Raw genomic sequence first — 86,520 nt, 5'->3', positions numbered from 1 at the left:
ACCACCGGTTCCAGTGCTGGGACCTCATCCGCCTGACCCGCCGCAACCTCAAGACCGGCCGACTGGTCAACGGACCCAACCCCGACACCGCCGCTGCCGAACGCGCCCGCCACACCCACGCCACCCACCCCGAACAGGCCACCTACCAGGCCACCAGCAAGACAGACGGCCCGACACCAGGCGCGGCGGACAGCCCGGCACCAGGCGCGGCGGACAGCCCGGCACCAGGCACCACGGACAGCCCGGCGGACGGGGCGGCCCCCACGGACGACACGCCGGACCCCGCGGACGGTGTGACCAGTGGACCGCCCGCCGCCACGCCCGCGAAGGACACCCCCGAACACGGCCCCTGGGCCACCCCCGACGACACCCCACCACCCTTCTGAGGGGCGCCAACAGGCGAGGATCGGGGCGCAGATCCGGCCCGATGCACCGTGCCGGGACGAGGTGTTTATGACACGGGCTTGATCCGGACCGCCGACCAGCCGTCGTCCAGCGCGACGTTGGCGGTGGCGGTCCAGCCGATCTCCTCGGCCCGGCGCCAGATGCTGTCGCGGTTGATGTCCGTCCGGTTGGCCTTGGGGTAGGCGACCCAGACGGCGCGGACGCCGCTGAGCCGGGGCAGGATCGTCTCCACGTGCTCGTCGAGGGCCACGCGGTCGGCGGTGAAGAGCACTGCTACCCCACCGGACGGCGGGGCTCCGTCGGTCATGGTCCGTACTCCGTCTGGGAGCGGCTCCAGGAGCGCATGCTGGTCAGGGGTGCCGACGACGAGCAGCTCGCGCCCGGGCTTGATCTGTAGTTTCTCCGCGACAGGTCTGGCCATCCAAGAAGCCTACGCAAAGAGAGCGGGCGTACCCAGAAGCTGCATCATCCGTCGAACTGCACCCGGCTCGGTCCGCGCCGCGACTGCAGGTCCCGAGCCACCGCCTCGGCGTCGCGCAGGGTGCGCAGCACGTTGGCGCCGGCGAGCTTGATCAGGTCGCCGTCGGACCAGCCGCGGTCGGCAAGGGCCGCCAGGAGTCGCGGATAACCGGACACGTCCTCGAGTCCGACCGGCAGGCTCGAGACCCCGTCGTAGTCGCCGCCGAGACCGATGTGGTCGACTCCGGCCACCTCGCGCAGATGCTCGACATGGGTGACCACTTGCTCGAGGGTCGCGCGCGGCTGCGGGTGCGTGACGGCATACTGCTCGGCCCACGGCTCGAAGGCCTCCAGGTCCGTCGAGGTGATCCCGGCCTCGGCTGCCGCCGCGGCAGCCTCGACCTTCCACTCCCAGACCTCGGGTGACACGAACTGCGGTGCGAACACGGCCATGCAGGTGCCGCCGTTGGCCGCGAGGATCTCCAGGACGTCGTCGGGAACGTTGCGCGGGGTCGGGCAGATGGCCCGCGCCGAGCTGTGCGAGAAGATGACCGGCGCCTGTGTGACGGCGAGGGCGTCGCGCATGGTGTCCGCGGAGACGTGGGACAGGTCGACGAGCATGCCGACCCGGTTCATCTCCCGCACGACCTCTCGGCCGAAGTCGGACAGCCCTCCGAGGACCGGCTCGTCGGTCGCGGAGTCGGCCCACGGCACGTTGTCGTTGTGGGTCAGGGTCAGGTAGCGCACCCCCAGGCGGTGGAGGACGCGCAGGGCGCCCAGCGAGCAGCCGATCGAGTGCCCGCCCTCGGCGCCCATCAGGGACGCGATCCGTCCCGAGGCGAAGACGGCGTCCACCTCGTCCGCCGTCGTGGCCAGCCCGAGCCGGTCGGAGTAGCGATCCACCATGCCGTAGACCGCGTCGACCTGCTCGAGCGTCTGGATCACGGCCTGGTCCGGGGGCAGGGTGGAGGGCACGAAGACCGACCAGAACTGCGCCCCGACCCCACCGACATCCAGCCGCGGCAGGTCGGTGTGGTTGGGAGTGGCGCCCGCGATGTCGAGCGCGTCCCAGTCGTAGCCCACCAGGGCACGAGCCCGCCACGGCAGGTCGTTGTGCCCGTCCACGAGCGGGTGGTGGCGCAGCAGGTCACGGAGACGTTCCGGTGTGTTCACCCGATGAGTCTTATCACTGTCGGTGGTCAGTCCTAGAGTCAGGACACCGGAGCCGCCGCGGGGTCACCGCCCGGCCCGACCCTCGCCGACGGACTTGCACAGGTCCGCCGCCACCACAAAGGAGCGACCATGGCGATTCACCTGGAGAGTTGGCCGGCGGGCACCCCCTGCTGGGTCGACCTGTCGGTCAGTGACCCGGACGCATCACGCGCGTTCTACGCCGACGTGCTGGGCTGGGAGTTCACCGAGTCCACCGAGGAGTTCGGTGGCTACTTCATGGCGCTGGTCGACGGTCAGCCGGCGGCCGGGCTGGCCCCGCCGATGCCGGGCATGGACGACCCGGGTCACTACTGGACCACCTATCTGGGCACGCAGGACATCGAGTCGGTGGCGCAGTCGGTCGCCGAGCACGGAGGGTCGTCGATCTTCCCGCCGATGCAGCTCGAGGCGCTCGGGTCGATGGGCCTGTTCACCGACCCCACGGGCGCTGTCTTCGGTGCCTGGCAGTATGGCGAGCACACCGGTTTCAACGTCTACGACACCCAGGGCTCGGTGTCCTGGTGCGAGGCGATGGTGGATGACTTCGAGAAGGGCAAGGAGTTCTACGCCAGCGTCTTCGGCTTCACCTACGAGGACATGTCGAGCGACGGTATGTCGTATGCCATGTTCAGTGTCCCCGGCGGTGAGCGTCCCGCCGGTGGGATCGGGGTGGTCGACGAGGGCCAGTCGCCCTACTGGTCCGTGACCTTCAACGTCGCGAGTCTGGACGAGACCCTGGAACGTGCGCGAGCGGCCGGATCTCAGGTGGTGATGGAGCCCTACGCCTTCGAGTTCGGCCGCGTCGCGGTCATCACCGGACCCGACGGTGAGATGTTCGGTGTCATCGAGCCGCCGGCGGAGCCCCCCCCGATGTAGCAGCGATGTGACCGCCCGGCCCGGTGGGGTGCGGAGTGCCGGGACCGCCCCCCACCGAGCCGACGTGAAAGTTCCTTCTCCAGAGGTATATGCAGGGGTCAAGAACCGGTCTAGTCTGAGTCAAGTGAAGACCAAGGGGGTTTTTCTGACGGGACTGGCTGCGGCCGCCGTCGCGCTCGCTCCCGCTGCTGCCGCGCTCGGCAGCTCGGCGAGTGGTCATGCTGCACCGACTGCTCCAACTGCAGCGGCGTCATACCTCGCGGCGCCAGCGGTCGCGCTCGCTACCGAGTCCGTCGCGGGCAACCTCGGGATCTCGGTGCACGGTCTGGCCTACACCGGCCTCGCCCGCACCGGCACCGCGACGGAGGCCTACGGCGCGGAGGCCGATGGCGCGGAGGCCGACGGCGCGGAGGCCGACGGCATGGCGGCTGACGCCAGCAGCCCGGCCACGACGGTTGGCCCCGCCGCCAGCACTCCGGCCACGACGGTCGGCCCCGCCGCCACGAAGGCACGCCTGGCGGGCGCGGACCGCTACGGCACCTCGGCCGCGATCTCGAAGTGGGCGTTCCCCAACCCTGGTGACGCGGAGCGCGTGTACCTCGCGCGGGCCGACGTGTTCGCCGACGCGCTGACCGCTGGCGTCCTCACGGACGGACCCGTCCTGCTCGTCCCCGCCGACTGCGCCTCTCCGCGCAATGTCGTCACGGTAGAGATCGAGCGGCTCGACCCACAGACGGTGGTGGCTCTGGGCGGAGACCTGGCCGTCTGCGACGCCCAGCTCGAGGCGGCCGCCAACGGCCGCCCGACCGACCGGCTGAGCGGCGAGAACCGGGCCGCGACCGCAGCCGCTGTCGGGCTCTACGAGTTTGCCGGCGGCGCCCCGACCGTCTACCTCGCGCGGGGCAACAGCTCCCCGGACGCGATGGTCGGTGGCACGCTGACCGACGGCCCGATCCTGCTGACAAACCCCGGGGGCACCCACCTGCCGCTGGTGACGCGTGAGGCGATCGCGGCGCTCGACCCGGTCCGCGTGATCGCGCTCGGTGGCACGGCTTCGGTCAGCACCACCCTGCTGAACCAGGCCGCCGACGGGCGCCAGACCGGCCGCCTCGCGGGCACGACCCGCTACGCGACCTCGGTCGCGGTCGCCCAACGGGCCTTCCCCTCCGGCAGCGACCGGGTCTACATCGCACGGGGCGACGGGGCCAACCTGACCGACGCCGTCGCCTCCGGGGTGCTGACCGACGGGCCGGTCCTGCTGGTGAACGGCCCGTGCATCAAGGTGCCCGACATCATCCAGAAGTACCTTGCCGACGTGCAGCCCAGCACCGTGGTCGCCCTCGGCGGCCAGGGTGCGGTGTGCGCGCAGCTGCTTGACGACGCCGCGGCGGCCGCCACACCACCCCCGCCCGGCCCGGACTGCGACGCGGTCAAGTGCGTGGCGCTGACCTTCGACGACGGACCGTCCGCCTACACCAGCCAGCTGGTGGACACGCTGGACGACCTGGACGTCCCCGCGACGTTCTTCGTCGTCGGCCAGCAGTCCGACGCCCGACCGAACACCGTCAAACGCACCTACGACCACGGATACCAGGTCGAGAACCACACCTGGAACCACCCGGAGATGAACACGCTGTCCCTGTCCCAGCAGCGCGCGCAGTACACCTCGACCCGGGATCTCCTCACGAGCCTGGGGATCGCGCCGACGGACATGCTGCGCCCGCCCTACGGTGCGTGGAACTCCAACACCCGCAACCTGGGTGTCCCGCTCATCCTGTGGAGCATCGACACCCGCGACTGGGAGAACCGGAACACCACACAGATCCGGGCCAACGTCCGCAACAACATCCACAACGGGGCGATCGTGCTGCAGCACGACACGATCTCCCAGTCGGTCGCGGCGGTCCCCGGCATCGTCGCCGACCTGCGTGCCCGCGGCTACCACTTCGTGACCGTGGAGGACCTCGTCCCGTGGGCCGGCCCCGGTGACCTGGTGTACTCCCGCGGCAACGTGATCGACGCCTCCGTCGAGGCCGAGCCCCAGGTATTCGACGGCGCCGACTACGTGCCACCTCTCGACGCCGCGGAGCTGCCCCAGGAGTGACTCCGGGCTAGGTCGGGGTGCATCGGAGGTGCCGTCTGTCGGTGGCCGGGTGGATGCTGTCAGTATGCAGCTCGCGCGGGTGATCGAGACATCGGCAGCGGTCGCTGGGACCAGGTCCCGGACGGCCAAGGTGGCCGCGCTCGCGGAGACGCTGCGGGAGGCCTCGCCCGATGAGGTCGGGGTGGTCACCGACTACCTCGCCGGGCGACTGCCGCAGCGGACGGTCGGGGTGGGCTGGCGCGGTCTGCAGGCTCTCCCCGCTGCCGCGCAGACACCGAGCCTCACCGTGCTCGAGGTCGACGCGGGGCTGAGCAGGCTGAGCGCGATCGCCGGGACCGGGTCGGCGGCCACCCGCGGCGCAGAGCTGGCCGCACTGTTCGGCCGGGCCACGACCGAGGAGCAGCGCTGGCTGGTGGGGCTGATCACCGGCGAGCTGCGCCAGGGTGCCGGTGACGGCGTCATGCTCAAGGCGATCGCGGAGGCGGCAGCGGTGCCCGAGGCCGAGGTGCGTCGGGCGGTGATGCTGGCCGGCTTCGCCGGACCGGTCGCGGACGCCGCACTGTCCGCCGGCGCGGGTGACCCTGCGGTCGCCGCCCTCCGGCGGATCGGGCTCGAGGTCGGTCGCCCGCTCCGACCGATGCTCGCCGCGTCGGCACCCGAGATCGACGAGGCCGTGGACGGTTCGGTTCCCGTCGCGGTCGAGACCAAGGTCGACGGCATCCGGCTGCAGGCGCACCTCGACGAGGGGACCGTGCGCCTGTTCACCCGGACGCTGGAGGAGGTCAGCGACCGGATGCCCGAGGTCGTCGAGGTGATCCGGGCCCTGCCGGCCCGGCGGGCCGCGCTCGACGGCGAGGTCATCGCCCTCGCCACTGACGGCCGGCCGCAGCCGTTCCAGGTCACCGGCGCCCGCACCGCCAGCACCGCCGACCCGGCGGCGCTGCGCACCCGAGTCCCCCTCACGACCTTCCTGTTCGACCTGCTGCACGTGGACGGACGTGACCTCGTGGACGAGCCGGCCCGGGAGCGCTGGTCCGTCCTGACGGACCTCGCGCCGCACCTGCTGGTGCCACGGGTCGTCACCGACGATCCCGACGTGGCGCGGTCCTTCTTCGCAGAGCAGGTCGCGGCGGGGCACGAGGGCGTGGTCGTCAAGGCGCTGGACACCCCGTATGCCGCGGGGCGACGCGGCGCGGGCTGGGTCAAGGTCAAGCCGCGGCACACCCTCGACCTGGTGGTGCTGGGCGTGGAGTGGGGCAGCGGTCGGCGCCGCGGCTGGCTGTCCAACATCCACCTGGGGGCACGCGACGCCGAGACCGGTGACCTGGTGATGCTCGGCAAGACGTTCAAGGGCATGACCGACCAGATGCTGGAGTGGCAGACCCAGCGGTTCCTGGGGCTGGAGACCCACCGCGAGGGCCACGTCGTCCACGTCCGGCCGGAGCAGGTCGTCGAGATCGCCTACGACGGGGTGCAGCGGTCGACCCGCTACCCCGGTGGGGTCGCCCTGCGCTTCGCCCGGGTCCTGCGCTACCGGGATGACAAGCCGGTCACCGAGATCGACACGATCGAGACGGTCAGGGCCTTCCTCGGCTGAGCCTCAGCGGGAGTCGCGCTCGCGGTGCATCCGACGGGTGAGCAGCTCGCTGTCACCCTCGCCATCGTGCGCCGCGGTGTCGTAGCCGCTGTCGTCCTCCCGGTCGTAGCCAGCCTCGCTGTAGCCAGCCTCGTCGTCATCAACCTCGCCGTAGCCGTCCTCATAACCGTCCTCGTAGCCACCGGCCGCACGGGGCGAGCGGGAGCCGCCGAGGGTGAGGAAGGCGCCGAGCGCCAGGAGCGCCAGGCCGGCCACGAGCCCGATCCAGGTCAGCCGGTCACGGATGAGCGCCAGCATCGAGCCGGAGGACCCGAACTCGTCGGCGTTCGCCGCGACCGTCTCATCGGTGTAGCCGATGGTGCCGACCGTGATCGGGACGGTCGGCAGGCTCGTGTCGCGCGGGGCGAAGTGGACGTTCTGCTCCTCCAGGCCCTTGAGGATCACCCCGGTGTTCGGCTCGACCCAGACGGTGCGGGTGTTCTCGTAGATGCGGGCGGCCTCCACCGGCTCGTCGGTGCCGAACAGGGCGCCCGGCAGCCCCTGGCTCTCGGACACCTCCTCCGGACCCATCATCATGACGAACTTGTAGGCGCTGACGCCCTCGATCGTCTCCTCGCCCTGGAACTCGGCGGTCACGGCCCGGCCGAGCGACCCGTCCCAGTAGGGGTAGTCCTCCTGCTGGGTGTCGAACGGGAACTTGAAGAAGAGCCCGTCGTGCTGGATGGCCTCGCGCTCCGCCTCCTCCTCCGGGGCCTCCGCGTCGCCGACCGCGATGTAGTCACCGCAGCAGTTGGTGGCCAGGGCCGTGGTCCGGTCGAACGAGACGCCCTCGTCCGAGAGGGTCAGCAGCGGGCCGTCCTCGACCTCGGACCGGACGGTCGTCTGCCAGAAGGCGTTGTTGCCCTCGGCCAGGCCCGGGATGCCCACGACCCGCCGGGTCGACAGCAGGGTGACCCCGTCCAGCTTCTCCACGCCCTCGGCCGAGACCTTCAGGGCCTGCATGTTCTCGCCGCGCGAGATCGAGGTGGAATCCTGGTCCAGGGCCACCTTGGTCAGGCTGGGATAGATCACGGGCTTGGCCAGCAGGCCGAGCAGCAGCGCGAACGCGCCGAGGATCAGGCTGACAATACCGAGGGTGCGGCGCATCGGGGCTCCTTTGCCGACAGGACTGACGCGGAGCCTACCAGCGGGTAATCTCGCGGGACAGATATCGGCGACAGCGACGTCGGGGTGTCGTAGAGTCGGCGCGACATGACCGCACCCGCCCGTGAACCAGACACCGTCGGCGCCCCGGACTCCGCCGACGGGTCGGCGGGCGCCAGCACCTCGGCATACGGCACCCGGGCTCTCCTGCGTCGCAGGTTCAGCCCGCTGGACGGACTGCGCGCCGTCGGCGCCCTCATGGTGGTCATCACCCATGTCTCGGCCCACACGGCGACGAGCTTCACCGAGCCGTTCGGCGGGCTGCTCGCCCGGTTCGACGCGGGTGTGGCGCTGTTCTTCGTGATCTCCGGCTTCCTGCTCTACCGGCCGTATGCCGTGGCACGGCTCACCGGCGCGCCCGTGCCCGACCTGCGTGGGTACCTCTGGCGGCGGGCGCTGCGCATCCTGCCGGTGCTCTGGCTGGCCGTCGCCGCGGTCTGGGTCCTGTTCGACCACGGCACCCCGACCGGCGTCTACCTGCGGCACATGCTGCTGATCCACATCTACTGGCCGGACAGCTGGGTGCTCGGGCTGACCCAGATGTGGAGCCTGGCCGTCGAGGGCGCGTTCTACGTGGCGCTGCCCCTGCTGGCGTGGCTGCTCGTCCGCACCGCCCGCGACCCGCTGTCGTTCGTGCGACGCAGCCTGGTGGCCCTAGGCCTGCTGGTGGTGCTGAGCCCGGTCTGGGTCGGCGTCGTGACCGCCCTCGGGCACGCGACGGCCCCCCAGTGGCTCCCCGCCTACCTCGGGTGGTTCGCCATCGGGATGGCGCTGGTGACCTGGCAGCAGGCCCGGTGCCTCGGCATACTCCCCACCGGCCGGATCGACTTCCTGGCCAGGCACCCCGGCACGCTCTGGCTCTGCGCGCTCGCGGTCCTGGTCATCGCCTCGACCCCGATCGCTGGGTCCCGGGGGCTGGAGGCGGCGGTCCCCGGGGAGGCCGCGTTCAAGAACCTCGCGTATGCCGTGTTCGCGCTGCTCATGGTGCTGCCGTGTGTGGCGGCGCTGCGCGACGGGGAGGACGCACCGGCCGCGCGGGCACTCGGGGGACGGGTCGGTCGGTGGTTCGGGGACATCTCCTACGGGATCTTCGCCTACCACCTGCTGATCCTGGAGCTGGTGGGCCCCGTGGTGGGTCACGAGAACTTCACCGGCGGGTTCTGGCGGCTGTTGGTGCCGACGCTGGTCGTCACGATCCCGGTCGCGGCCCTGAGCTACCGGTGGATCGAGCGGCCGATCATGGAGTGGGGCCGGACCGTCTACGGTCGGCGCTGATCCGCGGCGGCGCCGAGCGCCATGAGGACCGTCAGCAGGATCAGCATCTGGGGCAGCACGTCCGCGACGCCGCTCCCCTGCGGCTCCGGGCCGGACCACGCGAGCAGGGCGGCTCCCGCCACGCCCAGCAGCATCGTCACGCCGGTGGTCGCCCGGCGGCCGGCGAGCCGGACCGCTGCCGCGGCGACGACGGCCAGACCCAGCCCCCAGAGACCGGCGAAGAGCACCGCGAGGAGACCGACCAGACCCCACCGCTCCGCGCGGTTCGGCCGGGCCGCCAGGGCCGGGTGCACCGACCGTCCGGGTCGCCACCACAGCCCGGCCGCGAGCAGGCCGCCCAGTGCGAGCAGACCCAGGCCGAGGCCCAGCCGGTAGGGACGGTCCGGTCCGAACGCGGCCTCCAGCACGCCGGCCTCACCGGCCGGGACGACGAAACCCTGCTGCCAGCCGTCGATGACGAGCGGCTCCAGCGGGGTGCGGGTCCCTCCGTCGGTGATCAGGTCGGCCGACCAGCCGGCACCGGCGTTCTGGGCGATGACGACCAGGGAGTCCTCCGCGCGGGCCGGGACGGTGACCTCCAGCGACGCGGGCGAGGGGCGGGTCAGCTCGAGCGCGGCGCCCGTCCCGCCCGCCGCGGCAGGACTGTCATCGCGCGCGCGGGGACCGCCATCGCGCGTGGGGGGACCGCCATCGCGCGTGAGGGGACTGTCATCGCGCACCAGGGTCAGGTCGACCGGCACCCAGTGCTCGGTCGTCGACGCACTGATCCGCTGCGTGCCCGCGGTCAGCGCCACAGTGTCCTCACCGTCGCAGGGCACCCAGTCGAGCCGGTCCCGCTCTAGCACCTGGCGGGCCGTCCCGCTGACCCGGGTCTGCACCGCGATGCCGTCGACGACGACCTCCGGCCCGGAGCCGCACGGCAGGTCCAGCACTCGGTCGGGGTCCGGCACCCGGTCGGGGTCCAGCGCGCGGTCGGGGTCCGGCACCCGGTCGGGGTCCGGCACCGGCAGATCCTCGGCCCCGAGCAGGGTCAGCTCGCTGACGCCCACCGGGAGGCCCCGCACCACGCCGGGCAGGGACGGGTCGGAGGTGGTCACCGTGAACGAGGCACCGAAGGTGACCTCGACCTCGCGGGCCGACGTCTCCGGCCAGGAGACCTCTCCCGCGCCGTCGAGCACCAGGTCCAGCGGCTCCGCGCCATCCAGGCTGACGCTGATCTCCGAGGGGCGGCTGGCGGGCAGGAAGTAGTCGCTGGTCAGCCGCAGGCCGGTCAGCGCGCGCTCCTGCGGGAGCTCCAGGGTCAGCGTCGGCTCCTGGTCCAGCGGCCCGGCCACCCAGCCGGTCCCCTCGTCACCGTCGACCACGGTGTCCGGCCGCCCGTAGGCCGCGAACACGTCCCGGGAGGACGCCTGGACCGTGACCTGCCCGGGCACGCGGAGCAGCTCCTCGAGGGCCTCGCCGTCGACCGGCATCACCTGGCCGCTCACGGCATACGGGCCGCCGACGTCGAGCGCGAGGGTGCGGTGCAGGCCCGCAGGCTCTTCCATCGGTGCCGCCTGGAGGCCCGCGCACAGCGGCCGCTGGCCCAGCATCAGACACGCCGAGCGACCGACCTGCTGCGTGCGGAGCGACACCACGTCGACGGTCCCCTCGACAGGGCGCACCGCGAGATCCGGCGCGACCGGCGTGAGGCCCGGCAGCGACACCTCGGCGAGGGCAGCGCCGGCGAGCGTGTCGTCGGGCACCGAGGCGACCTCCAGTCGCAGGCTCCGGGTGGGCCCCTCCGGCAGCAGCAGCTCCTGGTCCAGGACGTCGGGGTCGACCACGGTCGTCTCGCTGCCGGCGTCGGTCACCACCCGCCACGACTGGACGGGAGCAAAGAAGGCCGAGGCTCCCACCCGGATGGACAGGGTCCGGCCCAGGTCCTGCGGCCGGGTGAAGTCGATCTGCCACCACTGGTCCTCCGGCGAGCCGAGAGCGCCGGTGAGCCAGGTCGTCGAGTCGTCGCCGTCGATCGCGCGCCACGGGTCGTAGCCGGCGCCCCGGCGGGCCACCGCGTCCGCGTCCGAGGCGGAGGAGGAGGCCGTGACCCCGGCGACCGGGTCCGGCCAGGTCAGCACGGCAGGGTCGCCGATCCCCGGCAGCAGGTAGTCGTTGACCCGCCGCGCGGGCGGCTCGGCGGTCGCGGTCATCATGCCGGAGAGATTGTCCGCGGCCTGCCCGAAGCTGACCGCCCGCCGGCGATAGCCGTCGCTGACGACCGTGCCGCCGGTCACCGCGTCCGGGAGCGCGTCGGCCAGGTGGCTCGCCGCGTCCGCGAGGAGGTATGCCGGGGCGAACCGGACCAGGCCCGGGACGTCCTCCGGGCCACCGGTCAGCAGCATCGTCTCCGAGAGCGGGGCCAGCCGGGCGACGGTCGGGTCCGGCACGGCGTACACCTGGACGGACGGCGTCGGCACGACGGTGCGCTGGCGCACCGTGTGGCTGTCGGACTCCCCGACCGGGCCGACCGGCGGCCCGAACTCGGCGACCCGCTCCAGGCCAGAGCCGGCCAGGGCCTGGTGCGCGGCGACCTGCGGGGTCTCGTGGGCCGTGAGCGCGAGGTCGTTCCGGACCACGACCCAGCCGACCCCGCCCCGGGCCAGGGAGGCCGCCAGGTCCACGCCCCCGTCTCCGGAGCCGATCCGCCGCTGGATCTCATCGAGCCAGCGGGTGGACCCGGCACCGCCGAGGGGCACCGCGTCGCGGACCGCGAACGGCCGGTCCATCAGCGCCCGCAGCGGCTCGTCGCGGGTGGCGCCCCAGGTGTGCTCGGCGAAGGGTGCCGCCGGGACGACCAGCACCGTGCCGGCACCGGGCTGGCCGTCCAGCCAGTCGGCGGCCTCGACCCAGTGGGGCGCGATCTCCTGGTAGCCCCCCGCCCGCGGGAGGGTGGCGGCCAGCGCCGGCGCGGCCACGACGACGACCAGGCAGGCGGAGACGAACGGGACCAGGTGCCGGTGGACCCCGCGCTCGCGCCCCCACCGGGCCAGCTCGGTCAGGGCGCTGGCCAGGAGGAGCACCAGGGGCAGCCGGACCACGAGCTCGAACTTGTGCGTGTTGCGCAGCGCGGCCAGCGGTCCGTCGAGCAGGGCCTGCACCGGCTCGGCCAGCACGCCCGCGAGCGGACCGGTGTGCCCGGCGCCCACCAGCACCAGCCCGGTGCCCAGGCCCACCGCCAGGAACAGCCGGTGCGGCGTGCGCGCCCGGGTGAGCGCGACCAGCCCGAGCAGGGCGATGAGCACGGTGCCGGCGACGAGGAGGCTCGCCTCGACATACTGCCGTCCGCCGGGCCACGTGGCGCCGCTCGCGGTGACCAGGTACATCAGCCAGTGGCTGGTGCCCCGCAGCGCCTCGCTCGGCGCGGCCACCATGGTGGTGACGGCGGCGGACTCGATCCAGTCCAGGAACGGCGGGCTGTGCCGGCCCATGACGAGCAGCGGGACCAGCCACCAGCCCATCGCCACCACGACCGCTGCGAGCCAGCCGAGGCCCGCCACGACGGTCTCGCGGGTCCACCGCCGCGTCAGGAACCACAGGGTCGGCAGCACCAGGACCGCACCGGTCGCGACCGCGTTGACGCCGCCGACCAGGGCCACCGCCAGCGCAGACCGCCAGATGCGACCCCACCAGCTCAGCGGCGCCCGGCTGACCAGCGGCAGCAGCACCCACGGCGCCATCGCCATCGGCCACACCTCGACCGAGGTGATGGTCACCTCGCTGAGCATCCGCGGGGTCAGGGCGTAGGCGAAGGCCGCGACGTAGGCCGCCCACGGAGAGCCCATGCCCAGGGCGCGGGCCAGGCGCCAGACGCCCAGGAAGGCCACGCAGAGGACCACCGACCACCACAGCCGTTGCACCACCCACCCGGGCAGGCCCAGCTCGACGAGCACGGCGTGGAAGGGCCCGACGGGGAGCAGGTAGCCGTAGGCCTGGTTCTGCAGCTGCCCGAGGAAGCCGTGCGGGTCCCACAGGTGCAGGGCGCGGCCGAGGAAGCCGAGCGGGTCGGCGGTCAGGTCGAGCTTGGTGTCCGGCACCACGAGGCCCTGGTCCTGGCGGAACATCAGGGCGGTTAGCGCCAGGCAGCCCAGCAGGAGCCGGGCACCCCAGGGGGAGTATGTCGTGGGGCCGGCCTGGTCGGTGCCGGCGGGCTGGTCGGTGCCGGCGGGCTGGGCGGTGTCCGCGGGCTGGTCGGTCGCCTCGGCGGGAATGGTCCTCACGTGCGTTCCAGGACGATCACGGCGTTCCAGCTGACCACCTCGCGGACGCCGGGGACGCGGATCATCCAGCGCGCCCAGGCCGGGTGGTAGCGGGGCTCGACGGCCACGATCCGGACCCGGCCGGAGGCCTGCGCAGCCCTGGCCCAGCGCAGCATCCGGCCGACCGGGCAGACGAACAGCGAGGTGCCGAAGTCGTTCTTCGGCCGGTGGCCGTGCCGCCGGGCGTAGCGGTCGGCCGCCCGGCGACCCCCGAGGTAGTGCCACATCCCGGTCTCGTGGCCACCGTGCGGGGACAACCAGGGCGTCCAGGAGAGATAGACCGTGCCGCCGGGGCGGGTGACGCGCACCATCTCCTCGGCCATCCGCTCCGGGTCCGGCACGTGCTCCAGCACGTTGGAGGAGTAGCAGAGGTCGACGCCGGCCTCGGCGAGAGGCAGTGCCAGCCCCGAGGCGCGCAGGGTGTTGGCGGCGGCGTGGCCCCGTGCGGTGAGCTCGCCCGCGTCCGGCTCGATCCCGAGATAGCGGGCGCCGGCCGCGAGGAAGGCGTCGGCGAAGTAGCCCGGGCCGCCCCCGACGTCCACCACGTCGGCGTCGGTCAGGTCCGTGAAACGGGCGACCTCGCGGACCGAGTCGGCGGCGAGCACGCGGTAGAAGCGGTCCGGGTCGCTCTGCTCGACCAGGAACGCGCGGAACAGATGGACGGAGCGCGCGAGGGTCCCCGAGCCCGGCATCGTCGCGTCGTCCACGCGAGAACCATAATCCGGCTACTATGCGGTAACTATTTGCCCGCCCGGACGACGACGGAGTCTCACTCGATGCGGATCGCCCTCTGCAACTGGCGCGACCTGGCCCACCCCGAGGGTGGCGGCGCCGAGCTCTATGCACGGATGGTCGCCGAGGGCCTGGTCGCACGCGGGCACGAGGTGACCTTCCTGTGCGCGGCGCACGACAACGCGCCGCCGGAGGAGATGATCCACGGGGTGCGCTACCTGCGGGCCGGTTCGCGCACCGGTGTCTACGGCGCCGCCCGCCGGGCGATCCGCCGCCTCGAGGCCGCCGACGGACCCTTCGACGTGGTCGTCGACGTGCAGAACGGGCTCCCCTTCTTCGTCGGGTGGGCGACCCGGTCACCGGTCGTCGTGCTGGTCCACCACGTGCACCGGGAGCAGTGGCCGGTGGTCTTCAGCCCGCCCGTGGCCGCCGTGGGCTGGGGCGTGGAGTCCCGGGTCTCCCCGCGGGTCTACCGCGGACGGCAGTATGTCGCGGTCTCCCGCTCCACCAAGGACGAGCTCGTCGCGATGGGCGTGGACCGCGACCACGTCGCGATCATCCACAACGGCACCCAGCCTCCCCCGCCCGTGTCGGTCGAGGACGTCGCCGGTCCACGTCTGCTGGTCCTCGGACGGGTCGTCAAGCACAAGCGCATCGAGCACGCGGTCGACGTGGTCACCCGGCTGCGTGACCGGCACCCGGGGCTGCGGCTGCGCGTGGTCGGCGACGGGTGGTGGCGCCGGGAGCTGCAGGACTATGTCCTCGCGCAGGGGGCGCAGGAGTATGTCGATTTGCTGGGTTTCGTGGACGAGCAGACCAAGCACGAGGAACTGGCCTCGGCCGACCTGCTGCTGGTGCCGAGCGTCAAGGAGGGCTGGGGGCTCTCGGTGGTCGAGGCAGCCAGCCACGGCGTGCCCGCCATCGGCTACCGCGACGCTGGTGGCGTCTCGGAGTCGATCGAGGACGGTGCCACCGGCCTGCTCGTGCGCGACCTCGACACGATGACCGCCGCCGTCGACGACCTGCTGGGTGACCGCGGCCGGCTGACCGAGCTCGGCGACAACGCGCTGGCCCACTCGGCACGGTTCACGTGGGACGAGACGGTCCGGGCCTGGGAGCAGCTCCTGCTGCGCGCCACCTGGGGTCACGGGCCGAGCGCCGCCGGTGATCACGCCCACCCGGTGCCGCCGGTGCGCCGTCGTCGCCGGGTCGGTCGGGGCTCGGCATGATGCTGCGAGGCGGCTGTCCTCCGCTCCTACCTTGCGGTAACCTCTCCCCGATACGTGTCTCACGGAGGTCCAGATGAGTCAGTCCACACAGGCGCCCGGCACCGGTCGCCGTGTCCTCTACACCGTGATCGCGCTCGTCGTCGGCCTCGGCGCCGCGGGTGCCGCGACGGCAGCGGTGGTGGACAGCTTCAGCCCCGACGACTCCGCCGCGCGCAACACCGGCCCCACCGAGCCCGTGTCCCCGGGCCAGCTCCTCGGCTACGGCGACTGACCTCGCCAGTCACCCTGCAGTCGCGCTGACCGCCAGCACGATCCACTCCTCCCCCTCATGGACGACCTCCAGCTCGTCCAGCACCGTCACCGCCCCGGGCGATCCACGCCAGATCACCACCCGGGTGATCTCTGCCTCGCGCAGCGCGTCCGGGTCGAGGACCCCCTCTGCCAGGCCCGGGATCGCCGGGTCCTCGCCGCCGACGCGCCACTCCGTGTCGTCCCGCCGCACCGTGAGGTCGCGTGCGTGCACGACCTCGTGCACCAGCGCCCGGGGGAACGGATCGAGGAACTGCACCGGTCCGACCCAGTCGACCTGCCGGAACGGCTGCCAGGGGACCACCAGGACGCGTCCGTCACGGGTGTTCAGCTGGTCGACGACGATGTCCCACTCCGGGGGCATGGCGACCGGCCGCAGGTCCTTGGCCAGCCGGCCCGGCACGTCCGGGACGGTCAGCACTCCGAGGGAGAGCACCGCGAGGCAGGCCCCGGTCGCGATCCCCACGTAGGCTGCGCGACCCACGCGGTTGTGCACTGCCCCGTCGCGGATGCGAGTGCCGATGACGCGCACCAGGTGGGCGGTGCCGAGCGCCACGAGAGCCGCGACCGCCAGGGCCGACCACCCCAGCCACCGGTGTGTGTCGCGCGCCAGCGCGACCCCGGGCACCTGCTGGAGCACCCGCCATACTGGCAGGAGTGGACCGGCGAGGAGCAGCACGGTCACCACCACGGCGGCGTAGCCCGCGGCCGCCAGGTCCAGGGCCCGCCGGTCGGGCCACCTGGGGTCGTCGGCCGTCCCGCGGATGATCGGCAGGGTGTGTAGCAGCACCCAGGCGGTGATCGCTGCGAGCACCAGGACCAGCTGTGCCCCGACGACCAGCAGGTTGGTGCGTGAGTCCGGCCAGGCGCCCTCCGCCCAGATCCCGCCCAGGGTGATGACCGAGCCGATCGTGCCGAACCAGCCGTCGGACCGGACGGCGAACGCGTCGGCCCCCTCGGGCACCGCGCCCGCTGTCGGATCCGCCAGGCCGAGGACCAGCCAGGGCAGTGAGAGGAGGGCCACGGGGGCGAGCAGCGCGGTCGCCTCCAACACCCGCCGGCCCAGGGCGGGCGGGCGGAACCACAGGACCGTCACGACCACCGTCACGCCGGCCATGACGGCGCCCACCGGCGTCAGCGCCGCGGGCACCGCGGCCGCCAGCACCAGCAGCACCCGCCACTCCAGCGGGCCACGCGAGCGCACCGCCACCACCAGCCACGGGATCATCGCGTAGCCCAGGAGCGAGGGCGCCTGCCCGAGCAGCAGCCGCTCCGCGACGGCCGGGTTGGCGATCGCCAACCCCGCGCCGACGGCCGTCGCGACCGGTCCGTGGTGGCGCAGCAGGACCGTCATCCCCGCCCCGACCAGCAGCAGCGGGGCGACCAATAGCAGCCGCGCCACCAGACCGGCGGACAGGACGCTGCTGAGCGCGGCGACCACGGCGTCGAGCGGGACGGCCCGCGGGGCGCCGTCACCGCCGAGGGTGTTGGCGCCCAGGACGGGGTCGGGGACGGTGACGAAGTCTCGGAACAGGAACGCCCCGTCCCACGGCCCGGCCGTCACCGACGCGCCCAGGAGCAGGGCCGTGGCCAGGACGGTGACCGTCAGCCCGGCCCAGACCGCCGATCGTGTGCGGGGACTTGAGGCGCCTCCGGGTGCGGTGTGGGTCTGGCGGCCGGGCCGGTTCAGACGTCGTCCGGGGTGATCGGCATCGCACGCTTGTGTGCGGTGCGGGCGTGCCAGCCCTCGATCGTCTCCCGGTCGGCGTCGGAGACGGTCTTGCCCTCGAGGTAGTCGTCGATCACCTCATAGCTCACCCCGAGGGCGGCCTCGTCCGGGTTCAGCGGCTTGCCGTCCTCGAGGTCGGCGGTCGCGATCTTGTGGACCAGGTGGTCCGGTGCCCCGAGGTGGGCGGCGACCGCGCGGACCCGGCGCTTGGTCAGACCGGCGAGCGGGAGCAGGTCGGCCGCCCCGTCGCCAAACTTGGTGTAGAAGCCGACCGTGGCCTCCGCCGCCTGGTCGGTGCCGAGCACGAGCATCGACCGGGCGCCCGCGGCGAGGTACTGGGCGACCATGCGCTGCCGTGCCTTGACGTTGCCCTTGACGAAGTCGGCGTGGTCGATGCTGGTGAAGTCGACGCCGGCGGCGTCGACCTCGGCGAATATCGCGTCCGTGGCCGCCTTGATGTTGACCGTGATCGTCTCGTCGGCGTCGACGAACTCGACGGCTGCGGCGGCGTCGGCCTCGTCGGCCTGCGCCCCGTAGGGCAGTCGCATCGCCAGGAAGCTCGCCTCGCCCCCGGACTCGCGCACCCGCTCGCAGGCCAGCTGCGCCAACCGACCGCACGTGGTCGAGTCGACCCCACCGCTGAGGCCCAGGACGTATCCCCTGGTCCCGGAGTCGCGGAGGTAGTCGGCCAGGAAGGCGATGCGTCGTTCGGCCTCGGCCGCGGCGTCGAACTCGGCGCGGACACCGATCTCGTCGATGATCTCCTGCTGCGTGCCACTCATGGCAGCGAATCTACCGGCGCCACGTTGCGAGAGCGTTTCGGGAGGCCGTAGCACGCGTGGGTCGACCCGAGCCCGTCAGGCCAGGAGGGCGACCGCCGCCAGGCCGAGGTAGATCACGCCGGTGACGAGCATGGTGCGGCCCCGGGCCCGCGGCGAGCCGGTCAACCGCCTGGCCAGACCGCCGGCGGCGAGGGCGTAGACGCTGTCGTTGATCACGGCCAGCACCAGATAGCAGGTCCCGAGCACCAGGATCTGTGCTGCCACCGGGCCGCGTGACGGGTCGACGAACTGCGGCAGGAACGCCAGGAAGAACAGTGCCGTGCCCGGGTTGAGCAGGTCGATCAGCAGGCCGTCCCGGAACAGCTGCAGCCTGGTGGGACGCGAGCCCACCGTGGACACGGGGTCGACCGCGGTGACGCCGCGCAGGGCGCGGAACTGCCCGAGCGCGAGACAGAACAGATAGGCGGCGCCGGCCCACTGCAGGACCCGGAACCCCGCGGGCCACGCGGCCAGCAGCGTCGCCAACCCGGCCATGGTGGCCACCAGGTGCAGGAGCGAGCCGACCTCGAGGCCGGCGACGGACACCATGCCCGCGCGTCGGCCGAACTCGACGCCGCGGGCGACGACATAGACCACCGAGGGTCCAGGAACGACGACCAGCGCGGCGGCGGCCAGCGTGAAGGTCAACAGGGTGGCGGTGCTTGGCATTGGGTCTCCCCCCGGAGATGTCACCTCGGTCACGGATCCCCGGGACGCTAGGGCCGGCCGCTGCCAGAGCCCTGTCAAATCGCTGTCACCGCCCGTGCCACCCGTGGCATGCTCGGGTGAGGGGCGAGCAGACGATCCGGCACAGCGACGCAGGGGGTGCGATGGACGACCTGGTCATTCGGCTGCTCGGTGGGGTCCGCGCCGTGCGAGGAGGCCACCCGGTGCCGGTCGGCGGGCGACGGGTGCGGGCGCTGCTGGCGGTGCTGTCCGTGTCCGCGGGGCGCACGCTGCCGGCAGATCTGCTGGCGGAGCGCATCTGGGACGCGGCCGAGCTGCCCGCCCGGCCCCGGGCCGGCGTGCAGACGCTGGTCTCCCGGTTGCGGGCCGCGCTGGGGAGCGGCGTGGTGGTGACCGGCGAGGCCGGCTACCGCCTGGACCTGCCACGCGAGCGCGTCGACGTCCTGGCGTTCACCGATGCTCTCGCGCGTGCGGCGGGCGCGACCTCCCCCGACGAGGAGCGTCATCTGCTGCTCGCGGCACTGGACCGATGGGAGGGGCCGCTGTTCGGGGAGGAGCTGTCGACCTGGCTCGGGCGCTACGAGGTGCCCCGGCTCACAGCGGTGCACCTGCGTGCCGTGGAGCGACGGGTGGACCTGGACCTGGAGGCCGGGGACACCACGGGGTGCGCGGAGGAGCTGCGTGTGCTGATCGCCGAGCACCCGCTCCGGGAGACGCTGTGGGTGCGACTCCTGCGGGTGCTCCGAGCAGAGGGCCATGTGGCCGAGGCGCTCGGGGCCTACGAGCAGATCAGGACCCGGTTGGCCGAGGAGCTCGGCACCGATCCCGCCCCGGGCCTCCAGGACGAGCACCAGCGGCTGCTGCACGACGGTGCGCCACCGTCGGCGCCGTCGCGGCCGGTGCCCCGTCAGCTGCCGGCGGACGTGGCGTGGTTCACCGGCCGCTCGGCCGAGCTGGGTCAGCTCGACGCCATCCTCGGGGACCCCGACACCCGGCTGGCCGTCGTCCACGGCCCCGGGGGCAGTGGCAAGACGAGCCTGGCGGTGCACTGGGCCCACCGTGCCGCCCACCAGTTCCCGGACGGTCAGCTCTATCTCGACCTGCGCGGTTTCGGTCGTGGCCCCGCCATGACCCCCCGTCTGGCGCTGGACCTCCTGCTGCGCGCCGCCGGTGTCCCGGGCGACCAGATCCCGGAGAGCCTGGAGGCGCGCGCTCCCCTGCTGCGCAGCGCCCTGGCCGACCGCCGGGTCCTGGTGGTGCTCGACAACGCCAGCGACCCCGAGCAGGTGCGTCCCCTGGTGTCGGGTGGCCGCAGCGCCGTGCTGGTCACCAGTCGCCGTCAGCTCCGCGGTCTGACCGCGATCGATGGCGCCGTCCCCCTGCCCCTGGGGCCGATGGAGCCCGCCGAGGCAGTCGACCTCGTGCGCCGCCGACTGCGGGGCACGGAGGCGCCCGATGCCCAGCTCGAGGAGCTGGTGCTGGCGTGTGGACACCTGCCGATCGCGTTGGTCGTCGCCGCCGAGCGGGCGGGGAGACAGGGTCGGGGGTCGATCGGCGATCTCATCGAACGGCTCCGGGACGAGCGGAGCCGGCTGGGTGAGCTGAGCGCCGGCGGTGATCCACTGACGGATGTGCGCGGTGTCTTCGCCACGACGGTCGAGTCGCTCGACCCCGTCGCGGCCAGGACCTTCCGGCTCCTCGCCCTGCACCCCGGTGGGCCGTTCAGCACGGGGTCGGCGGCGGCGATCACCGGCCTGGCGAGCGGGCCGGCCGAGCGTGCCCTGGACGACCTCGTGGACCGACACCTGCTCCAGCAGCTGCGACCCGGGTGGTTCGACCTCCACGACCTCGCCCGCGACTACGCCACCGAGCTCTTGCGTGAGGCCGACGACGCCGACCAGGAGTCCGCGGCCCTGAGCAGGCTGCACAGCTGGCTGATCCACTCGGCAGAGGCCGCCTGCATGGCGCTGGGTCGCTACCCGCCCCTCATCGAGACGGGCCCGCTGACACCGCACACCACGCCGGAGCCGTTTCCCGGGCCGCGACACGCCCTGGCCTGGTTCGTCGGGCACCGACGGGCCTTGAGCGAGTCCATCAGCCGCGCGGTGCAGGACGCTGACCACCAGGTGGTGTGCCGGATGGCGCCGCGGCTGCTGCACTACCTGGTCCTGCTCAGCGCCGGAGCCGAGCAGCTGGCGCTGGCGCGGACCGCGTTGGCCAGCGCGCAGGCGCTGGGCAACGACGAGGCGATCTGCGGTGCGGCGAACAACCTCGGCATCGTGCACGGCCGGGCCCGACGGACCGACGAGGCCATGCACTACTTCGAGCTCTCCGTGCGCCACGCCGAGGCGGCTGGACACCGACTGGCCGCGGAGCGCGCCCGGAGCAACATCGCGCTGCTCCATGACATCACCGGGCAGCACGACCTGGCGGTCGAGGAGATCACCCGCCAGCTGGCGGACCTGTCACAGCGCGGCGAGGACCCTCGGGAGCTCCCCATGCTGCTGAACAACCTGGCCAACGCGCACCTGCACGCCGGGCGGCCCGAGGAAGCGCTCCGCCGTGCCCGCGAGTGCCATGACCTCAGCCGCCGGGTGGGGGCGACCGACATGGAGGCGACGGCGCTGAGCAGCATCGGCAGCGCACAACTGGCGCTCGGCGATGCGGAGGCGGCCTGCACCGCCTTCGGTCTGGCGGTGGAGGTGGACCAGGCCATCGGCAACGCCGGATTCGAGGCGCGAGACCTCCGGGAGCTCGCCGAGGCCGAGCTCCGGGCGGGGCGGCCCGCTGCGGCGCGTCACACGGTGACTCGCTGCCTGCGGCTCATCGACGAGATCGAGAGCTCGGGCGGCGCGTCCACGGAGCGTGCTGCCGCCGAGCAACTCCTCGCGAGCCTTCCGGGGACCGTCGGGGAGCGAGGCCAGGACACCCGCGAGCGCTAGAGCCAGCCTCGTTCGCGGGCGACCTGGGCGGCCTCGACCCGGGTCGAGGTGCCGGTCTTGCCGATCGCCGACGACAGATAGTTGCGAACCGTGCCCTGGGACAGGTGCACGCGGCCGGCGATCGCCGACACGGTCCCCCCGGCGATCGCCTCACGGAGGACCTGGCGCTCGCGGTCGGTGAGCGGGTTGGGGCCGCCCAACAGCGACTCGGTGGCCAGCCCCGGGTCCACGACCCGCAGGCCCGCGTGCACGCGGCGGACCGCCTCTGCCAACTCCCGCGCAGGAGTGTCCTTGACCACGAAACCGCTGGCGCCGGCATCCATCGCCCGACGCAGATAGCCCGGCCGTCCGAAGGTCGTGACGATGAGCGACCGGCACCCCGGGACCTGCTGGCGCAACTGCGCGGTGGCCTCGATGCCGTCCGCTCCGGGCATCTCGATGTCGACCAGGCAGACGTCCGCCTGTGAGTCCAGCGCCGCAGCGACGACCTCGTCACCGCGCCCCACCTCGGCGACGACGGTGAGGTCGGGCTCCAGGTTGAGGAGGGCGGCGAGTGCGCCACGGACCAGGGCCTGGTCGTCGGCGAGGAGCACCCTGATCGGGTGCCCGCTGGTGCCGGGGACGGGGTCGGTGGCGCTAGTCAAGGGTGACCTCCAGGACGGTGCCCCCGGCGGGTCCGGGAGCAAGGGTGAGGGTCCCGCCGGCGGCGCAGACCCGCTCGCGGATGCCACGCAGTCCGTTGCCCTCCCTGCGGCCGCCGGTGCCCTTCCCGTCGTCGGTGACACGCAGCAGGTCGCTGCCCAGCTCGACGGTGCACAGGCTGGCGCCACTGTGTCGGACGACGTTCGTGACGGCCTCGCGCAGCACCCACGCCAACAGCACCCGGTGCCGGGGGTCGACGACGTCGAGGTTCTCCGGCAGCTCGGCCTGCACTCCCGCGTCGGCGAGGGCGGAGTCGGCGGCGGCGAGCTCGTCGGCCAGGCTGGCCACGCGGAGGCCGGAGACGGTGGCCCGGATCTCGGCGAGGGCGACGCGGGACAGGGCCTGGATCTGCTCGAGCTCCTCGTGCGCCCGCGCCGGGTCGGTGTCGATGAGCCGCTGGGCCAGCTCGGCCTTCACGGTGACCACCGTCAGGCTGTGCCCCAGGACGTCATGGACGTCGCGGGCCACCCGGTCGCGCTCGGCGGCCAGGGCCAGATCGGCCTGAGCCGCCCGGTGCGCATGGCCGCGTTCCTCGAACACCCGGACCAGTCCGGTCGAGATGGCGACCAGGGTGATGATGAGGATGAAGTACCAGGTCTCGGGGAGCGCGCCCACCACCAGAGGCACGAGGATGGCCGTCAGGATCGCCGCGCCTGCCAGGCCGAAGGCCCAGGCCAGCGGCAGACTGAACATCCCCAGGGCCACGATGTAGGGCAGGTGGGCCAGGGCCCCCAGCCCGACCAGCGGGGTCAGCGCGAGGGTGATCAGGGCCAGCAGCACGAGATAGCGCACGCCGGTGCGCACCACCAGGTCCCAGGTGTCCTGGCTGCTGATCTGAAAAAACCCCCGGAGGTAGCTCGCGCCGAAGGCGAGGATCCCGCAGATCCCGAGCACACGCCATACTGGCTGCTCGTCGGAGGTGGCGATGGCGACGATCGGGAAGGCGAGGAAGACCAGCCAGATCGCGCCCATCAGCCAGCCGAACCGCTCCCACGGGTCCGCCGTGGCGGCAGGGGTGGGGGCGGACGACATACTCCGAGCCTGCCCCATCGCGACCGACCCGCCAAGGCCCGCCAGTCATCCAGGTCAGGTGACAGGCGTCATCTCCGGCCGCGGCTAGCATCGAGTCGTGCCTGCTGCCCCCGACCTGGTGCCGCGCCGGGTCCGTGCTGCGTTCGCGCACGCCGCGGTGCAGCAGGCGGCCACCCGCATCGGGGTGCGGGTCCTGCACATCAAGGGCGTGGCCGTCGACGACGACCTGCGCTCCTCCGGTGGCGCCACCGACGCCGACATCCTCGTGGATCCGTCCGAGGTCGGACTCCTCCTCGCCGAGCTGACCGCGCTGGGCTGGGACCGCTACAGCGACTTCGTGACCGGCTCGCCGTTCGGGCACGCGGCCACCGTGCACCACCCGCACTGGGGCTACGCGGACCTGCACCGCTTCTTCCCGGGGATGCACCAGGACCCTGTCGCGACCTTCGAGGAGCTGTGGGCCGGGCGACAGGTCGCGGAGATCGGCGGCATGCCCTGTCCCGTGCCGTCCGCCGCGGGCCAGGTCCTCGTGCTCGTGCTGAACAACCTGCGCAACCGGCGCACCGTCGTGGAGGACCCCCGGGTCGCGCAGGTGCGTGCGGATCCCGCGGCGTGGCAGCAGGTCGAGGCACTCGTCCATCGGGTGCATGCCGAGGTGGCCTTCGACGCCGCACTGGGGCGGCTCGAGGAGCACCGCGGCGAGCGGGAGTACTGGATGTGGAAGGTCACCACCGAGGGTGGCAGCCGGTCGGCCGAGTGGCTGGCGCGGGTGCGCGCGGAGCCGACGCTGCGGGGCAGGGCCGGCCTCCTGGTGCGGGTGCCGCTGGTCAACACGGAGGTCCTGGGGCACCAGCTGGGGCGCCCGCCGACGCGTGCGGAGGTGGCGCGCGAGTTCGTGCACCGCGGCGTCCGTGGTGTCGGGGAGCTCCGGGCGGTGCTCGTGCGGCGGATCCGTCGGGGGTCTCCATGACCAGCGGCAGTATGCCGGGCGCCACCTCCTCCCGCTGGTCTCGTGCGGTGGGGGTCGCCGTGGTGGACGTGCCGGACGTGGCGGAACAGGACCAACCGGTGGACGGGGCGCCCGCTCCGGACCGGGACCAGCCGGTGGACGGTGGGGCGACACGGGAGATCGGTGGTGTGGTCTATCTCGCGCCCCTGCCGGACGGCCCCGTGGCGGTGCTGGCCGGTGCCTCGGCGGTGCTCTACCGCGCGCTCGTCGCCACCGGGGGTGAGGATCCCGTCGCCCGGGTCGCGCGCGACCTCGGCGTGCCGGTCGAGGAGGTCGACCCCGAGGCGATCCAGGAGTTCGCCGAGGAGCTGCGCGAGGGCGGATTCATCATCCCGCGCGCGCCCGACCCCTCAGCGGGCTGACGAGCCCCAGCCCCTCGCCTCCTCGATCTGGTGGCGCGCCCCTCGTCGTCCAGCGTCAGACCCCGACCTCGCCTCGTCTTCGAGCGCCCTCTGTCTCATCGAGCCGGTTGCAGTCGGCCCGAAGATGAGGGAGGCGCTCGAAGACGCGGGTGCTGTGGTGGCCGCTCGATGCGCGGCGTGCAAAACCTCCCCAAGAATGCGTGGGAGGCCTGCAAAACGTCCCCAAAAATGGTCAGCGGCGGGAGCGGGAGCGGGCAGCCGCGCGGGGGCGGGTGGCCTCCAACATCAACTGGCTCTGCTCCTCATCAGCCTCGGAGCCACGGCGGGAGGTGCTGCCCTCCTGGCGGTAGTAGCCGTAGTAGGCCACGCTCTCCATCGGCGCCAGGTTCAGGGCCATGCCGGCGAGCTTGGCGCCGGCGGTCTCGAAGGACTTGATGGCCTCGGAGACGTGGCGCTTCTTGGTGCGGTTGGCTGCGACGACCATGAGCGAGCCACCGGTGAGGGTGTCGACCACGGTCGCGTCGGTGACCGGGAGGACCGGCGGGGTGTCGACCAGCACGAAGTCGAAGCGGCGGGTGAGCTCGGAGAACAGGTCGCGCATCGCCTCCGAGCCGAGCAGCTCGCTGGGGTTCGGGGGGATCTCACCGGCGGGCAGGATGAACAGGTCACTGCCGTTCCACTGCACGAGCATGTCGTCCAGGGAGGCCCGGCCGAGGAGCACGGTCGTCAGGCCGACGCTGCCCTCCAGGCCCATGGTGGTGGCGATCGAGGGGTTGCGCAGGTCGGCGTCGACCAGGAGCACGCGGGTGCCGGCATCGGCCATCGCGATCGCCAGGTTGACGGCCGTGGTGGTCTTGCCCTCGCTCGGCATCGGCGAGGTGATCAGGAAGGAGTGCTTGCGGGTCGTCACGTCGACGAACATCAGGTTGGTGCGCAGCCGGCGGATCGCCTCGGCGTGCGGGCTGAACGGGTCGGACTCCATGAAGACCCGGTGGGTCTCGCTGCCCTTGCGTTGCGGGATCGTGGCCAGGACGGGTCGACCGGACATCTCGGCCAGGTCCTTGGCGGAGCGCACCCGGGTGTCCAGGTTGTGGCGCAGCAGCGCGAAGCCGATGCCCAGGAACAGACCCGCCAGCAGAGCCAGCGCGAGGTTGCGCTGCACGTCGGGGCTGACCGGTGCGCCGGGCGGGGAGGCGGCCACGATCGTCTGCGCCTGCACCTCCCCGCCGGACGCGGCCAGCATCTGGGAGAACTCGGGAGAGACCTCGGCCAGCTTGTGGGCGACCGCGGTCGCCACGTCGGCGGCAGCCTGCGGCGAACGGGCGCTGACGTTGATGTCGATCAGGGGCGTGCCGGTCTCGGCGGCGGCCCGGACGCCCAGGATCTGCCCCGGCTCGAGGCCGAGCTCCTCCCGGACGGGGGTGAGGACGACCGGCGACTGGGCGACCTCGAGGATGGTCTCGAGCTCGGCCGACGGCATCTGGTACATGTTGACCGAGCCCTGGTCGCCCTGGGCGGAGAGGTAGACGCGGGTGTAGGCCTCGTAGGTCGGCGGAGTGCGCAGCGTGATGACCGCGGCGACGCTCACGACGACGAGGATGGTCGCCAGGATGATGCGCCACCTCGTCCGCAGGATCGCGAGCAGTTCGTGGATCTGCACCGGCGCTCTCTCCCCGTCGTGGTCACAAAGTCGACCCACCCATCGTACTCGCTGCTGCGACGATCGACTTTGCCAGAACTTTACCCGTCCAGCAGAGCGAGCAGATAACTGCCGTAGCCGGACTTCAGGAGCGGTCCGGCGCGCTCGGCCAGCTCGTCGTCGGTGAGGAAGCCCATCCGCCAGGCGACCTCCTCGGGACAGCCGATCTTCAGCCCCTGGCGACCCTCGAGGGTCCGCACGTAGTTGCCGGCGTCGTTGAGCGCGTCGAAGGTCCCGGTGTCGAGCCAGGCGGTTCCCCTCGGCAGCACCCCCACCTGCAGGGCCCCCTCCTGAAGGTAGCCGCGGTTCAGGTCGGTGATCTCCAGCTCCCCCCGTGCGCTGGGTGTCAGGGTCCGGGTGCGCTCGACCACGGTCTGGTCGTAGAAGTAGAGCCCGGGCACGGCGTACGAGCTCCGGGGGTGGTGCGGCTTCTCCTCCAGGGACAGGGCCCGGCCGGACTCGTCGAACTCCACCACGCCGTATGCCGTGGGGTCGGCGACCCGGTAGGCGAACACGGCCGCTCCGGTCAGCTGGTCGAAGCGGCGCAGCTGGGTGCCCAGGCCGGCCCCGTAGAAGATGTTGTCGCCCAGCACGAGTGCGCTGGTGTCACCGGCGACGTGGTCGGCGCCGATGAGGAACGCCTGGGCGATCCCGTCGGGACTGGCCTGCTGGGCGTAGGTGATCGAGATGCCGAAGCGGGAGCCGTCGCCGAGCAGCCGTTCGAAGGCCTCGGCGTCGTGCGGGGTGGTGATGATCAACACGTCCCGGATCCCGGCCATCATGAGGGTGGCCAGCGGGTAGTAGACCATCGGCTTGTCGTAGACCGGAACCAGTTGCTTGCTCACGCCGAGAGTGATCGGGTGCAACCGTGACCCGGTGCCGCCGGCCAGCAGGATTCCTCGCATGCCCATGCATCGTAGGGCCACCGCAGCGTTGTCCCCACCGGTCCGTGCGGTGGCTTCGGTCGGTGGCGTCGGTGCGGTGGCTACTGTTGGCGCATGCAGCACGTACTGGTCACTGGCGGCGCGGGCTTCATCGGGTCCAACTTCGTGCACCACCTGATCGAGCACTCCGACGCCCGGGTGACGGTGCTGGACAAGATGACGTATGCCGCGAGTCCGGAAGCACTGGAGGGGTTGCCGTCCGACCGGGTCGAGCTGGTGGTCGGTGACGTGGCCGACGCCGCGGTGGTCGACCCTCTGGTCGCGCGGTTGACCGGCCCGGAGGACGCCGTCGTGCACTTCGCGGCCGAGTCGCACAACGACAACTCGCTGCGCGACCCGAGCCCGTTCATCCAGACCAACATCGTCGGCACGTTCGTGCTGCTGGAGGCGGTCCGCGCCCACGACGTGCGGTTGCACCACGTGAGCACCGACGAGGTCTACGGCGACCTGGAGCTGGACGACCCGGGCCGGTTCAGCGAGTCCACGCCGTACCAGCCCTCCAGCCCCTACTCGGCGTCCAAGGCCGGTGCCGACCACCTGGTGCGCGCCTGGGCCCGGTCCTTCGGGGTGCGGGCCACGCTGAGCAACTGCTCGAACAACTACGGTCCCTGGCAGCACATCGAGAAGTTCATCCCCCGCCAGATCACGGGCGTCCTCACCGGGGGCCGGCCCAGGCTCTACGGGGCCGGTGCCAACGTCCGCGACTGGATCCACACCGCCGACCACTCCTCGGCGGTCTGGGCCATCCTGCAGCGCGGCACGCCCGGTGCGACCTACCTGATCGGTGCCGACGGCGAGCGGTCCAACCTCGAGGTGGTGCGACTCATCCTGGAGCTGCTGGGTCGCGACCCCGACGACTTCGACCACGTCGCCGACCGGCCCGGGCACGACCTGCGCTACGCGATCGACCCCACCCGGCTGCGCACCGAGCTGGGCTGGACGCCGGCCTACACCGACTTCGAGGCCGGGTTGGCGGCGACGATCGAGTGGTACCGGGGCCACCAGGACTGGTGGGGTCCGCACAAGGAGGCCGTCGAGGCCGGCTACGCAGCCCGGGGGCAGTGAGCGTGGCCCCCAGCATCCGGCATACTCCCGTCCCCGGCCTGCTCGTGCTGGACCTGGCCGTCCACGGGGACGCCCGCGGCTGGTTCAAGGAGAACTGGCAGCGCGCGAAGATGACCGCTCTCGGGCTGCCGGACTTCGGGCCGGTCCAGCACAGCGTCGCGCACAACGGGCCGGCCGGGGTCACCCGCGGCGTCCACGCCGAGCCGTGGGACAAGCTGGTCTCGATCGTGCACGGGCGGGCGTTCGGGGCGTGGGTCGACCTGCGCGAGGGACCGACCTTCGGGACCGTGCACACCGAGGAGCTGGACGAGCACACGGCCGTCTTCGTGCCCCGAGGTGTCGGCAACAGCTACCAGACCCTGGTGCCGGACACGGTGTACTCCTACCTGGTCAACGCGCACTGGAGTGCCGACGCGGACTACACCATGCTCAACCTCGCTGACGAGACCGTGGCGATCCCCTGGCCGGTCCCGCTGACCTCCGCGGAGGTGTCCGCCAAGGACCGGGCGCACCCGCGACTGCGCCAGGTGACACCGCAGGCCCCGTCGGGTCTGCCGCAGGAGGCCCCGTCGGCGCGGCCGCAGGGACGGACGGTGGTGCTGGGAGCCGGCGGGCAGCTCGCCCGGGCGCTCGCCGCCCACCTGCCCGACGCGCGCCTGGTGCCCCAGGCCGAGCTCGACCTGACCGACCACGCGGCCATCGAGGCGTTCGACTTCTCGGCCGTCGACACGGTCATCAACGCCGCAGCCTTCACCCAGGTCGACCGGGCCGAGACCGCGGACGGGCGCCGCCAGGCCTGGGCGGCCAACGCCACGGGCCTGGCCCTGCTGGCAGCCGCGGCGGCCCGCCACGACTGCACGCTGGTGCACTACTCCAGCGACTACGTCTTCGACGGCACCGCCGAGCAGGCCACTGAGGGCGAGCCGCTGGCCCCGCTGGGCGTCTACGGGCAGTCCAAGGCGGCCGGTGACCTCGCCGTCTCCGTCCTGCCGCGGCACTACCTGCTGCGCACCGCCTGGATGGTCGGCGACGGGGACAACTTCGTGCGGACGATGCGCCGTCTGGCGGCCCGGGGGATCGAGCCCCGGGTGGTCGACGACCAGGTGGGCCGCCTCACCTTCGCAGACGAGCTGGCCAGGGCGACCATCCACCTCCTGGCCAGCCACGCGGCATACGGCACCTATCACGTGACCAACGGGGGCGAGCCGGGCAGCTGGGCCCAGATCGCCCGTCGCGTCTTCGCCCACGAGGGACGGCCCGACACCGCGGTCCATGCGGTGTCGACGCAGGAGTATGCCGAGAGCGCCGGTGCCATCGCCCCCCGCCCCGCCCGCAGCGTCCTGGACCTGACCCGCCTCCGGCAGGCCGGGTTCGAGCCCCGGGACCAGTGGGCGGCCCTCGAGGACTACCTGCGGACGACGGACTGACCCGGCGGTTCCTCCTCACCGTCGCGACCGGCGGTAGCCTTCACCTAGCGCGCGAGACCGCCTTCACGTAGCACGCGAGACCCACCACCGACCACGGGAGTTCGGATGCACCGCAGGACCACGACCACGAGCGGCCTCGTCCTGTCGGCGGTGGCCTGCCTCGGCCTCTCCGCCTGCGGCGGGGGTGATGACCCGCTGACCCAGGAGCAGGCCAGCCAGGCGCTGCTCACCGAGGAGGACTTCCCGCTGGAGGGCTTCACCGCCGGCGAGGTGCAGGAGGGCGCCGCCGAGGAGGATGCCGCCGCGGGCGAGCTGCTCGAGGACGTCCCTGGCGCGGACCAGTTCAGCGACGAGTGCCTCGATGCGCTGGGCACGCTGGAGAGCCTGGACGCGGACTTCACGGCCCAGTCGATGGTCGAGTTCACCGGTGAGGACACCGGCGCAAGCCTGCTGGGTCCCCCCACGGTGCAGGTCATCGTGGCCTCCATGGAGGAGGGCGACAACCCGCTCGAGCTGATCGAGTCGCTCAACTCCGCGTGCGACGACATCACGGTCGAGGAGGAGGGGATGTCGATGACGATGGGCTTCAACGAGGTCGAGGGCGACGCGCAGGGGACCACGATCTCCATGGGCCTCCTGGGGCAGACCCTCGAGGTGACGGTGGCGGGACGCGAGGACGGCGGCAACTACACCGTGGTGACCGCGGTGGGTCTCTCGGCCGAGGAGCTCATCTCGGTGCTGGACGCCCAGGACGAGAAGGTCGCGAACCTTTAGACCTCTGGCGTCACACCAGTCACACCAGCACCATCCGTCCCGCCATGGGGGCAAGGATGGGTCAAGAATTGGCCACAAGGCGCAAGAGGTTTCCCAGAGGTGTAGTCAGGAGGCCCCTTCGCGGCATAGAGTCGCTTGGCAGAACTTCGCTCGACCCGTGACAGAGACGCAGGGAGTTATCGACGTGGCACGTTTAGGGGGACCCGCCGGCGGTGCCGGTGGCCGACAACCGGTCGCCCGAGGGCGGCACCGGGAGGTCAACCGCGCCGGGGTGGCGGTGCTGGGGCTGGCGCTGGCCATCTCGATGACACAGCTGCCTGTGTGGGCCACCGGGGACTCGGACGCGGACACCGGCTCGGAGACGTCGTCGGCGTCGGGCAGCAGCGGCACCAGCTACGGGGGCCGGTCGACCGGTCCCTCACCCCTGGTGACCCTGCCGGACGACCCCAACTATCCGGTGCCGGAGCCGCCGACCAACGAGGTGCTGCCCGAGGAGATGGAGCTGCCCGAGGAGGTCGACGAGGTCGACGTCTTCCAGCGCAACGTGGTCTGCGACCCGGTCACCAAGCCGGGTGTCATCGCCGTGGCCAACCTGCTGGGTCAGCACTACGACCGTCCGGGCTACACCCTGGACCGGTCCTGCATCGACCTGCGCTCGGAGCACTACGACGGTCGAGCGGTCGACTGGCAGCTCGACGCCTACGACCCGATGGACCGCCGCATCGGCGACGCCGCCGTCACCTGGTTGACCGACAACGACGGCGAGGTCGCCCGCCGGCTCGGCATCCAGTCGATCATCTGGAACCGCCACGCCTGGCACTCCTACGACGGGATCTGGAAGGGCTATGTCGGGCAGAGCCCGCACACCGACCACGTCCACCTCTCCTTCACCTGGGACGGTGCCTACATGCGCACCTCGTGGTGGACCGGCATCGCCCTGACTGCCGAGGAGATGGATCAGGGGCCGTGCGCGGTCATCGGCGGCGCCTATGCCGCCGTGCCCCAGGCCCCGCGCACGCAGGAGTGTGCCCCGGCGGAGTTCTGGCCCGACGTCACCGGCTACAGCACGGTGCGGCCCGGCGGTCAGGGTGGCGGTGTCGACCTGGTGCAACCGCTGCTGGAGGTCGAGCAGACCGGGGTCCTGGACCCCGAGACCCGCGAGGCGCTGATGGCCTGGCAGGGCGAGCAGGGTGTGCCGCAGACCGGCGTGCTCGACCAGCTGACGTATGCCGCGGCGCTGGGGTCGGAGATCCCCGAGCTGCCCGAGGGCGCGCTCGCGCCGGAGATCCCGGACTACCTGCTCACCGAGTTCACGCCATACTCCCGCACCGTGGTCACCGAGGGTGACCGCGGCGAGGCCGTCAAGACCCTCCAGAAGGCGCTGGGCGTGGAGGACGACGGCGTGTTCGGGCCGAAGACGGCTGCCGCGCTGACCGAGTTCGCCGAGGAGCAGCCACTGCTGCAGGACGACCTGACCGCGACGGACACCCTGGTGTGGCACCTGCTGGAGCAGCGTGAGCACCCGCACCTGGCCTACTTCACGGTCGAGCTGGAGATAGAGGACACCGGCCTGCCGGTCGCGCTGCTGCAGCGTCTGCTGGACGTCGAGGACGACGGCATCTTCGGACCGATCACCCAGCAGGCCGTGCTCGACGCGCAGGTCGCGGCCGAGCTCGAGCCGACCGGCATCGTCGACGGCGCCACCTGGAAGGCCATCGACGACGCGGCCCTGGCCCGGACCGAGGCGGAGGCCAAGGCGAAGGCTGAGGAGAAGGCCAAGGCCGAGGCAGACGCCAAGGCCAAGGCGGAGGCTGAGAAGAAGGCCAAGGCCGAGGCTGAGGAGAAGGCCAAGGCCGAGGCGGCGCGCATCGCCGACCTCGAGCGGCCCGAGCTGACACGCGACACTATCGGTCGCTGAGGCACGGGTGCGGCGGGCGCTGGTCCGGGCACCCGGTCCGCGCCTGGCCGAGGGCCTGGTGACCCACATCGCCCGGAGCGACTCCGTGGACGCGGAGCGGGCCGTCGCGCAGTGGCTGGCCTACCGCGCCGTGCTGGAGCACGCCGGCTTCGCGCTGACCGAGGTCGCGCCCTCGCCCGAGCACCCCGACAGTGTCTTTGTCGAGGACGTCCTCGTCGCCGTCGATGACCTAGTGGTGGTCACGGCACCCGGGGCGAGGGAGCGTCGGCCCGAGGTCGACGACGCCCGGGTTGCGGCCCGTGCCCTCGGGCTGGAGACGGTCGAGCTGGCTGAGGGGCACCGTGGCGAGCAGGACGAGCCGCCACGCCTCGACGGGGGCGATGTGCTGGCGGTCGGTCGCACCCTCTATGTCGGGGTGGGCGGTCGGACCACCCTGTCCGGGGCGCGGGCGCTGGGGCGGCTGGTCTCCGACCTCGGGCGCTCGGTGCAGTCCGTGCCGGTCAGCAGGACCCTGCACCTGAAGAGCCAGGTCACCGCGCTTCCCGACGGCACGATCGTCGGCTATCCCCCGCTGGTGGACGACACGACCCGGTGGGCTCCGTTCCTCGAGGTGCCCGAGCCGGAGGGAGCGCACGTCGTCGTCCTCGACGAGCAGACGGTGCTGATGTCCGATGCGGCCCCCCGCACGGCCGACCTGTTCGCGCGGCGGGGACTGGAGGTGGTCGTCGTGGACGTGAGCGAGTTCGTCAAGCTCGAGGGCTGTGTCACCTGCCTGTCGGTGCGGCTGCACCCGTTCGACTGAGGAGCTCCAGCAGGTCGTTCACGGCAGCCCGGCCCGCACGGTTGGCGCCGATCGTGGAGGAGGAGGGGCCGTAGCCGACGAGGTGCAGCCGCGGCTCGCCCGCGACCCGGGTGCCCTCCATGGTGATCCCGCCCCCGTGCCCGCGCACCTTCAGCGGTGCCAGGTGGTCGAGCGCGGCGCGGAAGCCGGTCGCCCACAGGATCACGTCGACGGGCAGCACGTTGCCCTCCACCAGCCGCACGCCCTCCGGCAGGATCTGGGTGAACATCGGCCGCCGGTCCAGCGCCCCCCGGGCCTCGGCCTCGCGCAGCGACGGTGTCCACAGCAGCCCGGTGACGGAGACGACGCTGAGCGGCGGCAGCCCCTTGGCCACCCGTTCCTCGACCATGGCCACGGCATCGTGTCCCGCCCGGGCGTCGAACGGCGTGTCCCGCCAGACCGGCTCCCGGCGGGTGAACCAGCTGGTCGACGTCACGCGCGAGATCTCATCGAGCAGCTGGACGGCGGAGATCCCGCCGCCGACCACCGCGACGTGCCGGTCCCGGAACTCCTCGGCCGCGACGTAGTCCGCCACGTGCAGCTGGCGACCGGCGAACGTCTCCTGGCCGGGATAGATCGGCCAGAACGGCTTGGTCCAGGTGCCGGTCGCGTTGATGAGGGCCCGGGCGGTCCAGGTGCCCGCCGAGGTGTCGACGCGGAGTCGGCCGTGCGGGTCGTCGTCCTGGCGGGTGACTGCGCTGACCCGCACCGGGCGGACGATCGCCAACTCCAGCTGCTGCTCGTAGTCGTCGAAGTACCGCGTGATGAACTCCGAGCTCGGCGCCTCCGGGTCCACCTCGGGGACCGGCTGGCCGGGCAGCTCGCTGATGCCGTTGACGGTCGCCATCCGCAGGGACCTCCACCGGTGCCGCCAGGCCCCGCCCGGCCCCTCCTCGGCGTCGAGCACCTGGTAGGTCGGGGCACCGCCCTGCCCCGGAGGCCGCAGACCCCGGCGCTGCAGGTGATAGGCGGCCGACAACCCGGCCTGGCCCGCGCCGATGACCAGCACGTCGACGGCGCGGGCGGTGGGAGCGGGCATCTCAGACACGGCGGGCATCTCGGACACAGCGGGCATCTCGGACACAGTGCCTCCACGCTAGCGGCCCGGCCCCGGGTTGGTGGTCGTGCCGGGCGCAGCACGGCGTATGGGCGTACCGTGAGGCGATGACACAGACCATCAACCCCGACGTCCCGCCCAGCGGCCCCGGGTGCGTGGAGTGCCTGGCAGACGGTGGGTGGTGGGTGCACCTGCGCCGCTGCGCCGCCTGCGGTCACGTCGGATGCTGCGACAGCTCCCCGGGGCAGCACGCCACGGCCCACTTCACCCAGACCGGTCATCCGGTCGTGCAGAGCTACGAGCCCGGCGAGGACTGGTTCTGGAACTACTCGACGCAGGACTACGCGCACGGACCCGCGCTCGCCGACCCGACGTCCCGCCCGGATGACCAACCCGCACCGGGTCCCTCGGGTGCGGTGCCGTCGGACTGGCGGGACTGGATCCACCGCTGAGACGTCACCGGAGAGCCATGTGCGCGCCGGTCATCACTGGGGATCAGGTCACCCGGGACCACTAGGCTGACCGGTATGGCGAGACCGCACATTGCGTCGGTGATCGAGGACCGGGTCTCCGCCCGGGTGGAGCGGGTGCTCCGTCGGCGCGGGTGGCACGAACGCGTCATCGGCTACACCGGCTACGGCAACGCCGACCGGGCGCGGCTGCTCGCCCGTGTCCTGCTCAGCCGCAAGGCTCCCCGCGAGGCCGGCACCCTTGACGACGACGCCCCCGGTGTGGAGACGGGCAGCACCGTCGAGGAGGCGGCCGAGGCGCTCCAGCGCGCCGTGCGCGGCTGGCACAACTTCGTGACGGCGGCGGCCGTCAACGCCCCGGTCACCGTGACCCTGGGTGCCGTCCACCTGGAGGTGCAGGTGGACCGGAGCGGCTACCTGGACCTGGACGTGACCGGTCACGGTCTGCCCCCCGGGTGGCACGAGGCGACCATCCGCAGCGCCAACGGCGACACGGTGCACGTGCCGGTCTGGATCATGGACCCGGCGGTGGGGGTCGGGGTGGTCAGCGACATTGACGACACCGTCATGGTGACGCACCTGCCGCGGCTGCTCATCGCGATGCGCAACACCTTCTTCCTCGACGAGCTGGCCCGCAAGGCCGTCGCGGGGATGGCGCCGCTGCTGCGCTCGCTCGTGGCTGAGCACCCCGGGATGCCGGTCTTCTACCTCTCCACCGGGGCGTGGAACACGGCGCCGACGCTGCGCCGGTTCCTGCAGCGCCACCGCTACCCGGACGGGCCGCTGCTGCTCACCGACTGGGGCCCGACCCACTACGGCTGGTTCCGCAGCGGGCGCCAGCACAAGGCCGACGAGCTGCACCGTCTGCTCCGCGACTTCCCCGGCATGCGGTGGATCCTGGTCGGTGACGACGGGCAGCACGACCCCGACATCTACGGCGAGTTCGCCAAGCAGCATCCCGAGGCCGTCGAGGTGGTCCTGATCCGTCAGCTGACCACCACCGAGCAGGTGCTGAGCCACGGCCTGCCGATCGCCAACGACGAGCTGCTGGGCAAGCACTATGCCGGGGTCCCGATGCTGCGGGGCCCGGACGGCTACGCCCTGCACCGGTTCCTGGCGTGGAGCCGGGCCGAGTTCGAGCGGCTGCGCTCGAAGGCGGCAGACCGTGCCTGAGCTCCCGGAGGTCCAGGCGCTGGTCGGCTTCCTCGGCGACCGGGTCGTCGGCAGGGTGGTGACCGACGTCGAGCTCGGCTCCATCGCGGTGCTCAAGACCTTCGACCCGCCCCCCGACTCGCTGGTCGGACGGCCGGTCGACGCAGCGGCACGGCACGGCAAGTTCATCGACCTCGACGTCGACGGCACGCACCTGGTCTTCCATCTGGCGCGTGCGGGGTGGCTGCGCTTCTCCGAGAAACTGCCCGCCACGCCGGTCCGGCCCGGCAAGTCCCCGATCGCCCTCCGGGTGCGCCTCGACGACGAGTCCGGCTTCGACCTGACCGAGGCCGGGACGAAGAAGGGCCTGGCGGCCTACGTCGTGAGCGACCCCCAGGAGGTGCCGGCGATCGCGTCCCTCGGCCCCGACCCCCTCAGCGATGACTTCACCCGCGAGGTGTTCGGGGAGATCCTGGCGGGCCGGCGCACCCAGATCAAGGGGCTGCTACGCAGTCAGGGGACCATCGCGGGGGTCGGCAACGCCTACTCCGACGAGATCCTGCACGCGGCCAGGCTGTCGCCGTTCGCGATCGCGGACAAGCTCACCCAGGAGCAGGTCGACACGCTGTATGCCGCGTTGCGAGAGGTCCTGCAGGGTGCCGTCGAGCACAGCTCGGGCAAGCCGGCCGCCGAGCTCAAGGACGCCAAGCGCAAGGGAATGGCCGTGCACGGACGCACCGGTGAGCAGTGCCCGGTCTGCGGGGACACGGTCCATGAGGTGAGCTTCGCCGACTCGGCGCTGCAGTACTGCCCCACCTGCCAGACCGGCGGCAAGCCGCTGGCCGACCGCCGTATGAGCCGTCTGCTGAAGTAGCGGCCCCGCCCCCGAGCGCGTGGGACGGTGGTGATTCTGGTGACCGGGCGCGCCGTGTGACCATGGACCCATGAGCCAGACACCGCTGATCTCCGTGTCCGACCTGTCCGACGATGCCGTGGTCGTCGACGTCCGCGAGGACAACGAGTGGCACGCCGGGCACGCGCCGAACGCAATCCACGTCCCGATGGGCTCGGTGCCGGAGAGCCTGGACGCGCTGCCCGACACCGACGAGACCATCCCGGTGATATGTCGCAGCGGCGGCCGCTCGGACCGGGTGGTCCAGTGGCTCGTCCAGCAGGGCTTCGACGTGGTCAACGTCGACGGGGGCATGCGCGCCTGGGCCGCTGCGGGCAAGGAGATGCAGAGTGAGGACGGCAGCGAACCGACCGTCATCTGAGCTCGGGGTGCTCCTCAGTCTCCGCAGGCACCTCAGGCGGAGCGGCGCGGCCCGCGGGGGCGACGCGGCGGGGGTGGCGGCACGGGTTTGGCCAGCAGCACCTGGGCCAGCGGGACCCGCTCCGGGCCGCGCCGGGTCTGGATGACCACCTGCTCCTCGGTGCGCTCGACGAGCTCGCCCAGGGCGTCGGTGGCCCGCTCGCCGTCCTCGATGAGATAGCGCACCACGACCCGGGTCCCGAGGGGCAGGGTGCGCAGCCGCTGGAGGGTCACCCGGCCACTGTTTCACAGCCGGCAGCCCGCAACGCGCCCGCCCGAGCGCCGGCGTCCCTCTGAACATGCGACGTGAACACAGCCCGAGCATCGGCCGATGAGTGGCCGGGATCGCATGTTGGGGGAAACGGCCGGGTCCCCCGCCGATTCGACAGTATGCCGTGATCTAGAGCATCCTCTAGAGAGCCTGATACTCACGCATCGTCAACGCTCGACCGGCTGGCGAGGACGTCGAGGTAGTGCTGGTTCTCCATCACCCCGAGGACGTTGCCGAACGGATCGCGCACCGCCGCCGTCACGAACCCCGGTCCTCGCTCGGTGACCTCCTCGTGCGGGCTCGCTCCCAGGTCGAGCAACCGTTGATGAGCGGCACGGACGTCGTCGACCGCCCAGTAGGCCACGCTGGTCCCACCCGACGCGGCGCCTCCGGGCCAGAACCTCCGGTCCATGATCCCGAGCTCGTGCCGGTAGTCACCGAGTCGGAACTCGACGTAGGCCGGCGGCCCCTGCTCCGGACGCCGGAAGTAGGGCGTGGCGCCGAGCGCCTCGGCATACCAGTCGGCCGCGCGAGCCACGTCCTCGGCGGTGTAGACGATCGTGCTCAGTCCTCGCAACATCAGTTCTTCTCCTGCTCTCGATGGGTCGTGATGACTCCCAGTCTTGATGTCAAAGTGCTCACCCTCTGATCACTTTGTGTGACACGATCACCAGATGCGCGCAGACCGGCTCGTCGCGGCGCTGCTGGTGCTCCAGCAGCGCGGCCGGGTCACGGCTGCCCAGCTGGCCACCGAGCTCGAGGTCTCCCTGGCCACCGCCCGGCGTGACCTCGAGGCGATGGCGAGTGCCGGCATACCGGTCTATCCCCAGCCCGGCCGTGGCGGTGGCTGGGCCCTGGTCGGCGGCGCGCGGACCGACCTGAGCGGCCTGACCGCCGACGAGGCCGAGGCCCTCTTCCTGCTCATCGGCCCGGCAGCCGGGGTCTCCGAGGAGGCGAAGGCGGCGCTGCGCAAACTGGTCCAGGCGCTCCCCCACACCTTCCGCACGCACGCGCGAGCGGCGGCGAGCGCCACCCTCGTCGATCCGACGAGGTGGGGCGAGAGCGAACGCACGCCGCCCGAGGTGCTCGAGACACTGCGCCGGGCAGTGATCCGGTCCCGACGGGTGGACCTGGACTACCGCAACGCGCGGGGGGAGGTGACCAGCCGTCGGGTCGACCCGTGGGGTGTCGTCGACAAGGACGAGACCTGGTATCTCCTGGCCGGCACCCCCCGAGGGCAGCGCACCTTCCGCGTGGAGCGCGTGCTCTCGGCCGAGCTCACCGACGAGTCGTTCGAGCGCCCGGACGACCTCACCCTGCAGACCGCCTGGGCCGAGGTCGTGCGCGAGGTCGAGGCACGGCGCTCGCGGACGTGGACGACGGTGCTCGTGGAGTCGCGGTTCGCCGCCATCCTGGCCCACCAGTTCGGGCGGCACGTCAGGCGGATGGAGGACGCCGATGACGGCCGGTCCTGCCTGCGTCTCGGGGCACCCACCGCGCTCGACCTGGCGCGCCACCTCGCCGGGTGGGGCGCCCTGGTGAGGGTGCTCGACCCGCCGGAGGTCCGCGACCACCTGGCCCGGATCGGCGCCGAGCTGGTCGCTGAGTATGCCGAGGGCTCACCCGCTCCCGCGCGTCCAGGCACACCTCAGCCGGCTGGGCGAGGATAAGGCCGTGGTCGACGACAGCCTCCTCTCCCGCCGGGCGGTGCTCGCCGGGGGTCTCGCCGTGCTCGCCGGCGCGTCGGGCCTGTCCGCCTGCCAGGCGCCGGCCGAGGGCGGCCGGGCACCCGTCCAGGAGGGGCGTCTCACGACGAAGTACTGGTCGGGATACCAGCCGCGGTGGTTGCTCGTGCGGCCGGAGGGGGCGACGGCGACGGTGGTCGCCCTGCACGGGGCGGGCGGTGATGCGGGGTCGTGGTTCGAGCCACCGCGCGCGCAGGCCGTTGCCCAGCAGCTCGGGATCGCCGTGGCCGCGGTCGACGGCGGCCACAGCTACTGGCACGCCAGGGCCGACGGCAGCGACACCGGCACGATGGTGCTCGAGGACCTGCTGCCCACGCTGGAGCGCGAGGGGGCGCCCGTGGACCAGGTCGGGCTGACCGGCTTCTCGATGGGTGGCTACGGCGCGCTGCTGCTGGCCACCCGCCTGCCCCCGGAGCGGGTCCTGGGCGTCGCCGCGGTGAGCGCAGCGCTGTTCTTCACCGAGGAGGAGGCCGCGGTCGGCGCCTTCGACGGCGCCGACGACTTCGCCCGGCACGACATCTTCGATCGCGTCGAGGCGTTGCGTGAGCTGCCCGTCTGGCTGGCCTGTGGGGGCGACGACACCTTCGCCGTCACCAACCGCGCGCTCGCGCAGCGGCTGCCCGACGCGGTCACCGAGTTCGACGCCGGTGGCCACGACCAGACCTATCTCGAGGCGCACTGGCAGCGGGGGATGGCCTTCCTGGCCGACCAGCTCCCCGCTCGGTGATCGGAAGATATCTGGCTGTCTAGCGCTGAGGTGAGAGTCCGGCATACTGCCTGATCAACAACACGATGGTGAAGTATGCCGAAATCTCAGTTCTGCGATAGAGGTCCGGATACGCTCCGATCGTGGACCCGATCCGTAACCCCTATGCCCCCGGCGCGGGCCAGCGCCCGCCCGAGCTCGCCGGTCGCGACGAGCAGCTGGAGCGCTTCCAGGTCGTGCTCGAGCGGATCCGGCGCGGTCGACCCGAGCGCTCGATGATCCTGACCGGCCTACGCGGCGTGGGAAAGACGGTGCTGCTCAACGCGCTGCGCTCGACCGCGGTGCGGGCACGGTGGGGGACCGGCAAGTACGAGGCGCGGCCCGACCAGGGGATGCGGCGCCCCATGGCAGCGGCGCTGCACGTCGCGGTCCGCGAGCTGGGGCACCCGCAGGGCGACGAGGTCGACCACGTGCTCGGCGTGATCAAGGCCTTCGCGCAGAAGGACCAGCCCGGCGCGAAGCTGCGTGACCGGTGGAACCCGGGCATCGACGCGCCGGCCGTCACGGGGCGCGCCGACTCCGGTGACATGGAGATCGACCTGGTCGAGCTGTTCACCGACGTCGGCGGGCTGGCCGCGGACGTCGGCAAGGGTGTGGCCATCTTCATCGACGAGATGCAGGACCTGGCGGACGAGGACGTCTCGGCGATCTGTGCCGCCTGCCACGAGCTGTCCCAGTCGGCGCTGCCGGTGATCGTCGTCGGCGCGGGGCTGCCGCACCTGCCGGCCGTGCTGTCGGCCAGCAAGTCCTACTCCGAGCGGCTCTTCCGCTACACCCGGATCGACCGGCTGGACCGGGCCAACGCCGACCAGGCGCTGCGCATGCCGGCCCAGGACGAGGACGCCGACTTCACGCCGGAGGCGCTGGACGCGCTGTATGCGGCGACCGGTGGCTACCCCTACTTCATCCAGGCCTACGGCAAGGCGGTCTGGGACCACGCGCCGACCACCCCCATCACCGCGGAGGACGTCCGGGTCGCCTCGCCCGAGGCCGAGGAGGAGCTCGCCGTCGGCTTCTTCGGGTCCCGCTACGAGCGGGCCACGCCGGGGGAGCGGGAGTATCTGCGGGCGATGGCCGACCTCGGTGCGCAGGCCCTCGCCGCGGACCCCGAGGCCGTGGATGCCATCGAGTCGGTGCCGACCGCGGACGTCGCCGCCCACCTGGAGCGCAAGCCGCAGTCACTGTCCCCGGCGCGCGACGCGCTGCTGAAGAAGGGCCTGATCTACTCCGGTGAGCGCGGACGCATCGCGTTCACCGTGCCGCACTTCGGCAGGTACCTGCGCGCGCAGGCCTGAGCTTCATGCACCATGTGGCCGCAGGCCCGGCCGTCAGCGGCCGCCCGGCTGGACGAGTCCGGCCTCATACGCCAGGACTACCGCTTGCACGCGCGAGGTCGCGCCCAGCTTGGCAAGCACCCGGTTGATGTGCGTCTTCACCGTGGCCGGTGAGATCACCAGCCCGGCCGCGATCTGGTCGTTGGATAGTCCTCGTGCCATGAGCACCAGCACCTCACGTTCCCGCTCGGTGAGCGCCCTGACAAGGGCGTGCCCTTCATCAGAGGGGGATCGTCACCCGCAGTCTGATATGGCTACACTTGTGGCTATGAGTGTGGATGCTTCGATGGCCTTGAGGGACGTGAAGAATCGCCTGTCCGAGGTGGTGGATCAGGTCCAGCGAGAGCATGACCGGATCGTCATCACTCGTCACGGCAAGGCAGCCGCGGTGGTCATGAGCACCGACGACCTGGAATCGCTGGAGGAGACGCTGGAGGTCGTGAGCCGACCCAAGCTCATCGCCCAGGTTCGAGACAGCCTTGCTGAGCTCGTCGCCGGCGAGACCGAGACCCTCAGCAAGGAAGAGATCCTTGCCACGCTGCACCCCTGATGGCGAAGCAGTACGAGGTCGCGTGGACGCCAACAGCCAAACGGGCGCTACAGAGACTGCCGGAGAAAGTGGCCACGGCGGCCATCGAGTTCATCTATGGCCCACTCGCGAACAATCCGCAGCGCGTCGGCAAGGCCCTGCGCTTCGACCTTGAAGGGCTGCACAGCGCACGCCGCGGCGACTACCGGATCATCTACCGGATCGACCATCGCGTGACCATCATCGCAGTCGAGCATCGTGCGGACGTCTACCGCTGACACTCCATGCGGCACGAGCGTGCTCGTGACGGCGCACCACCGGGTCTCTATTTGCAGCCCTTCTCTTATCCCCGGGGGAAGACCCCTGTGGTCCCTTACGGACTGCTCGGCCGCCGGACCCGGGTGCCGGCTGGGTAGGGATCGACCTTGGTGCGCTCGGACTCCTCGCGCAGAGCAGCGATCAACTTGGGATCACCCGTCTTGGCGCAGGTGACGGCGTTGTTCTGGTGCTTTGACATCCTGGTGCGATGACGTTTGACCAGGTGCAGGCACAGACGTGCCGGATCGTCACCCGCGGGAGGCGGACAGGCGCCGAGCACGTCGTCCCGGTCTGGTTCGTGATCATCGGCACACGCTTCTACGCCGCCTCGCGCCACGGCCTGGCCGGCGACTGGCTGCAGAACGCGCTGCACGAGGGCTCGCTGGAGGTGAGGGCCGCCCGACGGTCGTGGCGGGGACCCGTTTCGTTGGTCCGGCCCGACGACGCCCCGGCCGTGGTCGAGGCCTTCGCTGAGAAGTACGCCCGCCATCCGACCGTCATCTCCGCCTGGCGGCAGCACCCGCCGACGTTCGTGCAGGTGGACCTCGCTTGAGGGGTGCGCGCTAGGCAACGACGGTCAGACCATCGACGAACACGGCGGTCGTGGTCAGCGCCCCGTTGACCGTCACCACGCTGACGTCGTGGACACCGGGCGCCAGTTGATGGCGGTGGATCGTGACCGGGATCCTGTCGCTGATCGGCGAGGGATCCGGCGGGAGGGAGACGACGGTGCCGTCCAGGGTGAAGAGCACCGCGGTAACGGTCTGCGTCGCCGCGATGTCTGTAGTGACGATGGTGATCGCGATCGTGATGTCGTTGGGGATCAACGTCGGCGACATGGTGCGGATCTTGAACGTGGAGGTCACCGTGACGACCCCGACGCGCGTGCACGAGATCGTGGTCGTGCCGTCGGTGAACTCCAGGCGGACGTCGTAGACGCCGGTGTCCAGCGTGCCCTGCAGGACGTTGATCGTCACGCTATCGGCGGTGCCTGCGATCGGCGTATACCGGTGGACGACGCCCTCGCGCTCCAAAGAGACGGAGGCGGTCATCCCGGCTGGTGCCGCCGGCTCGAACCCGACCAGCACCTGGGTGTCCGTCAACTGGTCGACGGCCTCCGGGGTGACACTGCTGATGAGGCACTCCCCGGACGCGGCGAACACGGGCGAGGCCGAGGCGACGACGATGGCCGGGACGGCCCAGGCGGCGCCCCTGACCACGGTCCGCCGCGCCGGGCGGCCGCCACGGAACTCTGCGCGCGCATCGCTCATGTGCGGCTCGTCGTCGGCGCCGGGCGGCTCGGGAAGGAGCGGCCACCCGGCGCCGCGGCGCTCAGCAGCCGTGGAACCAGGTGCCGTCCGGATAGCGGCAGCTCTGGCCGAACTGCTCCGGTCTGTTGTGGATGAGGGGGACGCCCTCCGGGCGCGGCGGCCGGGGCGGGCGGTGCATCGCCCGCCACAGCCGGGCCAGAGGATGGGCGCGCTGGGCGGGTGGTGCACTCGTGGCGGGTGGTGCACTCGTGCCAAGACTGCGGGGTGCAACGGTTGCAGATCCGGTGCTGGTGACGCTGATGGCGGCGGAGGACGTGCTCATGGTGATCCCTCCTTGGGTGTTCGCCCGGGTTCACGGCCCGGGCTGGATCACCTCTCAAGTCTCCAGGGCCGACAGTGACCAGCGGAAGAGACCCAGGTCCTGTCCTGCACAGGATCTGGGTCACGTGCATGAAGCGCCCGGGCGTGCCACCCTCAGACATGACCCGTTCGAGGGTGACGCCGTCGCCCGCGACCCGCTCGACGCACCTGGCGCTGGTGCTGCTCGTGGTCGCGGTCGCGATGATCGCCGTCCTGGAGCTGGTCCTGGGACTCGACGGCGCCACCGAACCCTGGCACCCGGTGCTGTTCCAGCTGGTCGCCGCCGTCTACCTGGGAGCCGGTGTCCTGGCCTGGTGGTGGCGCCCGAGCAACCGGCTCGGCCTCATCATGGTGGTCGGGTGCGGGGCCCTGCTGCTGGGCGCCCTGGGGTTCACCACGGTCCCGGTGCTGATCGCCGTGTCCACGGTGGGCGCCACCATGATCCTGGCCGTGATGGTGCATCTCCTGCACGCCTTCCCCTCCGGCCGGCTCCGGGGCAGACTCTCGCGCTGGACCGTGCTCGGGGGCTACGCCGTCTCCCTGGTGCTGCAGGCGCCGCAGTACCTGTTCGCACCGGCCCCGCCGCCCTACCATCTGCTCGGAGTCGCGGACCGACCCGCTCTGGTCACGACCGGGCTGTTCGTGCAGGCCGCGGCCGGGGCGGTCGTCATGGTGGTGACCACCGTGCTCCTCGTCCGCAGGCTGAGGGCCGCGGACCCACCGCGGAGGCGGGTGCTGGCACCGCTCTACTCCTACGGCGTCGTCGCCGTGCTGTTCATCCCCGTCAGCGCCAACGTCATCCGGCCCCTGCTCGACGTTCCCCCCGAGACGATCGGCACGGCACAGCTGGCCGTCATCGGCGGCGTGCCCCTGGCCTTCTGCCTCGGCCTGCTCCGTGGCGGCTTCGCGCGCACCGGTGAGGTGGAGGAGCTCGGCGCCTGGCTCGGGGGCACCGGCACCGCACGCACCACGCTCGTCGAGGCGCTGTCCCGCACCCTCGGCGACCCGACGCTGCAGCTGGTCTTCTGGGTCCCCGACACCCGGGAGTATGTCGATGCGTCCGGTCAGCCGGTCGACCTCCCGTCCGTGGATGGTGACCGGGACGTGGTCACCGTCGACCTCGACGGCCGCCGCGTGGGCGCGATCGTCTATGACGCCACGCTGCTCGGCGACCCCGAGCCGGTCCGTGCGGCAGGGCGGGTGATCGCGCTGGCCGTCGACCGGGAGCGGCTCACGGCGCAGCTGCGCGCGGGCGAGCAGGCGCTGCGACTGTCCAGGGAGCGGCTGGTCGAGGCCGGCGACCTGGAGCGTCGCCGGATCGCGCAGAACCTGCACGACGGCGTGCAGGCCGAGCTGGTCGTGCTGGGCCTGGATGCGCAACGCATCGCCGCCGACCCGGCCGCGACCCCAGCGACGGTCCAGGCGGCCACCGCCCTGCGGGCCGGGATCGACGTGACGGCCGGTGAGCTGCGCCGCTTCGTCTACGGGGTGATGCCGGCGCCGTTGCTCGAGCGCGGTCTGGCGGCCGCCGCCGAGGACCTGGTCGACCACCTGCCGCTGCGCACCCGGCTCGAGGTGAGCGTCGACGGACAGCACCTGTCCTCCGCCGTGGAGAGCACGGCATACTTCGTCCTCGCCGAGGGCCTGACCAACGCGGTCCGGCACGCGCAGGCACGGGAGCTGGCGGTGCGTCTCGCGGCCAGCGACGGCACCCTCCTGGTCGAGGTGGGCGATGACGGCGTCGGCGGTGCGCACCTGAACAGCGGCCTGGGGCTGCGCAGCCTGGCCGACCGGGTCGACGTGCTGGGCGGGCGGCTCCGCCTGGACAGCCCTGCCGGCGGGGGCACCCGCCTGACCGCGGAGCTGCCGTGCGCGTCGTGATCGGTGAGGACGAGGCCCTGCTGCGGCAGGGTCTGCAGCTCGTCCTCGAGCACGCGGGACACGAGGTCGTCGCCGCCGCCGAGGATGCGCCGAGCGTGGTCGCCCTGACCGAGGAGCACCGACCGGATCTGGTGGTGACCGACATCCGGATGCCCCCAGGATTCACCGACGAGGGCCTGGTCGCCGCCCTGACCATCAGCCGCGAGCACGCGGACACCGCGATCGTGGTGCTGTCCCAGCACGTGCAGCGACGGTATGTCACCGAGCTGCTCGCCGAGCGGCCCGCCGGGATCGGCTACCTCCTCAAGCAGCGCATCGCCGACATCGACACCTTCAGCGCCGACCTGGAGCGGGTGCGCGCCGGGGGCACGGTGCTCGACCCGGAGGTGGTCGCCCTCCTGGTCGCGCGGGCACGGCGCGACGACACGGGTGGCCAGCACCTCACGCCCCGGCAGGAGGAGGTGCTCGCCCTGATGGCGCAGGGGCGCAGCAACTCCTGGATCGCCCGGCACCTCACCCTCACCGAGAAGGCCGTCGTGCAGCACACCTCGCACATCTACAGCGCGCTGGGCCTGCCCCCGCGCGACGACGACCACCGTCGGGTGCTGGCCGTCCTGCACCACCTCACCCGGTGACGCGCCGGCTGTGACGTGGTGCCGCTGACCGGCCCCGGCGGCGTGGCACGGTGTCCTCCGGGAGCGCGGCCGCTAGTCTCTGCGTGTGCTCATCATCGGGATCATCCTGTTCGGCATGCTGGTCGGCGCGGCAGCCCAGCTCATCATCGGTCGGAGCAGCCGGGGCATCGACTGGCCGATGGCCTTCGCCTCCGGGCTCGTCGGGTCCTTCGTGGGAGGCCTGCTCGTCAGCCTCCTCAGTGGCGACGGCCTCGAGCTGCGTCCCAGCGGCGTCATCGGCTCAGTGGTCGGTGCGGTCATCGTCACCCTCGGCTGGCAGTGGTGGCGCGCCCGCGGCCAGGGCCCTGACGCGTAGTCGACCGGTTCACCGCCCGTAGCGGTCCAGGCGCTCCCACGGCCAGTCGGTCGCGATCCAGTCCACGAGCGCCTCGGCGAGCGGGGTGTCCAGGTGGGCGCGGTCGGCCCGGACCCAGGACTGGACGCTCACGTCATACTCCTGCGAGCTCGCGGGATAGAGGTAGACGCAGCCGATGACGTCGCCGTGAGCCGGGTCCAGGACGGTGAAGGTGAACCCCTTGCGCGCCGCGAAGTGGTCCGCGTGGCGCTGCAGGTCCGCGAGGTTCCGCTCGGGCGACAGTCCCTCGGGGGGTGGCCAGGTGCCGTCCGGATAGCCCGGGGTGGCGCGGATGTGCTCGATGCTGGACATCCAGGCCGCACGGTCCGCCTCGTTGTGCTGCGGACCGAGCGGTTCGAGCCGGAACCGGTCGGTGACCAAGGACGTGGGCGGGTCGAAGCTGTCCGGGACGAACGCTGAGGTGGCCATGGCCACGACGGTAGTGAGCACCGCACCGCGACGCACCCCGTTTCCGCGTGGCGCCCTCCGTTCCCGCGGATCCCGTTTCCGTGCGGCGCCCCGTTTCCGGGAGGACGGGGAGGCCCCTGACCCGCCGAGCGACAACCTGCGGCGGGGGTGGTCCGCCCCTACACTGTGCCGATGCGAGTCGACTACACAGAGGCTCAATGGGTCGGGGTCGCATTCGTCGTTCTGGGGCTCGTGCTCGCGCTCGCCTGGCTGGTCCGCCGATACGTTCCCCCCTTCGCGGCGCTGCTCATCCCGACCTCGGTCATCGCCGGTTTCGTCATCCTGGTCCTCGGGCCGCCTCGCAGGTCCACGTCATCGGGCGGGATCGTCCGCCTGCGCCAGGGGAAGGAAGCAAGGAGAAGACCATGACCGAGTTCGGCCGGGACGACGACCTGCAGGGAGCCACGTTCGTCCGCGTGAACCTGACCGGAGCCAGCTTCTCGCGCAGCAGCCTGCGCGACGCCCGGGTCGTCGCCAGCGACCTGTCCGGCCTCGTGGTGCGCGGCAGCGACGTCCAGAACGTCGAGATCGACTCCCCGTGGCTGGCCGACGGCGACTTCTTCCGGGTCAACGGCGTCAACGTGGTCCCGCTCGTCGAGGCCGAGCTGGACCGGCGCTTCCCCGGGCGGGGGCTGCGTCGCGCGGAGGATCCGCAGGGGCTGCGGTCGGCCTGGGCCGCGCTGCAGCAGACCTGGGCGGTCACGCTCCACCGCGCCGACAGTATGCCGGAGGGCACCGTCGATGCGTCCGTGGACGGGGAGTGGTCCCTCGCCCAGACCCTGCGTCACCTGGTGATGGCCACCGATACCTGGCTGGGCAGGGCGGTCCTGCGGCTCGAGCAGCCCTACCACCCGCTCGGGCTGGCCAACGAGGGCGCCGCGGAGGACGGGCTCGACATGTCGCTGTTCACCACCGGGAGCCCGACCTATGCCGAGGTGCTCGCGGCCCGGCAGGACCGGACCACCATGGTGGCGGACTTCATCGACCAGGTGACTCCCGACATACTGCAGGAGGCCCGCGCCAACCCCTGGGCACCCCAGTATCCGGAGACCGTCCGCTCCTGCCTGCACACGATCCTCGAGGAGGAGTGGGAGCACCACCGCTACGCCGTGCGTGACCTGGACGCCCTCGAGCAGGCGGCTGCGTCCGGGTGAGGGACACTGGGGTCAGCCGGACGACCTGGGAGGACCGATGCCACTGGCCGCCGCTCCGGAGGAGCTGCCCCACGTCGTGGTGTCCCGGGCGCAGGTCACCCCGGTCATCGCTGAGCTGACGCTGGAGCCGGGGGGCTCGGCGATGTCCTACCTGCCGGGGCAGTACGTCCTGGTCTGTGACGAGGACTACCTGATCCCGGTGAGGTCCTACTCGGTGGCCAACGCCCCCGACCCCACCGGACGACTCACCCTGCTGGTCACCGAGGTGGCCGGCGGGGCGACCAGTCGCTGGCTCACGCGCGAGGTGTCCGTCGGTGACGCGGTGCTGGTCTCCGGTCCCTACGGCACCTTCGTGGCCGACCCGGGGGCCGGCCACCCGGTGCTCTGTCTGGCGGGCGGGTCCGGGCTGGCGCCGGTCCGGTCGCTGGCGCAGGACGCAGTATGCCGTGGGGTGCCCGACCCGTTCACGGTCGTCTTCTCCGGGCGCACGGAGGAGGACCTGATCGACCAGGACGTGTTCCGCGGCTGGGAGGCGCAGCACCCGCGGTTCCGGTATCACCGCACCCTCACCCGGGCGTCGGGGCCACCACCGGTCGGTCGTGTCCCCGAGGTGCTGCCGGACCTGGTGCCCGACCTGTCGGAGCACGAGGTCTTCATCGCGGGTGCACCGGGCTTCGTGGCCGCGTGCGTCCGGGCCGTGCGCGACCTCGGCTGCCGGGCGGGACGGCTGCACACCGAGGAGTTCTATGCCGAGCCCCAGCCGTGGGGCAGCGAGGAAGCAGGAGGAAGCAGATGAGTGGCGAGGCGTCCGCGATCTACACCAAGACCGGCGACGACGGCACGACCGGGCGGTTGTTCGGCGGACGGCTGGGCAAGGACGACGCGCTGGTCGAGGCGTGCGGCGACACCGACGAGGCGGTCGCGGTCCTGGGCACAGCCCGGCAGGCGCTGCGGGACGAGGACGGGGACGCCGAGCTCGCGGACCTGGTGCTGCGGCTGCAGCGTGAGCTCTTCGTCGTGGGTGCCGACCTGATGACCAACCCCCGCGCCCGGGACCGGGGCACCCCGGGGCAGTCCCAGGTGAGCCCGGAGATGGTCGACGTGCTGGAGCGCACGATCGACGACCTGGTGGCCCGGCGGCCCCTCCGGCCCGTGTTCATCGTCCCGGGCGCCACGCGCGCCTCGGCTGCGCTGGACGTCGCGCGCACCGTGGTGCGGCGTGCCGAGCGGCACACGATCAGCGCGGCGCGGGCTGGCGCGGAGGTCTCCGACCAGGTCGTGGTCTACCTCAACCGGCTCAGCGACCTGTTGTTCGTCCTCGGCCGGCACGCCGCCGGCGAGGTGGAGGAGCCGCCCAGCCACGACTGAGCCGGGCCGGGACGGTCCCGCTGAGCTGTGCCGGGACGGTCCCGCGGCTCGCCGGTAGGCTGCCCGCTATGCGCACCATCGGGAACATTCTCTGGCTCGTCCTGGCGGGCTGGTGGCTGGCGCTGGCCTACGTCCTCGCCGGGATCCTGGCCTGCATCCTGATCATCACCATCCCGTTCGGCATCGCCGCCTTTCGGCTCGCCAACTTCGTGCTGTGGCCGTTCGGGCGCACCACGGTCTTCCGGCGGGATGCCGGCGCCTGGGCGATCATCGGCAACATCCTCTGGATCGTGCTGCTCGGGTGGGAGCTGGCCATCGCGCACCTGGTTGCCGGACTCCTGCTGTGCATCACGATCATCGGCATCCCGTTCGGCATCGCCTGCTGGAAGATGGTGCCGCTGGCGCTGTTGCCGCTCGGTCAGCAGGTCGTGCCGATCTCGCAGGCGCGGGTCGACAGGTTCGCGCTCCCGGCCACCGGGTGAGCGCCACCTCGGTCAGCGGTTGACCGCGGTGACCAGCAGGTGCGGGCACAGGTCCATCGCCCGCGGGTCCTTCTCGAGCAGGCGCGCGGCGGCGTGCGCCTGCGGCAGCACCTCCTCGATCCGGTCGGGGGCCACGAGGTCGAAGGCGTAGCCCATCGGTCCCTCGACGCCGAACGCCTCGACCTCCGTCCACCCGGCGGCCGTCGCCTCCCGGGCCAGCTCGTCGGCCGTGTGCGCGTGGCCCAGCGGGAAGCCGACGGTGTCGCTGTTCTCCCCGGTCCGCACCAGGTGGGCGAAGATCTCCTGGTACCTCTCGGTGAGCTGACCGTTGAGCGCGAACTCACCGATGACGTTGTAGCGGCTGATGGCAGCGGCAAAGATCCGCCCGCCGGGCCGGGTCACCCGGCGTGCCTCCGCCAGGGCAGTATGCCGATCGGCCGGGTCTGGGAGGTGGTAGAGCGGGCCGAGCAGCAGGACCGCGTCCTGGCTGCCGTCGGCCTCGACGAGCGAGCGCGCATCCCCGACCGCGGCCGTCACCCCGGCCACCCGCGATGCCCCGGCGACGTGCCGGGGCACCGGGTCGACGAGATGGACCCGGTGGCCGAGACCGGCCAGCCACCCGGCATACGCCCCCGCAGCCCCTCCCACGTCGAGCACGTCGAGCGGTCCCTGGGGCAGGTGCCGGGAGATCAGCTCGCGGGTGCGCATCCCCTCCAGGCGGGAGTGCGGGTTGCCGGCCAGGCGGGCGGCCTCGTCATCGCTGTGCTCGTACCAGGACACGACGTCTTCATGGGAAGGCATGCCCGGCACGTTAGCTCCCCTCCGCCAGCGCGAGCCGGACCAGGGGGATGTCCGGCTCGGGGTCACCGGTCGCCTCGACGATGATCGCCGAGAGCCTCTCCCAGGCACCGGGGTGCTCCTGCTGGTATCGGGCCAGGACGGCAGCACCCTCCGCGTCGGTCAGCACGGTCGCCACGGCGGGTCGCCGGCGCGTGAAGCCGGTGCTGACGTGGCACCGCGGCTCGGCCAGCAGGTTGCGGAACCACTGGGCGCGTCTGCCGAAGCCGGAGGCGACCACCAGCGAGGTGTCCGACTCGCGCAGCACCACCTCGAGCACGACGTAGCGGGCGAGGCCGCTCGTGCGGCCCACGTGCTCGAGCATCAGGATCCGTCGGGTGAGCAGGAACCCCAGGCCGGCCCGGAACAACGGGATCGGCGCTCGCACGAATCGGCGGTTCTGCAGCAGGCTGGCGGCGTCGAGCTTCACCCGGCCAGCGTAGTCACGGGATCCGAGCCCTCGGACGGGCCGTGGAGGTGACATCTGTCCCGCAGGACGACCCCCGCGTGTCACTGGTGCCCGCCGCCGGTTCCGCGAGAGGCTGCGGGCATGGACAGAAAGTATCTGGCATACATCGCACTGGTCCTGAGCATCATCTACGGCGGACTCTTCGCGGTCATCGGGGAGGACGCGCGCACCGGCTACGCCGCCATCGGCGGCATCGTGGTGGGGATCGCCTGGGTCAGCGTCGGCGTGCTGGGCAAGGACGAACGGCCCGACGCCTGACCTCATCGCCCGGCGCCACGACATACTGACGACACCAGTTGTTCACCTGTCGTCCCTTGAGTTCCGCCGCGCACGTCGGCAGCCTCGCCGGACCGTCTCATCAAGCTCTCATCCAGGGCCTGTTGAGTGGGCCCAGAGTCGAAGGAGGCGGGCGCGGTGGTGCGCAGGAGCGCGGCGACCCTGGGGGCGCGGGCGAGGGACGGGATCCGACGGGGGCTGCGGCCCATCACGGGCAGGCTGCTCGGCAGCCCGTCCCCGAGACCGCCGAGCAGCAGACCCGAGCCGAGCGACGCGCAGCAGCGTCGGATCGATCGGCTGGTGCAGGCCCTGGACGTCGTCCGGCAGGTCGAGGCCCTGGAACCCAGCCTGGCGAGCACCCACACGCCCCAGGAGTTCCTGACGCTGGATCGTGCGGTGCGCCGGCCGAACGGCGACCCTTCGCTCCAGTCGATGCTGCCCGCGCCGTTGCGCGGCCACTGGGACCCGGAGCGGGCGACCGTGGGCACCCTGAGCGCGGCGGTCACGGCGGACGTTGTGGTGCTGGCCAAGTTCGACCTCAGCTCCCAGGTCAAGCTGCGGGCCGCCTACAGCGGTGATCGGCGCACCGTCGCGGTGCAGCCGGTGCGCCCCAACGGGTCCTGTGGCATCACCAATGCCGTGGCGACCCACGAGATCGTCGACCGGTACGCCCCCGGGCTCATGCCGAAGCTGCTGGGGCACGGCGAGCTGGGGGGCGGTCTGCGCTACCTGGTCGAGAGGTGGGTCGACGGTGACCCGCTGACCACGCGTCTGCGCATGGCCGCGCACCTCCCGCAGATCATCGAGGGGCTCAGCCGGGTCCACCTGGGCTACGGCGTGCACACCCGCCGAGTGAGCGAGATCTGGCACCGGGGGTTCCGGGAGCAGTGGCAGGACGTCCGGGACGCCGAGCTGGTCCCGGCGGAGCAGGGCGCACGGGTAGCCGAGCTGATCGCGGCCGACAAGAGGCTGCGACTCTCGTGGTCACACGGCGACCTGGTGGCCTCGAACGTGCTCGGCACCGACGACGGGGTGGTCATCATCGACTGGGAGCATGCGATGGAACGCCCGGTCATGCACGACGCCGCGAAGCTGCACCTGTTCGCGGCCGAGAAGGACCCGCTGCTCGACCTGCTCCTGGAGGAGTGGGGACAACCCGAGGCCTCGGGCGGTTACTCCGCTGCAGAGGAGCTGGTCATCGTGCACGCCCGCTTCCTCTCCCGTGCTCCGGTGCGGATGGCCGAGCTGGCAGGGCACAAGCGGGAGGGCGTGTACGCCCGCCAGGTCGCGCGGCAGGCAGACCTGCTCAGCGACGCCCTGGAGCGGGCGGTCTGACCGCGGGTCTAGCGCGTCGCGTCCACCGGGTGACCGTGCAGGTGTGCCTCCCAGAGTTCGTCGGCGACTGCGGGCGGGATCCCGAAGGCGTCGATGAACAGGCTCAGACTCTTGGGTGACGGACCCTCGGCGGGGGACAGCGCCCGGCTGACCCGGTCCTTCAGCCGGCGGGGCAGCAACACGTCGTCCTCGTGCTCCTCGCCCTGGTCCCACAACCACTCGGCCAGCACCTGGGCCACCGCGGCCTGGTTCAGCGTGCCGCGACGGTTGCGCGTCGCCCTGGTCTGCCACTTGCGACGACAGCTCACGTCGGTGAGTAGGTGGTGGCGCAGCAGGTCTGCTGCGGTCGGTGCGATGAAGGGCTCAGCCGTCACGGTTTCTCTCCCCGAGGGTGTCACGTTGCCTGTGGCAGCAGTGTGGCCTCTTGACGCACTCTTGACCAGCCCCTGGGTCCAGGTCAATACAACCCCATACACCCCTCATACACACAGGTCACCGCACACCCGCCACAATGTGGCGCATGGTGACGACCGAGAGTGATCAGGCGCCTGCTGCCGTGTTCGGTGAGGCACTGACCACGCTGCGCCTGCGGGCGGGGCTGTCGGTGCGCGAGCTGTCCCGGCAGACGGGCGTCCCCTCGGGCACCCTGGGTGGCTACTTCAGCGGACGGCACCTGCCCCCCGCCAACCGACCGGAGGTGCTGGAGTCGGTGGTCACCGCCTGCGGGGCCACCCCGGAGGAGGCACGCCTCTGGCACGAGCGTCTCGTGGACCTGCACCAGGGGCGGCGTGTGCCGCTGGTGATGCGGGCGCCGTACCGGGGCCTGGCGGGGTTCGGCACCGATGACGGAGACATCTTCTTCGGCCGGACCGCCCTCATCGACGACCTCGTCGACCATGTCGAACGCGCCCGGTCGGCGGGCGGGATCGTCACTGTCGTCGGAGCCTCCGGCACCGGCAAGTCCTCACTGCTGCGGGCCGGCCTCATTCCCGCCCTGCAGTCAGCCGACCAGGCGTGGCACTGCGAGCTCATCACCCCCGGGACGGATCCGGCGGAGGTGGTGGAGACCGCGCTCGACACCCTCGAGGACCTGCCGCGGGCGCTGCTGGTCGTCGACCAGTTCGAGGAGCTGTTCACCCTCACTCCGGACGACGACGAGCGTTCCGCCACCCTGAACCGGCTGGTCTCCTGGGCACAGGGGACGACCCCGGAGCGATCCCGGGTCCTGGTGATCGGGTTGCGGGCGGACCGGTACGGCGAGGCGGCCGCACACCCCGGGTTGCTGGCCGCGTTGCGCGACCGCCAGGTGCTCGTGCCACCGATGACCGAGGACGAGCTGCGGTCGGTGATCGAGGGACCCGCGGGCAGGGTCGGTCTCAAACTCGAGTGGGGCCTGGTCGACGTCATCGTCTCCGACCTCCAGGCCAGCGACCTGACGCACGTGCTCCCGCACCTGTCCCACACGCTCCAGGCCGCGTGGGAGCACAGCGACCGACGTCAGCTCCGCATCCGCGACTACAAGGCGGTGGACGGTGTGGTCGGCGCCGTCCGGCGCAGCGCCGAGCGGGCCTTCGCCGACCTGGACGCAGAGGGCCAGCAGGTGGCCCGCGCGATCGTGCTCCGGCTGATCGTGCCGCACCCGGACGCCAGGCCCAGTCGCCGGACCCGGCGTCGCGAGGAGCTGACCCGGCTGCACCCGGCGGCCGGTCAGGTGCTGGACCATCTGATCGCCCACCGGTTGCTGACGGTGTCGGAGGTCGACATCACGCTGAGTCACGAGGCGCTGATCAGCACCTGGCCGCGGCTGCAGAGGTGGTTGGACGAGGACCGGGCCGACCTCCTGCTGCGGGAGCAGTTCGGCCGCCACGAGCGCACCTGGGTGGAGCACGACCGGGATCCCGAGCTGCTGCTCCGCGGCAGCCTGCTCGAGGCGGTCCGGACCTGGACCCTCTCGCACGACGGAGAGCTGAACCAGGCCGAGCGCACCTTCTTGCACGCCAGCGAGGAGCAGGCTGAGCAGCAGACCAGGGACAAGGACCGAAATCACCGGCGGACCCGGCAACTCCTCGCGGTCGCCGTGAGCCTGGCGCTGGTGGCCGCGCTGGCCGGAGCGGCAGCATTCCAGAGCCGCTCCGCGGTGGCAGACCAACGTGACGAGGCCCGCTCCCGTCAGATGGCCAGGGTTGCTGCCAACCTCCGCGAGTCGAACGTCCCGCTGGCCAACCAGGTCGCGCTCGGCGGCTACCAGATCTCGGACACCAGAGAGTCGCGCTCCGCGCTGATCGACGCGACCTCCCTGCCGGTGATGACCCGGCGGGTCGACCCCGGGGCCCCGCTCGCCGCGGCCGCAAACGCGGCCGGTGACCTGATGGCCTTCGGCGGCACGGACGGCAGCGTCGACCTGGTGCGTGTCGACGGTGCGCTCATGACCGACCTGGCGACGGTGACCCTCGATGACGCGGGCACGACCGTCCAGACCGTCGCGCTCGACGAGGCCGGTGCTGTGCTGGCCGTCGGCGGCGGCGCGGAGGCCGTCCGGCTGTTCGACGTCAGCGACCCGGAGCAGCCCGAGCTCAGTGCGGAGCTCGCGACCGACCGGACCGTCTTCGACCTCGTGTTCTCCCCCGACGGGCGCTGGCTCGTGGGCGCCGGGGACGAGGATGCCTCCGGGCAGGCCAGGGTGCTGCGCTGGGAGCGGGTGGGTGCCGACTGGGTCGAACGCACGCCGGTCACGGACGTGGCTGGGTCGATCCGCGGCATCAGCGTCGATGGTTCCGGCGAGCGGGTGGCCGGGGCGACGATGGGCGGCCACATCTACCTGTGGTCGTGGGAGGGCAACGACCTGGCGGAGACCGACCGGGTGCACGTGGGCGACGACGCGACCCGGCAGTTCGACGTCGACCTCTCCCCGGACGGCTCACGTCTCGCGGCGGTCGGCAGCGACAAGACGCTGCGCCTGTTCGGCGTCACCGCCGACGGCCTCGAGCCGGAGGCCGAGCTGGCGGACTTCGAGAGCTGGGTCAACGCGGTGTCCTTCACCACCGACGGGGAGTTCGTCGTGGCCGGCAGCTCGGACAGCACGCTGCGGATGTGGGAGGTGCCGGAGGAGGGGGAGCCGGCGCAGGTGCGCGGCGTGCTCCCCGTGAGTGCAGCAGTCACCTCCGTGGACGTCGTCGACGAGGACCGGATGGTCATCACCACGACCGACACCTCGGCCTACCTCTGGCACCTGACCGAGGGGGTCCTGCCCCTGTCGGGCGACACCGTCTTCATCACCGCCGCCGCCGAGGACGGCAGCCGTGCCCTGACCTCCTCGGGCACCGCGGACGGGCGCCTCTATCTGTGGGACACCGCCGCGCCGCGGACCCCGCGCCTGCTGGCGGCGCTCGAGGCAGCCGAGAGCCAGGGGATCCTCGACGGCGCCGCGGCGATCAGCACGGGCGGCGGCCTGGCGGTCAGCGGCACGTCGACCGGGCATCTCCTGGCCTGGGACGTCAGCGACCCGGCCGACCCCGAGCAGGTGCTCGGGCTGCAGATCGGTGAGAAGTATGTCGAGCACTCGGCCTTCTTCGCCGGTGACAGCCACGTGGTGGCGGCGACCAACGACGGGCTCCTGTCGGTCGTCGACCTGAACGCCCCGGGACAGGTGGCCGCGCAGATCGTGCCGGAGGACCCGGTGGTGACAGTCGCCGGCTCACGTAGGGCGGTCATCGCGACCGGTGGCGTCCTCGGTGGCGTCCACCTCTGGGACGGGACCGACCTGGAGGCCGGACCGGTGGGCACCATCGACGTCGAGCTGTCCGTTTTTGCCCTGGACTTCACCAGCGACGGCAACCTCCTGGCGGTAGGCGGCGCCAACAGTCAGCTGGAGCTGTATGACGTGAGCGACCCGTCCGCGCCGGTGCCGGTCGGTCCAACGCTCACGGGTCCTGCGGCGACGGTCTACTCGGTGGCCTTCTCGCCCGACGGCAACCGGGTCGCCGCGGCAGTCCTGGACGAGACCGTGTGGGTGTGGCACAAGCAGGGCGACGCCTACGTCTCCGAGCTCGTCCTCCGCTCGGCGCTGGCGCCCCTGACCGCGGTGGGCTGGGTGGATGACGACCACCTCCTCGCCGGCGGCCAGCAGGGTCGTGCCTACACCTGGCTGGTCGACGCGCCAGCCGCGGAGGCCTTCGTCTGCGAGACGACGGGCACACCGGCCACCGAGCGTGAGTGGAGCACCCACCTGCCGGGCATCGACTACGCGCCGCCCTGTCTCGACACCGTGCCCTGAGACCGGATCGCGCGAGCCTGCGTCGACGCCGTCTCGACAGCGTGCCCGAGTCTCGACACCCTGGCCTGAGTCTCGACACCCTGGCCCGAGCGGTCTCAAAGTGACCCTTGCCACCGGGTGCCCGGCCTACTATCTTGTGTTGCATGGTACCTGGTGACAGTGCGATCCTGACCCACCTCAGACGGGGTGCGTTGGAGTACTGCGTGCTGGCCATGCTCCGCAGTGGGCCGACGTATGGCTTGGAGATCGCCCGCCGCCTGACCTACGACGGGGTCCTCATGGCCAGCGAGGGCACGCTCTATCCGCTGCTCTCCCGGCTCCGCAAGGCCGGCCTCGTCGACACCAGCTGGCAGGAGTCGACCAGCGGGCCGCCCCGTCGCTACTACCAGCTCACCAACGCGGGCGCCCGCGCGCTCGAGGACTTCACCCGCACCTGGCAACCGTTCCGTGACGCGGTCGACACCGCACTCAGCGAAGGGGCAGCACCATGAACACCACTCAGCACCCGTTCGTCAACCAGTACCTCGACGACCTGGCCCGCATGCTCGACCATCTCCCGCCGGGCGACCGGGCGGAGCTGCTGGCCGGTGTGCGGGAGCACATCGAGGCGGGCCTGGCCGAGCGTCCGGGGGCGACCGATTCGGACGTCTCGCAGGTGCTCGCGGAGCTGGGTCCGCCCGAGGCCGTCGCCCGAGAGGCCTACGAGGAAGGTTGGGGTTCTGCGCAGCAGGCCAACCCGTATGCCGGGCACTCCCCTCAGCCTGCGCCAGCCCGGGTTCCGATCAGTGACCGTGCGTGGGTGCCCGTCGTGGTCGCCCTCCTGCAGGTGCTCGCCCTGCTCGGTGTCCTCCTCTCGGTGGCCGGTGCTGGCGTCTATATGACGACCGAGGTCTCGGGCAGCGACGGGGAGACGGTGCGCACCGTGGACTATCACCTCGGCTCGACGCTGATGGCGACGATCGCCAGTGCCGTGCTGGTCCTCCCGCTGTGGATCGGGGTGGCCCTGCTGGTTGGCAACTCCCGGCTGTGGACCGCGCGGCAGAAGGTGGTGCACCTCCTGCTCCTGCCGGCCACCTGCCTGGTGGTCGGCCTGGCCTCGGACCTCGGGTGGCTCCTCGCCGGTGAGCGTGGGCTCAACATCAGCTCCGTGGCAGCCCTCCTGCTGGCCGTCGTGGGCGGCGGCTGGCTCGTGGTCCGCCTGACGGTGGCGGGGCGCCGTCGTGCGAGCGATCCGGTCAGCCCCCTTGCGTGACGGTGCTCGTGCCGGTCACCCCGGCACGACGACGGTGACGCCGAACCGTGCGAGATCGCGGTCGAAGCTCGCCACGGATGCCCCGTGCTCGATGGCCAGAGCCGGATGTGGGCGTCGGTCGTGAGGTTGCCCGCGGTGCCGGCTGGCACGGTGACAGACGGTGCGTGTGCCACGACTGGACCGCTGTCAACGCCTCGTCCGGTGTGAGCGGGTCAGCGAAGACGTGCGGGTTGGTCGTGATCCGGATAACGCCGAGTGCCACGACCCATGGCAGGCCCAGCACCTGGGCCTCCGTGAGCATGCGGTCCAGCCAGGTCGGGTGCGCTCGTTCTTGGCAGCTCGCGTGTTCGCGGCCCGGTAATGACGCGATGTAACCGTCTCTCACGCACGGTAGGTCCCGGGCCGTGGCTGCTCCCACGGCCCGCCGTCGTGACCCTCGTCCCAGGGGAACCGCCCGGCCGGGTCGGACCAGGTGAGCTGATAGGCGGGCACCGAGGCGAAGAAGGGCCGGTGGTAGTAGTCGTTGGCCTGGAAGACCACCATCCCTGGGTTGGGGATCTCCTCAACGAGGATCTGAGGTTGCAGGTGGGGCACCAGCTGACCAGGCACGAGGTCCTGGCGGTGGCCGGTGACCTGGTGGGCAACGGCGTTGAGCAGCGCCATTGACACGTCCTGCGGCAGGCCCAGCACCACGAGCTCGGGATGGCCGACGCCATACAGACCGGTGGTGTAGCAGAACGGCTGACTGAGGCGAGCCGGCAGGTGCTCCGCCCCGCCGACCAGCTCGGCGAGCGTGTCGCTGCTCCCAGGCGCTGCCTCGCCCAGCTCCCGGCAACAGTCGCACCCGCCGTCAGTCGAGATGTAGGTCAGGTGCACCCCGTGGGTGCGGATGTGGTCGGTGATCATGCTGCGCTCGCGGTCCTCGAAGGCGCGCAGTGCGGCCGAGTTGTCCATGGTGGTCCTCCCCGGGCGCACCGGGCGTGCGCCTCGGACAAGGACGCTAGGGCTGCGATACGACACCCTGCCCCGCTTATCCACAGGGGAGGCCACTTGTTGACTTCAGAGAGCCCGCAGCCTTGGTCCCTCACAGCCGGTCGAGGAACTCGACCAGGCCCGGCATCCGGGCTAGCGCGTCACGGGCGAGAAGGAACCCGACGATGCCGACGATCCACGCCGTCATCTCGCCCGCGGACCTCTCCATCCAGCGCGCGATCCGCCGCAGCAGCGGCTCAACCTGACGGTGAGCGATGAAGCGGGCACCCAGCAGCACCAGGGCGGGCAGGATCATGACGAGGCAGTAGACCGCGAGCGTGCCGAGCTGGACCGGAAGCGTCAGATCCGACGTGGTGAGCAGTCCGATGGCCCCGAGGTAGGGCAGCATCGTCGCCACCTCGAGCAGCGCAGCACCCAGAGCGAGACTGACCAGTCCGATCGTTCCGCCGGTCCCGTGCTGCCCCAGGGCCCGCTCGCGCCACCGGGTGAGCCGACCGCTGCCCGAGCCCTCCTTCCGCTTCCGGCCGATGAAGAAGCTCCACACAAGGAGTGCGACGCCCAGCGCCAGCTGACCGCCGAGCAGCGCCGGGTTGTCTAGCCATCCGTTGACCTGCCCAAGGACGGCGTCCAGCCCCAGCAGCAGCGCCACGCCCACCCCGAAGTAGAACGCGGCCACCGTCCCGAGGAAGATCAGCATCCGTCCAGCCGCCGGCCGACCAGGGGCCAGCAGGAACCAGATCGGGATCAGCAGCGTGCCGAAGCTGGTGGAGTCGATCAGGGCCAGCGCCAGCAGCCCACCCGCCAGAGCAAACGTCATGGTGTCGAGTCTGCGGGGGCAAGGGGTGCCGCGACATCCGCACTCCGGCTGAAATCTCGCCGTGCGGCCCCGACTTTCGTCGATGCCGAACTCCGACCATCGGCACGGCCGACCGCAAGGCACCGGATGGCGCCGCCCACGACTTAGTCTGTCGCCCATGAGACTCGGTGACCTCGCTGCCGCGCTGGACAGTTCCCTCGACGGCGACCCCTCGGTGGAAGTCACCGGTGTCACCCACCAGGCGGACTGGGCCCGCCCTGGCGACGCCTTCGTCGCCATCCGGGGAGCTCGCGTGGACGGGCACACCTTCATCGGGCAGGCGGTCGAGCGGGGCGCCGTGGCGGTGCTCGGCGAGGGTCTCCCCGACGGCATGGACTGCCCCGTGCCGTATGTCGTGGTGCCGGGTGCCCGCGCCGCGCTCGCCGACGCGGCGGCTGAGCTGGCAGGTCACCCCAGCCGTGACCTGCAGGTCCTCGGGGTGACCGGGACCGATGGGAAGACCACCACCTCCTGCCTGGCACGCCACCTACTGCGGCACGCGGGTCGCCAGGCGGGCCTGCTGTCGACGATCGGCTACGAGCTGCCCGACGGCGTGCTTCGCCAGCCGCCCACCCACTTCACGACCCCCGAGGCGCCCCAGGTGCAGCAGATCCTTGCCGACGAGGTCGCCGCGGGCGCCGAGTCCGTCGTCGTGGAGTCCTCCAGCCACGCGCTGGCCCTCGACCGGGTCCGCGCGGTCGACTTCGACGTGGCGGTCTGGACGAACCTGACCGGGGAGCACCTGGACTTCCACGGCTCGATGGAGGGCTACTTCGCCGACAAGGCCAAGCTCGTCCAGCGCGCGCCGTTCGCCGTGCTCAACGCGGACGATCCGTGGACCGAGCCGCTGCTGCCGATGGCAGCCAGCCACACGACATACTCGGGCGAGGGGACGGACGCGGACTGGACGGCGGCGGACGTCCTGGAGGGCCCCGACGACCTGCGCTTCACCCTGCTCACTCCGGAGGGGAGGTTCGACGCGGTCCTGCCGATGATCGGCCGGTTCAACGTCGCCAATGCGCTCGCCGCGGTGGCTGGGGTGCACGCGCTCGGCGTCGACGTCGAGACGCTGGTCGCCGGGCTCGCGACCTTCGGTGGGGTGCCCGGCCGGATGGAGATGGTCGAGCGTGAGCAGGGGGAGCCGCGGGTGATCGTCGACTTCGCGCACACCGCCCCGAGTCTTGAGAAGGCCCTGGCGACCGTGCGGGTCACCACCGAGGGACGGCTGTGGGTGCTGCTCGGCTCGGCCGGCGGTCCGCGTGACCCCTCCAAGCGCGCGCCGCTGGGGGAGGCCGCGACCCGGATGGCCGACCTCGTGGTCTTCACCGAGGAGGACCACCGGGACACGCCGCTGCAGGACATCCTGGAGGAGATGGAGCGCGGGGCGCGCGAGGCCGGGCGGGACAACTTCGTCTCGATCGGCAACCGGCGCGAGGCGATTGAGTATGTCGTCGGGGCAGCCAGCCCGTCCGACACGATCGTGCTGGCCGGCAAGGGGCCGGAGGAGACACTCGAGCGGGACACTGAGACGATCCCGTGGGACGAGATGTCGGAGGCGCGGCGGGCGTTGCGGCTGCGACGCGAGGAGCTGGCGGCCGACGGCGCGGAGCGCTGAGGAGTGGTTCGGGACCCCAGGATGCTCACCGCGGGTGGGCGGCGGCCAGGCGGGTTCAGGCCAGCGGGTTGACTGTGTCGTAGGGGTGGCTGCGCGGGAGCTCTGAGTCCTTGCGGTAGCCGAGACCGTCGGCCGCGATCATGGCGACCAACCGCTCGAGACCTTGCACGGCGATCAGACCGATGACGAGGAGGATGATTGCGGTAGTCATGGCAGTAATCATGCTCCCCTGACTTTCCTGCCACGAGTGGCAGGAATGACAACTACCGTTGATTTCCTGCCAATCACGGCGCATGATGGGGTGATGCACAAGGTTGCCGTGGTGGTCCAGGACGGGGTGGAGCCCTTCGGGCTCGGTGCGATGTGCGAGGTGTGGGCCGAGCCCTACCACCCCGAGGACGACAATCCGGTCTTCGAGTTCGTCGTCTGCACGCCCCGCCCGGGGAGGGTCCGCTCCGTCTCCGGGTTCGACATTCACGTCGATCACGGGCTGGACGAGGCTGCCGACGCCGACCTGGTCATCATCGTGCCCAAGCGGAACTTCCGGGAGCCCTCGCCCGAGGTCGCCGCGGTGGCTGCTGCGGCCCACGAGCGGGGCGCCTGGGTGTTCGCCCACTGCACCGCCGCCTTCACCCTCGGGGAGGCCGGGCTGCTCGACGGCCGACGGTGCACGACCCACTGGCGGCACAGCGGGGAGCTGGAGGAAGCCTTCCCGGGTGCCCGGGTGGACTGCAACGTGCTCTACGTGCAGGACGGCCGCGTGATCACCGGAGCGGGCTCCGCGGCCGGCATGGACGCGGCCCTGCACCTCATGCGCCAGGAGTTCGGGGCCACCGTGGCGGCCAGGGCGGCGCGGAGGATGGTCGTGCCGGCTCACCGCGAGGGCGGGCAGGCGCAGTTCATCGCCCGCGCCGTCCCGGACCTGCAGGCCGACACGCTGGGTCCGCTCCTGAGCTGGGTGGTCGAGAACCTTGCCGAGGACCTCAGCGTCGAGGCGCTGGCCCGCCGACAGCTCATGTCATCGCGCACGTTCGCCCGGCGGTTCCGTGAGGAGACCGGCACCACGCCCCACGCGTGGGTCACCGCGCACCGGGTCGCGGCCGCCGAGGAGCTGCTTGAGTCGACTGACCAGCCGGTGGAATGGATCGCCCAGGAGGTCGGGTTCGGCAACGCCGCCACGCTGCGGCAGCACTTCACCCGGTCGCGCGGCGTCAGCCCGCAGCGGTATCGGCGGATCTTTGCCCGCCGCGAGGTTGTCGAGGACACCGCCTGAGTCGGTTCCGTTCGACGCGTCAGCGCGTCGGCGTCACGATGTCTCGGTGGTCTCCGCGGTCCGGCGCACGGCACGCAGGATCTCCACGATGACCTCGACGTCGCTCTCGGCGAAGACCATGTCCGGGCCCGTCGGAGCGCGGTCGGTGTAGGGCGACTCGAACAGACGCCCCGGTTCCATCACCCCGGTCGCGGTGTCGCAGGGTTGGCGATCCGCGTGCACGGCAGCGCACGCACCTGCATTTCTCGACCTTGATGGTCGTGCAGACCTGCTCGGCGGTCCCGACGGTGAGTCCGCGGTCGATGACGCTCCGGAAAGCCCGTATGCAGCGCAGTCCGGTAGCGGCGCGTCTCCCTTGTGGCAGCGTCGTGCGCCCCGTCCTCCTCGTCCATGTGCCGGAAGAGGTCATCCGTCGTGGTCACGATGTTCTCGATCTCGGAGCTTGCGTGTGCCTCGAGCAGTGGGATCGTGTTGGTCAGGACCGTGGGGTTGGGGATGCTCTGACTGGCCTGATCCAAGTGCCCCAGCGCGGTGTTTGCCGCGATCACAGCCTTCAAATACGCGGTGGGTCTCGAGGGCCTCGGGACCAGGGGGCGTGGGCAGGTCGTTGTACGGCCGGTCAGGTCGCCAGGTGGTCATGTACGAAAACGTGCACATGTCAGACGACATCCAAAGGATTGGGTCAGTTCTTTACACGTGAGTCTCGTTGCGGACGTTGATCACCCATCTGGCAACCCAATGGATCGAATCAACTTCGACGCTGCGGCAGTAGGTAGGGCCGTCTGCCAGACCGGCCCGGAGTCACGGCCCAAGACACCCAATCGGGATGACGTGGACGCCGTCAGCGCGCCGACCGCCAGCACCGGTGCTCGTGATCACCCCGAGGCAGGACGGCTCGCCGTGACGTGAGGTGTCCACTGTCGCCCTGAACCGCTGCAAATCCGCCGCAGCCTTGTCCACAGCTCCCGGGCTAAGTTTCACCTCGAACGCTGCCCATCGGCCAGGTCCGATGGTGACGACGGCGTCGACCTCGTTGCCGTTGGAGTCGCGCCACGAGTCGACTCGACCATCGAGCAGTTGGGCATAGACGCGCAGGTCTCTGAGCACGAGTGCCTCGTAGTGCAGTCCAAGAGCGTTGAGGTCGGCAGACAACTCCTTGGTGCCGACGCCAAGCGCGGCGGTCCCGAGGGACGGATCGACGAAGTAGCGCACGGGGGACGAGCGGAGGCGCGCGCGGGATCGGATGTGGGGGATCCATGCTTCAGAGTTGTCGAGAAGGTGCAGCCGATCGAGCGCCGCCAGGTATGCCGCCAGTGTCTCCGTAGCGATCGGCCCGTCCGCCCCGCCGACGTCCCTGGCAAGTTCAGCTCCTCGCGTTGCTTGCCCAACCGATCGAGCCAGGGACTCCAGAAGCCTCCGCAGGTTGTCCGGGTCACGTCGCGAGCCGAGTTTCTGGATGTCCACCTCGACGATGTTGGTGAGGTAGTCGCGCAGCCAACGGCGGGCGCTCACTTCGTCGGCGTTGATGAGCTCTGGCCACCCGCCGACCACGACGCGCGTGAGTAGTTCGTCGAAGGTGAAGTGCGTGCCGTCACCGGTCTGTGGTTCGCCGTTCAGGAGCTTGGCGAGTGAGATCTCCCCGGTGGAATGTCCCGACTCAAAGAGGCTCATGGGGCGCATCGCCATCACAGCGAAGCGGCCCGCGCCGGAGTGCCGAGCGGCGTCATCCGAGGGGGTGGCCGAGCCGGTGAGGATGAAGTGTCCCTTGCCATCGCGGTCGTCGACCTGGCGGCGCACCTTGTTCCAGATGGTCGGCTCGACCTGCCACTCGTCGAACAAGATGGGGGTGGGGTGGGCGAAGAGGCGGTCGGGCGCGAGCTGCACCAGGCTGCGTGCGGCCTCGTCCTCGTCAAAGCGGAACACCGTCTTGGCATGCTGCGTCGCGGTAGCGGTCTTTCCGCAGGCCTTGGGGCCCTCGATCAGGACAGCGCCGATGTAGGCGAGGCGCCCCACGAGCTCTCGGTCCGCGATCCGCTGACGGTAGGTAGCCATCCCAGGAGTCTACTGTTTGCAGGGCATGTAGTCTACTGTTTGCTGACTGTACAGTCGACAGTTTGCAGGGCATTCAGTTGATAGTTTGCGGGTCCGCAGGACCCGTTCTACTCGGCGATCGGGACAACTTAACGGTGCGCGCTATGCATACACGCACAGCGCAATCCACGGAGCGATCAACACAGACCGCTGGCCACGTTGGTCCGCAGAGCGCGGACCTCGTCCCGACCGAGGGCGCGCTCCGTCGTCATGGGGTGACTCCCGACACCGTGTGAGCCTGTGCCCGCATCAGATCATCGGGGAGGTCCAGGGTGGTACGCATCAAGACAGATTGCCAGACCCCTCCTGGCTACTTGTCAAAAGCGTCGAGCACCTGCGCACGGTCGACGTCTGCCACCGAGGCATCAGCCCAGCGCGGCGAGTGGTCCTTGTCCACCAGCAGGGCGCGCACGCCCTCGGCGAAGTCGTGGTGTGCGGCGAAGTGTGCGCCGAGCTTCGTGTCCTGGGCCAGGACCTGGTGGACGTCCATGTCGGCAGCGCGGCGGATCGCCTCCAGAGTGACCACCACCGAGTGCGGCGACCGGGTCGCGATGACCTCACCAGCGGCACGGGCCGCGGACTCATCGTGCTCCAACAACCGGCGGAGGATCGTGGCGGCGTCGTTGCCGGCATAGCACTCGTCGATCCAGCCGCGCTGCGCCTCGAGGTCAGAGGCAGGGGCGGTCTGGGGCTTGACCTCGAGCCCGGCGGCCAGATCTGCCAGCACCGTTTCCTTGTCGGACTGCGCCACCACGCCGTCGGCCAGACCCAGCACGACGGCATCAGCGGGGCCGAACGGCAGCCCGGTCAGCGCGACGTGGGTGCCCAGCTCACCGGGGGCGTGCGCCAGGTAGTAGAGCCCGCCAACGTCGGGGAACAGCCCGATGATCGTCTCCGGCATCGCGACCTTGGCCCGCTCGGTGACCAGGCGCACGGACCCGTGCGAGGAGACCCCTACGCCACCGCCCATGACGACGCCGTCCATCCACGCGACATACGGCTTGGGATAGTCCGCGATGAGGGCGTTGAGCGCATACTCCTCCCGCCAGAAGTGCAGCGCCGCGTCGTGGTCGCCGGCCAGCAGCGTCTCGCGCAGCGCCCGCACGTCACCACCGGCGCACAGCCCCTTCTCGCCCGCCCCGTCGATGAAGACCAGGCCCACGGCGTCGTCGTCGGCCCAGGCCCGCAGCTGCGACAGCATCGAGGTGCACATGTCGGTGGTCAGCGAGTTAAGCGCCTTCGGCCGGTTGAGCCGCACGCGCCCGATCCGGTGCGTGACGGCATACTCCACCTCGTGCGTGTGGCCGGGGGCTGGGGCGAAGTCGGGCTCGGCGGGAGTCTCGGCGGTCATGAGCACAGACCCTACGCACGTAGACTTCCCGGCATGGGTAAGGCATCACGACGCAAGCGCCAGGCCGCGGGCCCCAAGCCCCCGGCGCGCGCACCGTTCGTCAACCGTCCGTTCGAGGGGCTGGCCAACGAGACCGACTGGGTCGCCATGCGCGAGATCATCCCGGCAGCCACGGCCACGGTCACGATGGAGCTCGACGGCTCGTCGCAGGAGGTGACCCTGGTCTCGGTGCTCCCGGGCGCGATGCCCGCCATCCACCGGGCCAACGGTGAGGTGCTGGTGGCCCTGCAGTCGCGCACCCACAGCGGTGACGCCAGCCGCGACATCGTGCTGGCCGCCCAGACCGCCCGCGCAACCGAGCCCGGCCAGCCGGTGCCCGCCATCCCGACGGCGACCGCGGAGACCCCGCGCCTGCAGGACGTGCTGGCCGACGGCACCGAGCTGGTCGTCAACGTCGAGGACGACTTCAACTTCTGGGTCGCCGAGGAGGACGCGACCCCGGAGGTGCTGGCCACCCTGGAGCAGACCAACGAGGCCGCCGTGCCGACCGTGCCGGTGCCGGACCGTCCGTCGACCTACTGGTGCAAGATGAGCGACCGCACCTACGTCCGCTGGATCCTGGGCGAGGACGAGGACGCCGCCACCACCGCGCTGGCGCGTCTGCAGGCCGCCGGCGAGCACACCCTCGGTGAGGGCACGTCCCTGCTGGGTGCCTTCCGCGCCGCCGGGCTGCTGGTCCCGGTGCTCGAGGTCGACCCCGAGACCGACCCCGCCGACCTCACCGGCCCCCTCCAGGAGCTGGCCGACCGGTATGCCGCGGCGCTGGCCAGGGACGAGTCCCTCACCCCCGATGAGCGCCGGGCGCGCGACGGCCTGGTGAGCCGGCAGGTCACCCTGAGGTGAGTATGCCGGGGGCCACCGACAGCGCAGCGGCGCCAGACCCGCAGGGGTCCGGTCGGTTGCCGGAGCGGGTGGCCGCCATCGTCCCGGCCAAGGACGAGGCGGAGCGGCTGGGGGCGACGCTGGAGGCGCTGTCCCGGGTGGAGGCCGTCGACCTGGTCGTCGTGGTGGACGACGGCAGCAGCGACGAGACTCTCGCGGTCGCCCGGCAGCACGGCGCGGAGACGGTGCGGCACGAGGCCAACATGGGCAAGGCCCAGGCGATGACCAGCGGCGCCGAGGTCGTGCGCCGGCTGGAGGCCGAGGACGGGCCGCGCGGGACCGAGGTTCCGCGCGCGCTGCTCTTCGTCGACGCCGACCTTGAGGCGAGCGCCGCGAACCTGGGGGTGCTGTGCGTGCCGGTGCTTGCCGGGGAGGCGGACATGGCGATCGCCACGCTGCCCCCGCAGAAGACGGCTGGCGGCGGGTTCGGCTTCGTCGTGCAGAAGGCGCGGTACGGCATCGCCGAGCTCGCCGGTCGCACGATGAGGCAGCCGCTGAGCGGGATGCGCTGCATCACCCGTGAGGCGTTCGACGCGGTGCTGCCCCTGGCCCGCGGGTGGGGCGTCGAGGTGGGGCTCACGGTCGATGTGCTGCGCAACCGCGGCCGGGTCGTCGAGGTCCCCGTCGAGCTGCACCACCGGGTCACCGGGCGCGGGCCGAAGGCGCAGCTGCACCGGATGCGGCAGTACCGCGACGTGGCCCGGGCCCTGAAGGTGCGCGAACGCCGCTAACTGACCGCTCGGCATGTTTCACGGGGAACGCGCTGACTGAGCAACTACCGTGAGTGGTGTGTCGACGAATGACTCCACGGACCCGGTCCGCCGCGTCGTGGACCAGCTCTCGGCCGAAGAGGTCTTGGCGGTGCTCGAGCAGATCTCGGCCCTGGAGCCGGTCGAGCCCGAGCTCGGGTTCGGACTCGACAACCGGGCGATCGACCTGCCCGAGCCCCCCGCGGAGGTCGCGGCCCTGACGCTGCGCATCGAGGTGGACGGGGTCGTCCCCGGAGTGTGGCGGCAGGTCGTGGTCGGCGGAGACCTGACCCTGGAGATGCTGCATCAGGTGATCCAGCACGCCGTCGGCTGGGAGAACTCTCACCTGCACCGCTTCTGGGCGAGCGGCGACGCCCAACCGTGGCGATCGGCATACTTTGTGACGGACGGCGACCTCGCCGAGGGTGAGCTGGGGACCCACGAGCGCGACGCCCGTCTGGACCAGGTGCTGCGCAAGCCTGGAGACCAGATCCGCTACGTCTACGACTTCGGCGACGACTGGTTCCACACCATCCGGCTGGAGGCCGTGGGGCAACTCGCTCCGGACGCCCCGCCGGCCCTCTGCACGGGCGGCGCGATGGCCGGTCCGCTGGAGGACTCCGGCGGGCCGGGTGGCTACAGCGACCTGGTGGAGGCGTTCTCTGACGACCCTCCGCTGGCCCGGCTCGAGGGCTACGTGCGCGAGTGGCTGCCGGAGGACTGGGACCCGACCGAGCTGGACCTGGATCGGGTGAACCAGCGGCTCAGGGGCCTCGCGGCCGGCGAGGACCACGGCTCGGAGGAGTTCCCGATCCTCTCCCAGCGGGAGAACCGGTGGCCGGTGGCGCTGGAGGTGCTCCAGGGCAGTGTCGCCTCTCCCGTCGCCGCGCGGATCTCTGCTCTGTGCGTGGAGGCGAGGGCAGCGGACGGGTCCCTCGACGAGGAGGACCTGGCGGAGATCGTCCGACCGTTCCGCTATCTGGTCGAGCTCGCCGGGCAGGACGGCATCCCCCTGACGCAGGCCGGGTGGATCAAACCGACCGTCGTGAAGCAGATCCTCACCGACCTGGACCTGGACCGGCCCTGGCTGGCCAGGCGCCACCAGGAGCTCTCGACACCACCCGTGCGCAACCTGCGCCACACCTGCCAGGAGCTGGGGCTCCTCCGCAGACGCAAGGACCGGCTCCTGGTCTCGCGGCAGGCCAAGGCGCTGGCGACCGACCGGGACTACGTCACCCTGATCACGCGCTCGCTGCTCGTGCACAAGGACCCGCTCGTCACCGCGATCCACGGGCTCTTTGCCCTCACGCTGGCGGCGGGGCGGGCCGACGGTTCCCACGACCTCGGGGTGGAGACGGCGGACCTGTTGCTGGCCTGTGGGATCCACGTCGGGACGCCGGGGGAGATCGACCCCTGGGACGTGATGGGTGTCGTCCGGACGACCTGGATGTTCCTGCACGGAGGGACCGGTGAGTCTGACCCGGACGGGCAACGGCACGCGGTCGCCCTGGCCAGGGCCGCCCTCTGGCCCGACGATGCCTGAGGCTGGTCGGCCCAGCCCCCGGTGATCGACCCCTCGCTCAGGTTCTCCTGCTGACGGATGCCCCGACGGTGATCGCCGCCGCGATCGCCACCGCGAGCCCGATGCCGACGACCGCGATGCCCGAGTCGTTCAGCGCCCACCCGATGACGAGGCAGGTCAGCACCGCGAGGATCGTGGAGTGCAGCAGCGGGATCTGCCACAGCGGTGCGATCGCTCGGCCCGGCCGTGAGCTCGGCGCGAGCACGGCCCAGACGACCACGACGAGGACGAGCGCCGCGACCCACGAGACGGGATAGCGCACCAGGATGCCCAGGCTCTGGTCGAGCTTGCGCAGCACGATGTCGATGGCGCCGCCGTCGATCACCGACTGCAGGAAGTTGCCCAGGTGAGTGCGCGAGTCCGCGGGCCGCAGCCAGTCGACGAACATCAGGAGGGCGGCGACCACCAGGGCACCGGCTCCGATCAGCAGTGCGCGCACCGGCGTCAGCCGGATCTCGGCCGCGGCCAGCCCCAGGACGCCCAGGGCGACCACGAGCGCGGGCACGCCACCGAAGTCCGCTCCCCACGACCCGGCGCCGTCGACCAGGACCAGCAACAGGCCGAGGACGCCCACGACCAGCACGGCCTCCACGCGGCGGGTGCCGCGCCGCGACCGCACCAGCACCGCGAGGAGCCCGGCGAGCAACAGCCCGGACACCGCGAAGACGCCATAGCCCACGTTGCCCATCCCGTAGAACCGGCCCGCCGTGATCGGCTGCGCCCCCAGGATCGAGATCAGCGCGAGACGCGAGCCGAGGATCACGTCGACGCCGACCACCACGACCGTCAGGGCGGCCACGATCGCCGGTGGTCCGACGGGATGGTGCCGCCACGGGCCGGCCACCGCGACAGCGACGTGCGCCGCCACCAGCACGACGAGCACCACGGTCAGCGTCAGCCACTGCGGAGACCCGCGCCACCACGGGAAGAGCCCCGCGAGGAACGACGCGGACGGGAACGCCATCGCCGCCAGCCCCAGCACGCGCACACCGGTGCGTCGGCCGGTGAGGGCGAGGGCGCCCAGCGCGACCAGCGCGAGGAGGCATCCGATCCCGAGCACCGGGATGGCCAGCGCCTTCGCACCGTTGATGCCGGCGGTCAGGTCCTGCCTCGATCCCACGCGGTCCGAGGCCGTCCCGTCGTCGGCCTGCACGCTCACCGGGAGCCCGCTCACCGCCTCCGGGACCGGCACCCCCGCCAGGGTCAGCACCGTCGCGGTCAGGTCGGTCGTCTGGACGAGTCCGTCCTGGCGGGTGGTCGGTGAGTGCAGGACGCCGGGCTCCATACCCTCCCGCCAGACCACCACAGCACGCGCACCCGCGCGCCCGTCCCGGTCCGCGAGCCCCGCCACGACCAGGGTCGCGTCGTCGGGCAGCCGGTCCAGGAGCACGTCGAGTCGTGCGTCGAGCGTGCCCGCCTCGGCCGGGTCGGCGATCACGCCGGCGTCCAGCAGCGTGACGTGACAGACGCCGGGCTGGTATGCCGTGAGCTCACTCTCGGCATACTGGCTCACCTCTCCCTCTGTCCCGGCCGCGCCGAGGGCCGCGAGCGCTCCACCTGCCCTGATGCACCGTCCGTCGGCCTCGACGGCCGACCCGAGCGACCCTAGCTCGGCGTCCAGCGGCCGCCGAGCAGCCGCCTCTACCCACGAGTTCCACTCCGGGATGGTGGCCTCCACATCACCGATCCGCGCTGGCGTGCTGGCCTCCCCGGTCACGACCTCTGGGACCTCCGCACAGTCCTGCACACCGTCGTCGTCGGCCGCCGCGCGCTGCCCTGCGCTCAGGGTGAGCCAGCCGTCGGCCGGGCACGTGAGCTCGTGCGCCCCCCGCACGATGAGGCCGGCCGAGGCGCCGTCGCCGACCAGTGACCAGAGCGTCGGGGTGCCGTGTTCGCTGACGTCCGACCACGACAGCCCAGGGGCTCCGACGACCACCACTTCACCGCCGGTCTGCTCCACGGGATCTCCGGCCCTGCCGGAGGCGCGGGCGCCGAGCAGGCTCGCGACCATCGTCCCCACGAGCAGCAGCACGACCAGTCCGAACACCTGCCACGCGAAGCGGCGCCCGGCGGACTCGGTCATGGCCCAGACACTAGCGGCGCGGTCTGGCACGGGGCTGGACGTGCGCCGCCGAGCATCCTCAAGCACTCGGGTCTTGTTGGTGTTTGTGCAGGTCAGGTGCTCTGTCAGTGGTGGGTGTTTAGATCATCAGTATGACGAGGACGGGCACCAGGGCAGTGGTCGGGGACAGTGTCCCCGGGCCCGATGCTGGCGTGCCTGGTGGTGGGATGCCTGGGGAGGCGTCGGCGGAGGAGCTGGCGGAGTTCGCTGCGTGGGAGGCGGAGGTCCGGACCGAGATGGGGCCAGCGGGTGAGGCTGACTCCCAGGAGTTCTGGGCGTTGGTCGCCGACGTCGCCGAGGCGTCGGCCGGGTCGGTGGGCTGGGTGGACCCGGCGCAGGAGGTGGCTGGTGGTCTGGAGGCGGCGGCTCGTGGTTTGGGTCGAGCGGCGCAGGGCCCGGAGGGGTTGGTGCGGGTCTTTGATGCGGGGATCGAGGCGGGGTTGGAGGCGGCGGGTCGGGTGCGGGCGCAGTTGACGGGGGTGACGGTGGCGTTGGCGGTCGAGGCGTGGGACCGGGGGCTGCACAACCAGGTGGGGTTGACGTTGGTGAGCTGGTTGCGGCAGCGCTGCCCGTGGTTGGCCAAGGAGGAGGCGTGTCAGATCCAGGACGTGGTCCGGGCCGGTGACACGCACTGGGGTGAAGGGTTGGCGCAGGCGGTGATTGACGGAGCGACGGGGGTGCACCGGGCGGCGAAGGTCGCGCGGACGATGCGCCGGCTGGTGGGGTGCCTGTCGGCTGAGGAGGCGCTGGCGTATGCGCAGATCGCGACGGGAGCGGCGTGCAACACCGGGTTGTCCGATGCTGAGCTGGATGTGGTGTGTAAGAGGTTGTTGATCGACCTGTTGGATGAGAAGCCCTCGGATGAGGCCAAGGCCACCGCGCAGGGGTTGCGGTGCGTGCGGCGTCGACCGTTGGCGCGGGGGATGACGCGCTACACCGTGGATGCCCCGGACACCGACGCCCCGTTGTTCGACTCGGTGTTGACCGGGCCGTTGGCGGCGCCGGCCAAGGACGAGGCGGGCAACCTGGACCTGCGTTCGGCGGGGCAGCGTCAGTACGACGCGTTGTTGATGGTCCTCAACCGTGGCCTGTCCAACCCTGGCGCCCCGCCCTCCAGTGGTCGGGCCTCGGTGATGGTCACCGTCAAGGCCGACCCGCAGACCGGGAAACCGTGCGGTGCGGCGGTGCTGAACACCGGTCAGGTCCTGGACGCCGGTCAGGCCGGGAAGTTCGCCTGTCTGGGGGATGTGACCCCGATCGTCCTGGGTGAGTACGGGCAGCCGCTCAACCTCGGTCGGACAGTGCGGTTGGCGACCCCGGGACAGTTCAAGACCCTCGTGGTCCGGGACGGTTCGTGCACCTATCCCGGCTGCGATGTGGATCCGACGTGGTGCGATGTGCACCACCTCATCTGGTGGTGTCGTGGGGGCGGGACGGACATCGCTCTCCTGGTCCTGTTGTGTCCACGGCATCACACGTTGGTGCACGACAAGGACCTGATGGCCACCGTGAGCGGGTCGGTCGTCACCTGGCACGTCTGACCACCCCGCCCCACAGCCCGACCCACCCGGCCGGGCCCACAGGCACGCCCGGGCACGCCTCATGCCTAGGCCGACGCGGTGGTCTCGGACAGGGCAGCCTCGTTGGTGACCGGGGTGTTGCCCGGCGCCTCGGCCCAGGCGAGGTAGGTGCCGTCAAGCTCGGCCACGTCATAGCCGGCCCGGCGGAGGGCGCTCGCCGCGACACTGTTGCGCACGCCACTGCGGCAGTAGGTCACGATCGTGCCACCGCCGTCGGGCAGTTGGTCCAGGTGCCACATGACGCGACCACCGGAGAGCTGCACGGCACCGGGCAGGTGGCCCTCGGCATACTCGGTCCGGTTGCGGACGTCCAACAGCATGGTCCGGTCCAGACTCTCCAGCTCATCCACCCCCACAACCTTGGGGGTGACAAGGTCGAGTCCGTCCAGCGAGGTCACGAAGCCGCGCACCGTGTCGATGCCGACACGCACCAGGTGGTCGCGGAGCTGCTCGGCGATCTCCCGTGAGTCGGCGAGCAGGATGAGAGGTCGATGCTCGGTCAGAGGGTCATAGACCCACGCGCCGTAGCTGGCCGCCTTGTCGACGCCAGGGATATTGAGCGATCCCGCGACCGTGCCGGTGTGCACCTCGTCGTGGTGCCGGGTGTCGACCAGGATCGCGGCGTCATCGGCCAGCGCGGCCGCGACCTCGGCCGCGGTGTGCTCGACGAGCTCGGACAGGTCGCCGAGGACGGCCGGGCCGAGCTTGTTCTGCTGCTTCATCCGGGCGAAGTAGGCGTGAGCATCGGGCTGCCCACTGAGCAGCTCGTCGATGAAGCCCTGCTCGTCGTCGCGCGCCAGGTAGGGCCCCCACCAGGAGAAGGAGCGCTCATAGCCGACCGTGGTGGTCGCGATCGCCCCCAGTGCCTTGCCGCAGGCGGACCCGGACCCGTGCGCAGGGAGCACCTGCACGTAGTCGGGCAGGGTGAGGAAGTGGTCGCGGAGGCTGGCGAACAGGTCCTTGGCACCGGCGAAGCGGGTGTCGACGAACCCGGCGGCCTCGTCCAGCAGGTCCGGACGGCCAAGGTCGCCGACGAAGACGAAGTCGCCCGTGAGCATGAACCCGGGCTCACTGGCCTGCGCGCCGTCGGTGATGAGGAAGGCCAGGTGCTCCGGGGTGTGCCCAGGGGTGTGGACCGCCTCGAGGGTGATATTGCCCAGGGCGATGCGGTGGCCGTGCTTCATCCGGACCGCGCTGTCGAAGTCCGCGCCGTAGGTCCAGTCCGGGCCGCCCTCGTCCGAGACGTAGATCTGCGCGCCGGTCGCGGCGGCCAACTCGCGGGTGCCGGAGAGGTAGTCGGCGTGGATGTGGGTCTCGGTCACCCCCACGATGCGCATGCCCTGCCTGGCAGCGAGGTCGAGATAAACCTGCAGGTCGCGTCGCGGGTCGACCACGATCGCCTCGTTCGCGGCCTGGCAGCCGATGAAGTAGCTCGCCTGCGCGAGGTCCTCGTCATAGATGCGTTCCAACAGCATGGGTGCTCCTTCCGAGCCGGGTGTCAGCGGCCGAACAGTCGGGCGAGGAAGCCGCCGCCTGACCCGGCTGCTGCCAGCTCGGCCTGCGTGTGCTGGCCGGTGCACCACTGGCTGGGCGCCACGCCCTGGCGCACGCTGGCGACGTGTTGGCCACAGCCAGCCCAGGTGGTCTTGCCGCAGGTCTTGCAGGTCACTGCTCGGCACATCGGTGGAGCTCCTTCGGGTGGGGACGATACCCCTAGGGGTATGGGATTTGGCAGAGAATATACCCTATGGGGTATCTTGGATGTCAAGTTGACCGGAAGGACCACGCAGATGAGCCAGCCCGCTGAGACCGCCCACGACCCCGAGGCCAAGCGCAAGATCGTCAACCGACTGCGTCGTGCACAGGGTCAGTTGGCCGCGGTCATCGACGCCGTCGAGCACGACGCCCACTGCCGGGACTCGGTGCACCAGCTCTCCGCGGTGTCCAAGGCCCTGGATCGGGCGGGGTTCCTGATGATCTCCTCGGCTCTCAAGGAGTGCATGACCGCGCACGACGGTCAGGGTGACGTCGACGAGCTCGAGAAGCTGTTCCTGTCGCTGGCCTGAGCCGGTGACACGTCGGGAGGTGAGGTGTCCCTCGCAGAGCACGGGTCGGCATACTCTCGGGGGGTGGACTCCACCGTCTTGACCGCCGTCGCCGTCGCGGCCCTCGCCGTGGCGGTGGTGGCTGTGGTGCTGGGGTGGGTCGCGCACCGGCGGCACCAGCTGATCCAGCGCCGCTTCGAGGTGCTGTGGGGCGACGGCGAGGCCGATGTCGCGACGGTGCTCGCGGCCCAGGCCCGGCGGCTCGGTGCCGAACGGAGCCGGATCGACACCCTCGAGCAGGGCGTCGCAGGTCTCCGGGGCGATCTCGCGCAGACGCTCCAGCACGTCGCGGTCGTGCGCTATGACGCGTTCGGTGACATGGGCGGACGGATGTCATTCTCCGCTGCGGTCATCGACGACAACGGCGATGGCATGGTGATCAGCTCGATCCACGCGCGTGGGGAGTCCCGCACCTACGCCAAGGGCATCGTCGGGGGCGGCAGCGACACCACGCTGACCCCCGAGGAGCAGCAGGCGCTGGCCGCCGCGCGCGACGACTCGGGCTCAAGCAGGAGGACATCGGATGACTGACCTGAGAGTGACGAACGTGCGCCCCTGGGGCAGGGAGCCGGTGGACATCCTGATCGGCGACGGGGTGATCGAGGCGATGCCCCCCGCCCACGGCGCCGACGCACCAGCCGCCGGCCCCGCCGCCCACGGTGCCGCTGACAGTGCCGCGCCGGGCGGGGCGCGCCTGATCGACGGGCGTGGACTCCTCGCGCTCCCCGGCTTCATCAACGCCCACGCCCACGTGGACAAGAGCTGGTGGGGGCAGCCGTGGGTCTCCTACGGCGGTGAGGGCGGGACGCAGGGTCGCATCGCGCACGAGCGCGCCGAACGGGACCGGCTCGGCATCCCCAGCGTCGAAGGAGCCGTGGCGGTGCTGCGGGAGTTCCTGCGGCAGGGCACCACCGCGACCCGCACCCACGTGGACGTCGACCTCGGCGTCGGGCTGCGCGGCATCGAGAACGTCCGCGAGGCCGCCGCCCGGCTGGACGGCGCCATCGAGGTCGAGATCGTCGCCTTCCCGCAGGACGGGGTGCTGCGGCGACCGGGCGTGCTCGACCTGCTGGACCAGGCGGCGGCCGCCGGGGCCACTCACCTCGGCGGGCTCGACCCGGCCGGCATCGACCGCGATCCGGTCGGCCAGCTGGACGCGTTGTTCGAGATCGCCGAGCGTCGGGACGTGGGCCTGGACATCCACCTGCATGATCCCGGTGAGCTGGGAGCCTTCCAGTACGACCTGATCATCGAGCGCACCGCACGGGCCGGTCTCGGGGGACGGGTGACGATCTCGCACGGGTTCGCCCTCGGCGAGGTCGCGGCCGCCCGTGGCGAGGGACTCGTCGAGGCGATGGCCGCAGCGGGCGTGGGGCTGGCCACGGTCGCGCCCGTGCGCAGCGCCCCGCTGCCCTGGAGCCACCTGCGGGAGTATGCCGTGCCCGTCGGCCTGGGCACCGACGGCATCCGCGATCTCTGGTCGCCGTTCGGCGACGGCGACATGCTGCGGATCGCCCTCGGGTTCGCCCGGCTGCACGGTCTGCGCAACGACGAGGAGCTCACGACCGCCGTCCGGCTGGCCACCTCGGCGGCTGCCGGGTTCGTCTCCCGGCCGGTGCACGACCTCGAGCCCGGCGCCCGTGCCGACCTGGTCCTCCTCGACGCCGAGAACGTGCCCGACGCGCTCGTCCGCGTGCCGCGTCGCGAGCTCGTGCTCTCAGTAGGTCGGGTCGTCGCACGCGACGGCGAGGTCAGCGCTGGCGGCGGATGACCAGGCCCCTGTTCATCGCTGGCGGAGGACGAGGCTCTGTTCATCGCTGGCGGCTGACCGGGATCGTTCAGCGCTGGCGGCGGATGACCAGACTCGCGGGGTTGACCTGCGCGTGCAGCGCCGTTGCCCGTCCGAGGGTGTCGCCGTCGAGCTGGACCTCGATCGGCCGGTCGGCCGTGACCTCCAGCGACTGGCAGGTGTAGTAGTCGACGCGTTGGTGTCCGCGGCTGCTGCGGGTCACCAGCCGGGTGACGACCGCGCCCCAGCCGACGATCCCCTCGGGGGAGAGCAGCACCACGTCGAGCTTGCCGTCGTCCGCCTCGGCGTCGGGCAGCAGGTTGAGGCCCCCGGTGAGCTTGCCCACGTTGCCGACCATGATGCTGCGCACCCGGCGGTTGAGCCGGGTGTCGTTGTCCGTCTTGACGGTGACCTTGAACTGCGGCCCGCGGAGCCGCTGCATCCCTGAGAACAGGTAGGCGGCCCACCCCACCCGCTTCTTCAGGCGCTCCGGTGCGTGGGCCATCACCTCCGCGTCGAAACCCAGACCGGCCATCACCAGGAAGGTGTGGTCCTGGGTCTGGGGGTCCACCGAGCCGCCCGGCTGACCTCCCTCGCCCTCGTCGGGCGCCATGGTCAGCCGGATGTCGACGGTGTCGATGCGCGAGTCCACCCCGGTCAGTGCGACCGTCAGGCCCTGGTTGAGGCTGGTCACCGGCAGGTCGAGGTTGCGAGCCAGGAGGTTGCCGGTGCCGCCGCTGAGCAGGCCCATCGGCACGCCGGTGTCCACCATCGCCGACGCGACGGTGCGCACCGTCCCGTCGCCGCCGAGGGCACAGACCAGGTCGACTCCGGCCTCGAGCGCCTGCCGGGTCTGGCCCGTGCCAGGGTCCTCCTCGGTGGTCTCCAACCACAACGGGTCGGCCCACCCGTGCTTGGTGCACGCGGTCCGGACCTGGGTGTGGACCCGGGCCAGCCGGTCGAACTTGGTCGGGTTGACCACGACCGCGGCCCGCGGGCGGGTGTCCGGCACAGACCCGGCGGCGGATCCGCTGGAGTCCTCTGCGGCGTGCCCGCGGGAGCCCGCCGACCTCCCGGCCCTGCTCCCGGGGTCGGCCGGTTTGCGCCGCGAGGTGAGCAGCAGCGCTCCGCCCGCGGCGACCAGCAGCGCCAGCAGCACGAGCGCCAGCCCCCACCAGGTGTCCACGCGGTCACGGTACTCGCAGGTAGCCGCTCCTCCGCCCTCCCCTCGCCGGACGAGACGATGCCGTGTCCCGGGTGGTGGCCCGCACCGTACGCTTGACCCTATGATCGACATCCGGTTGCTTCGTGAGGACCCCGAGCGGGTGAGGGTCTCCCAGCGTGCGCGCGGGGAGGACGTCGGCGTCGTGGACGCCGTCCTGGACGCCGATGCGCGGCACCGTAGCTCCCTGTCCGACTACGAGACACTCCGGGCAGCCCAGAAGTCATTCGGCAAGAAGGTCGCTGCCGCCCAGGGCGAGGAGAAGCAGGCCCTGCTCGCAGAGGTGAAGGACACCGCCGCCCGGGTCAAGGAGCTGGAGGCAGCCAAGGACGCAGCCGCCGAGGAGCGTGAGAGCCTGCTGCGCACCATCGGCAACGTCATCATCGACGGTGTCCCAAGCGGTGGCGAGGACGACTTCGCCCTGATCGAGACCATCGGCGAGCCACGGGACTTCGCTGCTGAAGGCTTCGAGCCGCTGGACCACCTGGCGCTCGGCGAGCGCCTCGGCGCGATCGACATGGCCCGTGGCGCCAAGGTCTCCGGCTCGCGGTTCTACTACCTGACCGGCCCAGGTGCCCGGCTCGAGACCGCGCTGATGAACCTGGCGCTCGACCGGGCCCGCGACGCCGGCTTCGTCCAGTTGCAGGTGCCCACGCTGGTCACCCCGCAGACGATGGCCGGGGCCGGGTTCCTCGACGCCCACGCCGACGAGGTCTACCGCCTCGAGGCTGACGACCTCTACCTGACGGGCACCTCGGAGGTCGCGCTCGCCGGCTTCCACGCGGACGAGATCATCGACCTCACCCAGGGGCCACGCCGCTACACCGCCATGTCGACCTGCTACCGCCGCGAGGCCGGCAGCTACGGCAAGGACACGCAGGGCATCATCCGGGTGCACCAGTTCCAGAAGGTCGAGATGTTCATCTATGCCCGGCCCGAGGACGCGGAGGCCGAGCACGAGGCGCTGCTGAAGTGGGAGCGCGGCATGCTCGACGACCTCGGCCTGGCCTACCGGGTGATCGACGTGGCCGCCGGTGACCTGGGTGGCCCGGCCGCCCGCAAGTTCGACTGCGAGGCCTGGGTGCCGACGCAGGGTCGCTACCGTGAGCTGACCTCGACCTCCAACTGCACGACCTACCAGGCGCGACGCCTGAACACGCGCGAGCGCGGCGAGTCCGGCACCCGCACCGTGGCCACGCTCAACGGCACGCTGGCCACGACCCGCTTCCTGGTCGCGATCCTGGAGACGCACCAGCAGGCCGACGGCTCCGTCACGGTGCCCGAGGTGCTGCGGCCTTACACCGGTTTCGACGCCATCACGCCTGCCTGACGCGCAACGAGGCCAGCCTGACGCGCAACGAGGCCTGCCTGACGTCACGACTGCCGGCCACACCGCGCCCGGCGGACTCGCGCTGGGTGCCTGTGCACAATGCACGCCAGGGCAACGTTTCGGCAACAGGCCTCCTGCAACAGAGGGCCGGCGCCGGGGTGATTCGGCAACAGAGGGTCTCCCCCGCGAGATGGAGACCACGGGTCGGCCCCGCGGCTGAGGCGCCGCCCGTGCGCCTCGCCATACTCTTGGAGGATGGACCGGATCGCCCACCTGCTCGGTGCCGACGAGAACTGGGAGCGCCCTCGCCCCACGGCAACCCAGCAACGCACCGACGTGCTGATCGCCGTGGTCGTCTACCTCCTGGCGGCCCTGTCGATCGAGCTGATGCGCAGCCTGGGGGTGCTGGAGGGCGAGGACTCGGTGCTGGACATCCTCGCCCAGCACGGTGCCGCGGCATCGGCGGCGGTGCTGCTGGTGTGGCGCAGGCGCTACCCGCTCGTCGTGGCGACGCTGGCCAACCTGCACCTCTACGTCATCGGCACGCTGCAGCCCGCGGTCGGCAGCAGCCTGGTGATCCAGGCCCTCTACTTCTTCGCTGTCTACTCGGGCGTGGCCTGGGCGCGCGACCGACGAGCGCTCTCCTACCTGGTGGTGGGGTTCGTCGTCGTGCTCACGCTGTGGCTCGCCTGGGTGTTCGCGCTCTCCTCCGGCCTGCAGACCATGCTGGAGAACTTCGGCGCCGAGGACATCGAGCAGGTGGGCCTGTTCTCGGCGCCGGTCGGGATCATCGGCTGGGTGACCCTCAACAACCTCCTCTTCCTGGGCGGGGCCATCCTCCTCGGCCAGGTGGCCTGGCGCGGCGCGCTGCACACGGCACGCGAGCTGGACCAGGCCGAGACCATCCGCGCCCAGGCCGCCCGTCTCCGCGACCAGGCCGTGGTCGCCGAACGGCTGCGGATCGCCCGGGAGCTGCACGACGTCGTCGCCCACCACGTCTCGGTGATGGGCGTCCAGGCCGCGGCGGCCCGCCGGGTCCTGGAGAAGAACCCCGACGCGGCCCGCGAGGCGCTGGGTGCGATCGAGACCTCCTCCCGCAACGCCGTCGGTCAGATGCGTGAGCTGCTGGGCACGCTGCGTCACGGTGAGCTCGCCGCCGACGGGGCCCGCGAGGACGACACCGGGCTGGACTCCGAAGCGCCGGACCGTGCACCTCAGCCGGACCTGGAGGACCTCCCCGACCTGGTGGTCCAGGCGACGACACCGACGTGCGAGGTGACCTACGACCTCGTCGAGGACCGGCCCGGAGCCGCCGGGGAGGTGCCCGCCGCCCTGCAGCTCACGGCATACCGGATCGCGCAGGAGTCCCTGGCCAACGTGCGCCGGCACTCCACGGCGACCCACGCCTCGGTCGTGGTCCGGGTCGGGGACGCGCTGGAGGTGGAGGTGCTGGACAACGGCTCACCCCGGCACGGCACGTCCGGCACCGGCCTGGGCCAGCAGGGCATCAGGGAGCGTGCAGAGCTGCTCGGCGGTGAGGTGGAGATCGGCCGACGGCGGGGCGCCGGCTACCGGGTGCGGGTCACCCTGCCGCTGGCTGGGCCCAGCGGCGAACCCGCCACGGCCGCCCCGAGCGGAGCCCACCGGTGAGCGTGCCGATCCGGGTCATGCTCGTCGACGACCAGCCGCTGCTGGTGTCCGGCTTCACCATGATCCTGTCCACCGAGGACGACATCGAGGTCGTCGGCCAGGCCCGCAACGGCCGGGAGGCGGTGTCCGCGGTCGATGAGCTCAGCCCGGACGTGGTGCTGATGGACGTGCAGATGCCCGTGCTGGACGGCATCGAGGCCACGCGGCTGGTGGCTGACCGGACCAAGGTCATCATCCTGACCACCTTCGACCGCGACGACTACCTGTTCGACGCGCTGGCGGCGGGAGCCAGCGGGTTCCTGCTCAAGAACGCCGACCCCGACGACCTGGTGGACGCGGTCCGCGCGGTCGCGCACGGGCACGCGCTGCTGGCGCCCGAGGTGACCAGCCGGGTGATCGCGCGGATGACCGAGGGCGGTGGCGCGGCGCCGGGCCGCCACACCGAGGCGCTGAGCCGGCTCACCGCGCGCGAGAAGGAGGTCCTGGAGCTCGTCGCACGTGGTCTGAGCAACGCCGAGATCGCCGCCGAGATGTTCGTTGGTGACGCCACCGTCAAGACGCACGTGTCCAACGTGTTGTCCAAGCTGCACCTGCGCGACCGCGTGCAGGCGGTCGTCTTTGCCTACGAGGCCGGGCTGGTCCGGCCGGCCTCCTGAGGCGCCCGGCGGGTCACCCGTCCTGGGCCTCGCGGTTGGTCAGCTCCATCCGGCGCCCGCTCACGGACTCCACGTCGATGGCCACGATGGTGAACTTCGCCCCGCCCGTCCACGGACGCAGCGGCAGCGCCTCGGCCTCGCGCTTCTCCTCGCCCTCCAGGATCCGGGCGCGCCCACGGGCGAGCACCGACCAGGCCGCGCCCTCCCCGTGCATCCCGTCGATCTCGAAGGCCACGTCGGAGTGCATCACCAGACCCAGCAGCTTGCTCCCTGGCGTCGTGCGGAAGATCAGGCGCTGGCCGTCGACCACATAGTTGACCGGCACGATGTGCACCTCGTCCACGAGGTGATAGCCCAGCCGCCCCAGCTCCTGACCCCGCAGGAACTCCCAGCAGGTGGCCTCATCCATCCAGGTGTCGTCAGTCATGGCAACTCCTTCCGGGTTACTACTCAGGGTAGTAAGGCGGACCGCACAAGGCCAGGGAAGGTGGGCGATCTCACGACCTGGCCTGTCCGGGAGGGGCCGCCGGTGTTGTCCACGGCGGCCGGCGGTCTCGTCCACGGCAGCCGCCTGTCTCGTCCACGGCAGCCGCCTGTCTCGTCCACGGCAGCCGCCTGTCTCGTCCACGGCAGCCGCCTGTCTCTCGTCCATGTCAGCCGCCGGATGCGGCCGAGGCTGCCGCCCTCCCCCTGGCGGCGGAGGTGGATTTCCCCCCTGTCGCGGATGTGCCGATGGTCCCCTACCTGACAGATTGGAGAGCACGACAGAGAAGGGCCCGCAGGGTCCACGACCGAGGGGAGTTGCCCATGCTGGCAGTGCAGGGACTGACCCGGCAGTATGGCGAGTTGCGAGCCGTCGATGACGTCACCTTCGAGGTGCCGGCCGGCAGGATGATCGGCTTTGTCGGCGGCAACGGTGCCGGCAAGACCACGACCATGCGCATGATCATGGGGGTTCTGGCGCCGACCGCCGGTGAGGTCGTCTGGGACGGCCACCCGGCCACGCTGGCCGACCGCGCCCGCTTCGGCTACATGCCCGAGGAGCGGGGGCTCTACCCCAAGCAGCCCGTGCTGGACCAGCTGACCTACCTCGGGCGGCTGCACGGCATGTCGCAGACGGCGGCCAACACCCGCGCGAAGGAGCTGCTTGAGCGCTTCGGCCTCGGTGAGCGCCTGAAGGAGAAGGTCGAGAAGCTCTCGCTGGGCAACCAGCAGCGGGCCCAGATCATCGCCTCCGTCCTCGGTGACCCGCTGGCCCTGATCCTGGACGAGCCGTTCTCCGGCCTGGACCCCTCGGCGGTCGACCAGATGGCCGACCTGCTGCGCGAGCACACCTCGACCGGCGTGCCCGTGCTGTTCAGCAGCCACCAGCTCGAGCTCGTCGACCGGCTCTGCGACGGCATTGTCGTCCTGCACAAGGGCAAGGTCGTCGCCAAGGGCACCTCCGATGAGCTGCGCGGCAACGCACCGCTGCGCTACGTGCTCTCCCTGACCGGCGACGCCGGCTGGGTGCGGGGCGTGCCCGGCATCCAGGTCCTCGACCTGGACGGCGGCACCGTCGAGCTGGAGCCGGAGACCGAGGAGGCGGCTCAGCGCCTCCTGACCGAGGCCGTCTCCCGCGGCGGAGTCCGCGAGTTCAGCCGGGTCCGTCCTTCCCTCAGCGAGATCTACCGAGAGGTGGCAGCAGCATGAGCACCGACACCAGCCCCAGCACCGACGTCAATGTCACGCCCGCACCCGCCGCCGCGGCCACCACCCGCATGAAGTCTCCCTGGTCGCTCGTGGCCCTCCGGGAGGTGCAGGTCAAGCTCACCGACCGCAACTTCCTGCTCGGCACGGGCGCGACGATCCTGCTGATCGCCGCGGTCTTCGCCCTGCAGGGCTTCCTGATGAGTGGCGGAGCACCGTCGTTCAAGGTCGCGGTCACCGACACTGCTGCCGCCACGGTCCTCACCCAGGCCGAGCAGGACCTGCAGGCCTCGGACCCCGAGGCCACCGTCGAGGTCGTCGAGGTCGCTGACACCGCGGCCGCCGAGGCCATGCTCGTCGACGAGGAGGTGCACGGCGCCCTCCTGCCGGAGGGTGAGGGCTGGGAGCTGGTCACCAACGGGGAGACCGACGGCGAGATGCTGAGCGTCATCAGCGAGGCGGTCCGCACCACCGCGCTGCAGGAGAACGCCGAGGCCGCCGGGACCAGCATGGAGGCGCTCACGGCGGGCACGACCATCGAGACCAGAGACCTGTCCGGCGGCGATGAGGAGTCGCGCTTCGTGGCGTGGGTCGCCGGCTTCGCCATGGCGATGCTGTTCTACATGGCGGCCATGATGTTCGGTATGGCGATCGCCAACTCGGTCGTCGAGGAGAAGCAGTCCCGGATCGTGGAGATCCTTGCGGCCGCCATCTCGGTGCGGGCGCTGCTGACCGGCAAGGTCATCGGCAACACACTGCTCGCCCTGGGCCAGATCGCGATCCTCGGTGCGGTTGCCCTGGTGGGTCTGACCTTCACCAACTACGACCAGTACCTGTCGATGGTGACCGAGGCCTTCCTCTGGTACATCCCGTTCTTCGTGCTCGGCTTCCTGGCCCTGGCCTGCATCTGGGCGGCGGCCGGCGCGATGGCCTCGCGCACGGAGGACCTGCAGTCGACCACCATGCCGCTGACCATGGGGCTGGTGCTGGTCTTCATCGTGGGCCTGAGCCTGGACGGCGCGGCCAAGGTGATCGGCTCGTTCGTGCCGGTGCTCTCTACGATCCTGATGCCGATGCGGCTGCTCGAGGGCAGTGCGCAGTGGTGGGAGGCGCTCCTCGCGCTCGGCCTGACCGCCGCGTTCTGCGCGCTGACGATCGCCGCCGGCACCCGCCTCTACCGCAGGTCGCTGCTGCAGACCTCCGGTCGGGTCTCCCTCAAGGCCGCCTGGGCGGGCGGCGAGTGAGGGTCTGACCCGGAGGGGCATCCGGGTCAGCGTCGGGCACGGGCGGGGAAACCCGGGTCCGACACCACCAGTGGGTCGGTCGCGCAGGGGGCGACCGGCCCACTGGCGTGCCCACGGGCGTGTGGTGCTGTGCTCTCTACCGGTCCGGGCGCGTGATGCTGCGCTCCGGGCGGTCACGGCGCGAGTAGGTGTGGCGGTCACCGATCGCGCAGGCGACACTGGTCACCATCGCTCCCTGGGTGAGGAGTATGCCGTGCGCACGGTGGTGATGACTGGCGGAAGCTCAGGCTTCGGTCGACTCTGCGCCGATGCGTTGCGTGCCTCGGGTGCCCAGGTCCTGCTCGGCTCGCGACAGTCCGAAGCGGGACTCCTGCTCGATCTGATGTCCCTGGCCTCGGTGCGCACCTTCGCCGCGCAGGTGGCTGACCTGGTGGGGCAGACGCCGATCGACCCGCTGGTGCTCAATGCGGGCATCGTCCGGCGTGACGCCGAGGGACGGACCGCCGACGGTTATGAGACGACCTTCGCCGTCAACTATCTGGCGCACTATCTGCTCGTGCGTCTGTTGTTGGACCGGTCTGCGCAGGGCGCAACCGTCGTGCTGACCACGAGTGGCACGCA

The 86,520-nt window shown here is 71.5% G+C and carries 86 protein-coding genes and 2 pseudogenes; 52 read left to right on the top strand and 36 right to left on the bottom strand.

From position 1 onward, the window contains the following. Positions 1 to 386: pseudogene (locus MWU75_RS08895) on the top strand (hypothetical protein); the annotation flags it as partial. A 65-nt stretch (positions 387 to 451) separates the two neighbouring features. Here the strand turns inward: MWU75_RS08895 and MWU75_RS08890 are convergent. Further along, complete coding sequence (locus tag MWU75_RS08890; protein ID WP_247089771.1) at positions 452 to 826, bottom strand: DUF3052 domain-containing protein; 375 nt, start codon at positions 824 to 826, stop codon at positions 452 to 454. A 44-nt stretch (positions 827 to 870) separates the two neighbouring features. Continuing rightward, positions 871 to 2,037 carry a dipeptidase gene (locus MWU75_RS08885; protein ID WP_247089769.1) on the bottom strand — a complete coding sequence of 389 codons (1,167 nt, stop codon included), beginning with the start codon at positions 2,035 to 2,037 and terminating at the stop codon, positions 871 to 873. A gap of 129 nt (positions 2,038 to 2,166) precedes the next feature. On the opposite strand from MWU75_RS08885, the gene MWU75_RS08880 reads away from it, so the two are divergent. The 3 genes from MWU75_RS08880 (at position 2,167) to MWU75_RS08870 (ending at position 6,653) form a co-directional block, all read left to right on the top strand. Beyond that, positions 2,167 to 2,952: a VOC family protein gene (locus MWU75_RS08880; RefSeq protein ID WP_247089767.1), complete on the top strand. Its 786-nt coding sequence runs from the start codon at positions 2,167 to 2,169 to the stop codon at positions 2,950 to 2,952. 124 nt (positions 2,953 to 3,076) lie between these two features. Then, the gene (locus MWU75_RS08875; RefSeq protein WP_247089766.1) at positions 3,077 to 5,056 is read left to right on the top strand and encodes a polysaccharide deacetylase family protein; all 1,980 of its coding nucleotides are present in this window, start codon (positions 3,077 to 3,079) and stop codon (positions 5,054 to 5,056) included. 64 nt (positions 5,057 to 5,120) lie between these two features. After that, on the top strand, positions 5,121 to 6,653 hold the full coding sequence (locus tag MWU75_RS08870; RefSeq protein ID WP_247089765.1) for an ATP-dependent DNA ligase: 1,533 nt from the start codon (positions 5,121 to 5,123) through the stop codon (positions 6,651 to 6,653). A 3-nt stretch (positions 6,654 to 6,656) separates the two neighbouring features. Here the strand turns inward: MWU75_RS08870 and MWU75_RS08865 are convergent, their stop codons facing one another. Continuing rightward, a complete protein-coding gene (locus MWU75_RS08865) occupies positions 6,657 to 7,799 on the bottom strand; it encodes a DUF3068 domain-containing protein (protein WP_247089764.1) in 1,143 nt (380 codons plus the stop codon). A 105-nt stretch (positions 7,800 to 7,904) separates the two neighbouring features. Between MWU75_RS08865 and MWU75_RS08860 the strand changes: the two genes are divergently transcribed. Next, positions 7,905 to 9,131, top strand: coding sequence for an acyltransferase (locus MWU75_RS08860; protein WP_247089763.1), 1,227 nt, complete (start codon positions 7,905 to 7,907; stop codon positions 9,129 to 9,131). On the opposite strand, the gene MWU75_RS08855 is transcribed toward MWU75_RS08860, so the two are convergent. Beyond that, positions 9,116 to 13,390, bottom strand: a complete 4,275-nt coding sequence (locus tag MWU75_RS08855) for an alpha-(1->3)-arabinofuranosyltransferase family protein (RefSeq protein ID WP_247089762.1) — start codon at positions 13,388 to 13,390, stop codon at positions 9,116 to 9,118. The two genes, MWU75_RS08860 and MWU75_RS08855, sit on opposite strands and share 16 nt — an antisense overlap. Further along, positions 13,387 to 14,136, bottom strand: coding sequence for a class I SAM-dependent methyltransferase (locus MWU75_RS08850; RefSeq protein ID WP_247089761.1), 750 nt, complete (start codon positions 14,134 to 14,136; stop codon positions 13,387 to 13,389). Before MWU75_RS08850 ends, MWU75_RS08855 begins: the two co-directional genes overlap by 4 nt. Before the next feature lie 69 nt (positions 14,137 to 14,205). Here MWU75_RS08850 and MWU75_RS08845 point away from each other — a divergent pair, with 69 nt between their 5' ends. Both MWU75_RS08845 and MWU75_RS08840 read left to right on the top strand, forming a co-directional pair. Beyond that, positions 14,206 to 15,390 carry a glycosyltransferase family 4 protein gene (locus tag MWU75_RS08845; RefSeq protein WP_247089760.1) on the top strand — a complete coding sequence of 395 codons (1,185 nt, stop codon included), beginning with the start codon at positions 14,206 to 14,208 and terminating at the stop codon, positions 15,388 to 15,390. 73 nt (positions 15,391 to 15,463) lie between these two features. Beyond that, a complete protein-coding gene (locus MWU75_RS08840) occupies positions 15,464 to 15,661 on the top strand; it encodes a hypothetical protein (RefSeq protein WP_247089758.1) in 198 nt (65 codons plus the stop codon). A 9-nt stretch (positions 15,662 to 15,670) separates the two neighbouring features. Here MWU75_RS08840 and MWU75_RS08835 read toward each other — a convergent pair whose 3' ends face one another. The 3 genes from MWU75_RS08835 to MWU75_RS08825 all read right to left on the bottom strand — a co-directional run bounded on the left by MWU75_RS08835 (position 15,671) and on the right by MWU75_RS08825 (position 18,918). Next, a complete protein-coding gene (locus tag MWU75_RS08835) occupies positions 15,671 to 17,263 on the bottom strand; it encodes a hypothetical protein (protein ID WP_247089756.1) in 1,593 nt (530 codons plus the stop codon). A gap of 122 nt (positions 17,264 to 17,385) precedes the next feature. Continuing rightward, positions 17,386 to 18,210, bottom strand: a complete 825-nt coding sequence (nadE, locus tag MWU75_RS08830; RefSeq protein ID WP_247089754.1) for an ammonia-dependent NAD(+) synthetase — start codon at positions 18,208 to 18,210, stop codon at positions 17,386 to 17,388. Between the two features lie 75 nt (positions 18,211 to 18,285). Beyond that, positions 18,286 to 18,918, bottom strand: coding sequence for a LysE family translocator (locus tag MWU75_RS08825; protein ID WP_247089752.1), 633 nt, complete (start codon positions 18,916 to 18,918; stop codon positions 18,286 to 18,288). 116 nt (positions 18,919 to 19,034) lie between these two features. Between MWU75_RS08825 and MWU75_RS08820 the strand changes: the two genes are divergently transcribed. Continuing rightward, positions 19,035 to 21,878, top strand: a complete 2,844-nt coding sequence (locus MWU75_RS08820; RefSeq protein ID WP_247089750.1) for a BTAD domain-containing putative transcriptional regulator — start codon at positions 19,035 to 19,037, stop codon at positions 21,876 to 21,878. Here MWU75_RS08820 and MWU75_RS08815 read toward each other — a convergent pair. Together MWU75_RS08815 and MWU75_RS08810 are read right to left on the bottom strand one after the other, a co-directional pair. Continuing rightward, positions 21,875 to 22,522 (bottom strand): response regulator transcription factor, encoded by a 648-nt coding sequence (locus MWU75_RS08815; protein ID WP_247089748.1) that lies wholly within the window; start codon positions 22,520 to 22,522, stop codon positions 21,875 to 21,877. The genes MWU75_RS08820 and MWU75_RS08815 overlap by 4 nt on opposite strands. Beyond that, a complete protein-coding gene (locus MWU75_RS08810; RefSeq protein ID WP_247089746.1) occupies positions 22,515 to 23,612 on the bottom strand; it encodes a sensor histidine kinase in 1,098 nt (365 codons plus the stop codon). Before MWU75_RS08810 ends, MWU75_RS08815 begins: the two co-directional genes overlap by 8 nt. Before the next feature lie 97 nt (positions 23,613 to 23,709). Between MWU75_RS08810 and MWU75_RS08805 the strand changes: the two genes are divergently transcribed. After that, the gene (locus MWU75_RS08805; RefSeq protein ID WP_247089744.1) at positions 23,710 to 24,582 is read left to right on the top strand and encodes a nucleotidyltransferase family protein; all 873 of its coding nucleotides are present in this window, start codon (positions 23,710 to 23,712) and stop codon (positions 24,580 to 24,582) included. Beyond that, positions 24,579 to 24,983: a hypothetical protein gene (locus MWU75_RS08800; protein WP_247089742.1), complete on the top strand. Its 405-nt coding sequence runs from the start codon at positions 24,579 to 24,581 to the stop codon at positions 24,981 to 24,983. The genes MWU75_RS08805 and MWU75_RS08800 overlap by 4 nt, the downstream gene beginning before the upstream one ends. 232 nt (positions 24,984 to 25,215) lie before the next feature. Here the strand turns inward: MWU75_RS08800 and MWU75_RS08795 are convergent, their stop codons facing one another. After that, positions 25,216 to 26,643, bottom strand: a complete 1,428-nt coding sequence (locus MWU75_RS08795) for a polysaccharide biosynthesis tyrosine autokinase (RefSeq protein ID WP_247089741.1) — start codon at positions 26,641 to 26,643, stop codon at positions 25,216 to 25,218. Between the two features lie 80 nt (positions 26,644 to 26,723). Then, positions 26,724 to 27,587: a glucose-1-phosphate thymidylyltransferase RfbA gene (gene rfbA, locus MWU75_RS08790; RefSeq protein WP_247089740.1), complete on the bottom strand. Its 864-nt coding sequence runs from the start codon at positions 27,585 to 27,587 to the stop codon at positions 26,724 to 26,726. A gap of 93 nt (positions 27,588 to 27,680) precedes the next feature. Here rfbA and rfbB point away from each other — a divergent pair, with 93 nt between their 5' ends. From rfbB to MWU75_RS08765, 5 genes are all read left to right on the top strand, one after another. Continuing rightward, positions 27,681 to 28,691 carry a dTDP-glucose 4,6-dehydratase gene (rfbB, locus tag MWU75_RS08785; RefSeq protein ID WP_247089739.1) on the top strand — a complete coding sequence of 337 codons (1,011 nt, stop codon included), beginning with the start codon at positions 27,681 to 27,683 and terminating at the stop codon, positions 28,689 to 28,691. Positions 28,692 to 28,693: 2 nt separating this feature from the next. Next, positions 28,694 to 30,118, top strand: coding sequence for a bifunctional dTDP-4-dehydrorhamnose 3,5-epimerase family protein/NAD(P)-dependent oxidoreductase (locus tag MWU75_RS08780; protein ID WP_247089738.1), 1,425 nt, complete (start codon positions 28,694 to 28,696; stop codon positions 30,116 to 30,118). Between the two features lie 105 nt (positions 30,119 to 30,223). Then, on the top strand, positions 30,224 to 30,892 hold the full coding sequence (locus MWU75_RS08775) for a hypothetical protein (protein ID WP_247089737.1): 669 nt from the start codon (positions 30,224 to 30,226) through the stop codon (positions 30,890 to 30,892). Between the two features lie 157 nt (positions 30,893 to 31,049). After that, positions 31,050 to 32,810, top strand: a complete 1,761-nt coding sequence (locus tag MWU75_RS20270) for a peptidoglycan-binding protein (RefSeq protein ID WP_247089736.1) — start codon at positions 31,050 to 31,052, stop codon at positions 32,808 to 32,810. 7 nt (positions 32,811 to 32,817) lie between these two features. Continuing rightward, positions 32,818 to 33,612 (top strand): N(G),N(G)-dimethylarginine dimethylaminohydrolase, encoded by a 795-nt coding sequence (locus MWU75_RS08765; RefSeq protein ID WP_247089734.1) that lies wholly within the window; start codon positions 32,818 to 32,820, stop codon positions 33,610 to 33,612. Here MWU75_RS08765 and MWU75_RS08760 read toward each other — a convergent pair. Beyond that, positions 33,575 to 34,690, bottom strand: coding sequence for an NAD(P)-binding domain-containing protein (locus MWU75_RS08760; RefSeq protein WP_247089775.1), 1,116 nt, complete (start codon positions 34,688 to 34,690; stop codon positions 33,575 to 33,577). The two genes, MWU75_RS08765 and MWU75_RS08760, sit on opposite strands and share 38 nt — an antisense overlap. Before the next feature lie 125 nt (positions 34,691 to 34,815). On the opposite strand from MWU75_RS08760, the gene MWU75_RS08755 reads away from it, so the two are divergent. From MWU75_RS08755 to MWU75_RS08740, 4 genes are all read left to right on the top strand, one after another. Further along, complete coding sequence (locus tag MWU75_RS08755; protein WP_247089732.1) at positions 34,816 to 35,160, top strand: UBP-type zinc finger domain-containing protein; 345 nt, start codon at positions 34,816 to 34,818, stop codon at positions 35,158 to 35,160. A gap of 75 nt (positions 35,161 to 35,235) precedes the next feature. After that, complete coding sequence (locus tag MWU75_RS08750; protein WP_247089730.1) at positions 35,236 to 36,351, top strand: phosphatase domain-containing protein; 1,116 nt, start codon at positions 35,236 to 35,238, stop codon at positions 36,349 to 36,351. Next, entirely contained in the window at positions 36,344 to 37,204 is an 861-nt protein-coding gene (locus tag MWU75_RS08745) for a DNA-formamidopyrimidine glycosylase family protein (protein ID WP_247089729.1), read from the top strand. Before MWU75_RS08750 ends, MWU75_RS08745 begins: the two co-directional genes overlap by 8 nt. A gap of 70 nt (positions 37,205 to 37,274) precedes the next feature. After that, positions 37,275 to 37,604, top strand: a complete 330-nt coding sequence (locus MWU75_RS08740; protein WP_247089728.1) for a rhodanese-like domain-containing protein — start codon at positions 37,275 to 37,277, stop codon at positions 37,602 to 37,604. A 32-nt stretch (positions 37,605 to 37,636) separates the two neighbouring features. Here MWU75_RS08740 and MWU75_RS08735 read toward each other — a convergent pair whose 3' ends face one another. Both MWU75_RS08735 and MWU75_RS08730 read right to left on the bottom strand, forming a co-directional pair. After that, positions 37,637 to 37,876 (bottom strand): hypothetical protein, encoded by a 240-nt coding sequence (locus MWU75_RS08735; protein WP_247089727.1) that lies wholly within the window; start codon positions 37,874 to 37,876, stop codon positions 37,637 to 37,639. A gap of 194 nt (positions 37,877 to 38,070) precedes the next feature. Beyond that, positions 38,071 to 38,493 carry a VOC family protein gene (locus MWU75_RS08730; protein WP_247089726.1) on the bottom strand — a complete coding sequence of 141 codons (423 nt, stop codon included), beginning with the start codon at positions 38,491 to 38,493 and terminating at the stop codon, positions 38,071 to 38,073. Between the two features lie 94 nt (positions 38,494 to 38,587). Between MWU75_RS08730 and MWU75_RS08725 the strand changes: the two genes are divergently transcribed. From MWU75_RS08725 to MWU75_RS08715, 3 genes are all read left to right on the top strand, one after another. Next, positions 38,588 to 39,583 (top strand): YafY family protein, encoded by a 996-nt coding sequence (locus tag MWU75_RS08725; RefSeq protein WP_247089725.1) that lies wholly within the window; start codon positions 38,588 to 38,590, stop codon positions 39,581 to 39,583. Positions 39,584 to 39,587: 4 nt separating this feature from the next. After that, a complete protein-coding gene (locus tag MWU75_RS08720; protein ID WP_247089724.1) occupies positions 39,588 to 40,385 on the top strand; it encodes an alpha/beta fold hydrolase in 798 nt (265 codons plus the stop codon). 122 nt (positions 40,386 to 40,507) lie between these two features. After that, a complete protein-coding gene (locus MWU75_RS08715; protein ID WP_247089722.1) occupies positions 40,508 to 41,719 on the top strand; it encodes an ATP-binding protein in 1,212 nt (403 codons plus the stop codon). Positions 41,720 to 41,752: 33 nt separating this feature from the next. On the opposite strand, the pseudogene MWU75_RS08710 reads toward MWU75_RS08715, so the two are convergent. Then, a pseudogene (locus MWU75_RS08710) lies at positions 41,753 to 41,962 on the bottom strand (helix-turn-helix transcriptional regulator); the annotation flags it as partial. Between the two features lie 70 nt (positions 41,963 to 42,032). Here MWU75_RS08710 and MWU75_RS08705 point away from each other — a divergent pair. Continuing rightward, positions 42,033 to 42,308 carry a type II toxin-antitoxin system Phd/YefM family antitoxin gene (locus tag MWU75_RS08705; protein WP_247089720.1) on the top strand — a complete coding sequence of 92 codons (276 nt, stop codon included), beginning with the start codon at positions 42,033 to 42,035 and terminating at the stop codon, positions 42,306 to 42,308. Further along, positions 42,308 to 42,565, top strand: coding sequence for a type II toxin-antitoxin system RelE/ParE family toxin (locus MWU75_RS08700; protein ID WP_247089718.1), 258 nt, complete (start codon positions 42,308 to 42,310; stop codon positions 42,563 to 42,565). Before MWU75_RS08705 ends, MWU75_RS08700 begins: the two co-directional genes overlap by 1 nt. Before the next feature lie 95 nt (positions 42,566 to 42,660). On the opposite strand, the gene MWU75_RS08695 is transcribed toward MWU75_RS08700, so the two are convergent. Continuing rightward, on the bottom strand, positions 42,661 to 42,804 hold the full coding sequence (locus MWU75_RS08695; RefSeq protein WP_247089717.1) for a hypothetical protein: 144 nt from the start codon (positions 42,802 to 42,804) through the stop codon (positions 42,661 to 42,663). 9 nt (positions 42,805 to 42,813) lie between these two features. On the opposite strand from MWU75_RS08695, the gene MWU75_RS08690 reads away from it, so the two are divergent. After that, positions 42,814 to 43,158: a DUF2255 family protein gene (locus MWU75_RS08690; RefSeq protein WP_247089716.1), complete on the top strand. Its 345-nt coding sequence runs from the start codon at positions 42,814 to 42,816 to the stop codon at positions 43,156 to 43,158. Positions 43,159 to 43,168: 10 nt separating this feature from the next. Here MWU75_RS08690 and MWU75_RS08685 read toward each other — a convergent pair whose 3' ends face one another. Both MWU75_RS08685 and MWU75_RS08680 read right to left on the bottom strand, forming a co-directional pair. After that, positions 43,169 to 43,876 carry a hypothetical protein gene (locus tag MWU75_RS08685; RefSeq protein ID WP_247089715.1) on the bottom strand — a complete coding sequence of 236 codons (708 nt, stop codon included), beginning with the start codon at positions 43,874 to 43,876 and terminating at the stop codon, positions 43,169 to 43,171. 61 nt (positions 43,877 to 43,937) lie between these two features. After that, positions 43,938 to 44,198, bottom strand: a complete 261-nt coding sequence (locus tag MWU75_RS08680; RefSeq protein WP_247089714.1) for a hypothetical protein — start codon at positions 44,196 to 44,198, stop codon at positions 43,938 to 43,940. 158 nt (positions 44,199 to 44,356) lie between these two features. On the opposite strand from MWU75_RS08680, the gene MWU75_RS08675 reads away from it, so the two are divergent. The 3 genes from MWU75_RS08675 to MWU75_RS08665 all read left to right on the top strand — a co-directional run bounded on the left by MWU75_RS08675 (position 44,357) and on the right by MWU75_RS08665 (position 47,107). Next, positions 44,357 to 46,117: an ATP-binding protein gene (locus tag MWU75_RS08675; RefSeq protein WP_247089713.1), complete on the top strand. Its 1,761-nt coding sequence runs from the start codon at positions 44,357 to 44,359 to the stop codon at positions 46,115 to 46,117. Further along, complete coding sequence (locus MWU75_RS08670; RefSeq protein ID WP_247089712.1) at positions 46,105 to 46,752, top strand: response regulator transcription factor; 648 nt, start codon at positions 46,105 to 46,107, stop codon at positions 46,750 to 46,752. The genes MWU75_RS08675 and MWU75_RS08670 overlap by 13 nt, the downstream gene beginning before the upstream one ends. An 85-nt stretch (positions 46,753 to 46,837) precedes the next feature. Then, positions 46,838 to 47,107 carry a GlsB/YeaQ/YmgE family stress response membrane protein gene (locus MWU75_RS08665; protein ID WP_247089710.1) on the top strand — a complete coding sequence of 90 codons (270 nt, stop codon included), beginning with the start codon at positions 46,838 to 46,840 and terminating at the stop codon, positions 47,105 to 47,107. A gap of 9 nt (positions 47,108 to 47,116) precedes the next feature. On the opposite strand, the gene MWU75_RS08660 is transcribed toward MWU75_RS08665, so the two are convergent. Beyond that, positions 47,117 to 47,575, bottom strand: a complete 459-nt coding sequence (locus MWU75_RS08660) for an N-acetyltransferase (RefSeq protein ID WP_247089708.1) — start codon at positions 47,573 to 47,575, stop codon at positions 47,117 to 47,119. A gap of 171 nt (positions 47,576 to 47,746) precedes the next feature. Between MWU75_RS08660 and MWU75_RS08655 the strand changes: the two genes are divergently transcribed. The 5 genes from MWU75_RS08655 to MWU75_RS08635 all read left to right on the top strand — a co-directional run bounded on the left by MWU75_RS08655 (position 47,747) and on the right by MWU75_RS08635 (position 50,618). Next, positions 47,747 to 47,983, top strand: a complete 237-nt coding sequence (locus tag MWU75_RS08655; RefSeq protein WP_247089706.1) for a hypothetical protein — start codon at positions 47,747 to 47,749, stop codon at positions 47,981 to 47,983. After that, the gene (locus tag MWU75_RS08650) at positions 47,980 to 48,768 is read left to right on the top strand and encodes a DinB family protein (protein WP_247089704.1); all 789 of its coding nucleotides are present in this window, start codon (positions 47,980 to 47,982) and stop codon (positions 48,766 to 48,768) included. Before MWU75_RS08655 ends, MWU75_RS08650 begins: the two co-directional genes overlap by 4 nt. Before the next feature lie 37 nt (positions 48,769 to 48,805). After that, positions 48,806 to 49,564, top strand: a complete 759-nt coding sequence (locus MWU75_RS08645; RefSeq protein ID WP_247089702.1) for an FAD-binding oxidoreductase — start codon at positions 48,806 to 48,808, stop codon at positions 49,562 to 49,564. Then, positions 49,561 to 50,136: a cob(I)yrinic acid a,c-diamide adenosyltransferase gene (locus MWU75_RS08640; protein ID WP_247089700.1), complete on the top strand. Its 576-nt coding sequence runs from the start codon at positions 49,561 to 49,563 to the stop codon at positions 50,134 to 50,136. Before MWU75_RS08645 ends, MWU75_RS08640 begins: the two co-directional genes overlap by 4 nt. 68 nt (positions 50,137 to 50,204) lie before the next feature. Beyond that, positions 50,205 to 50,618 (top strand): YccF domain-containing protein, encoded by a 414-nt coding sequence (locus MWU75_RS08635; RefSeq protein WP_247089698.1) that lies wholly within the window; start codon positions 50,205 to 50,207, stop codon positions 50,616 to 50,618. Between the two features lie 12 nt (positions 50,619 to 50,630). On the opposite strand, the gene MWU75_RS08630 is transcribed toward MWU75_RS08635, so the two are convergent. Continuing rightward, entirely contained in the window at positions 50,631 to 51,419 is a 789-nt protein-coding gene (locus MWU75_RS08630; protein ID WP_247089696.1) for a class I SAM-dependent methyltransferase, read from the bottom strand. Positions 51,420 to 51,429: 10 nt separating this feature from the next. After that, positions 51,430 to 51,885 carry a nitroreductase family deazaflavin-dependent oxidoreductase gene (locus MWU75_RS08625; RefSeq protein WP_247089694.1) on the bottom strand — a complete coding sequence of 152 codons (456 nt, stop codon included), beginning with the start codon at positions 51,883 to 51,885 and terminating at the stop codon, positions 51,430 to 51,432. Positions 51,886 to 52,005: 120 nt separating this feature from the next. Here MWU75_RS08625 and MWU75_RS08620 point away from each other — a divergent pair, with 120 nt between their 5' ends. Together MWU75_RS08620 and MWU75_RS20265 are read left to right on the top strand one after the other, a co-directional pair. Further along, complete coding sequence (locus tag MWU75_RS08620) at positions 52,006 to 52,182, top strand: hypothetical protein (RefSeq protein WP_247089692.1); 177 nt, start codon at positions 52,006 to 52,008, stop codon at positions 52,180 to 52,182. 156 nt (positions 52,183 to 52,338) lie between these two features. Then, the gene (locus MWU75_RS20265; RefSeq protein ID WP_247089691.1) at positions 52,339 to 53,535 is read left to right on the top strand and encodes a phosphotransferase; all 1,197 of its coding nucleotides are present in this window, start codon (positions 52,339 to 52,341) and stop codon (positions 53,533 to 53,535) included. Positions 53,536 to 53,543: 8 nt separating this feature from the next. Here MWU75_RS20265 and MWU75_RS08610 read toward each other — a convergent pair whose 3' ends face one another. Continuing rightward, positions 53,544 to 53,909 carry a hypothetical protein gene (locus tag MWU75_RS08610; protein ID WP_247089689.1) on the bottom strand — a complete coding sequence of 122 codons (366 nt, stop codon included), beginning with the start codon at positions 53,907 to 53,909 and terminating at the stop codon, positions 53,544 to 53,546. Between the two features lie 146 nt (positions 53,910 to 54,055). On the opposite strand from MWU75_RS08610, the gene MWU75_RS08605 reads away from it, so the two are divergent. From MWU75_RS08605 to MWU75_RS08595, 3 genes are all read left to right on the top strand, one after another. Continuing rightward, entirely contained in the window at positions 54,056 to 57,808 is a 3,753-nt protein-coding gene (locus MWU75_RS08605) for a helix-turn-helix domain-containing protein (RefSeq protein WP_247089687.1), read from the top strand. Positions 57,809 to 57,951: 143 nt separating this feature from the next. Next, positions 57,952 to 58,299 (top strand): PadR family transcriptional regulator, encoded by a 348-nt coding sequence (locus tag MWU75_RS08600; protein ID WP_247089686.1) that lies wholly within the window; start codon positions 57,952 to 57,954, stop codon positions 58,297 to 58,299. After that, positions 58,296 to 59,060, top strand: a complete 765-nt coding sequence (locus tag MWU75_RS08595) for a hypothetical protein (RefSeq protein WP_247089684.1) — start codon at positions 58,296 to 58,298, stop codon at positions 59,058 to 59,060. Before MWU75_RS08600 ends, MWU75_RS08595 begins: the two co-directional genes overlap by 4 nt. A 381-nt stretch (positions 59,061 to 59,441) precedes the next feature. Here MWU75_RS08595 and MWU75_RS08590 read toward each other — a convergent pair whose 3' ends face one another. Continuing rightward, entirely contained in the window at positions 59,442 to 60,014 is a 573-nt protein-coding gene (locus tag MWU75_RS08590; RefSeq protein WP_247089682.1) for a DUF4262 domain-containing protein, read from the bottom strand. A 130-nt stretch (positions 60,015 to 60,144) separates the two neighbouring features. Beyond that, the gene (locus tag MWU75_RS08585; RefSeq protein ID WP_247089680.1) at positions 60,145 to 60,870 is read right to left on the bottom strand and encodes a GAP family protein; all 726 of its coding nucleotides are present in this window, start codon (positions 60,868 to 60,870) and stop codon (positions 60,145 to 60,147) included. Positions 60,871 to 61,027: 157 nt separating this feature from the next. Here MWU75_RS08585 and MWU75_RS08580 point away from each other — a divergent pair, with 157 nt between their 5' ends. Continuing rightward, positions 61,028 to 62,524 (top strand): UDP-N-acetylmuramoyl-L-alanyl-D-glutamate--2,6-diaminopimelate ligase, encoded by a 1,497-nt coding sequence (locus MWU75_RS08580; RefSeq protein ID WP_247089678.1) that lies wholly within the window; start codon positions 61,028 to 61,030, stop codon positions 62,522 to 62,524. A 55-nt stretch (positions 62,525 to 62,579) separates the two neighbouring features. Here the strand turns inward: MWU75_RS08580 and MWU75_RS08575 are convergent, their stop codons facing one another. Beyond that, the gene (locus tag MWU75_RS08575; protein WP_247089676.1) at positions 62,580 to 62,735 is read right to left on the bottom strand and encodes a hypothetical protein; all 156 of its coding nucleotides are present in this window, start codon (positions 62,733 to 62,735) and stop codon (positions 62,580 to 62,582) included. Positions 62,736 to 62,828: 93 nt separating this feature from the next. On the opposite strand from MWU75_RS08575, the gene MWU75_RS08570 reads away from it, so the two are divergent. Then, a complete protein-coding gene (locus MWU75_RS08570) occupies positions 62,829 to 63,797 on the top strand; it encodes a helix-turn-helix domain-containing protein (RefSeq protein ID WP_247089674.1) in 969 nt (322 codons plus the stop codon). Positions 63,798 to 63,830: 33 nt separating this feature from the next. On the opposite strand, the gene MWU75_RS08565 is transcribed toward MWU75_RS08570, so the two are convergent. From MWU75_RS08565 to MWU75_RS08550, 4 genes are all read right to left on the bottom strand, one after another. Next, positions 63,831 to 64,019: a hypothetical protein gene (locus tag MWU75_RS08565; protein ID WP_247089776.1), complete on the bottom strand. Its 189-nt coding sequence runs from the start codon at positions 64,017 to 64,019 to the stop codon at positions 63,831 to 63,833. After that, entirely contained in the window at positions 63,977 to 64,345 is a 369-nt protein-coding gene (locus tag MWU75_RS08560) for a Fic/DOC family N-terminal domain-containing protein (RefSeq protein WP_247089774.1), read from the bottom strand. The genes MWU75_RS08565 and MWU75_RS08560 overlap by 43 nt, the downstream gene beginning before the upstream one ends. Before the next feature lie 253 nt (positions 64,346 to 64,598). Further along, positions 64,599 to 65,810 (bottom strand): DUF4143 domain-containing protein, encoded by a 1,212-nt coding sequence (locus MWU75_RS08555; protein WP_247089672.1) that lies wholly within the window; start codon positions 65,808 to 65,810, stop codon positions 64,599 to 64,601. Between the two features lie 388 nt (positions 65,811 to 66,198). Beyond that, positions 66,199 to 67,239 (bottom strand): 3-hydroxyisobutyryl-CoA hydrolase, encoded by a 1,041-nt coding sequence (locus MWU75_RS08550; RefSeq protein WP_247089670.1) that lies wholly within the window; start codon positions 67,237 to 67,239, stop codon positions 66,199 to 66,201. Between the two features lie 33 nt (positions 67,240 to 67,272). On the opposite strand from MWU75_RS08550, the gene MWU75_RS08545 reads away from it, so the two are divergent. The 3 genes from MWU75_RS08545 to MWU75_RS08535 are packed head-to-tail and all read left to right on the top strand — an operon-like array spanning position 67,273 to position 70,473. Next, positions 67,273 to 68,142, top strand: a complete 870-nt coding sequence (locus tag MWU75_RS08545; protein ID WP_247089668.1) for a DUF5926 family protein — start codon at positions 67,273 to 67,275, stop codon at positions 68,140 to 68,142. 2 nt (positions 68,143 to 68,144) lie between these two features. Beyond that, a complete protein-coding gene (locus MWU75_RS08540; protein ID WP_247089666.1) occupies positions 68,145 to 68,912 on the top strand; it encodes a glycosyltransferase in 768 nt (255 codons plus the stop codon). A 58-nt stretch (positions 68,913 to 68,970) separates the two neighbouring features. Continuing rightward, on the top strand, positions 68,971 to 70,473 hold the full coding sequence (locus MWU75_RS08535; protein ID WP_247089664.1) for a plasmid pRiA4b ORF-3 family protein: 1,503 nt from the start codon (positions 68,971 to 68,973) through the stop codon (positions 70,471 to 70,473). 37 nt (positions 70,474 to 70,510) lie between these two features. On the opposite strand, the gene MWU75_RS08530 is transcribed toward MWU75_RS08535, so the two are convergent. Continuing rightward, positions 70,511 to 72,595, bottom strand: coding sequence for a hypothetical protein (locus MWU75_RS08530; protein WP_247089662.1), 2,085 nt, complete (start codon positions 72,593 to 72,595; stop codon positions 70,511 to 70,513). A 206-nt stretch (positions 72,596 to 72,801) separates the two neighbouring features. Here MWU75_RS08530 and MWU75_RS08525 point away from each other — a divergent pair, with 206 nt between their 5' ends. Further along, on the top strand, positions 72,802 to 74,175 hold the full coding sequence (locus MWU75_RS08525; protein WP_247089660.1) for an HNH endonuclease signature motif containing protein: 1,374 nt from the start codon (positions 72,802 to 72,804) through the stop codon (positions 74,173 to 74,175). Positions 74,176 to 74,240: 65 nt separating this feature from the next. On the opposite strand, the gene MWU75_RS08520 is transcribed toward MWU75_RS08525, so the two are convergent. After that, the gene (locus MWU75_RS08520) at positions 74,241 to 75,689 is read right to left on the bottom strand and encodes an MBL fold metallo-hydrolase (RefSeq protein WP_247089658.1); all 1,449 of its coding nucleotides are present in this window, start codon (positions 75,687 to 75,689) and stop codon (positions 74,241 to 74,243) included. A 23-nt stretch (positions 75,690 to 75,712) separates the two neighbouring features. Continuing rightward, positions 75,713 to 75,895, bottom strand: coding sequence for a hypothetical protein (locus tag MWU75_RS08515; RefSeq protein ID WP_247089656.1), 183 nt, complete (start codon positions 75,893 to 75,895; stop codon positions 75,713 to 75,715). 109 nt (positions 75,896 to 76,004) lie between these two features. Between MWU75_RS08515 and MWU75_RS08510 the strand changes: the two genes are divergently transcribed. The 3 genes from MWU75_RS08510 to MWU75_RS08500 all read left to right on the top strand — a co-directional run bounded on the left by MWU75_RS08510 (position 76,005) and on the right by MWU75_RS08500 (position 78,090). Next, positions 76,005 to 76,280 carry a metal-sensitive transcriptional regulator gene (locus tag MWU75_RS08510; RefSeq protein ID WP_247089654.1) on the top strand — a complete coding sequence of 92 codons (276 nt, stop codon included), beginning with the start codon at positions 76,005 to 76,007 and terminating at the stop codon, positions 76,278 to 76,280. Between the two features lie 63 nt (positions 76,281 to 76,343). Then, a complete protein-coding gene (locus tag MWU75_RS08505; RefSeq protein ID WP_247089652.1) occupies positions 76,344 to 76,850 on the top strand; it encodes a DUF4446 family protein in 507 nt (168 codons plus the stop codon). Beyond that, positions 76,843 to 78,090, top strand: a complete 1,248-nt coding sequence (locus MWU75_RS08500) for an amidohydrolase (RefSeq protein WP_247089650.1) — start codon at positions 76,843 to 76,845, stop codon at positions 78,088 to 78,090. Before MWU75_RS08505 ends, MWU75_RS08500 begins: the two co-directional genes overlap by 8 nt. A 67-nt stretch (positions 78,091 to 78,157) precedes the next feature. Here MWU75_RS08500 and MWU75_RS08495 read toward each other — a convergent pair whose 3' ends face one another. After that, complete coding sequence (locus MWU75_RS08495; protein ID WP_247089648.1) at positions 78,158 to 79,294, bottom strand: diacylglycerol kinase family protein; 1,137 nt, start codon at positions 79,292 to 79,294, stop codon at positions 78,158 to 78,160. Between the two features lie 100 nt (positions 79,295 to 79,394). Between MWU75_RS08495 and serS the strand changes: the two genes are divergently transcribed. The 3 genes from serS to MWU75_RS08480 all read left to right on the top strand — a co-directional run bounded on the left by serS (position 79,395) and on the right by MWU75_RS08480 (position 82,966). Next, on the top strand, positions 79,395 to 80,660 hold the full coding sequence (gene serS, locus MWU75_RS08490) for a serine--tRNA ligase (protein WP_247089646.1): 1,266 nt from the start codon (positions 79,395 to 79,397) through the stop codon (positions 80,658 to 80,660). Between the two features lie 255 nt (positions 80,661 to 80,915). Continuing rightward, positions 80,916 to 82,310, top strand: a complete 1,395-nt coding sequence (locus MWU75_RS08485) for a sensor histidine kinase (RefSeq protein ID WP_247089644.1) — start codon at positions 80,916 to 80,918, stop codon at positions 82,308 to 82,310. A gap of 17 nt (positions 82,311 to 82,327) precedes the next feature. Next, positions 82,328 to 82,966: a response regulator transcription factor gene (locus MWU75_RS08480; RefSeq protein ID WP_247089773.1), complete on the top strand. Its 639-nt coding sequence runs from the start codon at positions 82,328 to 82,330 to the stop codon at positions 82,964 to 82,966. A gap of 13 nt (positions 82,967 to 82,979) precedes the next feature. On the opposite strand, the gene MWU75_RS08475 is transcribed toward MWU75_RS08480, so the two are convergent. Next, positions 82,980 to 83,393 carry a pyridoxamine 5'-phosphate oxidase family protein gene (locus MWU75_RS08475; protein WP_247089642.1) on the bottom strand — a complete coding sequence of 138 codons (414 nt, stop codon included), beginning with the start codon at positions 83,391 to 83,393 and terminating at the stop codon, positions 82,980 to 82,982. A 380-nt stretch (positions 83,394 to 83,773) separates the two neighbouring features. On the opposite strand from MWU75_RS08475, the gene MWU75_RS08470 reads away from it, so the two are divergent. Together MWU75_RS08470 and MWU75_RS08465 are read left to right on the top strand one after the other, a co-directional pair. Continuing rightward, the gene (locus tag MWU75_RS08470; RefSeq protein ID WP_247089640.1) at positions 83,774 to 84,658 is read left to right on the top strand and encodes an ATP-binding cassette domain-containing protein; all 885 of its coding nucleotides are present in this window, start codon (positions 83,774 to 83,776) and stop codon (positions 84,656 to 84,658) included. Next, positions 84,655 to 85,899: an ABC transporter permease gene (locus tag MWU75_RS08465; protein WP_247089638.1), complete on the top strand. Its 1,245-nt coding sequence runs from the start codon at positions 84,655 to 84,657 to the stop codon at positions 85,897 to 85,899. The genes MWU75_RS08470 and MWU75_RS08465 overlap by 4 nt, the downstream gene beginning before the upstream one ends. A gap of 283 nt (positions 85,900 to 86,182) precedes the next feature. On the opposite strand, the gene MWU75_RS08460 is transcribed toward MWU75_RS08465, so the two are convergent. Further along, a complete protein-coding gene (locus MWU75_RS08460; RefSeq protein ID WP_247089636.1) occupies positions 86,183 to 86,446 on the bottom strand; it encodes a hypothetical protein in 264 nt (87 codons plus the stop codon). Positions 86,447 to 86,520 lie beyond the last annotated feature (74 nt).

The sequence above is a fragment of the Ornithinimicrobium sp. F0845 genome (genome assembly GCF_023015765.1).
Taxonomy (GTDB): Bacteria; Actinomycetota; Actinomycetes; order Actinomycetales; family Dermatophilaceae; genus Ornithinicoccus.
This window is presented reverse-complemented; position numbering and strand designations above follow the sequence as displayed.

Excerpts from the sequence above, each read along its gene's own strand:
- MWU75_RS08890 (WP_247089771.1), bottom strand. The coding sequence starts at position 826 with ATGGCCAGACCTGTCGCGGAGAAACTACAGATCAAGCCCGGGCGCGAG.
- MWU75_RS08880 (WP_247089767.1), top strand. The coding sequence starts at position 2,167 with ATGGCGATTCACCTGGAGAGTTGGCCGGCGGGCACCCCCTGCTGGGTC.
- MWU75_RS08870 (WP_247089765.1), top strand. The coding sequence starts at position 5,121 with ATGCAGCTCGCGCGGGTGATCGAGACATCGGCAGCGGTCGCTGGGACC.
- MWU75_RS08865 (WP_247089764.1), bottom strand. The coding sequence starts at position 7,799 with ATGCGCCGCACCCTCGGTATTGTCAGCCTGATCCTCGGCGCGTTCGCG.
- MWU75_RS08860 (WP_247089763.1), top strand. The coding sequence starts at position 7,905 with ATGACCGCACCCGCCCGTGAACCAGACACCGTCGGCGCCCCGGACTCC.
- MWU75_RS08845 (WP_247089760.1), top strand. The coding sequence starts at position 14,206 with ATGCGGATCGCCCTCTGCAACTGGCGCGACCTGGCCCACCCCGAGGGT.
- MWU75_RS08840 (WP_247089758.1), top strand. The coding sequence starts at position 15,464 with ATGAGTCAGTCCACACAGGCGCCCGGCACCGGTCGCCGTGTCCTCTAC.
- nadE (WP_247089754.1), bottom strand. The coding sequence starts at position 18,210 with ATGAGTGGCACGCAGCAGGAGATCATCGACGAGATCGGTGTCCGCGCC.
- MWU75_RS08825 (WP_247089752.1), bottom strand. The coding sequence starts at position 18,918 with ATGCCAAGCACCGCCACCCTGTTGACCTTCACGCTGGCCGCCGCCGCG.
- MWU75_RS08810 (WP_247089746.1), bottom strand. The coding sequence starts at position 23,612 with ATGTCGTCCGCCCCCACCCCTGCCGCCACGGCGGACCCGTGGGAGCGG.
- MWU75_RS08800 (WP_247089742.1), top strand. The coding sequence starts at position 24,579 with ATGACCAGCGGCAGTATGCCGGGCGCCACCTCCTCCCGCTGGTCTCGT.
- rfbA (WP_247089740.1), bottom strand. The coding sequence starts at position 27,587 with ATGCGAGGAATCCTGCTGGCCGGCGGCACCGGGTCACGGTTGCACCCG.
- rfbB (WP_247089739.1), top strand. The coding sequence starts at position 27,681 with ATGCAGCACGTACTGGTCACTGGCGGCGCGGGCTTCATCGGGTCCAAC.
- MWU75_RS08775 (WP_247089737.1), top strand. The coding sequence starts at position 30,224 with ATGCACCGCAGGACCACGACCACGAGCGGCCTCGTCCTGTCGGCGGTG.
- MWU75_RS08760 (WP_247089775.1), bottom strand. The coding sequence starts at position 34,690 with ATGCCCGCTCCCACCGCCCGCGCCGTCGACGTGCTGGTCATCGGCGCG.
- MWU75_RS08755 (WP_247089732.1), top strand. The coding sequence starts at position 34,816 with ATGACACAGACCATCAACCCCGACGTCCCGCCCAGCGGCCCCGGGTGC.
- MWU75_RS08750 (WP_247089730.1), top strand. The coding sequence starts at position 35,236 with ATGGCGAGACCGCACATTGCGTCGGTGATCGAGGACCGGGTCTCCGCC.
- MWU75_RS08740 (WP_247089728.1), top strand. The coding sequence starts at position 37,275 with ATGAGCCAGACACCGCTGATCTCCGTGTCCGACCTGTCCGACGATGCC.
- MWU75_RS08730 (WP_247089726.1), bottom strand. The coding sequence starts at position 38,493 with ATGTTGCGAGGACTGAGCACGATCGTCTACACCGCCGAGGACGTGGCT.
- MWU75_RS08725 (WP_247089725.1), top strand. The coding sequence starts at position 38,588 with ATGCGCGCAGACCGGCTCGTCGCGGCGCTGCTGGTGCTCCAGCAGCGC.
- MWU75_RS08700 (WP_247089718.1), top strand. The coding sequence starts at position 42,308 with ATGGCGAAGCAGTACGAGGTCGCGTGGACGCCAACAGCCAAACGGGCG.
- MWU75_RS08695 (WP_247089717.1), bottom strand. The coding sequence starts at position 42,804 with ATGTCAAAGCACCAGAACAACGCCGTCACCTGCGCCAAGACGGGTGAT.
- MWU75_RS08690 (WP_247089716.1), top strand. The coding sequence starts at position 42,814 with ATGACGTTTGACCAGGTGCAGGCACAGACGTGCCGGATCGTCACCCGC.
- MWU75_RS08685 (WP_247089715.1), bottom strand. The coding sequence starts at position 43,876 with ATGAGCGATGCGCGCGCAGAGTTCCGTGGCGGCCGCCCGGCGCGGCGG.
- MWU75_RS08680 (WP_247089714.1), bottom strand. The coding sequence starts at position 44,198 with ATGAGCACGTCCTCCGCCGCCATCAGCGTCACCAGCACCGGATCTGCA.
- MWU75_RS08675 (WP_247089713.1), top strand. The coding sequence starts at position 44,357 with ATGACCCGTTCGAGGGTGACGCCGTCGCCCGCGACCCGCTCGACGCAC.
- MWU75_RS08660 (WP_247089708.1), bottom strand. The coding sequence starts at position 47,575 with ATGGCCACCTCAGCGTTCGTCCCGGACAGCTTCGACCCGCCCACGTCC.
- MWU75_RS08655 (WP_247089706.1), top strand. The coding sequence starts at position 47,747 with ATGCGAGTCGACTACACAGAGGCTCAATGGGTCGGGGTCGCATTCGTC.
- MWU75_RS08650 (WP_247089704.1), top strand. The coding sequence starts at position 47,980 with ATGACCGAGTTCGGCCGGGACGACGACCTGCAGGGAGCCACGTTCGTC.
- MWU75_RS08645 (WP_247089702.1), top strand. The coding sequence starts at position 48,806 with ATGCCACTGGCCGCCGCTCCGGAGGAGCTGCCCCACGTCGTGGTGTCC.
- MWU75_RS08640 (WP_247089700.1), top strand. The coding sequence starts at position 49,561 with ATGAGTGGCGAGGCGTCCGCGATCTACACCAAGACCGGCGACGACGGC.
- MWU75_RS08635 (WP_247089698.1), top strand. The coding sequence starts at position 50,205 with ATGCGCACCATCGGGAACATTCTCTGGCTCGTCCTGGCGGGCTGGTGG.
- MWU75_RS08630 (WP_247089696.1), bottom strand. The coding sequence starts at position 51,419 with ATGCCTTCCCATGAAGACGTCGTGTCCTGGTACGAGCACAGCGATGAC.
- MWU75_RS08620 (WP_247089692.1), top strand. The coding sequence starts at position 52,006 with ATGGACAGAAAGTATCTGGCATACATCGCACTGGTCCTGAGCATCATC.
- MWU75_RS08605 (WP_247089687.1), top strand. The coding sequence starts at position 54,056 with ATGGTGACGACCGAGAGTGATCAGGCGCCTGCTGCCGTGTTCGGTGAG.
- MWU75_RS08600 (WP_247089686.1), top strand. The coding sequence starts at position 57,952 with ATGGTACCTGGTGACAGTGCGATCCTGACCCACCTCAGACGGGGTGCG.
- MWU75_RS08595 (WP_247089684.1), top strand. The coding sequence starts at position 58,296 with ATGAACACCACTCAGCACCCGTTCGTCAACCAGTACCTCGACGACCTG.
- MWU75_RS08590 (WP_247089682.1), bottom strand. The coding sequence starts at position 60,014 with ATGGACAACTCGGCCGCACTGCGCGCCTTCGAGGACCGCGAGCGCAGC.
- MWU75_RS08585 (WP_247089680.1), bottom strand. The coding sequence starts at position 60,870 with ATGACGTTTGCTCTGGCGGGTGGGCTGCTGGCGCTGGCCCTGATCGAC.
- MWU75_RS08580 (WP_247089678.1), top strand. The coding sequence starts at position 61,028 with ATGAGACTCGGTGACCTCGCTGCCGCGCTGGACAGTTCCCTCGACGGC.
- MWU75_RS08575 (WP_247089676.1), bottom strand. The coding sequence starts at position 62,735 with ATGACTACCGCAATCATCCTCCTCGTCATCGGTCTGATCGCCGTGCAA.
- MWU75_RS08570 (WP_247089674.1), top strand. The coding sequence starts at position 62,829 with ATGCACAAGGTTGCCGTGGTGGTCCAGGACGGGGTGGAGCCCTTCGGG.
- MWU75_RS08550 (WP_247089670.1), bottom strand. The coding sequence starts at position 67,239 with ATGACCGCCGAGACTCCCGCCGAGCCCGACTTCGCCCCAGCCCCCGGC.
- MWU75_RS08545 (WP_247089668.1), top strand. The coding sequence starts at position 67,273 with ATGGGTAAGGCATCACGACGCAAGCGCCAGGCCGCGGGCCCCAAGCCC.
- MWU75_RS08540 (WP_247089666.1), top strand. The coding sequence starts at position 68,145 with ATGCCGGGGGCCACCGACAGCGCAGCGGCGCCAGACCCGCAGGGGTCC.
- MWU75_RS08530 (WP_247089662.1), bottom strand. The coding sequence starts at position 72,595 with ATGACCGAGTCCGCCGGGCGCCGCTTCGCGTGGCAGGTGTTCGGACTG.
- MWU75_RS08525 (WP_247089660.1), top strand. The coding sequence starts at position 72,802 with ATGCCTGGGGAGGCGTCGGCGGAGGAGCTGGCGGAGTTCGCTGCGTGG.
- MWU75_RS08520 (WP_247089658.1), bottom strand. The coding sequence starts at position 75,689 with ATGCTGTTGGAACGCATCTATGACGAGGACCTCGCGCAGGCGAGCTAC.
- MWU75_RS08515 (WP_247089656.1), bottom strand. The coding sequence starts at position 75,895 with ATGTGCCGAGCAGTGACCTGCAAGACCTGCGGCAAGACCACCTGGGCT.
- MWU75_RS08510 (WP_247089654.1), top strand. The coding sequence starts at position 76,005 with ATGAGCCAGCCCGCTGAGACCGCCCACGACCCCGAGGCCAAGCGCAAG.
- MWU75_RS08500 (WP_247089650.1), top strand. The coding sequence starts at position 76,843 with ATGACTGACCTGAGAGTGACGAACGTGCGCCCCTGGGGCAGGGAGCCG.
- serS (WP_247089646.1), top strand. The coding sequence starts at position 79,395 with ATGATCGACATCCGGTTGCTTCGTGAGGACCCCGAGCGGGTGAGGGTC.
- MWU75_RS08485 (WP_247089644.1), top strand. The coding sequence starts at position 80,916 with ATGGACCGGATCGCCCACCTGCTCGGTGCCGACGAGAACTGGGAGCGC.
- MWU75_RS08480 (WP_247089773.1), top strand. The coding sequence starts at position 82,328 with ATGCTCGTCGACGACCAGCCGCTGCTGGTGTCCGGCTTCACCATGATC.
- MWU75_RS08475 (WP_247089642.1), bottom strand. The coding sequence starts at position 83,393 with ATGACTGACGACACCTGGATGGATGAGGCCACCTGCTGGGAGTTCCTG.
- MWU75_RS08470 (WP_247089640.1), top strand. The coding sequence starts at position 83,774 with ATGCTGGCAGTGCAGGGACTGACCCGGCAGTATGGCGAGTTGCGAGCC.
- MWU75_RS08465 (WP_247089638.1), top strand. The coding sequence starts at position 84,655 with ATGAGCACCGACACCAGCCCCAGCACCGACGTCAATGTCACGCCCGCA.